This window comes from Rhodococcus indonesiensis (genome assembly GCF_047782815.1).
GTDB lineage: Bacteria > Actinomycetota > Actinomycetes > Mycobacteriales > Mycobacteriaceae > Rhodococcus > Rhodococcus indonesiensis.
Window position 1 is genome coordinate 4,151,465 of sequence record NZ_CP180630.1, and the last position, 115,343, is coordinate 4,266,807.

The 115,343-nt window shown below is 71.1% G+C and carries 106 protein-coding genes, 1 pseudogene and 5 riboswitches (2 of these 112 running past the window's edge); of the genes and pseudogenes, 47 read left to right on the forward strand and 60 right to left on the reverse strand.

Annotation, left to right across the window (positions count from 1 at the left end; genetic code table 11):
• The 6 genes in view from ACM26Y_RS19050 to mnhG are tightly spaced (each overlapping or abutting the next) and all read left to right on the forward strand, a layout consistent with a single transcriptional unit that may run on beyond the window.
• Positions 1-179, forward strand: partial view of a Na+/H+ antiporter subunit A gene (locus tag ACM26Y_RS19050; protein ID WP_416061590.1) — the 3' end only. It extends 2,653 nt beyond the left edge of the window; only the last 179 of its 2,832 coding nucleotides appear in the window; the start codon falls outside the window, past its left edge; its stop codon occupies positions 177-179.
• Entirely contained in the window at positions 176-784 is a 609-nt protein-coding gene (locus tag ACM26Y_RS19055) for a Na(+)/H(+) antiporter subunit C (RefSeq protein ID WP_289379067.1), read from the forward strand. The genes ACM26Y_RS19050 and ACM26Y_RS19055 overlap by 4 nt, the downstream gene beginning before the upstream one ends.
• Entirely contained in the window at positions 781-2,370 is a 1,590-nt protein-coding gene (locus ACM26Y_RS19060) for a Na+/H+ antiporter subunit D (RefSeq protein ID WP_416061591.1), read from the forward strand. The genes ACM26Y_RS19055 and ACM26Y_RS19060 overlap by 4 nt, the downstream gene beginning before the upstream one ends.
• Entirely contained in the window at positions 2,367-2,933 is a 567-nt protein-coding gene (locus ACM26Y_RS19065; protein ID WP_371383935.1) for a Na+/H+ antiporter subunit E, read from the forward strand. Before ACM26Y_RS19060 ends, ACM26Y_RS19065 begins: the two co-directional genes overlap by 4 nt.
• Positions 2,930-3,187, forward strand: a complete 258-nt coding sequence (locus ACM26Y_RS19070; RefSeq protein ID WP_054371697.1) for a monovalent cation/H+ antiporter complex subunit F — start codon at positions 2,930-2,932, stop codon at positions 3,185-3,187. The genes ACM26Y_RS19065 and ACM26Y_RS19070 overlap by 4 nt, the downstream gene beginning before the upstream one ends.
• Positions 3,184-3,516 (forward strand): monovalent cation/H(+) antiporter subunit G, encoded by a 333-nt coding sequence (mnhG, locus tag ACM26Y_RS19075; protein WP_416061592.1) that lies wholly within the window; start codon positions 3,184-3,186, stop codon positions 3,514-3,516. The genes ACM26Y_RS19070 and mnhG overlap by 4 nt, the downstream gene beginning before the upstream one ends.
• Positions 3,517-3,547: 31 nt before the next feature.
• On the opposite strand, the gene ACM26Y_RS19080 is transcribed toward mnhG, so the two are convergent.
• The 5 genes from ACM26Y_RS19080 to ACM26Y_RS19100 form a co-directional block, all read right to left on the reverse strand.
• A complete protein-coding gene (locus tag ACM26Y_RS19080; protein ID WP_416063708.1) occupies positions 3,548-4,840 on the reverse strand; it encodes a DUF5933 domain-containing protein in 1,293 nt (430 codons plus the stop codon).
• Positions 4,841-4,943: 103 nt separating this feature from the next.
• Positions 4,944-6,065, reverse strand: coding sequence for a glutamate--cysteine ligase (locus ACM26Y_RS19085; protein WP_054371695.1), 1,122 nt, complete (start codon positions 6,063-6,065; stop codon positions 4,944-4,946).
• 79 nt (positions 6,066-6,144) lie between these two features.
• Complete coding sequence (locus ACM26Y_RS19090) at positions 6,145-6,804, reverse strand: superoxide dismutase family protein (RefSeq protein WP_416061593.1); 660 nt, start codon at positions 6,802-6,804, stop codon at positions 6,145-6,147.
• 59 nt (positions 6,805-6,863) lie between these two features.
• Positions 6,864-7,406 carry a LytR C-terminal domain-containing protein gene (locus ACM26Y_RS19095; RefSeq protein ID WP_416061594.1) on the reverse strand — a complete coding sequence of 181 codons (543 nt, stop codon included), beginning with the start codon at positions 7,404-7,406 and terminating at the stop codon, positions 6,864-6,866.
• Positions 7,407-7,454: 48 nt separating this feature from the next.
• A complete protein-coding gene (locus ACM26Y_RS19100; RefSeq protein ID WP_003937404.1) occupies positions 7,455-7,820 on the reverse strand; it encodes a DUF3263 domain-containing protein in 366 nt (121 codons plus the stop codon).
• Between the two features lie 134 nt (positions 7,821-7,954).
• On the opposite strand from ACM26Y_RS19100, the gene ACM26Y_RS19105 reads away from it, so the two are divergent.
• From ACM26Y_RS19105 to ACM26Y_RS19115, 3 genes are read left to right on the forward strand one after another with little or no spacing between them, the layout of a single operon-like run.
• Positions 7,955-8,551 carry a peptide deformylase gene (locus ACM26Y_RS19105; RefSeq protein ID WP_054371692.1) on the forward strand — a complete coding sequence of 199 codons (597 nt, stop codon included), beginning with the start codon at positions 7,955-7,957 and terminating at the stop codon, positions 8,549-8,551.
• Positions 8,552-8,558: 7 nt separating this feature from the next.
• Complete coding sequence (locus ACM26Y_RS19110) at positions 8,559-9,527, forward strand: GNAT family N-acetyltransferase (protein WP_416061595.1); 969 nt, start codon at positions 8,559-8,561, stop codon at positions 9,525-9,527.
• A gap of 9 nt (positions 9,528-9,536) precedes the next feature.
• Positions 9,537-10,340 carry an exodeoxyribonuclease III gene (locus tag ACM26Y_RS19115; protein ID WP_416061596.1) on the forward strand — a complete coding sequence of 268 codons (804 nt, stop codon included), beginning with the start codon at positions 9,537-9,539 and terminating at the stop codon, positions 10,338-10,340.
• 33 nt (positions 10,341-10,373) lie between these two features.
• Here ACM26Y_RS19115 and ACM26Y_RS19120 read toward each other — a convergent pair whose 3' ends face one another.
• Positions 10,374-10,724, reverse strand: coding sequence for a GNAT family N-acetyltransferase (locus ACM26Y_RS19120; RefSeq protein ID WP_416061597.1), 351 nt, complete (start codon positions 10,722-10,724; stop codon positions 10,374-10,376).
• Positions 10,725-10,929: 205 nt separating this feature from the next.
• Here ACM26Y_RS19120 and thiD point away from each other — a divergent pair, with 205 nt between their 5' ends.
• Positions 10,930-11,772, forward strand: a complete 843-nt coding sequence (gene thiD, locus ACM26Y_RS19125; RefSeq protein WP_003937399.1) for a bifunctional hydroxymethylpyrimidine kinase/phosphomethylpyrimidine kinase — start codon at positions 10,930-10,932, stop codon at positions 11,770-11,772.
• Here thiD and ACM26Y_RS19130 read toward each other — a convergent pair.
• The 5 genes from ACM26Y_RS19130 to ACM26Y_RS19150 form a co-directional block, all read right to left on the reverse strand.
• Complete coding sequence (locus tag ACM26Y_RS19130) at positions 11,744-12,595, reverse strand: adenylate/guanylate cyclase domain-containing protein (RefSeq protein WP_416061598.1); 852 nt, start codon at positions 12,593-12,595, stop codon at positions 11,744-11,746. The genes thiD and ACM26Y_RS19130 overlap by 29 nt on opposite strands.
• Positions 12,588-14,042, reverse strand: coding sequence for a M28 family peptidase (locus tag ACM26Y_RS19135; RefSeq protein WP_416061599.1), 1,455 nt, complete (start codon positions 14,040-14,042; stop codon positions 12,588-12,590). The genes ACM26Y_RS19130 and ACM26Y_RS19135 overlap by 8 nt, the downstream gene beginning before the upstream one ends.
• Positions 14,043-14,055: 13 nt before the next feature.
• Positions 14,056-14,865: an ABC transporter permease gene (locus ACM26Y_RS19140; RefSeq protein ID WP_003937396.1), complete on the reverse strand. Its 810-nt coding sequence runs from the start codon at positions 14,863-14,865 to the stop codon at positions 14,056-14,058.
• The gene (locus ACM26Y_RS19145; protein ID WP_040783049.1) at positions 14,862-15,806 is read right to left on the reverse strand and encodes an ABC transporter ATP-binding protein; all 945 of its coding nucleotides are present in this window, start codon (positions 15,804-15,806) and stop codon (positions 14,862-14,864) included. Before ACM26Y_RS19145 ends, ACM26Y_RS19140 begins: the two co-directional genes overlap by 4 nt.
• 517 nt (positions 15,807-16,323) lie before the next feature.
• Positions 16,324-16,623 carry a hypothetical protein gene (locus ACM26Y_RS19150; protein WP_003937394.1) on the reverse strand — a complete coding sequence of 100 codons (300 nt, stop codon included), beginning with the start codon at positions 16,621-16,623 and terminating at the stop codon, positions 16,324-16,326.
• Between the two features lie 740 nt (positions 16,624-17,363).
• Between ACM26Y_RS19150 and ACM26Y_RS19155 the strand changes: the two genes are divergently transcribed.
• Positions 17,364-19,046, forward strand: a complete 1,683-nt coding sequence (locus ACM26Y_RS19155) for a PHA/PHB synthase family protein (RefSeq protein WP_416061600.1) — start codon at positions 17,364-17,366, stop codon at positions 19,044-19,046.
• Positions 19,047-19,172: 126 nt separating this feature from the next.
• Here ACM26Y_RS19155 and ACM26Y_RS19160 read toward each other — a convergent pair whose 3' ends face one another.
• The 4 genes from ACM26Y_RS19160 to thiO form a co-directional block, all read right to left on the reverse strand.
• Positions 19,173-19,802 carry an antibiotic biosynthesis monooxygenase gene (locus ACM26Y_RS19160; protein ID WP_416061601.1) on the reverse strand — a complete coding sequence of 210 codons (630 nt, stop codon included), beginning with the start codon at positions 19,800-19,802 and terminating at the stop codon, positions 19,173-19,175.
• Between the two features lie 300 nt (positions 19,803-20,102).
• Positions 20,103-20,897 (reverse strand): thiazole synthase, encoded by a 795-nt coding sequence (locus ACM26Y_RS19165; RefSeq protein WP_416061602.1) that lies wholly within the window; start codon positions 20,895-20,897, stop codon positions 20,103-20,105.
• Positions 20,890-21,105, reverse strand: a complete 216-nt coding sequence (gene thiS, locus ACM26Y_RS19170; RefSeq protein ID WP_162919330.1) for a sulfur carrier protein ThiS — start codon at positions 21,103-21,105, stop codon at positions 20,890-20,892. The genes ACM26Y_RS19165 and thiS overlap by 8 nt, the downstream gene beginning before the upstream one ends.
• 5 nt (positions 21,106-21,110) lie before the next feature.
• The gene (gene thiO / locus ACM26Y_RS19175; RefSeq protein ID WP_416061603.1) at positions 21,111-22,178 is read right to left on the reverse strand and encodes a glycine oxidase ThiO; all 1,068 of its coding nucleotides are present in this window, start codon (positions 22,176-22,178) and stop codon (positions 21,111-21,113) included.
• Positions 22,167-22,279, reverse strand: a riboswitch (TPP riboswitch). It overlaps the preceding gene by 12 nt.
• Positions 22,280-22,305: 26 nt before the next feature.
• Here thiO and thiE point away from each other — a divergent pair.
• A complete protein-coding gene (gene thiE, locus ACM26Y_RS19180; RefSeq protein WP_003937388.1) occupies positions 22,306-22,995 on the forward strand; it encodes a thiamine phosphate synthase in 690 nt (229 codons plus the stop codon).
• A 7-nt stretch (positions 22,996-23,002) separates the two neighbouring features.
• On the opposite strand, the gene ACM26Y_RS19185 is transcribed toward thiE, so the two are convergent.
• Positions 23,003-23,854, reverse strand: a complete 852-nt coding sequence (locus tag ACM26Y_RS19185) for an NUDIX hydrolase (protein ID WP_416061604.1) — start codon at positions 23,852-23,854, stop codon at positions 23,003-23,005.
• A gap of 128 nt (positions 23,855-23,982) precedes the next feature.
• Between ACM26Y_RS19185 and ACM26Y_RS19190 the strand changes: the two genes are divergently transcribed.
• The 4 genes from ACM26Y_RS19190 (at position 23,983) to ACM26Y_RS19205 (ending at position 29,695) form a co-directional block, all read left to right on the forward strand.
• Positions 23,983-25,341, forward strand: coding sequence for a hypothetical protein (locus tag ACM26Y_RS19190; RefSeq protein WP_416061605.1), 1,359 nt, complete (start codon positions 23,983-23,985; stop codon positions 25,339-25,341).
• Positions 25,338-26,303: a glutamate ABC transporter substrate-binding protein gene (locus ACM26Y_RS19195; RefSeq protein ID WP_416061606.1), complete on the forward strand. Its 966-nt coding sequence runs from the start codon at positions 25,338-25,340 to the stop codon at positions 26,301-26,303. Before ACM26Y_RS19190 ends, ACM26Y_RS19195 begins: the two co-directional genes overlap by 4 nt.
• Before the next feature lie 8 nt (positions 26,304-26,311).
• Positions 26,312-28,660, forward strand: coding sequence for a tetratricopeptide repeat protein (locus ACM26Y_RS19200; protein WP_416061607.1), 2,349 nt, complete (start codon positions 26,312-26,314; stop codon positions 28,658-28,660).
• 165 nt (positions 28,661-28,825) lie between these two features.
• A complete protein-coding gene (locus tag ACM26Y_RS19205) occupies positions 28,826-29,695 on the forward strand; it encodes a DUF559 domain-containing protein (protein ID WP_416061608.1) in 870 nt (289 codons plus the stop codon).
• 83 nt (positions 29,696-29,778) lie between these two features.
• Here the strand turns inward: ACM26Y_RS19205 and ACM26Y_RS19210 are convergent, their stop codons facing one another.
• The 5 genes from ACM26Y_RS19210 to ACM26Y_RS19230 form a co-directional block, all read right to left on the reverse strand.
• Positions 29,779-30,978 carry an acetate kinase gene (locus tag ACM26Y_RS19210; protein ID WP_003937382.1) on the reverse strand — a complete coding sequence of 400 codons (1,200 nt, stop codon included), beginning with the start codon at positions 30,976-30,978 and terminating at the stop codon, positions 29,779-29,781.
• On the reverse strand, positions 30,975-33,059 hold the full coding sequence (gene pta, locus ACM26Y_RS19215; RefSeq protein WP_416061609.1) for a phosphate acetyltransferase: 2,085 nt from the start codon (positions 33,057-33,059) through the stop codon (positions 30,975-30,977). Before pta ends, ACM26Y_RS19210 begins: the two co-directional genes overlap by 4 nt.
• Before the next feature lie 86 nt (positions 33,060-33,145).
• Positions 33,146-33,994, reverse strand: coding sequence for a catechol 1,2-dioxygenase (gene catA, locus ACM26Y_RS19220; protein ID WP_416061610.1), 849 nt, complete (start codon positions 33,992-33,994; stop codon positions 33,146-33,148).
• Between the two features lie 19 nt (positions 33,995-34,013).
• A complete protein-coding gene (locus ACM26Y_RS19225) occupies positions 34,014-35,633 on the reverse strand; it encodes a 4-hydroxyphenylacetate 3-hydroxylase family protein (RefSeq protein ID WP_416061611.1) in 1,620 nt (539 codons plus the stop codon).
• A 31-nt stretch (positions 35,634-35,664) separates the two neighbouring features.
• Positions 35,665-36,237 (reverse strand): flavin reductase family protein, encoded by a 573-nt coding sequence (locus ACM26Y_RS19230; protein ID WP_416061612.1) that lies wholly within the window; start codon positions 36,235-36,237, stop codon positions 35,665-35,667.
• A 225-nt stretch (positions 36,238-36,462) separates the two neighbouring features.
• Between ACM26Y_RS19230 and ACM26Y_RS19235 the strand changes: the two genes are divergently transcribed.
• Both ACM26Y_RS19235 and ACM26Y_RS19240 read left to right on the forward strand, forming a co-directional pair.
• Positions 36,463-37,407: an AraC family transcriptional regulator gene (locus tag ACM26Y_RS19235; RefSeq protein ID WP_416061613.1), complete on the forward strand. Its 945-nt coding sequence runs from the start codon at positions 36,463-36,465 to the stop codon at positions 37,405-37,407.
• A 187-nt stretch (positions 37,408-37,594) separates the two neighbouring features.
• Positions 37,595-38,647: an MBL fold metallo-hydrolase gene (locus tag ACM26Y_RS19240; RefSeq protein WP_416061614.1), complete on the forward strand. Its 1,053-nt coding sequence runs from the start codon at positions 37,595-37,597 to the stop codon at positions 38,645-38,647.
• Between the two features lie 72 nt (positions 38,648-38,719).
• On the opposite strand, the gene fgd is transcribed toward ACM26Y_RS19240, so the two are convergent.
• The 10 genes from fgd to ACM26Y_RS19290 all read right to left on the reverse strand — a co-directional run bounded on the left by fgd (position 38,720) and on the right by ACM26Y_RS19290 (position 51,416).
• Positions 38,720-39,733, reverse strand: a complete 1,014-nt coding sequence (gene fgd, locus ACM26Y_RS19245; RefSeq protein WP_416061615.1) for a glucose-6-phosphate dehydrogenase (coenzyme-F420) — start codon at positions 39,731-39,733, stop codon at positions 38,720-38,722.
• Between the two features lie 71 nt (positions 39,734-39,804).
• Positions 39,805-40,269, reverse strand: coding sequence for an RDD family protein (locus ACM26Y_RS19250; RefSeq protein ID WP_416061616.1), 465 nt, complete (start codon positions 40,267-40,269; stop codon positions 39,805-39,807).
• Positions 40,266-41,006 (reverse strand): hypothetical protein, encoded by a 741-nt coding sequence (locus tag ACM26Y_RS19255; protein WP_289380910.1) that lies wholly within the window; start codon positions 41,004-41,006, stop codon positions 40,266-40,268. Before ACM26Y_RS19255 ends, ACM26Y_RS19250 begins: the two co-directional genes overlap by 4 nt.
• Before the next feature lie 67 nt (positions 41,007-41,073).
• On the reverse strand, positions 41,074-41,541 hold the full coding sequence (locus ACM26Y_RS19260) for a hypothetical protein (protein WP_371382437.1): 468 nt from the start codon (positions 41,539-41,541) through the stop codon (positions 41,074-41,076).
• A 134-nt stretch (positions 41,542-41,675) separates the two neighbouring features.
• Entirely contained in the window at positions 41,676-43,511 is a 1,836-nt protein-coding gene (locus tag ACM26Y_RS19265) for a sigma-54-dependent Fis family transcriptional regulator (RefSeq protein WP_416061617.1), read from the reverse strand.
• Between the two features lie 75 nt (positions 43,512-43,586).
• Entirely contained in the window at positions 43,587-44,396 is an 810-nt protein-coding gene (locus tag ACM26Y_RS19270) for a hypothetical protein (protein WP_371382435.1), read from the reverse strand.
• 101 nt (positions 44,397-44,497) lie between these two features.
• Positions 44,498-46,846 carry a hydantoinase B/oxoprolinase family protein gene (locus ACM26Y_RS19275; protein WP_371382434.1) on the reverse strand — a complete coding sequence of 783 codons (2,349 nt, stop codon included), beginning with the start codon at positions 46,844-46,846 and terminating at the stop codon, positions 44,498-44,500.
• Positions 46,847-46,871: 25 nt separating this feature from the next.
• A complete protein-coding gene (locus tag ACM26Y_RS19280) occupies positions 46,872-48,998 on the reverse strand; it encodes a hydantoinase/oxoprolinase family protein (protein ID WP_003938304.1) in 2,127 nt (708 codons plus the stop codon).
• Between the two features lie 30 nt (positions 48,999-49,028).
• A complete protein-coding gene (locus tag ACM26Y_RS19285) occupies positions 49,029-49,451 on the reverse strand; it encodes an acetone carboxylase subunit gamma (protein ID WP_010593155.1) in 423 nt (140 codons plus the stop codon).
• 45 nt (positions 49,452-49,496) lie between these two features.
• The gene (locus ACM26Y_RS19290) at positions 49,497-51,416 is read right to left on the reverse strand and encodes a hydantoinase/oxoprolinase family protein (protein WP_416061618.1); all 1,920 of its coding nucleotides are present in this window, start codon (positions 51,414-51,416) and stop codon (positions 49,497-49,499) included.
• Between the two features lie 369 nt (positions 51,417-51,785).
• Here ACM26Y_RS19290 and ACM26Y_RS19295 point away from each other — a divergent pair, with 369 nt between their 5' ends.
• Together ACM26Y_RS19295 and ACM26Y_RS19300 are read left to right on the forward strand one after the other, a co-directional pair.
• A complete protein-coding gene (locus ACM26Y_RS19295) occupies positions 51,786-52,556 on the forward strand; it encodes a sulfite exporter TauE/SafE family protein (protein WP_301913890.1) in 771 nt (256 codons plus the stop codon).
• Positions 52,557-52,621: 65 nt separating this feature from the next.
• Positions 52,622-53,380: an HAD-IIA family hydrolase gene (locus tag ACM26Y_RS19300; protein WP_052034025.1), complete on the forward strand. Its 759-nt coding sequence runs from the start codon at positions 52,622-52,624 to the stop codon at positions 53,378-53,380.
• A 196-nt stretch (positions 53,381-53,576) separates the two neighbouring features.
• On the opposite strand, the gene ACM26Y_RS19305 is transcribed toward ACM26Y_RS19300, so the two are convergent.
• The 10 genes from ACM26Y_RS19305 to ACM26Y_RS19350 form a co-directional block, all read right to left on the reverse strand.
• The gene (locus ACM26Y_RS19305; RefSeq protein ID WP_416061619.1) at positions 53,577-54,269 is read right to left on the reverse strand and encodes an MspA family porin; all 693 of its coding nucleotides are present in this window, start codon (positions 54,267-54,269) and stop codon (positions 53,577-53,579) included.
• A 63-nt stretch (positions 54,270-54,332) separates the two neighbouring features.
• Positions 54,333-55,037 carry an MspA family porin gene (locus ACM26Y_RS19310; RefSeq protein WP_416061620.1) on the reverse strand — a complete coding sequence of 235 codons (705 nt, stop codon included), beginning with the start codon at positions 55,035-55,037 and terminating at the stop codon, positions 54,333-54,335.
• Between the two features lie 354 nt (positions 55,038-55,391).
• A complete protein-coding gene (cobU, locus tag ACM26Y_RS19315; RefSeq protein ID WP_416061621.1) occupies positions 55,392-56,738 on the reverse strand; it encodes a bifunctional adenosylcobinamide kinase/adenosylcobinamide-phosphate guanylyltransferase in 1,347 nt (448 codons plus the stop codon).
• Positions 56,738-57,544 carry an ABC transporter ATP-binding protein gene (locus ACM26Y_RS19320; RefSeq protein WP_416061622.1) on the reverse strand — a complete coding sequence of 269 codons (807 nt, stop codon included), beginning with the start codon at positions 57,542-57,544 and terminating at the stop codon, positions 56,738-56,740. Before ACM26Y_RS19320 ends, cobU begins: the two co-directional genes overlap by 1 nt.
• Positions 57,541-58,569, reverse strand: a complete 1,029-nt coding sequence (locus ACM26Y_RS19325; RefSeq protein ID WP_237210727.1) for a FecCD family ABC transporter permease — start codon at positions 58,567-58,569, stop codon at positions 57,541-57,543. The genes ACM26Y_RS19320 and ACM26Y_RS19325 overlap by 4 nt, the downstream gene beginning before the upstream one ends.
• Positions 58,566-59,510, reverse strand: coding sequence for an ABC transporter substrate-binding protein (locus ACM26Y_RS19330; protein WP_416063709.1), 945 nt, complete (start codon positions 59,508-59,510; stop codon positions 58,566-58,568). The genes ACM26Y_RS19325 and ACM26Y_RS19330 overlap by 4 nt, the downstream gene beginning before the upstream one ends.
• A gap of 114 nt (positions 59,511-59,624) precedes the next feature.
• Positions 59,625-59,768: riboswitch (cobalamin riboswitch) on the reverse strand.
• 39 nt (positions 59,769-59,807) lie between these two features.
• A complete protein-coding gene (locus ACM26Y_RS19335) occupies positions 59,808-60,758 on the reverse strand; it encodes a DUF808 domain-containing protein (RefSeq protein ID WP_416061623.1) in 951 nt (316 codons plus the stop codon).
• A gap of 218 nt (positions 60,759-60,976) precedes the next feature.
• Positions 60,977-62,200 (reverse strand): O-succinylhomoserine sulfhydrylase, encoded by a 1,224-nt coding sequence (locus ACM26Y_RS19340; RefSeq protein ID WP_054375331.1) that lies wholly within the window; start codon positions 62,198-62,200, stop codon positions 60,977-60,979.
• The gene (locus ACM26Y_RS19345; protein ID WP_003938317.1) at positions 62,197-62,607 is read right to left on the reverse strand and encodes a rhodanese-like domain-containing protein; all 411 of its coding nucleotides are present in this window, start codon (positions 62,605-62,607) and stop codon (positions 62,197-62,199) included. Before ACM26Y_RS19345 ends, ACM26Y_RS19340 begins: the two co-directional genes overlap by 4 nt.
• A gap of 52 nt (positions 62,608-62,659) precedes the next feature.
• Positions 62,660-63,088: a hypothetical protein gene (locus ACM26Y_RS19350; protein ID WP_416061624.1), complete on the reverse strand. Its 429-nt coding sequence runs from the start codon at positions 63,086-63,088 to the stop codon at positions 62,660-62,662.
• A gap of 294 nt (positions 63,089-63,382) precedes the next feature.
• Here ACM26Y_RS19350 and ACM26Y_RS19355 point away from each other — a divergent pair, with 294 nt between their 5' ends.
• On the forward strand, positions 63,383-64,768 hold the full coding sequence (locus ACM26Y_RS19355) for an FAD-dependent oxidoreductase (protein ID WP_289380923.1): 1,386 nt from the start codon (positions 63,383-63,385) through the stop codon (positions 64,766-64,768).
• A 93-nt stretch (positions 64,769-64,861) separates the two neighbouring features.
• Here the strand turns inward: ACM26Y_RS19355 and ACM26Y_RS19360 are convergent, their stop codons facing one another.
• Complete coding sequence (locus ACM26Y_RS19360) at positions 64,862-65,344, reverse strand: DUF456 domain-containing protein (RefSeq protein WP_289380924.1); 483 nt, start codon at positions 65,342-65,344, stop codon at positions 64,862-64,864.
• A gap of 17 nt (positions 65,345-65,361) precedes the next feature.
• A pseudogene (locus ACM26Y_RS19365) lies at positions 65,362-65,582 on the reverse strand (phosphoribosylglycinamide formyltransferase 2); the annotation flags it as partial.
• Positions 65,583-65,625: 43 nt separating this feature from the next.
• On the opposite strand from ACM26Y_RS19365, the gene ACM26Y_RS19370 reads away from it, so the two are divergent.
• Complete coding sequence (locus ACM26Y_RS19370) at positions 65,626-68,262, forward strand: vitamin B12-dependent ribonucleotide reductase (protein ID WP_289380925.1); 2,637 nt, start codon at positions 65,626-65,628, stop codon at positions 68,260-68,262.
• 16 nt (positions 68,263-68,278) lie between these two features.
• Here ACM26Y_RS19370 and ACM26Y_RS19375 read toward each other — a convergent pair whose 3' ends face one another.
• Positions 68,279-68,659, reverse strand: a complete 381-nt coding sequence (locus ACM26Y_RS19375; protein WP_003938323.1) for a VOC family protein — start codon at positions 68,657-68,659, stop codon at positions 68,279-68,281.
• 85 nt (positions 68,660-68,744) lie between these two features.
• Between ACM26Y_RS19375 and ACM26Y_RS19380 the strand changes: the two genes are divergently transcribed.
• Positions 68,745-69,125, forward strand: a complete 381-nt coding sequence (locus ACM26Y_RS19380) for a nuclear transport factor 2 family protein (RefSeq protein WP_003938324.1) — start codon at positions 68,745-68,747, stop codon at positions 69,123-69,125.
• Positions 69,126-69,215: 90 nt separating this feature from the next.
• The gene (locus tag ACM26Y_RS19385; protein WP_003938325.1) at positions 69,216-70,313 is read left to right on the forward strand and encodes a CaiB/BaiF CoA transferase family protein; all 1,098 of its coding nucleotides are present in this window, start codon (positions 69,216-69,218) and stop codon (positions 70,311-70,313) included.
• Between the two features lie 19 nt (positions 70,314-70,332).
• Here ACM26Y_RS19385 and ACM26Y_RS19390 read toward each other — a convergent pair whose 3' ends face one another.
• Together ACM26Y_RS19390 and ACM26Y_RS19395 are read right to left on the reverse strand one after the other, a co-directional pair.
• The gene (locus ACM26Y_RS19390) at positions 70,333-73,815 is read right to left on the reverse strand and encodes a protein kinase domain-containing protein (protein WP_416061625.1); all 3,483 of its coding nucleotides are present in this window, start codon (positions 73,813-73,815) and stop codon (positions 70,333-70,335) included.
• Between the two features lie 116 nt (positions 73,816-73,931).
• On the reverse strand, positions 73,932-75,395 hold the full coding sequence (locus ACM26Y_RS19395) for a PLP-dependent aminotransferase family protein (RefSeq protein ID WP_416061626.1): 1,464 nt from the start codon (positions 75,393-75,395) through the stop codon (positions 73,932-73,934).
• A 66-nt stretch (positions 75,396-75,461) separates the two neighbouring features.
• On the opposite strand from ACM26Y_RS19395, the gene ACM26Y_RS19400 reads away from it, so the two are divergent.
• Positions 75,462-76,001: a methylated-DNA--[protein]-cysteine S-methyltransferase gene (locus ACM26Y_RS19400; RefSeq protein ID WP_416061627.1), complete on the forward strand. Its 540-nt coding sequence runs from the start codon at positions 75,462-75,464 to the stop codon at positions 75,999-76,001.
• A gap of 19 nt (positions 76,002-76,020) precedes the next feature.
• On the opposite strand, the gene ACM26Y_RS19405 is transcribed toward ACM26Y_RS19400, so the two are convergent.
• A complete protein-coding gene (locus ACM26Y_RS19405) occupies positions 76,021-77,310 on the reverse strand; it encodes an adenylosuccinate synthase (RefSeq protein ID WP_003938329.1) in 1,290 nt (429 codons plus the stop codon).
• Positions 77,311-77,560: 250 nt separating this feature from the next.
• Here ACM26Y_RS19405 and ACM26Y_RS19410 point away from each other — a divergent pair, with 250 nt between their 5' ends.
• Positions 77,561-78,211, forward strand: a complete 651-nt coding sequence (locus ACM26Y_RS19410; protein WP_289381370.1) for a hypothetical protein — start codon at positions 77,561-77,563, stop codon at positions 78,209-78,211.
• A gap of 133 nt (positions 78,212-78,344) precedes the next feature.
• Here the strand turns inward: ACM26Y_RS19410 and ACM26Y_RS19415 are convergent, their stop codons facing one another.
• A complete protein-coding gene (locus ACM26Y_RS19415; protein ID WP_416061628.1) occupies positions 78,345-79,295 on the reverse strand; it encodes a helix-turn-helix transcriptional regulator in 951 nt (316 codons plus the stop codon).
• A gap of 62 nt (positions 79,296-79,357) precedes the next feature.
• On the opposite strand from ACM26Y_RS19415, the gene ACM26Y_RS19420 reads away from it, so the two are divergent.
• The 6 genes from ACM26Y_RS19420 (at position 79,358) to ACM26Y_RS19445 (ending at position 86,562) form a co-directional block, all read left to right on the forward strand.
• Positions 79,358-79,825, forward strand: coding sequence for a pyridoxamine 5'-phosphate oxidase family protein (locus ACM26Y_RS19420; RefSeq protein WP_416061629.1), 468 nt, complete (start codon positions 79,358-79,360; stop codon positions 79,823-79,825).
• A 269-nt stretch (positions 79,826-80,094) separates the two neighbouring features.
• Complete coding sequence (locus ACM26Y_RS19425; protein ID WP_416061630.1) at positions 80,095-81,153, forward strand: glycosyltransferase family 1 protein; 1,059 nt, start codon at positions 80,095-80,097, stop codon at positions 81,151-81,153.
• Entirely contained in the window at positions 81,150-82,256 is a 1,107-nt protein-coding gene (locus tag ACM26Y_RS19430) for a glycosyltransferase family 4 protein (protein WP_416061631.1), read from the forward strand. The genes ACM26Y_RS19425 and ACM26Y_RS19430 overlap by 4 nt, the downstream gene beginning before the upstream one ends.
• The gene (locus ACM26Y_RS19435; RefSeq protein WP_416063710.1) at positions 82,253-83,260 is read left to right on the forward strand and encodes a glycosyltransferase; all 1,008 of its coding nucleotides are present in this window, start codon (positions 82,253-82,255) and stop codon (positions 83,258-83,260) included. Before ACM26Y_RS19430 ends, ACM26Y_RS19435 begins: the two co-directional genes overlap by 4 nt.
• Positions 83,257-84,384: a galactosyltransferase-related protein gene (locus tag ACM26Y_RS19440; protein ID WP_416061632.1), complete on the forward strand. Its 1,128-nt coding sequence runs from the start codon at positions 83,257-83,259 to the stop codon at positions 84,382-84,384. The genes ACM26Y_RS19435 and ACM26Y_RS19440 overlap by 4 nt, the downstream gene beginning before the upstream one ends.
• 33 nt (positions 84,385-84,417) lie before the next feature.
• Entirely contained in the window at positions 84,418-86,562 is a 2,145-nt protein-coding gene (locus ACM26Y_RS19445) for a catalase (protein WP_416061633.1), read from the forward strand.
• 158 nt (positions 86,563-86,720) lie between these two features.
• Here the strand turns inward: ACM26Y_RS19445 and ACM26Y_RS19450 are convergent, their stop codons facing one another.
• Positions 86,721-87,617, reverse strand: coding sequence for an SDR family oxidoreductase (locus tag ACM26Y_RS19450; RefSeq protein ID WP_416061634.1), 897 nt, complete (start codon positions 87,615-87,617; stop codon positions 86,721-86,723).
• A 214-nt stretch (positions 87,618-87,831) separates the two neighbouring features.
• Between ACM26Y_RS19450 and ACM26Y_RS19455 the strand changes: the two genes are divergently transcribed.
• From ACM26Y_RS19455 to ACM26Y_RS19475, 5 genes are all read left to right on the forward strand, one after another.
• On the forward strand, positions 87,832-88,152 hold the full coding sequence (locus ACM26Y_RS19455; RefSeq protein WP_052034026.1) for a hypothetical protein: 321 nt from the start codon (positions 87,832-87,834) through the stop codon (positions 88,150-88,152).
• Positions 88,153-88,213: 61 nt separating this feature from the next.
• A complete protein-coding gene (locus tag ACM26Y_RS19460) occupies positions 88,214-88,738 on the forward strand; it encodes a hypothetical protein (RefSeq protein ID WP_416061635.1) in 525 nt (174 codons plus the stop codon).
• 89 nt (positions 88,739-88,827) lie between these two features.
• Positions 88,828-90,264, forward strand: a complete 1,437-nt coding sequence (locus ACM26Y_RS19465) for a PepSY-associated TM helix domain-containing protein (RefSeq protein ID WP_416061636.1) — start codon at positions 88,828-88,830, stop codon at positions 90,262-90,264.
• 34 nt (positions 90,265-90,298) lie between these two features.
• Entirely contained in the window at positions 90,299-90,811 is a 513-nt protein-coding gene (locus ACM26Y_RS19470) for a hypothetical protein (RefSeq protein WP_054373932.1), read from the forward strand.
• Positions 90,812-90,944: 133 nt separating this feature from the next.
• Positions 90,945-91,466, forward strand: a complete 522-nt coding sequence (locus ACM26Y_RS19475) for a DUF6790 family protein (RefSeq protein WP_416061637.1) — start codon at positions 90,945-90,947, stop codon at positions 91,464-91,466.
• Here ACM26Y_RS19475 and cobF read toward each other — a convergent pair.
• Both cobF and cobN read right to left on the reverse strand, forming a co-directional pair.
• Entirely contained in the window at positions 91,431-92,204 is a 774-nt protein-coding gene (cobF, locus tag ACM26Y_RS19480; RefSeq protein WP_371382407.1) for a precorrin-6A synthase (deacetylating), read from the reverse strand. The two genes, ACM26Y_RS19475 and cobF, sit on opposite strands and share 36 nt — an antisense overlap.
• Positions 92,201-95,809, reverse strand: a complete 3,609-nt coding sequence (gene cobN, locus ACM26Y_RS19485) for a cobaltochelatase subunit CobN (protein ID WP_416061638.1) — start codon at positions 95,807-95,809, stop codon at positions 92,201-92,203. Before cobN ends, cobF begins: the two co-directional genes overlap by 4 nt.
• 66 nt (positions 95,810-95,875) lie before the next feature.
• Positions 95,876-96,103: riboswitch (cobalamin riboswitch) on the reverse strand.
• On the opposite strand from cobN, the gene ACM26Y_RS19490 reads away from it, so the two are divergent.
• From ACM26Y_RS19490 to ACM26Y_RS19500, 3 genes are all read left to right on the forward strand, one after another.
• Positions 96,096-97,166 (forward strand): cobalamin biosynthesis protein CobG, encoded by a 1,071-nt coding sequence (locus ACM26Y_RS19490; RefSeq protein WP_416061639.1) that lies wholly within the window; start codon positions 96,096-96,098, stop codon positions 97,164-97,166. Its footprint overlaps the riboswitch before it by 8 nt.
• On the forward strand, positions 97,163-97,813 hold the full coding sequence (locus ACM26Y_RS19495; protein ID WP_416061640.1) for a precorrin-8X methylmutase: 651 nt from the start codon (positions 97,163-97,165) through the stop codon (positions 97,811-97,813). Before ACM26Y_RS19490 ends, ACM26Y_RS19495 begins: the two co-directional genes overlap by 4 nt.
• Positions 97,810-99,333 (forward strand): precorrin-2 C(20)-methyltransferase, encoded by a 1,524-nt coding sequence (locus ACM26Y_RS19500; protein WP_416061641.1) that lies wholly within the window; start codon positions 97,810-97,812, stop codon positions 99,331-99,333. Before ACM26Y_RS19495 ends, ACM26Y_RS19500 begins: the two co-directional genes overlap by 4 nt.
• 51 nt (positions 99,334-99,384) lie before the next feature.
• Here ACM26Y_RS19500 and cobM read toward each other — a convergent pair whose 3' ends face one another.
• Both cobM and cbiE read right to left on the reverse strand, forming a co-directional pair.
• A complete protein-coding gene (gene cobM, locus ACM26Y_RS19505; RefSeq protein WP_416061642.1) occupies positions 99,385-100,146 on the reverse strand; it encodes a precorrin-4 C(11)-methyltransferase in 762 nt (253 codons plus the stop codon).
• Positions 100,143-101,345: a precorrin-6y C5,15-methyltransferase (decarboxylating) subunit CbiE gene (gene cbiE, locus ACM26Y_RS19510; RefSeq protein WP_416061643.1), complete on the reverse strand. Its 1,203-nt coding sequence runs from the start codon at positions 101,343-101,345 to the stop codon at positions 100,143-100,145. Before cbiE ends, cobM begins: the two co-directional genes overlap by 4 nt.
• 34 nt (positions 101,346-101,379) lie before the next feature.
• Positions 101,380-101,577: riboswitch (cobalamin riboswitch) on the forward strand.
• A gap of 34 nt (positions 101,578-101,611) precedes the next feature.
• Here cbiE and ACM26Y_RS19515 point away from each other — a divergent pair.
• From ACM26Y_RS19515 to ACM26Y_RS19535, 5 genes are all read left to right on the forward strand, one after another.
• On the forward strand, positions 101,612-103,567 hold the full coding sequence (locus ACM26Y_RS19515; protein WP_416061644.1) for a magnesium chelatase subunit D family protein: 1,956 nt from the start codon (positions 101,612-101,614) through the stop codon (positions 103,565-103,567).
• Positions 103,568-104,182: a cob(I)yrinic acid a,c-diamide adenosyltransferase gene (gene cobO, locus ACM26Y_RS19520; protein WP_003938352.1), complete on the forward strand. Its 615-nt coding sequence runs from the start codon at positions 103,568-103,570 to the stop codon at positions 104,180-104,182. It begins immediately after the preceding gene.
• Positions 104,183-104,249: 67 nt separating this feature from the next.
• Complete coding sequence (locus ACM26Y_RS19525; protein WP_416063711.1) at positions 104,250-106,610, forward strand: cobyrinate a,c-diamide synthase; 2,361 nt, start codon at positions 104,250-104,252, stop codon at positions 106,608-106,610.
• Positions 106,598-107,542, forward strand: a complete 945-nt coding sequence (locus tag ACM26Y_RS19530; protein ID WP_416061645.1) for a cobalamin biosynthesis protein — start codon at positions 106,598-106,600, stop codon at positions 107,540-107,542. The genes ACM26Y_RS19525 and ACM26Y_RS19530 overlap by 13 nt, the downstream gene beginning before the upstream one ends.
• Positions 107,543-107,593: 51 nt before the next feature.
• Positions 107,594-108,151, forward strand: coding sequence for a hypothetical protein (locus tag ACM26Y_RS19535; protein ID WP_054372691.1), 558 nt, complete (start codon positions 107,594-107,596; stop codon positions 108,149-108,151).
• Between the two features lie 48 nt (positions 108,152-108,199).
• Here ACM26Y_RS19535 and ACM26Y_RS19540 read toward each other — a convergent pair whose 3' ends face one another.
• Genes ACM26Y_RS19540 through ACM26Y_RS19555 form a run of 4 tightly spaced genes read right to left on the reverse strand, consistent with a single transcriptional unit; the run spans position 108,200 to position 111,421 of the window.
• Positions 108,200-108,934: a cobalt-precorrin-6A reductase gene (locus ACM26Y_RS19540; RefSeq protein WP_416061646.1), complete on the reverse strand. Its 735-nt coding sequence runs from the start codon at positions 108,932-108,934 to the stop codon at positions 108,200-108,202.
• Positions 108,931-110,424 carry a cobyric acid synthase gene (locus tag ACM26Y_RS19545; RefSeq protein WP_416061647.1) on the reverse strand — a complete coding sequence of 498 codons (1,494 nt, stop codon included), beginning with the start codon at positions 110,422-110,424 and terminating at the stop codon, positions 108,931-108,933. The genes ACM26Y_RS19540 and ACM26Y_RS19545 overlap by 4 nt, the downstream gene beginning before the upstream one ends.
• A gap of 5 nt (positions 110,425-110,429) precedes the next feature.
• Positions 110,430-111,203 (reverse strand): CbtA family protein, encoded by a 774-nt coding sequence (locus ACM26Y_RS19550; protein ID WP_416063712.1) that lies wholly within the window; start codon positions 111,201-111,203, stop codon positions 110,430-110,432.
• Positions 111,204-111,256: 53 nt separating this feature from the next.
• Positions 111,257-111,421, reverse strand: coding sequence for a CbtB domain-containing protein (locus ACM26Y_RS19555; protein ID WP_003938359.1), 165 nt, complete (start codon positions 111,419-111,421; stop codon positions 111,257-111,259).
• Between the two features lie 57 nt (positions 111,422-111,478).
• Positions 111,479-111,595, reverse strand: a riboswitch (cobalamin riboswitch).
• A gap of 62 nt (positions 111,596-111,657) precedes the next feature.
• Between ACM26Y_RS19555 and ACM26Y_RS19560 the strand changes: the two genes are divergently transcribed.
• Entirely contained in the window at positions 111,658-112,188 is a 531-nt protein-coding gene (locus ACM26Y_RS19560) for a histidine phosphatase family protein (protein ID WP_416061648.1), read from the forward strand.
• Positions 112,189-112,194: 6 nt separating this feature from the next.
• On the opposite strand, the gene ACM26Y_RS19565 is transcribed toward ACM26Y_RS19560, so the two are convergent.
• The 3 genes from ACM26Y_RS19565 to ACM26Y_RS19575 form a co-directional block, all read right to left on the reverse strand.
• Positions 112,195-113,127, reverse strand: a complete 933-nt coding sequence (locus tag ACM26Y_RS19565; RefSeq protein ID WP_003938361.1) for a cation diffusion facilitator family transporter — start codon at positions 113,125-113,127, stop codon at positions 112,195-112,197.
• A gap of 67 nt (positions 113,128-113,194) precedes the next feature.
• Positions 113,195-114,340 (reverse strand): FUSC family protein, encoded by a 1,146-nt coding sequence (locus ACM26Y_RS19570; RefSeq protein WP_003938362.1) that lies wholly within the window; start codon positions 114,338-114,340, stop codon positions 113,195-113,197.
• On the reverse strand, positions 114,327-114,743 hold the full coding sequence (locus tag ACM26Y_RS19575) for a DUF3151 domain-containing protein (protein WP_003938363.1): 417 nt from the start codon (positions 114,741-114,743) through the stop codon (positions 114,327-114,329). Before ACM26Y_RS19575 ends, ACM26Y_RS19570 begins: the two co-directional genes overlap by 14 nt.
• Before the next feature lie 80 nt (positions 114,744-114,823).
• Here ACM26Y_RS19575 and ACM26Y_RS19580 point away from each other — a divergent pair, with 80 nt between their 5' ends.
• Positions 114,824-115,343 carry the 5' portion of a hypothetical protein gene (locus ACM26Y_RS19580; RefSeq protein WP_416061649.1) on the forward strand. The gene runs 458 nt beyond the window's last position, so 520 of the gene's 978 nt are visible here — the first part of the coding sequence; its start codon is at positions 114,824-114,826; its stop codon lies beyond the right edge, outside the window.

A 115,343-nucleotide genomic window follows, 5' to 3' on the forward strand; every position in this document is an offset into this window, starting at 1 on the left:
CGCCCGCGCTGTCCTCGGCGACACTCGAACTCACTCTGCCCCTACTGGGAGATGTCAAGATGGTGACCGCCCTGTTCTTCGATCTCGGTGTGTATCTGATCGTGGTCGGCCTGGTGGTCGATGTGCTCCGCAGCCTCGGGGCCCGGCTCGACGCCGAGATCGTCGGTGAACGCCGATGACCGTCAACCTGACCCTGCTCATCGCCACGGGTGTGCTCGTCGCCTCCGGTGTGTACCTCCTGCTCGAGCGCAGCATCATCAAGATGCTGCTCGGGCTCCTGCTGATCGGCAACGGCATCAACCTGCTGATCATCGGGCTCGCCGGTCCCGCCGGCGAGCCGCCGATCATCGGATTCGGCAACGAACTCCACGAGGAGATGGCCGATCCGCTCGCCCAGGCGATGATCCTGACCGCCATCGTCATCACGATGGGTATCGCGGCGTTCGTACTCGCCCTGACGTACCGGTCCTTCACGCTCAGCGCACGCGACGAGGTCGAGAACGACCCCGAGGACACCAAGGTGTCCCAGCGCCGGGCTCTCGCCGACGCTCCGGACCGGGACCGATCGGACGATCCGATCACGGGCGAGCCGAGCAAGATCGGCGACGCCTTCGATTCCGCCGGCAACCCCATCCCTCTCGAGGAGCTGACCAACATCGAGGATCTCGAGTGCTACGAGGACCTGCACGACGGGGATTTCGACGACGAGACCGACTCCGCCTACAGCGACGGTGAACCGGCACGCGGAGACGATGCGCCGTCCCCGCGAGGAGGGACCCGATGACCCTGTCCGCAGCCGCCCTCGTACCGCTGCCCGTCCTCATTCCGATGCTCGCGGCGGCCACCACCCTGATCCTGGGGCGCCGGCCGCGTGCCCAGCGTGCCGTCACCGTCGTATCCCTCGGCGCCGTGCTCGTCGTGGCGGGTCTGCTGCTGTATCTCGCGGACCGGGACGGCATCGCGACGTTGCAGGTCGGCGGATGGGAGGCGCCCATCGGGATCACGCTGGTGGTGGACCGTCTGTCCGCCCTCATGCTCGTGGTGTCGGCGATCGTGCTGCTCGCCGTCATGCTGTACGCCGTGGGTCAGGGCATCCACGACGGCAACGAGCAGCAACCCGTGTCCATCTTCCTCCCGACGTACCTGGCGCTGACGGCAGGTGTGTGCAACGCCTTCCTGGCGGGCGACCTGTTCAACCTGTTCGTCGGTTTCGAGGTCCTCCTCGCCGCGTCGTTCGTGCTGCTCACGTTGGGGGCGAGCGCCGACAGGGTGCGCGCCGGCGTCTCGTACGTGATGGTGTCGATGGTCTCGTCGCTGATCTTCCTCGCGGGGATCGCGCTCGCCTACGCGGCCACCGGCACGTTGAACCTGGCTCAGCTGTCCGTGCGTCTCGACGACGTACCCGCCGGCACGCGGGCGGCGATCTTCGGAGTCCTCCTCGTCGCGTTCGGCATCAAGGCCGCCGTCTTCCCCCTGTCCTCGTGGTTGCCCGACTCCTACCCCACCGCCCCGGCACCGGTCACGGCCGTGTTCGCCGGTCTGCTCACCAAGGTCGGCGTATACGCGATCATCCGCACGCACACCCTCCTGTTCCCGGGCGGGGAACTCGACAACGTCCTGCTCATCGCCGGCCTGCTCACGATGCTCGTCGGCATCTTCGGTGCCATCGCGCAGAACGACATCAAGCGTCTGCTGTCGTTCACCCTCGTCAGCCACATCGGTTACATGGTGTTCGGCGTCGCCCTGTCGACGCAGGCCGGGCTGTCGGGGGCGGTGTACTACGTCGCGCACCACATCCTCGTGCAGACCACCCTCTTCCTGGTGGTGGGGCTGATCGAACGCCAGGCCGGATCGGCGTCCCTGCGCCGTCTCGGCGGTCTGGCCCTGGCAAGTCCGCTGCTGGCGATCGTGTTCCTGGTCCCGGCCTTGAACCTCGGCGGCATCCCGCCGTTCTCCGGTTTCATCGGGAAGGTGGCGCTCCTGCAGGCCGGCGCAGCCGAGGGCTCCGTACTGGCGTGGGTGCTCGTGGCCGGTGGCACCGCCACCAGTCTGCTCACCCTCTACGTGGTGGCCCGGGTGTGGACGAAGGCGTTCTGGCGCGCGCGTGCCGACGCCCCCGAAGGCGACCTCGCCGACACGGCGCCGTCCGCACTGCTCGACCGCTCCGAGGAGGACATCGCCTTCGGCGACCGGGCGGACGTGGGACGCATGCCCCCCGCGATGCTCGTCCCGACGGTGGGCCTCGCGCTCGTCGGCATCGGTCTCACCGTCTTCGCCGGCCCGTTGATCGACATCAGCGATCGCGCCGCGGCGAACCTGCGCGACCGCTCCGTCTACGTCGAGGCGGTCCTGGGAGGAGTCCCCGAATGACCAGACGCGCATCGCTGCTCCGAATCCTCGTCCTCGCGTGGATGGTCCTGGTCTGGGTACTGCTCTGGGGCACCTTCTCCGTCGCGAACGCCCTCAGCGGCCTCGTCGTCGCGTTGGCGATCATGTTCCTGCTGCCATTGCCGAGGGTGCCGGTCGAGGGCCGGGTCCACCTGTTCTCCCTGGCCAAACTGACGCTCGTCATCGTCGGCGACACGATCAGGAGCACCGCATCGGTGGCCTGGCTGAGCATCAAGCCGGGACCCGGTCCCCTGACCGGCGTCCTGCGCTGCCGGCTCATCATCAAGTCGGACCTGGTCCTCACCCTGTGGACCGACATCATGAACAACATTCCCGGAACCATGGTGCTCGAGATCGACCGGGTGCGACGGATCGTCTACGTGCACGTCCTCGACCTGAGCAGCGACCGGGCGGTGGCCGAGTTCTACCGGTCGGCGCGCCGGATCGAGCGGCTGCTGATCTCGACGTTCGAACGTAACTCCGAATGGCAGCCCAGCCCTTGGTACCGGGACCCGACCGCGGCGAACAGGGAGGACATCGCATGATAGTGATCCTGACGATATCCGGCGCGCTGCTGGCGACGGCAGCGGCGCTGCTGATCTTCCGGGTACTGACCGGACCGAACTCCCTGGACCGGCTGGTCGCCATGGACTGCATCCTGGCCCTCACGCTGTGCGGGATCGCAGTGTGGGCGGTCTACAGCCGCGACACCAGCATCGTTCCGGCGCTCGTGGCCTTCTCCCTGGTGGGCTTCATCAGTTCGGTGTCCATCGCTCGCTTCCGGGTGCGTGACGAATGATCACGGACATCCTGGAAGTGGTCGGTCACATCCTCATCCTCCTCGGCTCGGCGGTCTGCCTGGCCGGGGCGATCGGGGTGGTGCGCTTCCGCGATACCCTGACACGCATGCACCCGGCCACGATGCCGCAGGTGGTGGGCGTCCTGCTCGTGCTGGCCGGTGCGATCCTCAACCTCCGGGGCAGCGTCGACATCTGGATGCTGGTGCTCGCGTCGATGTTCATGGTGCTGACCGCACCGGTCGTCGCGCACCGGGTGGGCCGGGTCGCCTACCGGGAACAGCTCGGTCGCGACGGCCTCCCGATGCCGGAGGACCTGCCCTCGGATTGACGTCCACCCGGTCCTCGGGCCGGCTCGGACGTCATACGGACTCATCCGTCGTGTCCGTCCGGGTCGGCGCACCGGATCCGGACGGAGTGCCCTCGGGGGACGCGCCGGTGCTCGTGAAGGTGACGTGGAAGGCCACCGCCGCCACCACCAGCGAACCGATCAACAGCGGCCCGGCGAGCAGCGGGTGCTCCGCCATGAGTTCCGGCTGGTACCGGTAGGCCGTCAGCTGCGCGGCCAGCACCGCCGTACCGCCTGCGACGAGCCGGATGCGGAACCAACCCCACCCGCGGTCCGGGTCGCGCAGCGCCGCCTCGAGTGTCAGGCACAGTACCGCGCCGGAGACGAGGTCCACGCCGTAGTGGTAACCGAAGCCCAGTGTGGCGGCGAGCGTGCACCCGAGCCATCCGGTGCCGAGGAGCCGCAGCCAGCCGGGGCCGCCGCGGGTGTGCAGGAACAGTGCCAGCGCCCACGCGGTGTGCAGGCTCGGCATGCAGTTGCGCGGGGTGATCGTGTCGAACGGGATCGGCTGCGGGTCGGGATTCCACGGCACCGTACCCGGCCAGAAGGTCCCCACCTGCCAGCCCTCGCCGTGCTCACCGAATGCGAAGATCGGGCCCACCACCGGGAACAGCATGTAGATCAGCGGACCCACCAGGCCGATGAGCAGGAAGGTGCGCACCAGGTGGTGCGCGGGCCAGGGGCGGCCGCCGCCGACGTGGCGAAGCTGGTAGACGGCGACGACGATCGCCGCGACGGGCAGTTCGATGTACACCCAGTGCAGCACGGCGTACACGCCGGGTCCGAGCCATTCGAGGACCTGACCGGCCAGCCACGACGGATTGCCCAGCGCGTGGTCGGCGAGCTGGACGTACTCGTCGAGCACCTCCGGCCGGGTCCGTGCGGTGAGCTCGAGCCAGGTGTCGCCGATCTTGACGGAGAGCACGAGCAGCACGCCGAGGGCGATGCCGCGCAGCGCACCGCGGCGTCGGCCGCCTTGCAACGCGACCGCGGCGTATCCGGCGAGCAGCACGAGCACGATCGTCGGACCGTTCCCCGCCGTCAGGGGTCCGCCGGTGAGGTACCGCTCGGCCGCGAATGCCACGTCGAGCAGCACCGCGGCAGTGAGGGAGACGACCCGCAGGCGGGTGGTCAGACCGACCATTGCCAGCGCGAGACCGGCCCACGGCACGGACGCCGACGTCGGAACGGCGACGACGTCACCGACGAGTGCGGGGACCGGCCCGGGGAACCCGCTGTACCGCGCGACCACCTCGGCCACGAGGACACCGAGGACCGCACCGATCAGAGCGAGGGGAACGAACAGTTGCGGCACATGCGCCTGCTGCGCCTTCGGGCGCTCCGCCTCTCGGATCGACACCGACACATGGTAAACAGCCGGTGAACTGCGCGGGAACGCGGCCGCCGGGTCAGGCCCGCAGTTCCTCGACCAGCGAATCCACCACGGCGACGAGGTCGCCGCCGGTCTGCTCGGCGATCCGACGTTGCCGCTGGTAGGAGGCGCCTCGCACGGGGATCTGCGCCACCTGGGCGAGTTCGTCCGCACAGCCGAGCCGCACTGCCGTGGGTGTGAGCTGCTCGAGCAGGTCGTTCAGGTCGTCGGTGACGAGCCGTTCGTGGCACACCGGGTCGAGGATCACCTCGGCCTCGAGGCCGTAGCGGGCGGCACGCCACTTGTTCTCCTTGACGTGCCACGGCTGCAGAGTGGGCAGCTGCTCGCCCTGCTCGAGGCGTTCGTCGTAGTACACGACGAGCGAGTGCACGAGCGCGACGAGGGCAGCCAGCTCGGCCTTGTTGGTGATGCCGTCGAACACCCGGATCTCGATGGTGCCCCACCGCGGCGACGGGCGGATGTCCCAGTGCATGCCGCCCGGCTTCGTGATGACACCGGACTTGAGCTGATCCTCGATGAAGCTCTCGTACTGTGCCCAGCTCTCGAAGTGGTACGGCAACCCGGCCGTCGGCAGCTGCTGGAACATCAGGGCACGGTTGCTCGCGTAACCGGTGTCCACACCCGCCCAGATCGGCGACGACGCCGACAGCGCCAGCATGTGCGGGTACTTCACCAGCAGCGCATTGAGGATCGGGATGACCTTCTCGGCGGAGGACACCCCGACGTGGACGTGCACCCCCCAGATCAGCATCTGCCGGCCCCACCAGCGGGTGCGCTCGATCATCTCGTCGTAGTCCGGGGACCGGGTGACGACCTGGTCGGTCCACTGTCCGAACGGGTGGGTGCCGGCGCAGATCAGATCCACACCCGCCGGATCGGCGGCCGTGCGCAACAGGTCGAGGGACTCGGCGAGGTCGTCGACGGCCTCGGCGACGGTGTCGTGCACATCGGTGACGAGCTCGACGGTGTTGCGGAGGAACTCCTTGGTGAGCCGCGGGGTCTGACCGGCACGCTGCTCGACCGCGTCGAAGACGACGGCGGCGGTGTTGGACAGGTCGCGGGTCTTCTTGTCCACCAGCGCGATCTCCCACTCGACGCCGAGGGTCGGGCGGGGCGAACCGGGAAACGGAACGGGCACGAGTCGATCCAACCACAGGGCCCCGGCGACCGTCGCCGGTCGCCGGGGCCCTGTGGAAAGCAGTGCCGGGAGGTCGCCGTCAGGACACGACGCCGCAGGCGAGGCGCTCACCCGCGGCGGTTTCCTCGTGGACGACGACGGAGGTGCCGTCCCCGCCCTGCAGGTCCTCGAGGGTGAACTCCTCGGTGGTGACGGTCAGCGACCCGGTGCCGTCCTCGCGCACCACGACCGCGCCGAGGTCACCGCTCTCGGGGACGCTGGTGTTGCCGCCGGCCTGGAGATGCCCGCCCGCGGACAGGTAGTTGCCGGGTGCGCCTCCGGTCGGTGCGGTGGAGTTCGTCTCGCACTTGCCGACCTCGTGGACGTGGACACCGCGGTAACCGGCGGGCATGCCCTCGAGCTCTACGGTCACCTCGACCGCCCCGCCGGACTCGGTGAAGGTGACGGTGCCGGCGGCGCCCCCGGTCGGGGTGCGCAGCACGGCCTCGAGTTCCTCGCCGGCCCCGGCACCCTGCTCGCCCGGCTGCGCACCCGTCGTGGCCTCCTCCGCGACGGCGCCGCCGCCGTGGGCCTCGTCGGCACCCTCCGGAGCGGGGGATCCCGTCCACACCGGCGGGGTGGTGCCGGGGGTGTCGCTCGGCTCCTCGCTGTTCGAGCACGCGCTCAGGCCCACCGCAGCGATCGCGACGATCGGGGCCAGGGCACGCCAGGACATGCGACGGGTGGAACTCGAGGCCATCAAACCGCTCCTTCGAAGTGGCGAAAAGTCACCCGATCATAACCGGGCGGCGGACGCCCTCACGGCGAGGTGACGATGACGATGACCCCGGGCGCGGAGTCCTCGATCCCGGCGAAGCGCGGCTGTGCCGTCACCCCCAGTGCCTCGGCCACCGCCTCGGCGGTCTGCCGCTCCCCCGGACCCGTGCCGTAGTACACGGACGTGGATGCGATCACCCCGTCGCTGTAGTTGCCCGTCTCCGCGACAGTGAATCCCTCGTCCTCGAGCAGGCCGGCCGTCTGGGCGGCGAGGCCCGTGACGTTGCTGTTGTTCAACACTCGTACCGGTGCGGTGGCGGCCACCGGGGAGGAGGTGGTGGCGGAGACGGTCGTCGTCGCACCGGCGGTGGTCGTCCGCGCCGGTGTCGCCGCGAGCGGCGCCGATGTCGCGGATGTGGTCGCCGGCGCGGCCGCCGGTTCGGTCGCAGGCTCGGGAGCAGAGCCCTCGGAATCGGAGTTTCCGAGCGAGGCGAGGCCGAGGCCGGCGAACAGGATGGCGAGAGAGATCAGCACCATCGCGAGCGCTCGCAGCGGCGGACCCGACGATTCCGAGGTTGTGCTCACGCCGTCGACCTTAGTTGCCGCGTCCGCCGGAGCACCGTCGTACTCGCACTACGTGGTGATCTCGAACCCGAGCCGGCGCGCGGCCCGGGCCTTCTGCCGGCTCGCGCGCAGGCGCCGCAACCGCTTGACGAGCATGGGGTCCGCTGCCAGTGCCTCCGGCCGGTCCACCAGGGCGTTGAGGACCTGGTAGTAACGGGTCGCGGACAGTCCGAAGAGCTCCTTGATCGCCTCTTCCTTGGCCCCCGCGTACTTCCACCACTGCCGTTCGAAAGCGAGGATGTCGCGTTCTCGGCGAGACAGACCGTCCGTGCCCGCCTCGTCCGGGTTCACGACGGTGGGGTTGTTCTCGGCGTGGTTGCTCCGGTCGGAAACCTGCTCGGATTCGTTACCGATATGCGCTGCTGCGCCGTCCATCTCACTCCTCGACTGCCTCGAATCACACCGGCGTCCGATCGGACCCGGGTGTTTCCGAGGGCAATTCAACCATGGTGGTACGACAGGTACCGGCTCAACGGACGGGCGAGTCCCGCCCACTATCCTCTTGCACCATGGCAATTCTTCCGATCCGGATCGTCGGTGACCCCGTCCTGCATCACCCGACGAAACCGGTCACCCAGTCGCCGGCCGAACTGGCCCAGCTGATCGCCGACATGTACGAGACGATGGACGCGGCGAACGGCGTCGGCCTGGCCGCCAACCAGGTCGGGGTCGACCTGCGGCTGTTCGTCTACGACTGCCCGGACCGGGACGGGTCCGGCAACGTGGTCCGCCGCCGCGGCGAGGTGATCAACCCGGTGCTCGAGACGTCGGAGATCCCCGAGACCATGCCCGACCCCGACGACGACGTCGAGGGATGCCTGTCGGTCCCCGGCGAGCAGTTCCCCACCGGGCGCGCCGAGTGGGCGAAGGTCACCGGCACCGACGCCCAGGGCGACCCGGTCGAGATCGAGGGCCACGGCTTCTTCGCCCGGATGCTGCAGCACGAGGTCGGTCACCTGGACGGCTACCTGTACGTCGACAAGCTCATCGGCCGCAACGCGCGGGCCGCGAAGAAGACCATCAAGCGGGCCGGATGGGGCGTGCCCGGCCTGAGCTGGGTGCCGGGCACGGTCGAGGACCCGTTCGGCCACGACGACGAGGACTGACGCCGCGGTGACGACCGAGCAGCCCGTACCCGTCGGCACCCGGGTGGTGCTGCGCTACCGGCTGCCCGCCGGTTACAGCCACCCGATGACCGACGTGATCGGGGAACTGGTCGCCCTCGACCCGGCCGTGGTGGTCCGCACCGCCGACAGCCGTCTCGTGCAGGTCGCGCCCGACGCCGTGGTGGCACTCAAGGCACTCGGCGCCCGCCCGATCCGCACCGGCGAGATCCGCGCCCTCGAGAACGCCGCAGCCGCCGCCTGGCCCGGGCTCGAGCAGGGCTGGATCGACGGCTGGCTCCTGCGGGCCGGCGCCGGCTTCACCGGCCGCGCGAACTCCGCCACGCCGCTGGGCGACCCGGGCACGGTCGCGGACCCCCTCGACCCGGACGTACACGCCCGGATGCGCGAGTGGTTCGCGGACCGGGGCCTGCCGCTGCGGCTCCTGCTGCCGGACCGGCTCGCGCGCATCCCGCACGGGTGGACCCCGAGCGACGAGGTGCAGGTGCTGGCCGCCGACCTCGACAACGTGCCGCTGCCCGGCGTCGCCACCCCCGTGACCGTGAGCCCCGGCCCGGACGCCGGCTGGCTGTCGCTGTACCGGTATCGCGGCGCTCCGGTGCCTGCCGAGGGCCGGGCGGTCGTCGAGTCCGTCCTGGGCGGCGCGCTGGGGTTCGGCCGCATCGGCAGCGATACGGAGACCCTGGCCATCGGCCGTGCCGCGGTCACCGACGCTCCCGACGGCCGGCGCTGGGTCGGGCTGACCGCCGTCGAGGTGGCCGCCGCACACCGCCGGCACGGCCTCGGCACACTCGTGTGCGGCGCCCTGCTGCAGTGGGGACGCGACCGCGGGGCCACCCACGCATACCTGCAGGTCGCCGCGGACAACAGCGCCGCCCGGGGTCTGTACCGGGCGCTCGGATTCGTCGAGCACCACCGCTACCGGTACGCGACGGAACCTGTCCGTCCGCTCGCCTAGAGTGAGGACGTGCGTCTTGCTACCTGGAACGTGAACTCCGTCCGTGCCCGTGCCGACCGGATCCTCGACTGGCTGCAGCGGTCGGGCACCGATGTGCTCGCCATGCAGGAAACCAAGTGCAAGGACGAGCAGTTCCCGTACGAGCGGTTCGAAGAGCTCGGTTACCGGGTCGCACACGTCGGGCTCTCCCAGTGGAACGGTGTGGCCATCGCCTCCCGCATCGGCCTCGACGACGTGCAGATCGGGTTCGAGGACCAGCCCGGGTTCACCAAGGACCCGGACGCCGACCCGGCGCAGGAGGCCCGGGCGATCGGCGCGACGTGCGGCGGGGTGCGGGTGTGGAGCCTGTACGTGCCCAACGGCCGCGAGCTGGCCGATCCCCATTACGTCTACAAGCTCGAGTGGCTCGCGAAGCTGCGCGCCGACGCACAGGCCTGGCTCGCCGCCGACCCGCGGAAGCAGATCGCGCTCGTCGGCGACTGGAACATCGCGCCCACCGACGAGGACGTGTGGGATCCGGCATTCTTCGATGGGAAGACCCACACCTCGGAGCCGGAGCGGGAGGCGTTCCGCGCGTTCCTCGACAGCGGTTTCACCGACGTGGTGCGCCCGCACGCCCCGGGCCCGGGCGTGTACACCTACTGGGACTACACCCAGCTTCGATTCCCGAAGCGTCAGGGTATGCGGATCGACTTCGTCCTCGGTTCCCCGGCTCTCGCGGCACGCGTGGCCGGCGCGGAGATCGACCGCAACGAGCGCAAGGGCAAGGGCGCGAGCGACCACGCGCCCGTCGTCGTCGACCTCACGGACTGAGGAGCCGAACCCCGGCCCGGCGGATACCGCGCGTCAGCGACGGGCAGCGGTCCGTCCGCCCGGCAGCACGACGTCCCGATACTCGGGATGGGCGGTGAGGAATCGCTGCACGTAGGTGCACACGGGACGGACCCGCCAGCCCCGCTCACGCGCGAGATCCAGGGAGCGGCCCACGAGTACGCCCGCGAGTCCGCGGTGCCCGAAGTCCTCGACGATGACGGTGTGCAGGAAATCGACGACGGGATGGTTGCGTCCGGGCACGCCCGAGGGACGATCCGTGTCGAAATACCCGAGGATCCCGACAAGATCCCCGTTCAGGCGTAGCTCGAAGCGGTTCTGATCCTTGTTGTCGGTCACCTCGGTGCGCGGCGCGTTGACGAGCATGATCCCTCCGAGGTGCCGTAACCGAACTGTGATCTACGCCACTATAGAGCATGCAGGGTGCATCTGCCGAGACGTGTGGGACAAAACTGGACGTTGTCCCGGGACAGCGCTGCGCCGGTGTGGCAGCGCACATCGGCAGCCGCGCGGCCGCTCATCCGACAACCGGCCGGGCCCGCAACCGGACCGGATCGGTAGGGTCGCAGCCGTGAAGCTGCTGCCCCTGCCACCGAAGGGCCGAACCCCGGTCCGTGCCCTCACCATCGCCGGAACCGATTCGGGGGGCGGGGCCGGCATCCAGGCCGACTCGCGCACCATGGCGATGTGCGGCGTGCACGCCTGCGTCGCCGTCGCGGCCGTGACCGTGCAGAACTCCGTGGGCGTCAGCGGTTTTCACGAGATCCCGCCCGAGACGGTGGCCGCGCAGGTGCGCTGCGTCGTGGAGGACATCGGCGTCTCGGGCGCCAAGACCGGCATGCTCGCCTCCACCGGGATCATCGAGGCGGTCGCCGCGGTGTGCGCCGAGGTCGGCATCGGACGCGATCGGCCGGTGCCGCTCGTGGTGGACCCGGTGTGCGCGTCGATGCACGGCGATCCCCTGCTGCACGCGGAGGCTCTCGACGCGGTGCGGCACACCCTGATACCGCAGGCCACCGTGGTCACACCGAACCTCGACGAGGTGCGGCTGATCACCGGTATCGAGGTCGTCGACGACCCCTCCGCGCGCCGCGCCGCCGAGGCCCTGCACGGCCTCGGCGCGCAGTGGGCCATCGTCAAGGGCGGGCACCTGCGCACCTCCGACGTCAGCACCGACCTGCTGTTCGACGGGGATCGATTCCTGGAGTTCACCAGTCCCCGCATCGACACCGGCAACGATCACGGCGGCGGCGACACGCTCGCCGCGGCGATCGCGTCGGCCCTGGCCCACGGATGGTCCGTGCCCGATGCCGTCGCGTTCGGCAAGGAGTGGGTCACCCGGTGTCTGGAATGGTCCTACGACCTCGGCGCCGGGCACGGTCCGGTCAACCCTCTGTGGCGACTGCAGTCCTGACCCGCCAGATCCCGAGTTCGGGCGGCACTCCCTTGGGGGCCGAGGTGAACAGACCTCGCCGGTGCGGGCGCACCTCGAGGCCGAGCACGTCGACCGCGCCGGCCGGCAAGGCGTCGAGCGTCGCGGACGACACCACCACGTGCCCGTTCCCGGCGAGTTCCATCATGCGGGCCGCAACGGTGACGTCGACGCCCAGCCAGTCGCTGCCGATCCGCCGGGGCAGTCCGGTGTGCGCGCCGACCCGGATCCGCGGCAGGTAACCGTCCACGGTCACCTCGGTCAGGGCGGTGCGGGCCGCGAAGATCGCTTCCAGCGCCCGTTCCGGCCGGTCGAACACCACCATCAGCCCGTCGCCGAGCCGCTTCACGACGGTGCCGCCGCGGTCCGTGAACGCCGGCTCCAGTGCCCCGGCGACGCGCCGCAGCAGGTCGAGGGTGGCGACGTCACCCGCGGCGAGGGACCACGTCGAGAACCCCACGAGGTCGGTGAAGACCACGGTGACCTCCCGGTCGCCGCGACCGGCGCCGGTGCGTTCGAGCAGCGCCTGCCATGCCTGCAGCACGCCGAATCCGAGTTCGTGCACCGCGCTCGGCTCGTCGACGCCACCCCACCTCCCGGCCAGCCGCGCGGTGCGCCACTGCCCGGCCAGCCGGGCGACCGCCTGCGGCCCGCTGGTCCCCGCCGTGGACAACGGATCGCCGAAGCCGGGGTCGCCGGGCAGCGTGCGCCGCAGCCGCCGGGCCAGCCGGACCAGTTCGGGCCGCCGGTCCACGGCCGCGAACCGGTCCGCGAGGCGACGGCCGAGTCCCGGCGTCTCATCCATCGGATCGGGCCTCGGTGCGTTGCGGTCCGACCGGTACCCCGTCCGGCCCCGTGACGGCTCGCGCATACGTACCGACCCCGTACCCGACGGCCGAGGCTGCGACGGCCAGCGCCGCCCGGTCGATGTTCGCGAGCGTGTCCTGCGGGCTGTGGTAGTTCGGGTCGAACGGTTCGTCGCCGGTGCCGCCCCACTTCTGCGCCTGCTCCAGGGTCTTGCGGTCGTCGGCCCCGGAGAACACACCGCCCGCGGGGATGCCCGCGTCCACGAACGGCCCGTAGTCGGAGCGCCCGTCGAAGTCGGTCCCCTCCGCGGCGACGCCGCGTGAGGTCAGGTACGCCAGGAACGTGCGCTCGATGCCGGCCGAGCCCTCCGGTCCCGGACCGGTGCCCACCGCATCGGAGTCGTCGCCGTCGTAGACGAGGTATCCAGGATTGGGCGAGCCGAGCATGTCGAAGTTCAGGTACAGGGCGATGTCCTCGCGGGCGGCGTCGTCCAGGGAGGCGACGTAGTCGGTGGAGCCGACCAGCCCGACCTCTTCGGCGCCCCAGAACGCGAACCGCACCGCATTGGTGACGCCTGGTTCGCTGCCGAGTTGCAGAGCCGTCTCGAGCACCGCGGCGACGCCGGTGCCGTTGTCGTTGATCCCCGGCCCCTCCGGGACGCTGTCGAGGTGGGCGCCGACGACGACCACGTCGTCGGTCGAGCCCGTGGCCGTCTGCGCGAGCACGTTGCGTGAGCGCACGCTCTCGATGCGGGTGTCGAGGACGAGGGTCACGGTGGTGGGGGCGGCGGCGAGCGCGCGGCCGTCGGCGCCGCTGATCCCCGCGGCGGGCACGCGGTCGTCGTCCTCCTCGCCGAGGGTGGCGCCGACGAGCGCACCGTCCTCGTTGTTGGCGACGAGCAGCGCCACCGCGCCGCGTTCCGCAGCGACCTGCTGCTTGACGGAGAACGGGCACACGCCGCGGGTCACGAGCGCGACGGCACCGGAGACGTCGAGACCCTCGTAGTCGGAGGCCTCGCATCCGGGTGTGTCGTCGGCGGGCACCGGCACGAGCCGGGCGGTGAGCCCGTCCGGACCGGTCGATGGCGAGAACTCGAGGGCCCGGACCGGCACCGGCGCGTCGGCGACGGTCAGGGTCTCGGTCTCGACGTCGAAACTGCGAACGTCGAACTCCGGGGTCTGCACGTCGAATCCCGCGCCGCGCAGCCGGCCGGCGACGTAGTCGACGCTCGCGTCGTAACCGGCGGTGCCCACGGCGCGGTTGCCGTCGTGCTCGGTGGCGATGCGGTCGAGTTCCGTGAGGTGGCCGACCACCGCATCGATTCCCACGGCCTCCGCCAGCGCGGCCGGATCCACCGGCGGTGGTGGCTCCTCCGAACATGCCGCCGCGAGCAGCACGATTGCTGCGACGACGCCCCCCGCCCGTACCCGCGCTCCCCGGTTCATCCGCCGAGGATACTCACGCGTCGCGCCGGTTCACCACGACCAGCGCGGCCGCGAACACCACGGCGACGAACACCGCGAAGTACACCAGCGAACCCCACGGCCCCCAGTGGAAGTCGATGCCCTGGTCGCTGCCGAGGAAGTGGTTGGCATTGGCGAACGGCAGGAAGGGCTGCACCCGCCGGCCGAACGAGCCGAACAACGCGAACAGCGACTCGATCAGCAGCGGCCACAGCAACAGCAGCGCGATGGTGCCGGCGGACTGGCGCAACAACGCCCCGACGGCGACGGCGAGCACCGCGCACAGCAGCGCGTAGATCGAGACGCCGTAGATCGACCGCCAGGCCTGGTCGCCCTCGAGAACGAGCTCCCGGCCCGCCTCCGGACCCGCGAGCGCCTTGGCGAGATAGAACGACGCGAGCGCCAGCACGCCGGTGAGCACCGCGCCGAACAGCCCGATCAGCAGCGCCTTGACGACGAGCACGACACTGCGGTTCGGCATCGCCTGGAACGTGGTGCGGATGACCCCGAACCGGTACTCGCTCGTCACCGACAGCGCCGCGAGGATCATCAGCACGAGCACCCCGAAGCCGGCGACGCCGCTCACCGCGACGTCCACGGTCGGGTAGAACCGGCCGACCTCGTCGTCGACGGACATGCTCGCTTTGGAGGCGGCGCCGAGGATCGCCGCGAGGCCCAGGCCGAGCGCGACGATCACGACGGTGCACCACCACGGCGACTGGGTGGAGGTCAGTTTGATCCGTTCCGCCTTGACGGTGTCGACGGCCACGCTCGCCGCCCCGGTGTTGTCGACCGCCACGCTCATCGCAGCTCCCCCTTCATCGGCTGCACGGCCGGGCCTCCGGCCACGGCTCCCTGGTACTGCACGTCGTCTCCGGTCAGTTTCATGAACGCCTCCTCGAGCGACGCGTTCCGGCTCGCCAGCTCGTGCAGCACCACCGAGTGCGCGGCGGCGAGCTCCCCCACCTGCGCGGTGGTGACGCCGCTGACGATCAGCGCGCCGTCGTCGTCCCGGACGGTGTGGCCCTGCCCGGCCAGTGCCGTGCGGAGGGTGTCGAGCTGCGGGCTGCGCACCCGCACCGTCGCCTCCGACGCCCGCTCGACGAACTCCGCGACGGACGTGTCGGCGATGAGCCGGCCCCGGCCGATCACCAGCAGATGGTCGGCGGTCTGCGCCATCTCCGACAGCAGGTGGCTCGACACGAGCACGGTTCGTCCCTCCGCGGCGAGAGCCTGCATGAATTGGCGGATCCACACGATGCCCTCGGGGTCGAGGCCGTTGACGGGCTCGTCGAACAACAGCACCTTCGGATCCCCGAGCAGAGCGCCGGCCAGTCCCAGCCGCTGCGACATGCCGAGAGAGAAGCCGCCCGCGCGCTTGTCGGCCACCTCGGTCAGGCCGACGAGCGCGAGCACCTCCTCGACCCGCGAGTTCGGCAGGCCGTTGGATGCGGCGAGCCAGCGCAGATGGGCCCGCGCCGATCGGTTCGGGTGCACCCAGCGCGCATCGAGCAGCGCACCGACGGTCCGCAGCGGCCGTTTCAGCTGCCGGTAGGGGACGCCGTCGATCAGCGCGGTCCCGGCGGTGGGCCGGTCGAGGCCGAGGATCATCCGCATCGTCGTGGACTTCCCGGCGCCGTTGGGGCCGAGGAATCCGGTGACGATCCCCGGGCGGACCGTGAACGTCACGTCGTCGACGGCGACGGTGGAACCGAAGGTCTTCGTCAGTCCGGTCACTTCGATCATGACCCACAGCCTGCCCGATTCGGCCCGATCGTGCCGCGCCGGGTCGCCCCACAGTCCGGTGCACAGGTCGCCGGCGGAAGCTCGTCGCAGGTGACGGCGAGGCGTCCCGGCCGGTGCTGCGGAGCCGACGAGCGAGAAGGCGCCGAATCGGGCGCAGGGACCGAGATGAGGATCGTCCCCGTTGTCGAGTTCCGCCGAGCCGGTGGACGGCACGGGACCGGGGAGTACCGGCTGTTGCCGCTGCCGGCCGCCGTCACGGCGGATTCCGAGAGCAGCCGGTCGTGGCGATCAGCGCCGGGACACGGCCGACGCGGGTGATGTCAGGTCGAGCCCGGCTCGGTCCGGTCGGCGTGGAGTCTGCGGTAGCAGCCGTGTCGACTCCGTTGCACTCCAGTCTGTTTCATGGGATTCAGCACGTCCGATGAGGTCGGTCCCGTCGCCTCCTGCCGGGCCGTGACGTCGACGCGCGGTCCGAGACGTGGACGGCGGCGCGGCAGGTGGGGACGGAGCCTGTCGATCAGGCGGTTTCGGCGATGACGAGTGCGGTGACGTAGCCGCCGTACTTGTCGTCGAAATTCTTGTCGGCGTAGTCACATTCCACGCGGAAGGTCACTGTGCCGCCCGAGATCGACACGAGATCGGTGTCGACCTCCACGATGTTGATGTGGTGATCATCGGAGTCGTAGTCGAGCTTGAAGCCGTTGAGGGCGACTCCGGCGCGCAGCACGTTCCGCGGAAACGACACCGACTGCTGGATGCTCCTGCGGCCCGTCCCGACCGGAATCGTGACCGACGGAGTGAGAAACGATATTGCCATGGGACCGGTCCTTTCTGATGGTGACCTGACACATCGACTGTGAGCCGCGGGGTGCGCGGCCACCACGCACCCTGGGGTGCATCCATGCGACCCTCGGGCTGAATTCGGTCGATACCGGCCGCTACGCGGGGATTGCCCGGGTGAGGTATGCGCTGTGCTGTGCTACCGACCTCGCCGTCGAGCTCTGCGAACTGCCGGGGCCGGAACGGAGAGGGATCCGCCGCCCGGATTGCCCATGCCGTCGACGCCGCGCATGCCGTCGCCGTAGCACTCGCCGTGTTCCACTCGAACTCCGATCCGGACAGGACATTTCGTACATGATGTCGCCGCCCCCTGCCCGGAACCGACCCGGACTCCCGGGCACACCGTGTCCGTACGGCGTTGCGATCTCTTCGGCGCCGAACCCCCGATCTCTTCGACCGGGCCGACCGATATCCACCTGGACCTGGGGAAAGGCGCGTTCCTCACAACTGCCGTACCGCATCGAAGCCTGCGCGTTCTGCCCCCGGATCAGGAGCGTAACGCGGGCCTCCCCCCGCCGTCCGGCAGCCGATCCGCCTTGCAGCGGCGACCGGAGTCGCGATATGTCGCGCCGGGTTCGGTCGTCGCCGGCGGCGTGCCGGTACCGCCGGTACCCCTACATACCGCATGAATGCATTGTCCTTCAACGAAATCCGCTACTGTCGGCCGCCAGAGGCGCGAATCGGTGCGACAATCCAGGTGTCGAAGGGAGGCCCGTGATGACCCAGACACGAGCCGTGATCGGGGAGAGCGTCGAGGAGTCGATCGGAGGCGGTGAGGACGTCGCGCCCCCGAGACTCGGGGCGGCCGTCGGCGCCCTGGCCGACGTGTTCGGTCACGGCCGGACGGTGGCCCGGCACGGCGTGTCGTTCGGCAAGGAACTGGCGAAGATCGCCGTCGGCCGCTCCACGGTGGCACCGGCGAAAGGCGACCGCCGGTTCGCCGACCCGGCCTGGAGCACGCACCCGGCCTACCGCCGGCTCGAGCAGACCTACCTGGCGGCCAGCGGTGCCGTCGACGGCGTCGTCGACGACGTCGGCCGCGGCATCGACCCACGCCGGGCGGCCGAGGCCAAATTCGCCGCCGACATCCTCACCGCGGCCCTGGCCCCGACGAACTACCTGTGGACCAACCCCGCGGCACTGAAGGAGGCGTTCGACACCGCCGGCCTCAGCCTCGTGCGGGGCACCAGGCACTTCGTCTCCGACCTGCTCGAGAACCGGGGCATGCCGTCGATGGTCGACCGCGGCGCCTTCACCGTCGGCACCGACCTGGCGGTCACCCCGGGCGCGGTGATCTCCCGCGACGAGGTCGCCGAGGTGCTGCAGTACACCCCCACCACCACCACGGTCCGCCGCCGGCCGGTGCTGGTGGTGCCCCCGCCGATCGGCCGGTACTACTTCCTGGACCTGCGGCCGGGACGCAGCTTCGTCGAGTACAGCGTCGGCCGCGGCCTGCAGACCTTCATGCTCTCGTGGCGCAACCCCACCGCCGAGCAGGGCGACTGGGACTTCGACACCTACGCCGGCCGGGTCCTGCGGGCGATCGACGAGGTGCGGGAGATCACCGGCAGCGACGACGTGAACCTGATCGGGTTCTGTGCCGGCGGGATCCTCGCCACCACGGCGCTCAACCACCTCACTGCCCGGGGCGACGACCGGGTGCACAGCATGGCCTATGCGGTGACGATGCTCGACTTCGGCGATCCGGCACTGCTCGGCGCGTTCGCCCGGCCCGCCCTGATCCGGTTCGCCAAGGGCCGCTCCCGCCGCAAGGGCCTGATCAGCGCGCGGGACATGGGATCGGCATTCACCTGGATGCGCCCGAACGACCTGGTGTTCAACTACGTCGTCAACAACTACCTGATGGGACGCACCCCACCGGCGTTCGACATCCTCGCCTGGAACGCCGACGGCACCAATCTGCCCGGCACCCTGCACGGTCAGTTCCTCGACCTGTTCCGGGACAACCTGCTCGTCGAGCGCGGTAAGTTCACCGTGCTGGGCACACCGGTGGACCTGAAGTCGATCACCGTCCCCACCTTCGTCTCCGGCGCGATCGCCGATCACCTGACCGCCTGGCGCAACTGCTACCGCACCACCCAGTTGCTCGGTGGAGACACCGAATTCGTGCTCAGCTTCTCCGGGCACATCGCCAGCCTGGTCAACCCGCCCGGCAACCCGAAGGCGCACTACTGGACCGGCGGCACACCGGGCCCGGACCCGGACACCTGGCTCGAGCACGCCGAGCGGCAGCAGGGCAGCTGGTGGCAGGCCTGGGCCGACTGGGTGCTCGCCCACGGCGGAGAGGAGACCACCGCGCCGAGCGCACCCGGCAGTACCCGGCACCCCGCGCTCGAGGCGGCCCCCGGCCGGTACGTGCGCGACCTACCCGCAGCCTGACCCTCTCGATCCGGAATGCGACCCGGACCGACAGGCAGACCCCTGACCGTCGGCGGCTGACGGCAGCAGGTGGCGACTCGTCCTCGACGGCAAGGTGGAGGACGCGCGGCGCCGGCGCCCTCCGGCTCACGCCATTTCGGGGACGTGCAGGTGGGCGATGGCGAGCTCGAATTCGCAGGTGTCGAGTATCTCCGCGCCCGCTTCGCGAACCACTGCCGCCCGGATGCCGTCGAGGCGTTCCCTGTGGCGTTCGATCGCCTCGGCGCTGTCGAACGTCATCGACGACACCCCGCGGCCGGACGCGCGGTCGATCATCAGGCTGGCGCTGCAGAACCCGTCGAGTTCCTCCACCTTGGGCAGTTCGCCCATCTTCCACAGGTCGACGCCACGGTCCATGTGCGCCGGCTCGGTTCTGATCCACGTGACCCGGCACCAGGCCCCGCGATCCGAATGGTGGTCGCGATGCATGACGGCGATCTCCCACCGCGACACCTCCGTGGTGCCGTGGAAGATCCTGGCGGCCTCGTCACGTAGCGTGCGCACCGCTCCTTCGCTGGCGCGCATCGATTCGTCGTCGCGCCACGAACTGGTCGCGATGCACCGGCCCGAGCCGCGATCGATCAGCAGGGACATGCCGAGGCAGCCCTCGATGTCTGCCAGCGTGGGCATCACGGTGTCGCGTACGTGCCTGATCCCGGCATCGATGTACGACGGATGCGCGTGAATTGTGGTCGAGCGTGCGAACACGATCGGCACCCTTCTCCTCAGGGCGGTGCCGACGCGGCGCCGCCGGTCGTTGTCGTTCCCCAGGTTTCACCTTGCTCCCCCGATCCACTGGAGGCAATAGGCGCATTCCGCTTCGACCGGTATCGCCCGAACTGCACGATCCGGCCACCGCTGCCGTCCCTCGATCGTGGGAAGAGAACCACCCGTGCACCACTGCTCGCCGCCGCCGACGACGCCGGTGGTGCCGCGACGCGTGCGGCACCACCGGGTCCGGTGGGCGCCCCCGGGTCCGGTGGGAAACCGACCGTCACGGCCTCACATCGGGTCGTCTCAGGGCTCGAGCGGCGACGACGCCTGCGCCCAGAACCGCTTCGGGATGCGGCCCGCGTGCCGGGCCCGGAAGCCGGCCTCGACGGCGTGGCGCATCGCGGACGCCATGAGGGCCGGGTCCTTCGCCCGGGTCACCGCGGTCGCCAGCAGCACCGCGTCGCACCCGAGTTCCATCGCGAGCGCGGCGTCCGAGGCCGTGCCGATACCCGCATCGAGGATCACCGGCACCCCGGCGGCTTCGACGATCATCTCGATGTGGTGCGGGTTGGCGACCCCGAGGCCCGTGCCGATCGGCGAGCCGAGCGGCATCACGGCGGCGCAGCCGACGTCCTCGAGCCGTCGCGCCAGCACCGGGTCGTCGTTGGTGTAGGGCAGCACGACGAACCCGTCGTCGACGAGTTGCTCGGCGGCCGAGACGAGTTCGATCGCGTCGGGCAGCAGCGTGCGTTCGTCGGCGACGACCTCGAGTTTGACCCAGTCCGTTCCGAGCGCCTCGCGGCCGAGTTGTGCGGTGAGCACCGCCTCGGCGGCGCCGCGGCAGCCGGCGGTGTTGGGGAGCGGCGCGATGTCGAGGCGGCGCAGCAGATCGAGCACGCCGGTCCCGGACGCCGCGTCCACCCGGCGCATCGCCACGGTGGTCAGCTCGGTGCCGGAGGCGACGAGGGCCTCTTCGAGCACGGCGAGGTTCGCGGCCCCACCGGTGCCGGTGATCAGCCGCGAGGCGAAGCTGCGTCCGGCGATCGTCAGGGGCGGCAGGTCGTGGCCGGGGTCGGAGCCGAAGTCGCGCTCAGCCACCCTGCACCGCCGTCAGCACCTCGATCTGCCAGCCCTTCTCGACGCGCTCGGACCAGCGTCCCCGGGGGAAGACGGCACCGTCCACGGCGACGGCGACCCCCCTGTCGGGCAGCCCGAGCCCACTCAGCAACTCGGCCATCGTCGGCGCCTCGGCGAACCAGCGCTCCTCCCCATTGACCGTGACTCCCACCGTCGGCGCACCGTTCATCACACTCACTCCTCGGTAAATCGTTGCGGATCAGCATATTTCGCCACAGCGAGCGGTTCGTCCGCGAGCTCCGCGACCACCGCGTCCGCCGTGACCGGGGTCAGCAGCACGCCGTTGCGACCGTGCCCGGTCGCGGCGATCACCCGCTCGGACAGCCGGCCGATCAGCGGCAGGTTGTCCGGGCTCACGGGTCGTAGTCCCGCACTCGCCTCGTACAGCTCGTACTCGCCGATCGCCGGGAACAGCGTCTCGGCGTCGGCGATGAGATCCCGCACCCCCGCGACGGTGACCTGCGTGTCGTCGGCCTCGTACTGGGTTGCGCCGACGACGAGCCCGTCCGCGCGCGGCACCAGGTACGCGGGCCGGCCGTGCACGCTGCCGCGGACCGTCCGGTGTGGAGCGGGAGCCGCGCCCGGGCGGGTCCGCAACCGCAGGATCTCCCCCTTGACCGGCCGCACCGGCAAGCCCGGCCACAGCCGCGCCGAGGCGGCGCCGGCCGCGAGCACCACCCGGTCGGCGTCCAGGTCCGTGACGTCAAGGACCGGCTCGTCGACGAAGGTGACCCCGGCCGCGGCGGCCGCCCGTCGCAGCGCGTCGACGAGAACCCGGTTGTCCACGGCCAGCTCGTCCGGGGCCAGCAGCCCGAGACGGATGCGCGGGCCGAGCGACGGCTCGAGTTCACGCACCTCGGCGCGGCCGAGCACGCGCATCTCGTGCCCCTGGGCCGACACCCACTCGGCGATCGTGCGCAGGTCGGCGGCGTCGGCCGCGTCCAGCGCGACGGTCAGCGACGCAGTGGAGGTGAACAGGTCGAGGCCGGTCTCCCGCAGCAGCTCGGCGCCGAACGCCGGCCAGCGGGCCAGCGACGCGGCGCCCAGCTCGAGGACGTGTTCCTCACCCGGCCAACCCTCCGACAAGGGCGCCAGCATCCCCCCGGCCACCCAGGACGCCCCCGCTCCCGGGGACGGGTCGTGCACGGTCGCGGTCCAGCCGGCCCGGGCCGCGCGCCAGGCGATCGACAGCCCGATCACGCCTCCGCCGACAACGGATACGGTTCCCAACAGTTCGTCCACCTCACTCCCTGCGCCGGCATGATCCGGTTCAGGTGCTGACGGTCGGGGCCGGCAGGCCCCCTCTCAGCCCCGCGATCCCCGGGACTCCCGTGTCGATTCGTTCAGAGCAGAGACTACCGTCTCCGCCGTGACTACCTACCGCGGCAACCATCCCGCCCCCCGGGAACGCCTCGCGCAGGCCCGGCTCTACCTGTGCACCGACGCCCGTCGCGACACCGGCGACCTGGCCCGATTCGTCGAGGAGGCCCTTGCGGGCGGTGTCGACATCGTCCAGCTCCGCGACAAGGGCTCGGCAGGCGAGAAGAAGTTCGGCCCGCTCGAGGCGCGCGAGGAACTCGAAGCACTCGAGGTGCTCGCCGCCGCCTGCCACCGGCACGGCGCCCTGCTGGCCGTCAACGACCGCGCCGACATCGCCCTGGCCGCCGGCGCCGACATCCTGCATCTCGGGCAGGGCGACCTGCCGGTGCGGTACGCCCGGCAGGTCCTCGGCGACGACGTGGTGATCGGCCGCTCGACCGCCAGCCGGGCCCAGGCCAGCCTCGCCGACATCGAGGACGGTGTCGACTATTTCGCCAACGGGCCGGTGTGGGAGACCCCCACCAAGCCGGGTCGCACCGCGGCGGGCCTCGAGGTGCTGCGGGAGGTGGCCCGGTCGCAGCCGCGGCGGCCGTGGTTCGCCATCGGCGGCATCGATGCCGAGCGGCTGCCCGAGGTGCTCGACGCCGGCGCCACCCGCATCGCGGTGGTCCGCGCCATCACCGCGGCACCGAATCCGCGGGCCGCGGCGGCGGCACTGAAGGCCGCGCTGCCCGGCTGAAAGTCCGTCACAGCCAGTCGAGGACCGTCGACGGCGCCAGGGTCGGCACGTCCCCGGGCAGCCGGGCGCGCAGTCCCCGGTCGGCCGTCACCACCACGGTGAGCACCTGGTCCAGGACCGCCGACGTGCCCTTCGCCAGGACGGCCAGCTCGTCGTCTCCGCTGCCGGCGGCGGGGTGCACCAGGGTGCGGTCGTCGTCGATCACCGCTGCGCGGGCTTGCCCCTCGAGGACCGCCTCGATGCGGCTCACCCAGCCGAAGGACCCGCCGGGCAGCTCGACGGTGCGGGGCACCGACTCGGCCAGCTCCGCGAGCAGTCGTGCGGTGGCACCCGGCCGGTCGCGCCACCAGCCGTTCGGCCGCGAGCCGAGGACGTTGGCCGTGTCGAGCAACATCCGCACCGCCCGGGTCCGCAGGTCCGGCCAGGCGGCCGCGAACCCGGAGTGCAGGGACATGGTCTCGACGTCCGCCTCCGGCACCCAGCGCAGTTCGGTGCTCTCCCCGTTGAGGGTCGTCGCCATCGGGCTCGGGGTGTCCGCGACGACCGTGGTGTACGTCCATCCCCCGGCACCGCCGGAGGTGACCCGCTCGGTGCGCACGCTCACGGCAGCCGGGTCGATCCCGGTCTCCTCCTCGGCTTCCCGTACAGCCGCGGCGACGGGACTCTCGTCGCTGTCGCGGGCGCCGCCGGGCAGGGCCCACGTGCCGCCCTGGTGGCTCCACGCCGCGCGGTGCTGCAGCAACACGGCCGGGGTGCCGTCGGGCAGCGGTGCACGCAGCAGCAGCCCGGCCGCACCGAATCTGCCCCACCGGCGACCACCGTCGGGTCCGACGGCCCAGCCGTCCCCGTCACCTCGCATCGCGTCCGCCTCCCTGCCGCCCGGCCGCCGACCGCGAGCCGGGCGTCCACCGCCCTCGGACGGCAACGACATCCCATTACTGCTTATATGCTCGCCACACACAGTGCCACATCGGAAGGGGTGCTCTCGTGGACGTGCGCGTGACCCCCACGCTCGGCGCGGTCGCGGGTCGCCTCGAGCGCAGCGACGTGTCCGATCCCGTCGTCGACCACGACCGCCGCGCCGACGACTGGCGCGCCCTGCTGCGATCCACTCCCGCCGCACTCTTCACCCTCGGCGCGCTGCTGTCGGTCCTCCTCATCGTCTCGGGCATCGTCGCAGGTCAGACCGTGACGAGCCGGCAGGCCACGCACAGTCGGCTGCTCACCTCCGTCGAACCCCTCGCCGACGCCGCCCAGAGTCTCTACAGTGCGCTGTCCGTCGCGGACGCGGCCGCCGCCACCGGCTTCATCGCGGGCGGTATCGAACCCGAGGAGGTGCGGGAACGCTACACCCAGGCCGTCGGCGAGGCGTCCACCCAGCTCGTCGCCGCGGCCGGCGGAATCGCCGCCGACGACAGGGTGAGTGCCCGGTTGCTGGCGGACATCGCCGGCCGGCTCACCGTCTACACCGGCCTGGTGGAGACGGCCCGGGCGAACAATCGCGTCGGAAACCCCGTGGGCGCCGCCTACCTCGGCGAGGCCTCGTACCTGATGCAGTCCGAACTGCTGCCGATGGCGCAGGAACTGCACGAACGCAGCTCGTCCGCCGTCACGTCCACCCAGCGGGCGGCGGTGCAACCGCCGTGGACGTCGATCGGGATGCTGCTGGTGACGGTTGTCGCGCTGGCCGGCGTGCACGTGATCGTTTCGCGGATCAGCCGCCGCACCCTCAACCTCGGACTTCTCACGGCCATCGCCTCGACGGGGATCCTGCTGTGCTGGCTCCTCGTCGCGGGACTGATCTCGTCGAGCGCCACCCGGAACGCCGTCGAGCGCGGCGGCGAACCGCTCGGGGTCTTCACCGACAGCCGGATCCTCGCCCAGCAGGCCCGGACCGCCGAGACGCTGCAGCTGGTCCGACGGGACGTCACCGGCGAATACGACGCGATGTTCGACGGCAGCATGGACCGTCTCGAGGAGTTGCTCACCGGCTCCGCGGCCGCCGACGTGGAGTCCCAGGCCGAACCCGCCGGCCGCGCCGCCGAAGCGCGCACGGCTTGGCTGGCATCGCACGACCGCGTGCAGGCGGCACTCGACCGGGGCGACTACCCGGCTGCCGCGATCCTCGCCACCGGTCCCGGGCCCGACGAGGCGGCGGCCCAGTTCCACGCGGTCGACCGCGCCCTCGAACAGGGCATCGACCTCGCGCGCGCCGAACTGCGCGGCAACGAAGTCCGCGCCGCGGACACGCTGTCCGCGCTCGCACCGGCCGCGTGGGTGCTCACCGTGCTCGCGTGGCTCGGCGTCGTGGGAGGACTGGCGCCACGAATCCGGGAGTACCTGTGAACATCCGCAACGCCCTGCTCGCCGTCGCCGTCGCCACGGCCGTCCTCACCGGTGGGTGCGCGACGTCGCAACCGGAGATCGTCGCCGGTCCCGACGTGTCCTACACCGAACCGCCGTTGCCGGAGCGCGCCGCACTCGCGCCCACCGACATGCCGATTCCCCCGGAGCCGGACTGCGGCGACCCGACCGCCGGGCTGCGTCCCGACGGGGCGACGACCGGACCGGCCCTCGATGCGATCCGGGCGCGCGGACGCCTCGTCGTCGGGCTCGACACCGGCAGCAACCTGATGAGTTTCCGCGACCCCTCGACCGGCCGGATCGCCGGGTTCGACGTGGACATCGCCCGCGAGATCGCCCGGGATCTGCTCGGCAGTCCGGACCTGCTCGACTTCCGGATCCTGAACTCCGCGGACCGGGAGCAGGCCCTGCAGGATTCCACCGTCGACATCGTCGCGAAGACGATGACGATCACGTGTGCCCGACGTGAGCGCGTCGACTTCTCCACGGTGTACTTCGTCGCCCAGCAGCGTGTCCTGGTGGTCAAGGGCTCCGACGTCCGGGACGTCGCCGATCTCGCCGGCCGGCGGGTGTGTGCGGTGCGCGGCACGACGTCGCTCATGCGTCTGCGGCAACTGCAACCGTCCGCGGCGATCCTGACCGTCCCGTCGTGGGCGGACTGTCTCGTCGTGCTGCAGCAGCGCCAGGTCGACGCCGTCAGCACCGACGACACGATCCTCGCCGGGCTCGCCTCCCAGGACCCGTACCTGGAACTGGTGGGAGCGCCGCTCGGAACCGAGCCCTACGGCATCGGGATCGCGCAGGGCCGTGAGGACCTGGTGCGGTTCGTCAACGGCACCCTCGAACGGATCCGTCGGGACGGCACGTGGACGCAGATCTACAACCGTTGGCTCACCGTCCTCGGTCCCGCCCCGGCGCCGCCGACCCCGACGTACGTGGACTGAGAGAACGCATGTCCGACACCGACGACGACACCGGACCGGCGACAGCACCGGCGGCACCCCCGGATTCCGGTCCGGCGACCGCACCGAGCGCCGGGCCGGGAACAGCACCGAGCATGGGTCCGGGTACAGCACCGAGCATCGGTCCGGGCACAGCACCGAGTATCGGTCCCGGTACTCAGCGCAGCCGCCGGGGAAGCGTGCCGTCGCAGCGGTCGTCCTCACGCCGCTCCCGGTCGCGGTTGCCGTCGCGGCGGCGACTCGCGGGTCTCGTCGACATCCCCGTCCCCACTCCCGTCGACCCCGAGTCCGTCGTCCTGCGCGACCCGCACGTCGCCGAGGGCAAGCGGTTCTGCTGGAAGTGCGGCAAGCCGGTCGGCCGCAGCACACCCAACGGCCCGGGCGCGACGTCGGGCCGATGTCCTTCGTGCGGAACCCCGTTCGAGTTCACTCCGCTGCTCGCGGTCGGCGACGTCGTCGGCGGGCAGTATGTGGTGCAGGGCTGTCTCGCCCACGGTGGTCTCGGCTGGATCTACTTGGCGATCGACCGGAACGTCAGTGATCGCTGGGTGGTCCTGAAGGGCCTGCTGCACTCCGGAGACGCCGAGGCGCAGGCCGTCGCGCTGGCCGAGAAGCAGTTCCTCGCCGAGGTGACGCATCCGAGCATCGTGAAGATCTTCAACTTCGTCGAGCACCCTCGCCCCGACGGCAGCCCGATGGGCTACATCGTCATGGAATACGTGGGCGGGCACTCGCTGCGCGAGGTGCTCGACACCTGTCCCAAGCCCTCGCGGATGCCCGTCGAACAGGCCGTCGCGTACGTCCTCGAGATCATGCCGGCGCTGAGCTATCTGCATTCGATCGGGCTCGTCTACAACGACCTCAAGCCCGAGAACATCATGGTCACCGAGGAACAGCTCAAACTCATCGATCTCGGTGCCGTCACCGGCATCGAGGACTACGGCTACCTGTACGGAACGCCGGGCTTCCAGGCCCCGGAGATCGTGCGCACCGGCCCGACCGTGGCGTCCGACATCTACACCGTCGGCCGGACCCTCGCCGTACTGACCCTCGACATGCCGTGGACGCAGGGGCGTCCGGCCGACGGCCTCCCGACGCCGGCCGAGGCGCCGCTGCTGGCGGAGTACGAGTCCTACCACCGGTTGCTGCTGCGGGCGATCGATCCCGATCCGCAGCGACGATTCGAGTCGGCCGACGAGATGGCGAGCCAGCTGACGGGTGTCCTGCGCGAGATCCTGTCGCAGCAGACCGGCGAGGAGCATCCGGGTCTGTCGTCGGTGTTCAGCCGGCAGCGGACGACGTTCGGCACGGACGAGGCTGTCGGGCGCACGGATTCGATCGTCGACGGTGTCGAACGGGACGAGAAGCTCGCGGCGCGTGATGTGGCGGCAGCGCTGCCCGTTCCGCTGCTCGATCCGCTCGATCCGAGTGCGGCACTGCTGGCGGCGGCGGTGCACAGCGAACCTCAGCAGACACTCGACGCGCTGCGCCACGCGCGCGACAACGGCATCGAGCGCGTCGTCGGCACGGCCGACGTCTCGTTCTCCCGGGAGATCACGCTCGCCGAGGTCCGTGCCCATCTCGACCTCGGGCACGGCGCGCGCGCCACCGAGATCCTGGGCAAGCTGGAACGTGACCTGGGAGCGGACTGGCGCATCGACTGGTATGCCGGTCTCGCCGAGCTGATCAACGGCGAATACGAGTCCGCCTTCGGCAGATTCGAGAAGGTGCTCGCCGCGATGCCCGGCGAGACCGCACCGAAGCTCGCTCTGGCGGCCACCGCCGAACTCATCCTGCAGCATTGGGAGAGCGAGGATCCCGATGCCTGGCGCGCGTTCTGCGAGAACTACTACCGCACCGTGTGGCGCACCGATCACAACGTGGTGAGCGCCGCGTTCGGCCTGGCGCGGCAACTCACCCTCCGCGGCGAGCGGGCTGCCGCGATCGCCGCTCTCGACCAGGTGCCGCCCAGTTCCCGGCATCACGCTGTCGCCCGGATGACGACCGTGCTGATCCTGCTGCACGACCGCCCGGTCGACGAGATCGAGGAGGCCGACCTGCGCGAGGCCGCGCGGCGGGTGGAGACGTTGTCGCCGGAGGAGGGACGGCTCCTGCAGATGCGCACCCTGGTGCTGTCGATCGCTCTCGACTGGGTCCGCGCGGGGCATTCGGCACGCCGCCGATCGGACCCGATTCTCGACGTCCCGTTCGACGAGAGGGGCCTTCGCAGCGGCACCGAGTCCGGTCTGCGAGACCTGGCCCGCAACGCGCCGACCCGCGCCCACCGATTCACCCTCGTCGACCTGGCCAACGCCATCCGCCCCCGCAGCCTGCTGTGAGCCGAGCGGGCGGATCTCGCGGCATCGGCCGAGTGGGCTCGACGACAACCTCCCGCTCGGCGCGGAATCCGCCCGCTCACCACCGCTGTGGACAACCCCGAAGTTGTCCACAGTCCGGTGACCGGGGGTTCCGCAGCGGCCGGACGCCCTGCATCGTGTGCGTCCGTGCATTCCTTCGACGCTCCCTTCCGGGGCACCGAGGCGATCGCGTCCGGTGCGCTGACCGCCTACGAGTTGCGGCACGGATTCGTCCGCCTGCACCGTGATGTCTACGTGCGGCGCGGTGTCGCGCCCACGGCACGCACCAGAGCCCGGGCCGCCTGGTTGTGGTCGGCGGGCAGGGGAACGCTTGCCGGCCTGTCGGCCGCGGCGCTGCACGGGACGAAGTGGATCGACGGCTCCGCCCCGGCGGAGCTGCTTCGGGCCGGTCACGTGCGTGCGCCCTCCGGCATCGTCGTCCGGCAGGGCATCCCCGACGACGACGAACTGTGCCGCGTGGACGGAATGACGGTGACCGGTCCCGCGCGGACGGGGTTCGACCTCGGCCGTACGGTGAAGGGAGACCGCGCTGTCGAACTCCTCGACGCCTTGTGTCACGCCACCGGCGTGATGCCTGCGGAGATCCGCGAGCTCGCCGGTCGGCACGCGGGAGCGCGTGGGGTGTCCGCACTGCGGCAGGTGCTCGGCCTAGTCGACGGCGACGCCGAGTCGCCACCCGAGACACGGACGCGCCTGCTGCTCGTGCGCGCCGGGCTTCCCGCTCCCGAGACCCAGATCCACGTCCGTGCCGCGGACGGACGACTGCTCGCCCGCGCCGACCTGGGGTGGCGATGCTGGCGGGTCCTCGTCGAGTACGACGGCGAACACCACTGGACGGACCCCGCCCAGCGCACCCGGGACATCGACCGGTACGCACTGCTCGAGTCCGCGGGCTGGCGGGTCGTCCGGGTCGACGCGCGACTGCTCGCCCAACGCCCGGACGTCGTGCTCGAGCGCGTGCGGGCGGCGTTGTGGGCGGCCGGCGCCCGGTGGTGAGAAAACGAGCGGGAGGATCTCGCGGCATCGGCCGAGTGGGCTCGACGACAACCTCCCGCTCGGCGCGGAAACGTCCCGCTCGCCTACACCAGCGCCGCGGCCGCCCGCGCGATCGCGAGCTCCTCGTTGGTCGGGATCACGAGGACCTCCACCTGCGACGTGTCCGCCGAGATGCGCCGCTCGCCGCGCTCCGGCGCGACGTTGCGGGCGTCGTCGACGACGATGCCGAGGCGTTCGAGGCCGGCGAGGGCGTCGCGACGGACGTCGACGTTGTTCTCGCCCACCCCGCCGGTGAAGACGACGACGTCGACGCCGCCGAGTTCGACGAGATATGCGCCGAGGTACTTGCGCAGACGGTGCACGTAGACGTCGTAGGCCAGCTTCGCGTCCTCGGAACCCTCGGCGACGAGCCGCAGCAGCGCCCGGAAGTCGTTGACACCGGACAGGCCCTTGAGCCCGGAGCGCCGGTTGAGCAGACCGTCTATGGTGTCGACGTCCATGCCCGCGCTGCGATTCAGATGCAGCAGCACGCCGGGATCGATGTCGCCGCAACGGGTTCCCATGACCAGGCCCTCGAGAGGGGTCAATCCCATGGACGTGTCGACGGGCCGGCCGCCGGCGATCGCGGAGGCCGACGCACCGTTGCCGAGATGCAGCACGATCTGGTTCAGCTCGGACAGTTCTCGTCCGAGGAACCGGGCCGCACGTTCGGACACGTACTGGTGCGACGTGCCGTGGAACCCGTACCGCCGGATGCCGTGTGCCCGCGCGACGTCCCGGTCGATCGCGTAGGTCGCGGCTTCGGCGGGCAGGGCGTGGAAGAACGCCGTGTCGAACACCCCGACGTGCGGGATGTCGGGCAGTTCCTCGCGCGCGACCTCCATACCGATGACGTTCGCGGGATTGTGCAGCGGCGCAAGAACGGACAGTTCCTCGACGGTGCGCACCACGTCGTCGTCCACGAGGGTGGGTTCGTGGAACACCTCGCCGCCGTGGACGAGCCGGTGGCCGACGGCGATGATGCCGGCCTCGCGCAGTGGCCGGCCCAGTCCCTCCACCCAGTCGAGGACGATCCGCAGTCCGGCCCGGTGGTTCTCGATGGGACCGACGTGTTCCTCTGTGCCGGTGGTGTGGTGGAACACGACCCGGCCTTCCGGCTCGCCGATCCGTTCGACGAGACCGTGCGCCACCGACTCTCCGGTCTCGGGGTGGACGAGCTGGAACTTGATCGACGACGAGCCCGAGTTGAGCACCAGCACGGTGCCTTCCGTCCGGGCGCTCATTCGCCGGTCTCCTGCGCCTGGATGGCGGTGATCGCCACCGTGTTCACGATGTCCTGGATCAGCGCTCCCCGCGACAGGTCGTTGACGGGTTTGCGCAGGCCCTGCAGGACCGGACCGACGGCAACGGCTCCGGCGCTGCGCTGCACGGCCTTGTAGGTGTTGTTGCCGGTGTTGAGGTCCGGGAAGATGAACACGGTCGCCCGGCCGGCGACCTCCGAGCCGGGCAGCTTGGCGCTGGCGACGGACGGTTCGATCGCGGCGTCGTACTGGATCGGCCCTTCCACCGGCAGATCGGGCCTGCGTTCGCGCACCAGGGCGGTGGCGGCGCGGACCTTGTCGACGTCGGCGCCCGACCCGGATTCGCCGGTCGAGTAGGACAGCATCGCGATGCGCGGTTCGATGCCGAAGCGTGCGGCGGTGGCGGCCGAGGAGATCGCGATGTCGGCGAGCTGTTCGGTGGTGGGGTCGGGTACCACCGCGCAGTCGCCGTAGGCGAGCACCCGGTCCGACAGGCACATGAGGAAGATGCTCGACACCGTGGACACGCCGGGTTCGGTCTTGACGATCTCGAACGACGGGCGGATCGTGTGCGCGGTGGTGTGCGCGGCACCGGAGACCATGCCGTCGGCGATGCCGAGATCCACCATCATCGTGCCGAAATACGAGATGTCGCTCATGATCTCGCGAGCGCGTTCGATCGTCATTCCCTTGTGGGCACGCAGCCGGGCGTATTCCTCGGCGAACTGCTCGGCGAGTTCGGACGATCTGGGATCGAGCACCTTCGCGGCGCTCAGGTCGACGCCGAGTTCGGTGGCCCGGCGCCGGACCTGCGTCTCGTCGCCGAGGATCGTCAGGTCGGCGATCCGGCGTTGCAGGACACGCCCGGCCGCGCGCAGGATCCGATCGTCCTCGCCCTCGGGCAGCACGATGTGCCGGCGCTGACGGCGCGCCCAGTCGATGAGCTGGTACTCGAACATCTGCGGGGTCGTGACGGACGGCCGCGGTACGTCGAGACGGCTCAACAGCTGATCGGTGTCCACGTGCTGTTCCATCAGCGCGACGGCGGTGTCGATCTTGCGGTGCGCGCCGAGGGCCATGCGCCCACGTGTCCGGTCGGCCGCCGACGCGGTGTCGAAGGTTCCGAGGCTCGTCGTCAGGATCGGCAGGCTGGGCTTGAGTCCGGCGACGAGCTGCGCCACCGCCGGGTGCGGCAGGAGGCCGCCGTTCATGATGATCCCGGCCAGCGACGGAAAACCCTGGGCTGCATTGGCATTGACGAGGGCGAGGAGCACGTCGGAGCGGTCGGCGGGGGCGATGACCACGACGCTCTCGGTGAGGCGTTCGAGGATGTGTTCGGCGGTCATGCCGCCGACCATGACGCGCAGCGCTTCGCGGTGCAGCAGTTCCGGGTCGCCGCTGTAGAGTTCGCCGTCGATCGCGGTGAGCAGTTCCCCCATGGTCGGCGCGACGAGAATCGGCACCTCCGGCAGGGTCCACAGCGGCACACCCCGGTCGCCGACAGCCGCGGCGATCTCGTCGAGGCGGTCGGCGGGGCAGCGGTTGACGACGATTCCGGTCAGGTGGGCATGCTGGGCGGCGAGTTCGGCGGTGCACACGCTGGTCAGTTGCGCCACCTCGTCGGGGGTGCGCCGAGAGCCACGCAGGACGAGCAGGACGGGCGCGTCGAGATTGGCAGCGATGCGGGCGTTGTAGCCGAGTTCGCTGGGGTTGGCGATCTCCGTGTAGTCGCTGCCGACGATGACGACGGCGTCGCAGCGGTCCGCGACGGCGTGGTACTTGACGACGATCTCGCTGAGGGCGGACTCGGGGTCGGCGTGGACGTCGTCGTAGGTGGCGCCGACGCACTCGTCGTAGTCGAGGTCGACGGTGATGCGTTCGAGGAGCAGTTCGAGGATGTAGTCGCGGTCGTTGTCGGAGCGGGCGATGGGACGGAAGACACCGACGCGCGCGGTGGAGGCGCACAGCGCCTGGAGCAGGCCGAGCGCGACGGTGGACTTGCCGGTGTCGCCTTCCGGCGCGGCGATGTAGATGCTCGACACGGACTCGGCGGCGGCGCTCATGGGTCACACGATATGCGGCTTCGCCGCCGGTGTGTCCTTCGGGCTGTGGGAGCAACCCGAAGGACACACCGGCGGCGCGGGGCGTGTCAGTCCGCGAGTGGATCGAGCGCGAAGTCGTACGTGGCGACCTTGCTTCCGGCGTCGTCGACCTGCGGATCGAGGACGAGTTCCGGCTTCGTCGCCGTCGCGACGTCGTCGTCGAGCCAGTCACCGCCGGCGAAGTACAGCTGGGTGACGATCGGCTGCCGGCCGGGTGCGGTCACCCGCAGGTGCAGGTGCGCCGGGCGCCACGGGTGCCAGCCGGCCGCCTCGATGAACTGGCCGGTGGGCCCGTCCGTCGGGATCTGGTACGGAGCCGGTTCGATGGTGGTGATCGCGTACCGGCCCTCGGCGTCGGCGACGACGGTGCCGCGCAGATTCCACTGCGGCAGGTGCGGGGCGAACTGCGAATAGTAGCCCTCGTCGTCGGCGTGCCAGATCTCGATGCGTGCGCCGTCGAGGCCCCGACCGTCGAGGTCGGTGACTTGCCCGCGCAGGACCAGCGGGGGGTGGACGCGGTCCTCGTCGCGCATCGGGAGGGTGCACTGTGCGGGTAGTTCGGGGGCGCCCGGAACGTAGTACGGCCCCTCGATGCTGCCCTTGGTGCCGCGGAACCGCCGGGAGTTGACGTCCTCGATCTCGTGCTCGACGAACACGTCCAGCAGGAGGGGCCACTCGCCGCCCTCGCCGACGTCGATGAGCCACTGCTTGAGCACGCGGTACTCGTCGTAGGTGACGGCGTGCTTCCGGATCAGCGCACCGAATCCCCCGAGTGCTTCGGTCGCGATGGCGGACAACCGTTCCGGCGAGGTGTCGGCGGTGAAGCGTTCACCCTTGAACTTGTCGGTGGCGGCGTTGCCGGAGGCGACCGCGGTGGGACTTTCGATGGTGGTCATGATGTCTCCCGGGAAGTGTTCAGGCGCGGCGGAAATGGGACACGTCGTCGTTGCCGACGAGGTCGGGCACGGTCCAGCCGTCGAGGTCGTACTCGCTCATGAACTGCTCGGCCAGGCCCTTCATGGAGGACACGTCTCCACGGCCCTCCGCCGCGAAGAGGAGCTCGGCCTTGACGTTCTCGTGGTTGCCGGCGTAGTTGCGCTCGTAGAGCTCGTGGCGGCCGCCGAATTCGGAGCCGATCGAATCCCACAGCGCCTTCATCACCTTGACCCGGTCCACCGCGGTGATGCCGTCCGAGCCGCGGACGTACTTGTCCAGGTACGGGCGCACGTCCGGATTCTTGAAGTCCGCGGCGGAGGACGGCAGGTAGATCAGGCCCGAGGCGACGTCCTGCTCGATGATCTCCTTGATGCGCGGGTAGCCCTGCATCGCGAACATCCGGTAGGTCAGCCCGTACTCGAGCTTGGGGATGACGGTGTCCCCGATCCACGGTTCCGGGTTGTTGACCATCGCGTCGGTCAGCGACCAGAACAGGTTGCGCCAGCCGATGACCTCGCCGACGCGGGTCTGCACGCCGCGGAACCCGCCGGCGCCGGTCGCGTCGAGCGCCTTCATCAGCAGGCCGGCGATGAAGTCGAGCTTGACCGCCAGACGGGTGCAGCCCTGCAGAGTGAAGCGCTGGAGGAATCCGGAGCCGCCGAGGAAGTTGTTGATCTTCTCCACGTCGCCGTACATGAAGACGTTCTCCCACGGCACCAGCACCTTGTCGAAAATGAAGATGGCGTCGTTCTCGTCCATGCGCGAGGACAGCGGGTAGTCGAACGGCGAACCGACGACATTGGCGTTCTGGCTGTAGGAGGCCCGCGAGATCAGCTTGATGCCCGGGGCGTCCATCGGCACCGTGCAGATCAGGGCGAATTCCTTCTTCTTGATCGGCAGGCCGTAGTGGGCGATGAAGTTGTAGTTGGTGATCGCCGAGCCGGTGGCGACGACCTTGGCGCCGGAGACGATCAGGCCGGCATCGGTCTCCTTCTCCACCTTCATGAACACGTCGCCGACCTCGTCGGGCGGCAGCGACCGGTCCACCGGCGGGTTGATGATGGCGTGGTTCCAGTACAGGACCTTCTCCTGCGACTCGCGGTACCAGCGCTTCGCGTTGTCCTGGAACGGCGAGTAGAACTCGTCGTTGGCACCGAGCGTGCCGAGGAAGGACGCCTTGTAGTCCGGGGACCGGCCCATCCAGCCGTACGTCAGTCGCGCCCAGGTGGCGATAGCGTCGCGGTCGGCTCGCAGGTCGTCTGCGGACTTCGGGGTGCGGAAGAACGGCATGGTCACCCCGCCGTTGCCGGTGTCGGTGGGGGCGGTGAGGGTGCCGACATGCTCGCCGGTGTGCAGCGCGTCGTACAAGCGTGCGGTCATGCGGATGGAGTTGCGGAACGCCGGGTGGTTGGTGAAGTCCTTGACACGCTCACCGTGCAGGTAGATTTCGCGGCCGTCGTCGATCGACGCGATGTACTCGTCGCCGGTCATGGGCCGCGTGGCGAAGTTCTTCTGCTGATTGGCCGGGTGGTCTGCGGCGACGTTCACCTTCGACCGGTCGACGGTGCCGGTAGCGGGGGCTGCTTCGGTGATGGTCATGTTCTTCCCTTCGAGAGAGGCGGGAGTGGGATCAGGAGGCAGCGCGGGCGAGCTGCGCGGGCAGTGGGGTGAATGTGGCTGTGGCGTCGAACCATCCGCTGTGCGGATCGTCGAGGCACCCGTTCCACGCGGTCGAGCCGGATCGGTCCCCGATGTCGTGGAAGGTGCTGCGGAAGAACAGGAGCGGGTCCTTCTCGGCGTCGACGGAGGCGTCGACGATCTCGCCGACGAAGATGACGTGGTCGCCGCCGTCGTACTCGGCCCACGGTCGGCAGAGCAGGGTGGCCGCGTTGCCGGGGAGGGCGGGTGCGATCCCGGTGTCGTCCCATGCCGGCGCGACGGCCTGCGGCCTACCGGCGAAATGCAGTGCGGTGGAGAGCTGGTCGGCCGCCAGGATGTTCACGGCGAACGGCGCGTCGCTGAGGTAGCCGCACGCCTTCGACGTCCGCGTCAGCGTCACCTGGCACAGCCTCGGCTCCAGCGAGACGGCGGTGAAGGCGGTGACCGTGGCCCCGTGCGGGGTGCCCTCGGCGTTGGCGCACGTGACCACCGTGACCCCGCTGGCGAACTGGCCGAAGATGTTGCGAAGTGCTCGCTGGTCCATGGGGAGACCGCCTTTCTGCACGCTGTGCGGTTGCGGGTCGATCCGGAACGAGGACCAACGTATGACCCGGATCACACCCCGTCGATCCGCGTTGCGAAGGGCCGATCCGCATTGCGAAGCGGGCTCGAATCGACCGGACGGCACGTGACCGTCGTCACAGTACGGTGCTAGCGGGGGGAGTTGCCCACACCGGCACAGCACCAGTTGGGAGGGTTGGAGGGGCGAATGCGAGCACCGGAGAGCCGCAGCTTCACGGACTGGGACGAAGTGCATGATGTGGTGTCCCAGGCGTACTTCCCGCACCAGCTGACGCTTCTCGGCCGTGGGTCCGCAGCCCGCACGTCACTGGAATCTACCCAGCTCGGCGCCTCGCGGCTGGCGAGGATCGGCTTCGGTGTGGACGTGTCGATCCGCTCCGAGCACCCCGGCGCGTACGGCATCAACATTCCCCTGACCGGCCACCTCGTCACCGCCGTCGGCCGCGACGAGGTCGTGTCGGCTCCCGGGCTGGCGACGGTCTGCCCGCCCGACACTCCGACCGTCATCACCCGGTGGAGCAGTTCGTGCGAGATCATCGGGTTCAAGATCGACCGCGACTACGTGCAGCGCGAGATGGACCGCCTGCTCCCCCGCCCCGGCAGGCGGCTGCCCGCGCAGCTGGATCTGCGGTCCGGCGCAGGGGCCGACTGGTTGCGCCTGGTGCGTGCGATCGCCGACGAGTCGCTGCGGGACAACGCCCTGCTGCGCAGCGACCAGGTGGCCGAGCAGCTGTGCCGCGCCGTCACGACAGCACTCGTGCTCGCCGCCGCACCGGACGACGGCGACTGCCCGGTCGGAGCACGACCGCGGACCGTCAAGCGGGTGATGGACGCGATCCAGCAGGATCCGGCGCGTCAATGGACCGCCGTAGACATGGCCGAACTCGTCGGCGTCAGTGTCCGTCGCATCCAGCAGGGGTTCCGCGAGTGCGTCGGCATGACACCGATGGAGTACCTCGCCGACGTCCGGCTCGAGCGTGTCCATGCAGATCTGTCCGTGAGCGAGTGCACCGCAACTGTTTCGGATGTCGCGTATCGCTGGGGAATCATGCACACCGGTCGGTTCGCGGCCGCGTACCGGCGCAAGTACGGGGTGAGCCCATCCGAGACGCTGCGCGGCAGGACCGCCTGATCTGCAGCGCGACTGCGCACCCGATTTCGCTCGGCATCCACTGCGGCCCCGCAGGGCGTTTGACTTTCGTGTGACCCATACCACATCATGATGTACGCATAGTGAATCATACGTACGCATTGCGTACATATTGTGGGTGGTGCCGTCGGCCATCCGGACGGCTCGTGCCGAAGACGAAAGGTGAACGATGACGAAGACTGTTCCGCACTCACGTCTCGGCAGGCGAGCAGCGGCGGCCCTCGCGGCGGGCGCGCTCTGCTTCGCGGTCGTGGCCTGTTCGTCGTCCGAGCCCGCCGGCTCCGCGTCCGTCGCGGCGACCGGTGGCGCCTCCGCCGACGACGCCCCGCACCCCGCGGCCGCGCCGGTCGCCGAGGGCGAGATGCGAGTGACGTTGCTGGGCACGGGTAGTCCTGTCCCGAGCACCACCCGCTACGGCATGTCGACCCTGGTTCAGGCGAACGGTCTGAACCTGGTGTTCGACGCCGGTCGCGGCGCGACGGTACGCCTGAACCAGGCGGGCGTTCCGCTCGGGCAGATCGACGGCGTGTTCCTCACCCACTTCCATTCCGATCACGTCAACGGCCTGGACGACCTGTGGCTCACCGGGTTCATTCCCGCCTTCGGCGGTCGCGAGGGCACGTTCGACGTGTACGGACCGACGGGCGTGAAGAACATCACCGACGGGCTGGCCCAGACGTTCCGCAACGACATCGACGTCCGCGTCGCGGACGGCGAGGTCGATCGCGCCACCACCACGATCGTCCCGCACGAGTTCGACCGCGACGGAGTCGTTTTCGACCGGGACGGGGTGAAGGTCACCATGTTCGAGGTGCGGCACGATCCCGCCGATGCCATCCGTCCGGCGGTGGGGTACCGCGTCGACTACGCCGGGAGGTCGGTCCTGATCAGCGGCGACACCGTGCCGGTGGACAACGTCGTCCGCTACGGCACGGGCGTGGACGTCCTGATCCACGAGGTGGCCGAATTCGAGGATCCCGCGGCCCTGCCGAGCGTCTACGCCCACCACACCAATCCGAGGCAGGCCGGAGAGATCTTCACCGAAACCGCACCGAAGATGGCCGTCTACAGCCACATCGTCAACGGCATCCCCGGCCGCGTACCCGGCGTCACCGACGAGGTCCTGGTCGAGCGTACCCGGGAGACCTACGACGGTCCCCTGACCGTCGGCGCGGACCTGATGAGTTTCACGATCACCGCCGACGACGTCCGCGTCGACTAGGCGGCTCCGCCGCCGGTGTGCCTTTCGGGCGGCCTTGACCACCCCAAGGGCACACCTGCGGCGTCAGTCGCGTCAGGCCAGCGCACGCAGGCGCGGCGCCAGATCACGCTCGAACAACTCCAGGAACCGCCGCTGATCGTGCCCCGGCGCATGGAACACCAGATGATTCAGCCCGGCCTTCACATACGCGGCGACCTGCTCGACCGCCTCGTCCGGATCCGACGCCACGATCCACCGCCTGGCCACCTGCTCGATCGGCAACGCATCCGCCGCCGCCTCCATCTCCACCGGATCGTCGATCGAGTGCTTCTGCTCCGCCGACAGCGACAACGGCGCCCAGAACCGGCAGTTCTCCAACGCCTTCTCCGGATCGGTGTCGTAGGAGATCTTGATCTCGATCATCTTGTCGATCCCCGCCACCTCCCGCTCGGCCTTACCCGCGCCCTCCGCCACCGCCGGCAACAACCTCTCCGTGTACAGGTCCATGCCCTTGCCCGAGGTGCAGATGAACCCGTCCCCCGCCCGCCCCGCATACCGGGCCACCACCGGACCGCCCGCCGCGATGTACACCGGGATCCCGCCGGCGGGCACGTCGTAGATCGACGCCCCCTTCGTGGTGTAGAACTCCCCCTCGAAATCGACCCGCTCCCCCGTCCACAACGCCCGCATCAGCCGCACCGACTCGCGCAGCCGCGCGAACCGCTCCTTGAACTCCGGCCACGCCCCCTCGTAGCCGGTGGCGATCTCGTTCAAGGCCTCCCCGGTGCCGACCCCGAGCATGACCCGCCCCGGATACAGACACCCCATCGTCGCGAACGCCTGCGCGATCACCGCCGGGTTGTACCGGAACGTCGGGGTGAGCACACTCGTGCCCAGCTGCACCCGCGACGTGCGCTCGCCGACCGCGGTCATCCACGCCAACGAGAACGGCGCATGCCCCCCGTTGTGCCGCCACGGCTGGAAATGATCCGACACCGTCGCCGAATCCATCCCCCGCTCCTCGGCGAGGACCGCCAGCTCCACCAGCTCCCGCGGCCCGAACTGCTCCGCCGACGCCTTGTACCCCAACTTCAGACCCTGCGACACCACGAACTCCTACCCGTCTACGTTTCTCAGCCGGTTCGAGTATGGCCCAGCCGACTGTGACAGGCGCGACGTCACGTCTCGAGTTCGGCCGGATGCAGATGCGGCTGCCAGTCGTAGACGACGCTGGTGCGCAGGAGGATGTCCTGCAGAGACCGACGGCGCCGGTCCACCGCCACCCACAACAACCCGAAGCCGAACATCACGCACAGCCAGGCTCGCACCGCGGAACGAATCCACCCGACGAGGTCGCCGTTGCGGCTGACCACCCGTAGCCCCATCACCACCGCGCCGAGCGTTCGTCCCGTCGTCGCCCAGCACGCCGTCAGGTACACCACCGCGAGACCGACGAACACGGCGACGGACAGCAGGATCTGTGCGTCCGGCAGGGTGAACTCCTGCGGAGAGAACAGCAGCTGCGCGAACACCACGGCCAGGTAGATCCCGCCCATCATCGTGAGTACCACTCCGAGGTCGACGGCGGCTGCGGTACCCCGCGTGACGATCCCGGCCGGCCGGTGCTGCTCCCCGCCGGTCACGCGGGTGCTTCCGGGGATTCCGGCACGCGTCCGAACAACCGCCCGACGAACCCGGACACCGCGTCGTCGGCGTGCATCCCTTGGTTCCGGACGCCGCGGACCGCCTCGGTGGACATGGACCCGGTCGACTCCCGGATGATGCTCGGCAGGTCGACCCCCTCGATCACCGCGTTCGCCAGGCCGACCAGGTCGACCCGCCCGATGATCGCGTCCACGTCGATCTTCGCCGCAAGTGCGTCCAGGTCCACGCGGTCGATGATCGCGTCCACGTCGATCTTCGCCGCGAGCGCGTCGAGATCCACCCGGTCGACGATCGCCGCCACGTCCACTCGTTCGGCGACCGCGTCGATGTCGACGCGGGCCAGGATCGGTGCGATCGCGACTCGTGCCGCGACGGCGTCGATGTCGACCCGATCGAGGATCCGTTCGATGTCGATCCCCTCGGCGAGCGTGTCGAGGTCCACATGGTCCCGCACGACGGCGGTGATATCCACGACGTCCAGGGCCGCGTCCACGACCCTGCGCACCACGGTGTGCAGCACCCGGTCCGCGATCTCGTCCCCGGCGCGCAGGGTCTCGGCGCCGCGCGACTCTAGGGCGACGAGCGCCGGGTCCACACCCGGTAGCCGGCGTGCCGCGTCGACGCCGAACAGGAGCATGCGACGAATCCCGTCGCCCACGGTTGCCGCGGCACCCACCGCCACGCGCACCGGGTCGAGGGTGGGCCTGCCGTTCATACCGATATCAAAGCCCTCCGGCGCCCGAAATGCACGTAGTTCACGATCGGCTGAGGGCCGCCGGCGTTCACGCGGATCGGTCCAGGCCCCGAGCGGTCCGCAGCGACGCCGGGGCGAATTCGACGGTGACGGACCGGGCGCCGGAGTACGCGAGGAGTGCCTGCACCGCCTCGGCGTACCGGCTCCGAGGGTCCGGGATCCGCCGGACGACACTCGGTACCGGAACAACGGGCGCCTCCGACACGGGCAACAGGATCTCCGCGTCGAGCCGGCTGCGGCTCCCCTCGATCAGCAACCCTTCGGCGACCACGCGGCGCACCGGCACATCGTGCCGCCGGCGGACGTCGCCCACCACCAGCGCCACGTACTCGTCGTCGTCGACGACGACGGTGATCAGACGCCCTCGCCGGGTCCCGACCGTCAGTGGCACGTCCGAGACGAACTCGGCGCCGCCCGCCGACGTGCCGGGGACCGGGCATCCGTTGGTGTGCAGGATCATTCGTCTGCGGTTCCAGCTGAAGAACGGCTCGTCCACGACTCTCGTTCCTCCTTCGCGCTGTCGACGAGATGTGCTGTCTCCATCTTCGGCAGGAAGAGCGGTCGCGAACTGTCCCACATCCGGACAGGGGGTCGCAGCGTGCGGCGGCAGGTTCGGTGACCCGCGGGGACCTACTCGCCGGTGAAACCGAACAGGGTCAGTTTCCGGTACAGCGACGACCGGGAGATTCCCAGGGCGCGGGCGGCGTGCACCCGGTTGCCACCGGTTTCCCGCAGGACCTTGGCGATGAGATCCCGTTCGGCGGACTCGACCGCGTTGAGCTGGCGGCGCGGACCGTGCCGGCACCATTCGGGCAGGTCCTCGACGGTGATGGCACCGGCAGGCCGGTGCGCGACGGCGCAGCGCAACGCCGCTTCGAGCTCGTGGATGTTGCGCGGCCACGGATAGCGTGTCAGCACCCGCATGGCGTCGGGAGCGACGGTGCGGCTCTGCGATCCGGTGATCTTGCGGAGGACCTGGGCCGCGACTCCTGCGATGTCGTCGGTGCGGTGTCGCAGGGCGGGAACGTGCACCGTCCGGTCGAGGGCCGCGAGCAGCGGGGCGAGGGCCTCGGACGGCGGCTCCTCGGACTCCTCCATGGTGGCCACGACGAAGACGTGCTCGGCGACGGGTTCCGCCAGGGTCTCGGCCAGGGTGGTGGTGAGCGGGCCGGGCATCGCCTGGATGTTGCGCAGCACGTACAGGGTGGGGTTGGCGGAGGGCACCGTGAGTCCGGACAGATCGGTCTCGCTACCGTCCACGAGGATGCTCCGTCCCCCGGCGTACAAGGAGTGGAAGATCTCGGACGCGAGAGACGCCTTCCCCGTGCCCGGTTCGCCGGTGAGGAGCAACTTCGCCCCGGCGGACAGGGCCTCCTCGATCTCGTTGCAGGCGCGCATCCACAGCGCGGAGGAACCGCTCGAGCGGAGACGATCCGTGCCGGCCGCAGCCAGACCGACCCGCCCGGAGTGCATGCGGTGCTCGCGCACGCGGTTCGGAACGGACGGAAGCGGGGCCGCGGCCGCAGCCGCCTCGGACACCTCGACGAGGTATCCGGCGGTGTCCTCGCCCGCCAGGATCCGGGTCGCCCGGACCCGGACGGACAGGCCGGTGCTCAGCTCGAACAGTTCGTCGATTCGCGCGCGGTGCCCGATGACGTAGTCGACGTGCTCACCGACCCGGCGCTGGTCCTCCGGCGCGAGGAGGGTGTGGGCGAGCGGATTCGCGAGCGACATCGCGCTCCCGATCGCCATGAGGGCCGCGCCGCCGCGGGCGTCGGCGCGCACGAACGCGTCGAACAGCGCGTGCTGGCGGGCGCTGCGGTCGCGGAACAGATTCTGCTCGATCTCCGCTGCCGCGGTCCGCACGACGGTCGTGAGCAACGGTGACGAATGCTCGGTGAGGCAGCTGATGTCGATGACGCCGGCGACACGTCCGCTGAACGGGTCCCGGATCGGCGCGCCGGAGCAGGCGAACGGCTGGAACCGTTCGTGGAAGTGCTCGGCGCCCTCGATCTGCACGGCACGCCCGGATTCGAGCACTGTGCCGACACCGTTCGTGCCGATCTGGCCCTCGTTGTAGTCGAAGCCCGGTGCGAGCGAGACGTGGTCGAGCAGCCGTCCGATGGCCCGGGCACCGTCGAGTCGCATCAGCACCTGCGCCTTGGCGTCGGTCAGGGCGATGCTCACCGGGACGTCGACGGTCTCCTCCGCGAGCCGGTCCAGGACCGGCAGCGAGCACTGGACCAGGCGGGAGGTCCGGTCGACCTCACCCGCGAACCGGACCTCCCCACCGGACGGTCGCACGCCCGCCGCGGCGGAGCGTCGCCACGACGCCGACACGACGGAGGAGACCAGCGAATCGTCCGGTTCGCCGGAGTCGAGGAATCCGGCCCGGGCCACCGCCACCCGCAGCCGTCGGTCCGCGCTCTTCACCGGCCGCCCCGCCCCGGTGTGGTCGTGATGCATGTCACGCCTCCAGGGTAGCGTCCGCCCTCCGGCCGGTGCCGCTCCCTGCGGCACCGGCGTGCAGGTCGTCCACGCTCAGGCACCGGGGAGGTCGAGTGCGGCCAGCCGGGCGAGCACCGTCTCCGGGACCGCGTCCGCCGGCAGGTGCGCGAGCCGGAACACGCCGTGCGCGTCCGGGACTGCGGCGTCCTCGGCGAGCCAGTAGTCGGAGCCGAGGACGTCACCCTCGTGCTCGCCGATCGAGACGGTGTCCTCGCCGCGCAGTCCGATCTCCCACCGGTAGTGTGCGGCCACGTTCGTCACGGGCACGTACGACTGCGGATCGCCCGGCGGCAACGCGGCGGCGGCGTCCGCCACGATCCGCTCGTCGAGCAGGACCGCCGCGACCGGCACCTCGGCGAATCCGCGCAGCCAGTCCGCGACGTACATGGCCGCGGCCTCGACACGGTCCGCGTCCAGGTCCGCGGCGTCTCCGGGATGGGTCGCCGCCAGCCAGGCCCGCGGTGAGGGGATCTGCAGCAGCAGCGGCAGCCGGGTGGTGCCGGCCACCGTGGCGGCGAGCGTGGTCACGGCCCGGGTGGTCGCGGCGTCCGCGAGCAGCGCCCGCAACGCGTACCCGGTCCGGGACCGGGCCGACATCGCCTCGCCCAGACGGGGGTCGCCCGCCGCGATGCGGTAGAACTCACCGAGATCGAGCAGCGTGACGTCCGGCCGCAGCAGCCCGTGCGCCTGGTTGAGGAAGTTCGACAGTGCGGTGGGATCGGCCCAGGGCACCGGGTTGCCGCGGAGCAGGATCCGGCGGCTGTAGTCGAGATGGTCGACGACGAGGGGAACCCGGCGCCCGGAGACCGGCGCGTCGAGCACGGCGGGAAACGAGATGGTCATGACTGTGACTCCAGGGAATGGGTGCCCGCACGGTGAGGGGAGCACACGTGCGGGCACCCGGTTCGGGGTGGATCCGGTGACCGAAGCGGGCCGGATCGGTTTCAGGACTTGCGGTGGACGATCTCGCCGTGCTTCGCCTCGAGTTCCTTCACCCGGGCCGCGAGTTCGGCGATCTTCAACTCCCGGCGGTCGGGCATCATGATGATCGGCATCTTGTCGATCGTCGTGGTGACCCGCTCGGCGCCGTGGACGGTGAAGTGGGTGGCCGTCAGTTCCTCGGTGTCGCCCCAGGACCCGTAGTACAGCAGGTCCTCCGGCGGCTCCGGCGTCACGAACTTCTCGACGAACTCCCCGTAGGGCACACCGCGCGAGAGCCGGTCGCGTCGCATCGAGGCACGCAGCGCCTCCGTGGCGTCGACGTCCACGACGAAGGTGTCCGGTGCGTACACGACACCGTAGATGTCGTGCGCCACCTTCGCGGAGATCCGGTCGATCTCGAGATCGGCAACCACGTCCTCCGGGGCGCGTTCGAGCGGATCTCCGTAGCCTCCGCCCGTGCCCTGCGAAATCATGTACAGCTCACCGTCCTTGGCGACGTCGAACTGCAGACCCATGTGGCTGGTGCTGTACTCGGCGCCCTCGAAGGGCTGTTCGTTCATCACCTTCTCGATCGACAGGTCGAACCGTTCCGGGTTGCGGCGCAGTTCGTCGTAGACGTTGACGCCCTTGACCGTCGCGAGCGGGTAGGTGTTGCAGCCGTACCCGCCGAACTGCCCGCTGATGGAGGAGAACTTCGCGCCGGAGGTCACCGTCATGAAGCCCCACAGCGGGGTGCCCTCGGCCGCGACGATCATCTCGTAGCCCATACCGCCGCGGTACTTGCCGAACCCCTGGTTGTCACGGACGATCCGCTTGCTCACCAGCTGCATGAAGGGCACCTCCTCCTCCATGACCTCCTGCTCGGCCGTATCGGCCATCGCGCAGAAGAGCGGGGAGACCGCGTCCTCGCCGTCGCGGAACGCCTTGGCGCCGCCGCCCATTCCGTTCAGGTCGGCGCACAGGTTGCCGACCTGGTCGCCGTGCTGGGTGACCCCACCCCACAGGAAGGTGTTGATCTGGTTGAACCAGGGCGCGATGACGTTGGAGAACTTCTCCGGGTTGGAGAACTGCAGCTTGGCCCAGGGGTTCTGGAGCGCCGAGAAGCCGCGGAAGGAGGCCTGCAGCGACTGGCCCATGGGGGCGTCGTAGCCGGCGTCGGACCACGTGTGCTCGTCGGAGATGATCTCGATAGGGCTCATCGCGGAGGTGCAGCGCGGCAGGTCCGGCCACCAGAACGCGAGGATCGCCTGCATCATCATCGATTTGACCGAGCACAGCGGCGAATTGATGGCCCGGTTCAGGATCTCCGGTCCGCTGCCGCGCAAGTCGATGGTCATCTTCTCGCCCTTCACCGTGATGGAGCAGGCGAGCTTGATGAGGATGTTCTCCTTGAGGGTGGAGTCCATGAACTGGTTGAACCGGACCGTGCCGTCGGGCAGTTCTCGGATACGCCGGCGCACCTCGGCTTCGACGTCCTCGACGGTGATCCGCAGCGCCGCGACGAACGTCTCCACACCGACCTCGTCGATGATCTTGTCGACGCGTTCCTGGATGCGCTGGACCGCACCGATCTTCACCTTCAGGTCCGCCAGCTGGAGCTTCGGGTCTCGGACCGAGTGCTGCAGGAAGGTGAGCAGGTCGCGGCGCAACTCGCCGCGCTCGACGATCTTGAACGGGCTCATCCGCAGCCCGTCGTCGAACGGGGTCTCCGAACCGGAGGGCATGCCGCCCGGTTCGCAGGCGCCGTTCTCGCCCTCGTGGATCGTGGCGGCCACCCACGCGATGATGCGGTCGTCCCGGATGATCGGCATGATCATCGACTGGTCGGTGTTGTGGACGTTGCCGAAGCGGGCGTCGTTGTGGATGAACCCGTCGCCGGGATGAATTCCGACGGTCGGCTCGTCCTTCCAGTACTTCATGATGTACCGGATCGGGTGGTGCAGGATCGCGGAGAACGCGATCACGCCGTGGCAGGACAGGTAGGTGACGTCCCCGGCCGCGGTGTAGATGGCCGTGGTGAGGTCGCCCCATTTGGCGCCCGGTGCAGCGCCCATCGCCTCACACATCTCGAAGCCCTCGTCGAGGGCGCCGGCGAGGCGCTTGCGAATGCGGTCCACCTGGAGGGGGTCGACGCCGTCGGCGAGGCATTGCTGTTCGAACTCGCTGCGGGAGGTGATGTGGTGCGAACGCATGATGTCGCGGTCCGGGCCGAGGAACAGCGTCGTCTCGTCCATGAAATCGTCGACCCACTGCTGTTCCTGCTCGTTCAGCGAGGCCGTCAGGCGCTGCTGCGCTGCGGTTGCGAGGCGCTGCTCCGCAGCGGTTGCGAGGTCGTCGTGAAGTGCGGTCATGGCTGTGTCTCCTGTGCTTTCTGCGCTAGTCCTTGAGGAACCAGACGGCGCCCTGCGGTGAGGGTTCGAGGCGCCAGCCGGGCTCGACGAGGTAGGTCGTGTTCTCGGTGGTGACGATCGCCGGACCGGGAATCACGTGGTGGTGACTCAGCGCATCGGCGTCGTAGATCGCGGTGGTGATCGCCCGGGGATGCGCGACGAAATGGACGTCGCGGTGCCCGACCGGTGCCGGCAGCGTCCGTTCCCCGTCGTGATGCAGGGAATCGAACTCGACGGTCTCACCGTTGACGTAGGACGCGACGCGGATGGTCTGGACGCGGATGCCGGCCTCGGGTGCTGCCGACCCCTCGCCGTAGCGCTTGGAGTAGATGTCGGAGAACGTGCGGATCAGGTGGAGCACGTCCCCGACACCGTGGATCCGGTTGATGTCGAACGCCACTGCGGTCGTCACGAGCTGGTTGCCGTAGCGCAGATCCATCTCGAGGCGGTGCTCGATCGCGCCGTCGCCGACGCCCTGACGGCGCAGATCCTCCGCGCCCCGGGCCTCGAGCGCCGCGACGATCTCGTTGAACTCGTCGTAGCTGTCGTAGAGCCCCCGGGTGGTGGCGTTGTAGAGCACCACGTGGACGCCGCGTTCGTGGATGTGCAGCTGCTTCATGTTGCCGGCACCGCAGGCGGAGAACACGGAGGAGAACGGCGGCGCGAGGATCTTGCGAATGCCGGCCTGGTCGGCGATCCCGCACGCGTGCAGCGGGCCGTTGCCGCCGTAGGCGAGCATCGTGAAGTCCTCCGGCAGGTAGCCGCGCACCCGCAGCTCCTTGGCGATGCCGATCGCCATCTGCTCGTCGACCGATCGCTTGATGACCTTGGCGACGTCGATGACGTCGAGGTCGAGTTCGTCGCACAGTTGTTCCTCGACGGCGAACACCGCCCGCTTGCGGTTGAGCTTGATGAAACCGTTGGCGTAGTTGTCCGGGTCCAGGTAGCCGAGCAGCAGGTCGGCATCGGTCACCGTGGGGCGCAGCCCGCCGCGGTCGTAGCAGGCCGGACCGGGGTCCGAACCGGCGGACTCGGGCCCGAGCCGGACCGAGTGGTGGATCCGGTCGTAGCTCGCGATGGATCCGCCTCCGGCACCGAGGGTTTCGAGGTGGATCATCGGGACCGAGACCAGCCAGCGGTCGATCGTGGGCTGGAAGTCGTAGTGCTTGACGCCGCCCGCCGGCACCAGGCCGATGTCGAAGGACGTGCCGCCCATGTCGGTGGTGATGATGTTGCCGATCCCCGAGGACTCCGACAGATGCTCGGCGGCACTGACACCCGCGACGGGACCGGAGTGGATGGTCTGCAGGGCATCGGTCGAGTTCATCTGGGCCATGCCACCGGAGTTGTGGATGATGAGCATCGGCTTGTCGTAGCCCGAGTCCCGCAGGTTGTTCGCGAGCTGGCTCATGGCGTGGAACATGATGCCGTGCAGGAAGCCGTCGACGATGGTGGACGTCGCGCGGACGTATTCGCCCTTGCGTCCGGAGACCTGGTGGCCGAGCAGGACCGGGATCGCGCCGAGCTGATGCTCCGGATACTCCTCCTGGATGATCTCCATGATCCGCAGCTCGTGGGCGGGATTCTCGGTGGCGTTCACCAGCGACACCACGAGCGCCTGCGCGCCGGCGTCGACGAGCTCGCGCACCATCTCGCGCACGTTCCGCTCGACGAGTGGGACGACGATCTCGCCGGCGGAATTGACCCGCTCTTGGACCGACCGGATCAGGCTGCGGTGGACCAGCGGCTCGGGGCGCTCCGCAGCCGGAAGGTTCTGCTGCATCGACGGATCGAGTCCCTCACCGTAGCCCCGTCCGCGGGAGAGCGGGATGGTGTCCTCGAAACCGTGCGTGACGATGGCACCGACGCGCGGACCCTTGCGTTCGATGAGGGCGTTGGTGCCGAGAGTGGTGGCGTAGCGGACCGAATCCACCTGGGACAGCACGTCGTCCCGGTCCAGATCGGCGCGGCGGCAGGCGAGGTCGAGGGCCTCGTTGAAGCCCTGGGCCAGGTTGTGATGAGTGGTGAGGGCCTTGGCCTCGACGTACTTGTCGTCCCAGGCGAAGAAGCAGTCGGTGAAGGTGCCGCCGATGTCGACGGAGATTCGTTTCATGGTGACGGTGTTCCTTGCGGGTCGCGGTGACTAGTGGTGGTTGTGGCGCCGGCCTTCGAACTCGCCCTCGGCGTCCTGGCCGGGGCCGTACGTGACGACCTGGCCGGGATCGGTGCCGCGTTCGAGCCACTGGGCGCGCAAGGCGTCGACGTCCCATTCCATGTCGACGGTCGGGGGATGTCCGGGCGGGATGTACTCGGTCTCGATCTGGGTGCCGCAGCCGGGGCAGTAGTACTCGAGGATGCGGCAGTAGTCCGGGTCCGGTGAGAAGGTGAACTCGTAGCGGTCGGGATCGATGATGGGCTGGTGGATCTCGCGCGGGTCGCGGTCGTAGACCAGGGTGCCTTCCTTGTAGTTGCCGCGGGCGCTGCCGAGTTCGTGCCGGCACACCCGGCACACCCACAGTTCGGTCTCGAGGTCGATGACCAGGTATTCGGTCATGGGAATCTGCATGTCGTGCGTCCTTCGAACGGTCGAACAGGCTTCGGGATCTGTCGGTCAGTGGGTGTCGGTGAGCAGCAGGTCGCCGCCGGCGGTGACGTCGAACTTCCAGCCCTCCTGCACCCGGGCGGTGAAGAAGGGGCCTTCGACGAGGGCCGGGCCCTCGGCGGTGGCGCCGGGCTCCTGGTCGGCCAGCGTGAACACCGGAACCGGCTGCCGCCCGGCCGCTCCGAGCACGGTGCGTTCGCCGGCGGCCCGGGGGGTGCGGGCCTCGGCGAAGGAGCCGTGCGGGAGCTCGATCCGGTTCATCCGGCGGGTGGCCACCAGGGTCAGGGCGGTGGACGCACCGGGCAGCAGCTCGACGCACTCGCCGGGCTCGTACGGCGTCTCGTCGACCGTGGCACCGTGTGCGTCCTCGGTGGTCAGGGTCCAGGACAGTTCGCAGTCGGCGAGGGCGTGCCCTTCCTGGAACATGTCCCGCTCGGCCTTGGCCAGGAGGTCCGCCACGGCCGCGGCGAGTGTCGCCTCCGCCGTGTCCGCGACGTCGGCCTCGTAGCTCTGCCCGATGTCGGAGAACCCGATACCGAAGGCGGAGAACACCGCGGCGAGCTTGGGGACGAGCACGCTGCGCACGCCCGCGACCCGTGCTGCGCCGCACGCACTCATCGGGCCGGCGCCGCCGAACGCGGCGATGGTGGTCTCGTCGGCGTCGGACACCGCGGGGGCGACGGCGTTGCCCATCGCGGTGAAGTACGCCTGTTCCATCGCCAGCAGCGCCTCGTCGAGGGTGAGACCGAGCGGTTCGGCGACGGTGGTGGTGACGACGGCGCGTGCCCGGTCCGCATCGAGCGTGAAGTCGCCGTCGAGGTAGGTGGCAGGGTCGAGCACGCCGAGGAGGAGGTTGACGTCGGTGATGGTGGCGGACGTGCCGCCGAAGCCGAAGCAGGCCGGTCCGGGTGCCGCACCGACACTTTCCGGTCCGACCGTGATCGCCCCGTCGGTGACGGTGATGACGGAACTGCCGCCGATGCCGGCCGACTCGACGTTCGACATCGGGAAGGATGTCGGGATGCCGGCGATGGTGCCGCGGCGGTCGGTGAGGATCTCGCGCCCGGCGACCGTGCCGATGTCGGTCGTGGTGCCGCCGACGTCGATCATGAGAACGTGCTTGAGCCCGTAGATCTCGGCGAGCGCCCGGGTGCCCTCGAGTCCGCCGCGCGGGCCGGACGAGTACGTCTTGAGGGCCACGGACTTCGCGACGCGCGAGGAGGCACCGTCGTTGCGGTAGATCAGCAGCGGGTTCTTGACGCGGTGGTCGCGCAGCCGGTGCTCGGCGTTGTAGAGGAACCGTTCCATCGTCGGGTGCAGGAACGTGTTGATCACGGCCGACCAGACTCGCCGGGCCGGCGTGCGGTCGGTGGTGAAGTCCCACGAGTACAGAAACGGAACCGAACCGAGCAGGTGGCGCGGGAACTTGCGCAGCAGGATGCCGCGCAGCGTCCGTTCACGTCCGTCGTCGGTGTTCCCGACGGCGACGACGATGCGGGCGGCACCGTCGGTGGTCAGACGGTTGACCCGGGCGACCAGTTCACCTTCGAGGTCCGCGGCGTCGGTGTCGACGACGGCGACGCGGGTGCCGACGAGGTCGTCGAACAGGGCCCGCTGCTCGGGGGTGCGGCGCAGCTCGTCGACGAGGGTTGCCGAGTCGGTGACGATGCCGATGCGGGGACCTTTGCGCTCGACGAGCGCGTTCGTCCCCTGCGTGGTCGAGTAGCGGATGTGCGCCGTGGAGTGCAGCAGCGCGGGCAGGTCCTCGGCGCCGTAGATCTCCTTCGACACCTTCGTCAGTCCGTCGAACAGGCACTGCGACAGATCGAACGGCGTGGTGAGGGTCTTGGTGAAGCTGAATTCGTGGCCGTCCCAGGCGCAGATGTCGGTGAGTGTGCCACCGTTGTCGATGTTGATGAGTCTGTCCATCGGGTGTCCCCCGTTCGGGTTGCGGTGTTGCGGATCGAATGGGGAAAGCCTGGGCCGGACCGGCGGGTGTGAAGTGTGCCACTTCCGGACACCGGCTATGACATGGCTCATCTTCCGCGTCGAGATGCCTTCTACCTGCGGGTTCGCCGCGACACGGGAGCAGGGACGTCCGGGCGCCCGGGTTGCGGGACGACTTCCACCGACGAACGGTGTCCGGAAATGGGACGGTGCGCCGCCGCACGGCGCGGCGGGCCGCTCCGTCTCGCGCGGCGGCCGCGAAAGACCCTTCCGGACAGCGGATTCGAGTAGCCCCGCCGATCAGGGGTGGCGGCGACCGCGCACTTCGGCGACTGACGTAAGGTCGGCTCGGTGACACCGCTGGAACTGTTCGTCGTCGCCCTGGCCGGGTTGGGCGCCGGCGCGATCAACGCGCTGGTCGGCTCCGGGACCCTCATCACCTTCCCGACGCTCGTCGCCTTCGGGCTGCCGCCGGTGACTGCCACGATGTCCAACGCCGTCGGGCTCGTCGCGGGTGGGGTGTCGAGCACATGGGGGTACCGGCGCGAGCTCCGCGGGCAGTGGCCGCGGCTGCGATGGCAGATCCCCGCCTCCGTCTCCGGCGCGGTCCTCGGGTCGTGGCTGCTGCTGAACCTGCCCGAATCGGCCTTCGAGACGATCGTGCCCGTTCTGCTCGTGCTGGCGCTGCTCCTGGTCGTGTTCCAGCCGAAGCTGCAACAGTGGGTGCTGCGACGCTCCAGCGGCCCGGCCGAGCAGATCGGGCCCGCGCGCATGACGGCGCTGGTCGTCGGCACCTTCGCCGTGGGCGTGTACGGCGGCTACTTCACGGCCGCGCAGGGCATCCTGCTGATGGGATTGTTCGGGGCGCTGCTGCACGATCACATCCAGCGGCAGAACGCCGCGAAGAACCTGCTCTCGCTGCTGGTCAACGTCGTGGCGGCCGTCGCCTACACCCTCGTCGCGTTCGACCGGATCGACTGGACGGCGGCGGCGCTGATCGCCGTGGGCTCGCTGATCGGCGGTGCCCTCGGCTCCCGGTACGGCCGCCGGCTCTCGCCCACCGCACTGCGGGCCGTCATCGTCGTGGTCGGCTTGGTCGGCTTGTACCGGCTGCTGGCGTGAGCGGTCGGTGACACACTCGAACGGTGAACGACGAACCCGTACCCGCGCCGGTCTGGAACTACCTCATGGACATGGACGGCGTCCTGGTGCACGAGGAACACCTGATCCCCGGCGCCGACGCGTTCCTGAGCGAGCTGCGTGAGAACGGCACACCGTTCATGGTGCTCACCAACAACTCGATCCGCACTCCGCGGGATCTGCGCGCCCGGCTGCTACGCACCGGCCTCGACATCCCGGAGAAGTCGATCTGGACGTCGGCGCTGGCGACCGCGACGTTCCTGGCGAATCAGCGACCCGGTGGCAGCGCGTACGTGGTGGGCGAATCGGGACTGACCACGGCCCTGCACGACATCGGCTACGTCCTGACCGACAACGACCCGGACTACGTCGTCCTCGGGGAAACCCGCACCTACTCGTTCGAGGCGATCACCACCGCGATCCGGCTCGTCGAGCGGGGTGCCCGGTTCATCGCCACCAATCCGGATCCGACCGGACCGTCGCGGGAGGGCTCGCTCCCCGCGACCGGGGCCGTCGCGGCGCTGATCACCCGCGCGACGGGCCGCGAACCGTACTTCGTGGGCAAACCGAATGCCCTGATGATGCGGTCCGCCCTGCGCGCGATCGGCGCGCACTCGGAGCACACGCTCATGATCGGCGACCGGATGGACACCGACATCGTCTGCGGCCTCGAGGCGGGCCTGCAGACCCTGCTGGTGCTGACCGGCATCTCGACCCGCGAGTCCGTGGAGATGTTCCCCTACCGACCCACTCGCGTCATCGAATCGGTCGCGGAACTGGTGGGGCGCACCGCGAATCCGTTCTGACCGGAGCGGGCGGTTTCGGCAGCGAGAGGGAGGTTCTCGCGCATGCCACTCGGGCGATGCCGCGACAACCTCCCTCTCACTGCTCACCCACAGCGCCACTGCCCGGCCCCCACCGGACCGGGCAGCGACAACGCCCCGCCGACGAGAGGATGAGGTTCTCGTCGGCGGGGCTGCTCACCTCTGGAAGGCGCCTCGATCAGCCGATGCTGAAGGGCTGGCCCCAGAGGGTGACCTGCTGGATGCTGTCCGGGGTCTCGACGGTGGCCTTGACGTAGCTGCGGGCCTGCGCGTAGCCGGCGCACCCACCGATGGCGATCGTCGAATCCTGCCAGGTCACGCTGCCCTGGGGGCCCGAGATCTGGTTGAAGGGCAGGTGCTGCTCCTCGTCGAACGCGTTCGCGATCGTGCGGTCGATGATCTTGAAGTCCATCGCCTGGCCGGGGCCGAGGGTGACGGTCCCGTTGCCGTTGGCGGACGGGGTGATCGAGCCGTTCTGGCCGGCGTAGCTCGCCTTGACGCCGGCGCCGACGCCGGCGGTGCCGCCGAGGTTGAGCTGGCAGGCGACGATGTAGCCGGGCTGCAACTTGGTCTTGGCCGCTGCTGCCTTCGGGCCGTCGAGCTGCACGCTCGCCTGCCCGGAGACCCACACGTTGCGGTGCAGCGCGGTGGCGCCCATGGACGGGGAGATGTTGGCGGTCTCCCGGTCGAGCCGGACGGTCACGGAGGTTCCGTCAGGAAGGGTCTGCGTCATGTTCCCGGCGGGAAGTTCGACGAAAGTGTCGGCGTTGGCCGCACCGGCGGAGGCGAATCCAATGGCGACGGCGACGGTGGCGCCGACGCCGGCCGCCTTGAGACCACGGCGCAGGCCGTTGGCGATGCTGGTCTTCATGTTCTCTCTCTCGAGGTTTCGATGCTCGCGTGAGCGAAGAGTCGGGTAGAAGGCGGCGAGGAATCAGCCGATGCTGAACGGCTGGCCGTACAGGGTGGTCTTCGAGTAGTTCGGACCCGTGATCTCCAGGACCGTGTACGAGCGTGCCTGCGCGAAGCCGCCGCAGCCCTGGACCTCGATCTGCGCATCCTGGTACTGGATGGTGTACGTGCCGTCCGCCGGGATGGCCTTGCTGTCCACCCGCGCGAACTTCACCTGACCGGCCGCGATCGGAACGCTGATGGACCCGGAGAGGCTGCCGCCGCCGGCCGAGGGACCGACGTCGATTCCGCCACCGAAGCTGCCCTTCAGGCCGGCGATATCCATCTGGCAACCGACGATGTAACCGGTGGTCAGACGGGGCACACCGTCGGTGGAGGTGCCGCCCGTGCCCTGGGTGCCGGTCGGATCGTTGGGGTTGATGCCACCGTTGGTGGGTCCCGCCTTGGCGTCGGCCGGAACATTCTTCGCCTCGGCCGTCACCGTGCCGGACACCCAGGCCACGCGACCCGCGCCGTTCGCCGCGAGCGACGGCGAGATCAGGGCGCTCTCGGCGGACCGCTTGATGACGTTCCCGTCGGGAGCGGTGATCTCGCCGTCGGGCAGCGGCACGAAGGTGTCGGCGTTCGCCGCACCCGCGGACAGGAAGCCCAGGGCGACGGCGGCAGCTGCTGCTACACCACCGATGCGTGCGCCGCGGCGGAGGCCGGACGTGTGCTTGTTGCTCAATTCATTCCCCTACTCAGGTGTGCGGTTACCCGGGCGCCCCCGGGCACGGCTGATCACGGCCGCGGGCGGGCCGCCGCGGTCGATTCGGATGTGCATTCTGGTCAGGTCGGGGCGAGATACCGGTCGGTTTCTCGCACAGGCGGATTCAGGTGTCGTTGGCGTGCTGCCCCGAGGGGCACTGTGGACCGACACCCCCGCTCGGACCCCAGTTCGTTTCGGAACGATAACACGCCTGATGCAGAGGGTCACTAAACAGTTACGGCTGTGTTCCAGATCACATGTGCGCACGGCTGTGTGCCGTCGAGGGTTATGTGTGACCGGGAATCCGACTTGCGCAGAACGCAGTTCGGTGTTCTAACGCAAACGCGTGGGGATGCCGGCGACGACCAACGTCACCGACTCCGATTCCGCTGCCACCCGCGCGTTGAGCCGACCCAGCAGGTCCCGGAACAACCGGCCGGACGCCGTCGCCGGGACCACGCCGCTGCCGACCTCGTTGCTGACCGCCACCACCGGGACGGCACACGAACGCCACGCCTCGAGCAACTGCTCGACGTCCGCCTCGACCGCGGTGACGTCCCCACCCGACCACACGTCGTGACGGTCCAGGCGGGCGGTGAGCCAGGTCCCCAGGCAGTCGATCAGCAACGGCTCGTCCGCCCCGCGGAGCACGGCCGCCACGTCGTCGGTCTCGATCGTCGTCCACGACCGCGGCCGGCGGGCCCGGTGCAGCGCGACGCGCTCGGCCCACTCCGCGTCGCCGTCGCGCGTGCCGCCCGTCGCCACGTACGTCACCGCCGGGAACGATTCGAGCAACTCCTCGGCGTGCCGCGACTTTCCGGAACGCACACCGCCGAGTACCAGAGTGCGCTGCGCCGCAGCTACTTTGCCGGTCGCAGGTCCCACCGTCGTCACCTCACCGTCGTCGCCCGCTCGCGCCCCGCAGGCCGCCAGCCGGATCCGCAGCTGCTCGACCGGCGGGTTGTGGTGGCCCAGATGCACGGCCACCACATCGGTCCGCTCGGTCACCGCCCCGCACGCGCGCAGGGTCCGCACCGTCTCCCCGAACGCCGGCAGCGTGTGGTGCGCGGAGCCCAGATCCATTCGGTCCCCGAACGTCTCCTCCAGGAACACCGCATCGTATTCCACACCGGCGACCCGGTCGAACCACTCCACGGGCAGGGGTCCGGTGTCGCATGCCCACAACAGCCGGTCACCACCGGGGCCCTGCACGTCGTAGAGCACGGAGTCTCCGTCGACCAGGACGCGGTGCGCGGCGGGCAGCACCCGCACCCGGTACTCGCCGACTGTCAGCACGTCCCCGGCCGCGACCGGCACGAACCGCACCGGGTCGGTGGGTGCGATCCAGTCCCGGCACTGGTCCAGCGCGTCGGCCGGGCCGATCACCTCGATCTCGGAATCCGTTGCCGCCCAGGAACGGAACAGCAGCGCCTGCGGGCCGAGGTGGTCGGGATGCGAGTGGGTGAGCAGGACGTGCCGCACCCCGGCGAGGGTGCGGCCGTGACGCAGCGCCGCGCGCGGCGCCTCGGGTCCGCAGTCCAGCAGGAGCACGTCGTCCACGAGTGCGGCCGTCTGCCCGCGTATCTCGCCGCGAGCAGCCGCGTCCGCGCACGACGGGCAGGTGCAGAACGGATTCGGCCAGCCGTCGGCGGCACCCGTGCCCAGCAGCAGTACCTCCATCACGAATCCTCCGATTTTGTTCCGCCCGAGAAGCTTCCACGCACCGGAACGACGGCCGGGCCGGTGCCGGGACGGTCCAGCACCTCGACGCGCGCGCCGTACACCTCGGCGATCCGCCGGACCGTGAGCACCTGCCGGGGCGTGCCGTCGGCGACCACGCGACCGTCGGCGAGCAGGACCAGCCGCCCGCCGTACAGCGCCGCCGAGGTCAGGTCGTGCATCGCTGCGAGGACCGTGATCCCGTTCTCGACGCGCATCGACTCCACCAGGTCCAGCACGTGCTGCTGGTGGCCGATGTCGAGGGCGCTGGTGGGTTCGTCCAGCAGCAGCACCTGCGGTTCCTGCGCGAGTGCGCGCCCGAGGACCACGCGTTGCAGCTCGCCGCCGGACAGCTCCGTCGCCGGACGGCCGGCCAGCGCGCGCAGGTCGAGCCGGTCGAGGACCGACTCGACCATCTCACGGTCGTGTGCCGACTCGGTCGCGAACCGCGGCAGGTGCGGGGTGCGGCCGAGCCGGATCAGGTCGGTGACCGTCATACCCTCGGGCACGATGGGCCGCTGCGGCATGAGCGCCACCGTGCGGGCCATCGTCCGGCGCCCGGAGTGTGCGGGGTCCAGTCCGCCGACGCGGACCCGGCCGGTTGCGGGTACCAGTCCCGCCAGCGCGTGCAGGAGCGTGGTCTTCCCCCCACCGTTGGGCCCGACGAGGGCGATCCACTCCCCCTGCCCGACGGTCAGGTCCACCCCGTGCAGGACGGTCTTGCCGCCGCGGTCGACGCGCAGGCCCCGGCAGTCGACGGCGTTCACGACACCCCCCGATGCCGGCGCAGCACCACCAGGAAGAAGGGCGCGCCGACGGCCGCGGTCACCACGCCGATGGGCAGTTCGGCCGGGGACATCACGGTCCGGGCCAGCACGTCCGCTAGGACGAGGAAGGCAGCTCCCATCATCAGCGACAGCGGCAGCAGTAGCCGGTGCCCCGGCCCGACGATCAGCCGGATGGCGTGCGGCACCACGATTCCGACGAAACCGATGAGCCCGCTGGCACCGACCACGGCGGCGGTGCCGAGGGTCGCCACGCACACCAGGATCAGCCGGACCCGCGCCGGGTTCACCCCGAGGCTCGCGGCCTCGACGTCGCCCACCGCCATCACGTCGAGCATCCGGCGGTGCAGCAGGATGACCGCCGCGGACACCACGACGTACGGCAGCACGACGACCACGTCGGACCAGCCGTCGGTGCTGAGGCGGCCGAGCAACCACGTGTACACCTGCCGCAGGGTGTCGTCGTAGAGCTGCTGGACGAACGTCTGCGCCGCGTTGGCGAAGGCCGCCACCGCGACGCCGGCCAGGATGATCACCACCTCCGAGCGCATCCCGCCGACACTGCGTCCGAGCGCGTAGGTGGCGGCGACGGCGACGAGGCCGCCGGCGAACGCGGCGACCGGCACCCCGACGGAGGCGAGCACTCCGCCGAGGGCGATCGCGAGCGTGGCGCCCAGGCCGGCGCCGCTCGACACCCCGAGCAGGTAGGGGTCGGCCAGCGGGTTGCGGAACACCCCCTGGTAGGTGGCGCCGGCGATGGCGAGCATCGCGCCGACCAGAGCACCGAGCGCCACCCGCGGCATGCGGATGTTCCACAGGATGGCCTGCTGCCGGGTCGTCAGCCCGGAGTCGACGTCGACGAAGGGCAGGGCGTCGAGCAGTTCCAGGAACACGCCGCGCACGGTCAGTCCGGCGGGGCCGACGAGCACCCCGACGTGCAGCACGATCACCAGGACGAGGGCTGCCGCGCCGAGCACCAGGGCCGGGTGGCGCGCGGCGCGGGTCACCGGGTGGGCTGGGCGGCGGGTTCGGCGGCAGCCACGATCGCTCCGAGGTTCCGCACGAGGTCCACGACCCGCGGTCCCCAGCGGCTGGCGACGTCCTCGTCGAGCACGTGGATCTGTCCGGACCGGACGGCCGTCAGCTCGCTCCAGCCGGCGCGGGCGGCCACGGTTTCCGGCGTGACCCCGCAGCACTGCCCGTCGGCGAGGAAGATCAGGTCGGGGTCGGCGTCGAGGACGTACTCGGCGGACAGCTGCGGGTAGGCGTCGGCACCGGCGGCGTCGCCGATGGAACGCAGGCCGAGCATCGCGTAGATGCCCCCGATGAAGGTGTCACCCGTGACGCTGTAGTAGGTGTCGTCGAGCTCGTGGTAGTAGGTCAGCGGAGCCGGGCGCGGAGGCAACCCGGCGACGACCTCGTCGATGTCGCTGCGCATCGACGCGACCAGTTCGGCCGCGTCCCCGATGTGCCCGGTGGCGGCGCCGAGCTGCTCGATCTGCGTGTACGCCTCGTCGAGGGTGGTGGCGGCCGGCAGCAGCAGCGTGGGGACGCCGGCCGCATCGAGGCCGGAGACGAGGTCGCCCACGTCGTCCATCGCGACCACGAGGTCCGGTTCGTAGCCGAGCACGGCTTCGACGTTCGGCGAGTATCCGGACAGGGCGGTGACGGGCACCCCGGCGGGGTAGTCGGACTGGTCGTCGACCGCGACGACCTGGTCGCCGGCGCCGACGGCGTAGAGCATCTCGGTGGCGGTGGGACTGAGGGAGACGATCGAATCCGGGGCCGCATCGAGGGTGATCGCTCCGTCGCCGGAGTTCACGGTGACGGGGAAGGTCCCGTCACCGGAGGGCGCGGAGGCCGGTTCGGAGCCGCCGCTCGAGGCGCACGAGGCGGCGAGCAGGGCGAGCGCGACGAGTCCGGCGGCGAACAGCCGGCGGGTCGGCACAGTGAGGACAGGCACAGTGGGGGCAGGCACAACCATCCTCCGTGAGGCGGAGGACGAAAACAGCACGGCTGCAACGATCACCGTTGCGGCACGACACCGTCCTTCGTCCGAGGACCAGTACGTGACCGCCGCGCCGGCCGACCTGACTCGTCCGGCAGCGCGCTGCCGGCCTCACAGTTGCGGGACAGTGCCGGATTACACCGGACTTCACCGATACGCTGCGGCACCCCACCCGGAAGCGGGGTCACCGCAGCGTATCGCAGGGCTCCGGGCCCGGGGACGGCAGGCCGGGGTCCGTCAGTGCGCCGCCTCACGCTTCTTCCGTTTCGGAATCAGGTGCGCGATCAGCACGATGATCGCGCCCACGACGAGCCCGACGACTGCGGACGCCACGGTCCCCGCGGTCCAGGCCAGCACGCCGCCGAAGCCACCCTGCACGAGATCGCCGAACCAGTGTTCGAGGTCGTGCAGGCGATCGGCCGGCCAGTGGAATCCGGCCTCGCCGACGTTGACGAGCAGGATGTGACCACCGACCCACAGCATCGCGGCGATCCCGACCACGGTGAGCACCGTCATCACCTTCGGCATCGCGGCCACGAGCCCCCGGCCGACCCGCCGGCTGAACGACGATTCGCGTCCAGCGAGCGCCAGGCCCACGTCGTCCATCTTCACGATCAGCGCGACCGCGCCGTACACCAGGGCGGTGATGAGGATCGCGACGACGACGAGCACCGCCAGCCGGGTGAGGAACGGTTCGTCCTCCACCGACGACAGGGAGATCACCATGATCTCGGCCGAGAGGATGAGGTCGGTGCGGATGGCCCCGCTGACCATGGACTTCTCGACTTCGGGTCCGCTCAGTACCGCGGGGGTGTCGGCTTCGTGGTGACCGCCGGTCAGTGCTTCGTAGACCTTCTCGGCCCCCTCGAAGCACAGGAACAGGCCTCCGGCGATCAACAGGTAGGGCAACGCCTGAGGAAAGAACTGGCTCAGGAGCATCGCCACCGGCAGGATGATCAGCAGCTTGTTGCGGATCGACCCGATCGCGATCTTGCGGATGACCGGCAGTTCCCGGTCCGGGGTGAATCCGTGCACGTAGCGCGGGGTGACGGCGGTGTCGTCGACGACGACACCTGCCGCCTTGACGCCGGCCTTGCCGGCCGCGGCGCCGATGTCGTCGATGGACGCCGCGGCCGCTTTCGTCAGTGCCGCGACGTCGTCCAGCAGGGCGACGAGACCACCAGCCACGGGAACCTCCCACAGTTCGGCTGCGCAGAGCCGATCGAACGACACGCAGTTGCGGGTCGACTCTGTAACTTACCGAAGCGCGCACGGCCGTGGGATCGGGTCTTCCGCGGTCTCCGGTGCGGCCGGTGTCGCCGACCTGGCATTTCCGGGTGGTGGATCGAAGCCCCGACCCGTCGGCAGGGCTTCGATGCAGCTGCGGCCTTCGACCTCGCCGCCGGTTACCGCAGCGCCTGCTCGAAGTCCTCGAGCAGATCCTCCGTGTCCTCGAGCCCCACCGACAGCCGCACCACCCCGTCGGATAGGCCGATCGCCGCCCGGCCGTCCGGCCCCATCGCCCGGTGCGTCGTCGTCGCGGGGTGGGTGATCAGCGACTTGGCGTCGCCGAGGTTGTTGGAGATGTCGACGATGCGCAGCCCGTCGAGCAGCTCGAATGCGCGCTTCTTGCCGGCGCCTTCGGGGGCGTCCAGTTCGAAGGTCACGACCGTGCCGCCGCCGCTCATCTGGGACCGCGCCAGGTCGTACTGGGGGTGCGAGTCGAGGAACGGGTACTTGACCCACTTGATCGCGGCGTGGTCCTGGAGGAAGCGGGCGATCCGCTCGGCCGACTCCACCGAGTGCCGGATCCGCACCGCCATCGTCTCGAGGCCCTTGAGCAGGGTGTGGGCGTTGAACGGGCTCAGTGCCGGACCGGTGTGGCGGATGAGGTGCTGGACCGGGCCGTCGATGTAGTCCTGCGGGCCGAGGATCGCCCCGCCGAGCACCCGACCTTGGCCGTCGATGTGCTTGGTGCCCGAGTACACGACGATGTCGGCGCCGAGATCGAGGCTGCGCTGCAGCAGGGGGGTGGCGAAGACGTTGTCGAGCACCACCTTGGCGCCGGCGGCGTGCGCCATCTCGGAGACCCGGCGCACGTCGACGAGAGTCTGCATCGGGTTGGAGGGCGTCTCGAAGAAGACCGCCGTCGTGGGCACGGACAGCGCCCGCTCCCACTGGTCGAGGTCTTCACCGTCGACGAACACGGTCTCGACGCCCCAGCGCGGGAGGATCTCGTTGCAGACCACGAAGCAGGAGCCGAACAGGCTCCGGGCCGCGACCAGCCGGTCGCCCTTGCCGAGCAGCGCCGCGAGGGCGGTGAAGACCGCCGACATGCCCGAGGCGGTGGCGTAGCAGCCCTCGGCACCTTCGAGCAGCCGCAACCGCTCCTCGAACATCTTCACTGTCGGGTTGCCGTACCGGGAGTAGACGAAGTGGTCCACCTCGCCGGTGAACGCCTGCTCCGCCGCCTCGGCCGATTCGTAGACGAAGCCGGAATTGAGGTAGATCGCCTCGGAGGTCTCCTCGAATCCGGACCGCATGGTGCCGCCGCGCACGCCGAGCGTGGCGGGACGCACCGATGCCGGCAGCGGCCGCTCGAAGGCGCCGCCCCTGGGGATTGTGCTCACGACTGCCTCCACGGCAGGCCCGCGGCCCGCCAGCCCTCGGCGCCGCGATGCCGCTCGGCATCGAGGCCGCCTTCGAATCCTTCGAGGATGTTGTACGACGGGGCCAGGCCCGCGGCGGTGGCCGCCTCCGCGGCGGCGATGGAACGATGTCCCGAGCGACACAGGAACACGATCGGCCCGCCGGTCACGCCGGCGTCCTTCAGCTGGTCGACGAAGTTCTCGTTGCGGGCACCGTTCGGGTAGCGCACCCATTCGACGAAGACGGTGCGGCGCCCGATGGGGGACGTTTCGGGAACCCCCACGTACTTCCATTCGGCGTCGGTACGCACATCGACGAGCACGGCGTCCGGGTTCTCGCGCAGCAGCTCCCAGGCTTGCTGCGGCGTCATATCACCTGCGTAGCTCACCGCACCAGCTTTTCACAGCTCTCGGCGAGCCGACCAGGCGGGCGGGCGGCGGTCAGAAGGTGCAGATCCGCCAGACGTCGTCGATCCGGACGAACTGCCACGTGCTGGTCTGCTCGTTTCCGGCGATCCGGGCACGCACGTCGGCGCTCGCCCGGTCGTCGTTCGTCTCGACGTTCTCGACGGCCTCGAGCTGCACCTCGCCGTCGATACCGGCCAGCGGGGCCCGGTCGGCCGCGAGCTGGTCGCAGCGCAGGCGGTCCTGCGCGGCGCGGTCACCGGCGTTGTGGGCACGGACGTAGTCGTCGACCGTCCGCACGACGAGTTCGGTCCCGGAGGTGCTGCGATCCGACGGCGACACCAGCTGGGCGACGAACACCCCGACGACGAGCACCACGATGATCGCGAGTGCCGCGAGGAACGGCGTCGCACTGCTGCGGTCCGTTTCGTCCGGGTCGGACTCGGGTGCGCGTTCGGCTGCCATGGGGCGATCCTAGGCCGCGCCGGGACGGCCCCACGCGGGCGCATTTGCCCCGATAAACCCTCTCGAGGTAGGAATTGGCCATGGCCTCTACGCACCTCGTTCGACGTCTCGCCGTCGACCTGTGTCGAGTGAGCGCCCACATGTGTTGTCGCTGAAGCGAATTCCCGTCACGCCCGGTTCGTCGCGCAGTTCTTGCCGCTCCCGCGTGCCCCCTGGCAGCCACCCCTGCCGACTCCCTTCCTCAATTAAGCTGAATCACGTCCGTCCGCACACCGAAGAGGTAGTTGACCCCTGATGACCGATCAGACTCGTCCCCTTCGCGTCGCGATCGTCGGTGCCGGCCCCGCCGGCATCTACGCCGCCGATGCGCTCATGAAGTCCGACACCGAGGTCAGCATCGACCTGTTCGAGCGGATGCCCGCCCCGTTCGGTCTCATCCGCTACGGCGTGGCGCCGGACCATCCCCGCATCAAGGGCATCATCACCGCCCTGCACAAGGTGCTCGACAAGCCCCAGGTCCGGCTGCTCGGCAACCTCGACTACGGCACCGACATCACCCTCGAGGACCTGCGCCGGTTCTACGACGCGGTGATCTTCTCCACCGGCGCCAACGCCGACCGCGCCCTGAACATCCCCGGCATCGACCTCGACGGCAGCTACGGCGCCGCCGACTTCGTCTCCTGGTACGACGGCCACCCCGACGTGCCGCGCAGCTGGCCGCTCGAGGCCGAGAAGGTCGCCGTGCTCGGCGTCGGCAACGTCGCCCTCGACATCGCGCGCGTCCTGGCCAAGACCGGCGACGAGCTGCTGCCGACGGAGATCCCCGCCAACGTCTACGAGGGCCTGAAGAACAACAAGGCCGTCGAGGTGCACGTGTTCGGCCGCCGCGGTCCCGCTCAGGCCAAGTTCACGCCGCTCGAGCTGCGTGAGCTCGACCACTCGCCCACCATCGAGGTCATCGTCGATCCCGAGGACATCGACTACGACGAGGGCTCGGAGGCCGCGCGCCGCAATTCCAAGCAGGTCGACATGGTCGCCAACACCCTGCAGGACTGGGCCATCCGCGACGTCGGCGACCGCCCGCACAAGCTGTTCCTGCACTTCTTCGAGTCCCCGGCCGAGATCCTCGGCGAGGACGGCAAGGTCGTGGGCCTGCGCACCGAGCGCACCGAGCTCGACGGCACCGGCAACGTCCGCGGTACCGGCCGCTTCCGCGACTGGGAGGTCCAGGCCGTGTACCGGGCGGTGGGCTACCTGTCGCAGAACATCGCCAAGCTGCCGTTCGACGAGCAGGCCGGCACCGTGCCCAACGAGGCCGGACGCGTCGTCGCCGACGAGTCGGCGGAGGGTCCCGAGCGTTTCCTGCCCGCCACGTACGTCACGGGCTGGATCAAGCGCGGCCCTGTCGGTCTGATCGGCCACACCAAGGGCGACGCGAACGAGACCGTCGCGAACCTGCTCGCCGACCGGGCCCACGGCCTGCTGAACACCCCCGAGGACCCGTCCGAGGACGCGATCGTCGCCTTCCTCGAGGACAAGCAGCTGCCCTACACCACCTGGCAGGGCTGGTACCGGCTCGACGCGCACGAGCGCAGCCTCGGCGAGGCCGAGGGCCGCGAGCGCGTCAAGGTCGTCGAGCGTGAGGACATGTTCCGCGCGTCCGAGCCGCACAAGGCCTGACACCCCCCGACCCCTGGTGGCCGAATGTCACATTCCGTCGATGGAATCGACCGGATGTGACATTCGGCCACAGTCGTACCGGGCCGCCTCCGGTCAGGTGAACAGCACCGCGCCGAGCCACACGCCGGCCGCGATCAGGCCGCCGAGCAACTCGACGAGGATCGACAGCGCCACCGCCTTGGTCGCGTGCACGGTCGACACCCACGCGTCACGGTGGGTGCGGTGCCGCTGCACCTCGGACAGGTAGGTGCCGAGCAGGAACCCGAGCAGCAGCCCGATCACGGGAACGACGAAGAACCCGACGATGCCGAGCAGACCGCCGGCGACGATCGAGCGCGTCGGCACCCCGGCCCGCCGCATCCGGCCGCCCGGCCAGGTGTACTTCACGATGCCGGTCACCAGCAGGGCTGTCGTCGCGACGGCGAACACCGTCCACGCGACGGTGCCGCCGGTGAGCCACGCCCACACCGCGATCGCCCCGAAGATCAGCAGGGTGCCCGGCAGGATCGGCACGACGATGCCGACGAGTCCGACGAGGACGGCCAGACCGACGAGGACCTCCGCCCCGGCGGTCACGGTGCGACCGCCCGCACGGGTGAGGCCGCCTCGACGAGTGCGAGCAGGGCCTGCGGGTCGCTCGTGTCGACGGTGTGTGCGCGACGCCCGGGCGCGTTCGGGTACCGGTCCACCGCGATCACCTCGACACCCGGCCGCTGCAGCGCGACGACCGCTCTGTTGCCCAGCTCACCCGCGCCGAGGAGCCGACGCGCAGAGCGCCGGGAGCCAGCGGGGTACCGATTCGTGGTGAGACCATGGGGGGACTATATGTGCCCCTCAGGTCGCACCCGGAGGTCGCGATGGACGTCGCCGAACCGAATCTCGAGTCGGACACCGGACGGTTCTTCACCACGGCCGGCATCGATCCCGCCGACGAGCTGGACTGGCAGCGGCGCGACGCACGCATCGTCCACCACGGCACCGGCGCGGTGGTGTTCGAACAGCGCGACGTGGAGTTCCCCGCCGCCTGGTCGCAGAACGCGACGGACATCGTCGCGCAGAAGTACTTCCGCGGCGCTCCGGGCACCGCCGCCCGGGAACGGTCCCTGCGCGACGTCGTCGCGCGCATCGTGGACACGATCACCGCGTGGGGCGCGGCCGACGGCCACCTCGACGACCCGGAGGCGTTCGCCGCCGAACTGACGTACCTGGTCCTGACGCAGCGGGCGTCGTTCAACAGCCCCGTGTGGTTCAACATCGGGGTGCCCGACACTCCGCAGCAGGCCAGCGCGTGCTTCATCCTGTCGGTCGAGGACAGCATCGACTCGATCCTCGAGTGGTACCGGCAGGAGGCAGTGATCTTCAAGGGCGGGTCGGGCGCGGGGGCGAATCTGTCGCGCATCCGGTCGTCGGCCGAGCCGCTGGCGGGTGGGGGCACCGCGTCGGGCCCGGTGAGTTTCATGCGCGGCGCCGACGCCTCGGCGGGCACCATCAAGTCCGGCGGCAAGACGCGCCGAGCCGCGAAGATGGTGATCCTCGACGTCGGCCATCCCGACGTCGAGGAGTTCGTCGACTGCAAGGCCGTCGAGGAACGCAAGGCGCGGGTACTCGCGGAGGCCGGGTTCGACATGGGGCTCGACGGTCGCGACATCCATTCGGTGCAGTACCAGAACGCCAACAACTCGGTGCGGGTGAGCGACGAGTTCATGCAGGCCGTCGCGGACGGCGCCGAGTGGCCGCTGCGCGCGGTCACCACCGGTGCGACGGTGCGCACGGTGCCTGCCCGCGATCTGTTCCACCGGATCGCCGCCGCCGCCTGGGAGTGCGCCGATCCCGGGCTGCAGTTCGACACCACCATCAACCGCTGGCACACCGCGGCCGCGACCGGCCGGATCAACGGATCGAATCCGTGTTCGGAGTACATGCACCTGGACGACTCGGCGTGCAACCTGGCGAGCCTGAACCTGCTGGCGTTCCTTCGCGACGACGGCACGTTCGACGTCGCCGGATTCCGGCACGCCGTCGCGGTGGTGCTCACCGGCCAGGAGATCCTCGTGAGCCGCGCCGACTACCCCACCGACCGCATCGCGGCGACGTCGCGGCGGTTCCGGCAGCTCGGTCTCGGCTACGCCAATCTCGGTGCGCTGCTGATGGCCCTGGGGCTGCCGTACGACAGCGACGCCGGCCGCGCCTACGCCGCGGCCCTGACGGCCCTGATGACCGGGCATGCGTACGCGGTGTCGGCACGGATGGCTCGCCGGCTCGGGCCGTTCGAGGGGTTCGCCGAGAACCGGGAGCACACCCTCGCGGTGCTGGCTCGTCATCGCGGCGCCGTCGACGACATCGACGAGCAGGCCGCGCCCGCCGACATTCTCGCCGCGGCGCGGGAGGACTGGGACGCGGCGTGCGCGCTCGCCGAGGCACACGGGGTCCGCAACAGCCAGGTGACAGTCCTCGCGCCGACCGGCACGATCGGCCTGGCCATGGACTGCGACACCACCGGCATCGAGCCCGATCTGGCGCTGGTGAAGACGAAGAAGCTGGTCGGCGGCGGGACGCTGTCCATCGTCAATCGCACGGTGCCGCGGGCACTGTCGCGGCTCGGTTATCCCCCGGATCGGGTAGCCGAGTTGCTCACGCACATCGACACGCACCGCACGGTCGTCGGCGCGCCGCAGTTGCGGGCCGAGCATCTGCCGGTGTTCGCAACCTCCATGGGCGACAACGTGATCGAACCGCGAGGGCACGTGCTGATGATGGCCGCGGTGCAGCCCTTCCTCTCGGGCGCGATCTCGAAGACCGTGAACCTGCCGGAGTCGGCGACCGTGGCCGACATCGAGGAGTTGTTCCTCGACGCGTGGCGGCTCGGGATCAAGGCGATCGCGGTGTATCGCGACAACTGCAAACTGGGACAACCGTTGTCGGCCACGGCGGCGCCCCCCACGACGACAGCCGGGCCGAGGCGGGAACGGCTGCCCCGGTTGCGCCGGTCGCGCACCTTCGAGTTCCGCGTCGCGGACTGCAAGGGCTTCGTCACCGTGGGCCAATACGACGACGGCCGTCCGGGCGAGATGTTCCTGCGGGTGGCCAAGCAGGGCTCGACCCTGGCCGGCATCATGGACGCGTTCTCGATGGCGGTGAGTTACGGCCTGCAGTACGGGGTTCCGCTGCGCACGTTCGTCAACGCGTTCACGAGCACCCGATTCGAGCCGGCGGGCATCACCGACGATCCGGACCTGCGGATCGCGACGTCGATCCTGGACTACATCTTCCGGCGGCTGGCAGTGGAGTACCTCGACGCGGACGAGCGGGCCGAACTCGGTATCCGCACCGGGCTCGAACGCAGCGAGCCCGCCGCCGAGGTGGTCGTGGACACCCGGCAGGGACGCGCCCGCGGCAGCGATGCGCCGTACTGCATGCAGTGCGGGGTGCAGATGCAGCGTTCCGGCTCCTGCCACGCGTGCCCGTCGTGCGGAAACACCAGCGGGTGCAGCTGACGAGGCCGGGACGTGCCTAGCCGGCAACCTCCATCAGCGACAGGACGTTGCCGTGCGGGTCGCGGAACCACGCGACCCGCATGCCCTCGGGTGACGTCCACGCGTCGTGGTCGTCCTGGTCCATCCCGTTGTAACGGACGAATTCGACACCCTTGGCCCGCAGGGCTTCGACGGTCGCGTCCAGGTTCGGCACCCGCCACCCCAGGGCGGTGTAGCCGGTGTCGGAGCGGGACTGCACCAACGTCACCCGGACCGGTGCACCACCGCCACCGTCGAGGATCAGCGTGAAATGGTCCCGGGACAGCTTCCCGAAACCGAGCGTGTCGACGTAGAACATTTCCGAGATGTCGAGGTCGGTACTGGGCAGGAAGCTCACGAGCTGACCGCTGATCGTCATGGAGTCCACTGTGCGCCTCGCCTCGCGGCCAGGCAAGGACGCGACAATCCGAGCGTGGCGGGCTCGGAGTACTAGCATCTGCGACATGAGCACCTCCGAGATCGCGACCGTCCTGGCCTGGCACGACGCCGTCAACTCCAACGACATCGAGACGCTGCTGGCGCTGTCGAGCGACGACATCGTGCTGCCCACCGGCGACGACGACGAGGACCAGGGTCTCGACGAGCTGCGCGAGTGGGCGACGACGGCGGGCGTGACGTTCCAGCCGGGCCGGATGTTCGTGCACGAGGGCATCGTCGTCGTCGAGGAGACCGCGACGTGGGCGGCCGATCCGGAGCACCCGCGCAGTGAAGCGATCGCGTTCCGGGTGGTGGGCGACCACGTGGTCTCGGTGTACCGGCACGACACGCTCGAGGAGGCGTTCGAGGCCACTCGCCTCAACGAGGGTGATCTGTACGAGGGTTAGGCGCATGCCGTGACCCTCGGCACACCCTAACGATCGCTAAGGTAGCCTCCTCGGGGAATGGTCCCAACGCACCCGAGTGAGGTTCGACGAGTGTCCGCTGAAGCTGTTGAGAAGAAGGGTCCGCTCGCGGGTATCCGCGTCGTCGAGTTCGCGGGTCTCGGTCCCGGTCCGCACGCCGCGACGCTGCTCGCCGACCTCGGCGCCGACGTCGTCTGCGTGCAGCGTCCGGGTCTGATCCCGCCCGCCGGGCACCGCGACCAGATCCAGCGCGGCCGCCGCGTCGTCGAGGCCGACCTCAAGAATCCCGAGCAGGTCGAGAAGGTGCTCGGCCTGATCGAACGCGCCGACGTGCTCATCGAGGGCTTCCGGCCGGGGGTCACCGAGCGCATGGGTCTCGGCCCGGACGTCGCGCTGGCCCGCAATCCGCGCCTGGTGTACGGCCGGATGACCGGATGGGGTCAGGAGGGCCCGCTCGCCCACGCCGCCGGGCACGACATCAACTACATCTCGCTGACCGGTGTGCTGCACGCCATCGGACGCAAGGGTGAGCGGCCGGTGCCGCCGCTGAACATGGTCGGTGACTTCGGTGGCGGCTCGATGTTCCTGATCTTCGGCATCCTCTCCGCCCTCGTCGAGCGTCAGAGTTCCGGCAAGGGACAGGTCGTCGACGCCGCGATGGTCGACGGTGCGCTCGCGCTCTCGCACATGATGTGGGCGTTCCGCGGCCGCGGCGTGTGGTCGGACGAGCGCGGCGTCAACCTTCTCGACACCGGCGCACCGTTCTACGACGTGTACGAGACCGCCGACGGCAAGTACATGGCGGTGGGTTCCATCGAACCCCAGTTCTACGCGCTGCTGCTGCAGGGTCTCGAGCTCGACCCGGCCGAGCTGCCGCAGCAGCTCGACACCTCGGCGTGGCCGCAGATGAAGAAGCTGTTCACGGAGAAGTTCCTGTCCAAGACTCGCGACGAGTGGGCCGCGATCTTCGACGGCACCGACGCGTGCGTCTCCCCCGTACTCACGTTCGGCGAGGCCCCGGCCAACCCGCACATCGCGGCCCGCGGCGCGCTGATCGAGCTCGACGGCGTCACCCAGCACGCCCCGGCGCCCCGCTTCTCCCGCACCCCGGCCGGCGCCCCCACCCCGCCGCCCGGCGAGGCCACCGACATCGACTCCGTCTGGCGCTAGGCAGCAAAGCTGCAGGCGCCTACAGGAGGTGGACGGCGCCCGTGTCGACGGCCTCGCGCAGGAACGCCGGGGACACGGCCGGGCGGCCGGCGCGGCCCTTGCCTGCGGTGAGCTCGTCCGCGAGGCGGCGTGCGACGTCGAGCACTAGCGGGCCGCCGTCGGGCAGGAACCGGCGCAGGCCCGCTCGCTCGCACCGCAAGCCGACGGAGGCCAGCAGGGTCACCGCCTCCTCGTGCCGTCCGGCGGCGGCCAGGCACGCCACCTCGAGCCGCTCCGCGCGCAGCAGCCGCCGCTCCCGGCGGCTCCCGCGCAGCAGCTGCACCCACTCACCGGCCCACCGGCACGCCAGTTCGGTGTTCTCCGGCGTGGGGTCGGTCAGCAGCAGCCGGATGGCCGTGGCCTCCTGGAACTGCGCCGTCCAGGCCGCGGTGCCGTGGTCCGGTCGCGGACGCGTGCCGTAGGACACCGGTGGTTGCGACGGCACCCCCGGCAGCGGCCCGAGCCCGAGCCGGACCCGTTCGTTCTCCACGACCGCCGTGAGCCGCTCCAGGTTCATGGCCGCGGCCGCGCGGCCGCCGTCCGCCAGTCGCGACACCACCGCCTCGCGGTCGCCGCGCACGGCCTTGAGCCGCGCACCGACGACGTACCGCGAGATCTTGAAGTCCACGACCCCGCCCTCCGAGCCGAGGGCGTAGCCGTCGTCGAGCAGCCGCTCGGCCTCGTCGAGCTCGCCTCGCTCGTAGAGGAGCTCGCCGAGGATCGACCCGGCCAGCATCGCGGCCGACGAGTGCCGTCCGGCGCCCCGGCGCGCCGCCCGCAGACCCGCCCGGAAGTGCTCCTCGGCGCCGGCGACGTCGAGCTGTTCGATCGCCGCGAGCCCCAGGAGGGCGCGGCCGTGCATGACGTTGTAGGGCCCCTCGTTGAGCTCGAGGTACGGCTGGGCCAGCTGTTGCAGCCGCACCACCTCGTCGTAGTCGGCACGGTAGACGGCGGCGAACGTGGCGACGTTGAGTCCGGACGCGATCACCAGCGGCGGCAGGGTGTCGGCCCGGGCCAGGCAGTGCTCGACGAGATCGTCGGCGCGTTCCATGCGGTCACAGCGCAGGTCGACGACGCCGCGCACGACCTCCACCTCGACGGCGATGTCCGCCGCCTCCTCGGCACCCACACCGCCGGCCGCGACCGCCGCCTCGACCACCTCCAGCGCGTGCAGCGCCGGCGCGGAGCGGTGCAGCAGGATGTTGGCCCACGCGATGGACAGTTGTAGGTGGATCCGGCCCGACGCAGCCCGACGCGGCAGCTTGGCGACGAGCCCGAGCAGGGTGGTCGCATGGCCGTGCTCGAGCAGCCGCCGCCCGTTCTCCTCGACGAGATCCGTCGCGCGGTCCTCGTCCCCCGCGGCGAGGGCATGGTCGACCGCCTCGCCGACCATCGCATGGCTCTCGAACCACTCGGATGCGGTCCGGTTCAGGGCCGGAACACGTTCGGGGTGTTCCCGTTCGAGCCGCTGCCGGAGGAACTCGGCGAACAGCGGCTGATACCGGAACCAGCGACCGTCCTCGTCGATCCGGTGCAGGAACAGATCCCGCTCCTCGATGCTCTCGAGTTGCGCCTGACCACGTTCGTGCCCGGTGAGGGCGGTCGCGAGGCTGCCGCAGATGCGTTCGGGTATCGAGGAGGCGAGCAGGAACTCGACGTCGGCCGGCGGCAGGGATTCGAGCACGTTCTCGGCGAGGAATTCGCCGATCGCCCGGTGCCGGCCGGACAGGTGCGAGATCAGCTCCGCGGGGTCGTCGCGGCCGCGCAGCGACATCGCCGCGAGCTGCAGCGCAGCCGCCCACCCGTCGGTGGCGGCGGTCAGGTCGGCGACCTCGTCGTCGTCGAGGTCGAGACCGGCGAGGTCGACGAGGAAGATCCGGGCCTCGTCCACGTCGAAACGCAGTTGCTCGTAGTCGATCTCGACGAGTTCGTCGCGCACCCGCATCCGGCTCGTGGGCAGGCCCGAACGGGTGCGCCCGACGACGACGAGTTGCAGGTGGTGGCAGGCGTTGTCGAGCAGGAACGCCATCGCCGCGACCGTCGCGGGGTCCGTCACCCGATGCCAGTCGTCGATGATGACGACGAGTCGTTCTCCGGCCTCGTGGATTTCGTCGACGAGCGAGGTGAGCACGTAGCGCTCCGCCTCGTCCCCGTGTTCGTCGAGCACCTGGCCCAGTTCGCGCGCGAGCGACGGCCGGACCTGCCTGATGGACTCGACGAGGTGCGTCAGGAACCACACCACGTTGTTGTCGTCGTGGTCGACGTTGAGCCAGGCGACGGGAACGTTCTTCTCGGTGAGGACGTAGCGCCACTGCAGGGCCAGCATGGTCTTGCCGAATCCCGGCGGGGAGTGGATGGCGGTCAGCTTCCGGCGCTGCTCCGTGTCGAGAATCGACAGCAGGCGCCCGCGCGGCACCAGCCGGCGCGGCGTCGACGGCGGCCGGAACCGGGTGGCCGGAACCGGTGGGGTGGTCGCCCGCACGCCGGACCGGTCGGTGCCCCGCCGCCGCTCGACCACGGACGGCGACAGGTGGTGACCGGACTCCGAACCCGGCTCGACTTCCCCGGCCACGGGAAGCTCGTCGACCGGCAGACCCTCCGCCGCCTGCACTTCGCGCAGCATCTCCCCGAACTCGGCGGCGGTTGCGGGGCGGGTCTGCGGGTCCACCGACATGGCGCGCTCGATCGCCGACGAGAGCGCATCCGGGATCCCCCGCTCCCGCAGGTCCGGAACAGGCTGGGTGGTCACCCGCACGAACTGAGCCACGACCCGCTCGCCGCTGCGCCGCTCGAACGCCGCGTGCCCGGTGAGCACGCAGAACAGCGTCGCGCCGAGGCTGTAGACGTCCGAGGCCGGGGTGGGCGTACGTCCGCTGAGCACCTCGGGGGCGGTGAAGGCCGGCGACCCGGTCACCTCGCCCGTCGCCGTCTCGAAGCCGCCGCTCACCCGGGCGATGCCGAAGTCCGTGAGCTGTGGCTCGCCGAACTCGGTGAGCAGGATGTTGCCCGGCTTGATGTCGCGGTGCAGGATGCCGGCACGGTGGCCCGTTTCGAGGGCGCCGGCCAGCTTGATGCCGATGCGCAGCACCTCCGGCCACGGCACGGGACCGGTGCTGCGCAGTTGCGTGTCGAGGGAATCCCGCGGGTGGTACTGCATCACGAGGTAGGGGCGTCCCGTTCCGGTGGTGCCGACCTGCATGACGTTGACGATGTTCGGGTGCCCGGACAGCCGGCCCATCGCGCGCTGCTCCCGCAGGAAGCGCTCGAGGTTGTCGGGGTCCATGTGGGAGGTGAGGACCTTCACCGCGACCGGACGGTCGAGTGCGGTCTCGTAGCAGCGGTAGACGACCCCGAAACCACCGCGCCCGATCTCACGCGCGTCGTCGAATCCGGCGTCGGCCAGTTCGGCGGCGAGGTCGAACCCGACGTCGCGTTGCGTCGCGTACGGATCGTGTTCGGCCACAATAACTCTCACATCCGTCCGAAATGGCGACTCCCGGGCGGGGCGGCTGCCCGTTCGTACCCCTCGAGCATAACGCCGCGGACCCGTTCCCGGACGGGGTCCGGCCACCCCGAGAATCAGACCACCAGGTGTGGTTCGCCCAGGTCCCGGCCGCGGGCGAGCGCGTCGTACGCCGAGGCCACGGACGCGACGGCCCGGCGCACCTCGCCGGTCTCCCGCGCGTACGGCAGCCGCAGGAAGTGTTCGAACGCGCCTTCCACCCCGAACCGGGGTCCCGCGGCGAGGACCACGCCGTGATTCGGGGCGGTCGCCGCGAGGGCGGTCGACACCGGCGTGGGCATCCGCACCCACAGCGACATCCCGCCCGGTCCGACCGTGTACGTCCAGTCGGGCAGGAACTCGTCGAGTGCGCCGAGCATCGCCGCCCGCCGGCGGCGCAGCTGCCCGCGCCGCCGCTCGAGCAGGTCCTCGACGTCGCCGAGCAGGTGCGCCGCAGCGAGCTGTTCCATGACCGGCGTGCCGAGGTCCACAGCGGAGCGCGCCCCCACCAGACGGGTGATCAGGGACCGGTGGGCGCGGATCCAGCCCACCCGGAGACCGCCCCACAGGGACTTACCGGTCGATCCCACCGTCACGACGGAGCGGTCCGCGCCGTACGAGGCGACGGCGGGCGGTGGTGGGGTGTCCAGCCACAGGTCCACCATCGTCTCGTCCACGACGAGCGTCATGCGGGTCTCCTCCGCGATCCGGACGAGTTCGGCCCGGCCCGGCGCGCTCATGCACAGTCCGGTGGGACTGTGGAAGTCCGGGATCAGGAACGCCATTCGCGCCGCGGTCTGCCGGGCGGCGCTGCGCAGCCCCTCCAGGTCCCAGCCGTCGTCGGCGCCACCCTCAGGCCGTACCGGTACGACGACCGGTCGCGCCCCGTGCCGCCGGATCGCCTCGAGCGCATTGGGATAGGTGGGATGGTCGACGATCACCCGGTCGCCGGCGTCGGTGAGGACGCCGAGCAGCAGGCGCAGCGCGTGCTGCGCGCCGGAGGTGATCATGATCTGATCCGCCTCGGTCGGCAGGCCGCGGTCCCGGTAGCGCCGCGCGACGACCTCCCGCAGCAACGCGAGGCCGATCGGTTCCATGCCGTGCGAGTCGAGGTAGGCGGGCACCGAACGCAGCGCCGCGGCATAGGCCGACTCGATCTCGGCGGCGGGCGCCGGCATGGACGCGGAGCTGAGATCCACGGGCTCCGGCGCTTCCACGGCGGCCGGGGCGGCGGGCCGCGCCGGCGTGCTCCGTCGCCGCGGCGGCAGCGCGACGGTGCTGCGCGCACCCTGCCTGCTGCGCAGGTAGCCGGCCTCGCGCAGCGCCGTGTACGCGGACGTGATGGTGGTGCGGCTCAGCGCCAGGGCCGCGGCGAGCTCACGCTCGCTCGGCAGCGCCACGCCCAGCGGAACGCGACCGTCGTGCACGAGCAGGCGGATTCCGTCCGCGAGAGCCCGGTACGCCGGCCGCCGATCGGCGGTGTCCTGCCAGTTGCCGAGGTCGCGGGCCAGGGAGCCGGCTCCGATCGCGCGCGTGATCACCAGTCCAGTATCGCAGTCCAGTCGGCGAGGTGGTCACCTGTCCCCGGGCCAGTTCATACTGACGACGTGACCACCCTCGGCTACACCCTGTTCGACACCGCCGTCGGCACGTGCGGGCTCGCCTGGTCCGCGGCCGGCGTCGTCGGCGTGCAACTGCCCGACACCGCCCCGGAACCCACGCGTGACGAACTGCTCGGCCGGTTCCCGGCCGCGGTCGAACGGCCCGTCCCGGCGGCGGTGCAGCCCGTGATCGACGCCGTCGCCGCGCATCTCGCCGGCGCGCCCGACGACCTGCGCTGGGTTCCGGTCGACTACCGGAACGTCTCCGAATTCGACACCGCCGTCTACGAGTTCGCCCGCACGGTCGAACCCGGCGCGGTCGCGACCTACGGCGAGGTGGCCGTCCGGGTCGGCCGGCCGGGCGGCGCGCAGGCCGTCGGACAGGCGTTGGGACGCAACCCCGTTCCGGTGATCGTGCCGTGCCACCGGATCCTCGCCGCGGGCGGCGGCATCGGCGGCTTCTCCGCGCCCGGGAGCACCGTCACGAAGCGGGAGCTGCTCGCCCTCGAGCACGCCCCCGGCTTCGACGAGCCGACCCTGTTCTGACGCGGGGCCGCAGCGGGTTTCAGCCCAGGATGTCGCGACGCACGATCGTCTGGTCGCGCCCCGGGCCGACGCCGATGCACGACATCCGTGCACCCGAGAGTTCCTCGAGCCGCAGCACGTAGTTCCGGGCGTTCTCCGGCAGGTCCTCGAAGGTGCGGGCCTCGGAGATGTCCTCCCACCAGCCGGGCATCTCCTCGTAGATGGGCGTGGCGTGGTGGATGTCGGTCTGTGTCATCGGCATTTCGTCGACGCGGACCCCGTCCACCTCGTAACCCACGCAGATCGGCACGGTCTCGAGGCTCGACAGGACGTCGAGCTTGGTGAGGAAGTAGTCGGTGATGCCGTTGACGCGGGTCGCGTAGCGGGCGATCACAGCGTCGAACCAGCCGCAGCGCCGGGCCCGGCCGGTGGTGACGCCCACCTCGCCGCCGGTCTTGGCCAGGTAGGCGCCGTGCTCGTCGAACAGTTCCGTCGGGAAGGGACCCGACCCCACCCGGGTGGTGTAGGCCTTGAGAATGCCGAGCACCGTGCCGATCCGGTTGGGACCGATGCCCGATCCGACCGCCGCGCCGCCGGCGGTGGGGTTCGACGAGGTCACGTACGGGTAGGTGCCGTGGTCGACGTCGAGCAGCGTGCCCTGCGATCCCTCGAGCAGCACGGTCTCGCCGGCCTCGAGGGCCTTGTTCAGGCGCAGCCGGGTGTCGGCGATGCGGTGCTTGAACCCTTCCGCCTGGCCGAGCACCTCGTCGACGACCTGCTGCGGGTCGAGGGCCTTGCGGTTGTAGATCTTCGACAGCACCTGGTTCTTGAACTCCAGGGCGGCCTCCACCTTGTGGGTGAGGATCTTCTCGTCGAGGACGTCGGCGACGCGGACACCCACGCGGGCGATCTTGTCCTGGTAGCACGGGCCGATGCCCCGGCCGGTGGTGCCGATCTTCTTGGCGCCGAGGAAGCGTTCGGTGACCTTGTCGATGGCCACGTGGTACGGCATGATCAGGTGCGCGTCGGCGCTGAGCAGCAGGTTCGTGGTGTCGACGCCGCGGTTCTCGAGTCCGGCGAGCTCGTCGAGCAGCACGCCCGGGTCCACGACCACGCCGTTGCCGATCACGTTGGTGACGCCGGGTGTGAGGATGCCGGAAGGGATCAGGTGCAGCGCGAAGTTCTCCCCGTTGGGGAGGACGACGGTGTGGCCGGCGTTGTTGCCCCCCTGGTAGCGCACCACCCACTGCACCCGGCCACCGAGCAGATCGGTGGCCTTGCCCTTGCCCTCGTCGCCCCACTGGGCGCCGATCAGGACGATTGCCGGCATTTCGCTGTCTCCTAGGGTGTCGACGTGCGGGCGCCCTCCGCCTGCAGGGTTCTGCCGTCACAGAACAGAAGCCGGGGGGACAGTCTAGCGGACCACACCTGCGGCACCGCCCCCGGCGTCCCGACTGTGACCGGCACCGACGATCCACCCGACTCACTGTGCCGCGTTCGAGCGTCCGGTGGGGAGGTGAGTCGTGACTAGAGTGAGTGGAGCATCGTCGCCCGCGAGAGGAGTGCTCTTGACCCCCGTTGTGCTCAAGTGCGGTGATGCCCCACTGCCGTTGACGCTGACGTCCCTGACCACGTTGACTGCCCCGGCACTCCCCGGCAAGGACGACTTCGAGGACGTGTTCGCGCATCTCGAGTCGGTCGAGGATCCCCGGCTCGTGGTGGTGGGTGGGGACGCCGCCTTCGCCGCGGCCCTGACCCGGATGATGCGCACGGAGCGGCTCGGCATCGAACTGGCCTACGTGCCGGAGCGGCGCACCCCGGCCGCCGAGGCGTACGGACTGCGGTTCGGATCGAAGGCCGCGACAGTCGCACTGCAGGGCGTGGCACGGCCGGTGCCGCTCATCCGCGACGATGCCGGCATCGCACTCGTCGGGCGTGCCCTCGTCGAGGGCGAGGTGGGTGAACTCGTGGGCGAGGCGTACGTGGACGACACCCGGCTGTTCAGCGGGGTCGCCCCGGGTGTGCGGATCGAGCCGACCGTCGACATGCCGGGACTGCGGGCCGCGATCGATCGGCCGCGCTGGTTCGGCGGCTACCGGTGGGTGACCGGACGCGCCGTCCAGCTCGGCTCGCCCGGCGCCGTGCTCACCCGCGACGGGGTCGCCAATCCCCGGGCGGTCAAGCGCTCCACCTTCTACCGGCACGAGCACAAATGGAAGCTGGTGCGCTGAGCGTCTCGTTCTCGCACCACGAGAATTGTTCCGGCCGAACACTTGTCGCCCCGGTCCACCCGACCGGTCGCCACGACACCGCGCACCACCGCACCGGGCCGGCGGCGCGCGCTCGTTCCACGACTCGCCGGCGTCACGAATTGCACCGGGCGAGCGCCTCGCCGGCGGCGCGCAGGGCAGCCCGCAACGACGACGGGGCCACGACCTCGACCCCGCCGCCGAGGCCGAGGAGCTGGTCCAGCGCCACCTCCTCGGCCTCGAGCAACAGGTCCACCCGCACCCACCCGTCCGCGTCCGGCGGTCCCGGATCGACGTCGGCGGCGTCGGTGCCCACCACGCGGGGCAGGCGCCGCCACGCGGCCGGGTCGAGGCGGAGCGTGCAGGCGAATCTGCGCAGCGCGCGATCGAACTCCGTCGCGGACGCCGCCCAGTAGGCGGGCAGATCGAATCCGGCGGGCCGGTGCGCCGGGGCGTCGAGCACGGTGGCGGACGCGATGCGCCCGACCCGGTAGGTGCGGACGTGACCGGTGTGCGCTGCGACGAGGTACCAGACCCCGGCCTTGGCGACGAGCCCGAGCGGGTCGAGGGTGCGTGTCACGGTCCGGTCGCCGCGCCGGTAGCGGATGCGCAGGCGGCGCTGGTCGAACACGGCGGACGCGACGGCCGGCAGGTGCGTGTTGTCCCCCGGCGCGGCGAACCAGCCGGGGACGTCGACGTGGACCCGGTCGCGCCAGGCCTGGGCGGCGCTGCGCAGGGCGACCGGCATGGACCCGAGCAGCTTGCCGCGGGCCGCGTCGAGTTCCACACCGAGGTCGGCGGCAAGGGTGGGCACCCCCAGCAGCATCAGCGCGGCGCTCTCGTCGCTGGTGAGTCCGCTCAGCCGGGACTGCCACCCGTCGAGCAGGCGGATGCCGCCTCCCGGTCCGCTCTCCGTCCACACCGGGACCCCCGCGGCGGACAGGGCACCGACGTCGCGGTACACGGTGCGCACCGAGACACCGAGATCGTCCGCGAGCCGCCGCGCGGTCAGGCCCGCGCTGCCCTGCAGTCGCAGCATCATCGCGAGCAGGCGTGCCGATCGCATGACCGCAGCCTACGCAGAATCACTGACACTCGATGTCAGTGATACCGGCGCATCCTGACCTCATGAGTACATGGAAAGAGTTCTCCGAGCAGGCACCGGATCTGGCACAGGCGATCGCGGCACGCCTTCAGGCCCACAAGCATCACGTCCTGGCGACGCTGCGGCGGGACGGCTCACCGCGCGTCAGCGGAACGGAGGTGGAGATCGTCGACGGCCGGCTCGTGCTCGGGTCGATGCCCGGAGCGATGAAAGCCCGCGACCTGCAGCGCGACCCGCGCTACGCCCTGCATTCCAATCCCGGGCACCACTCGATGACGGGCGGCGACGCGAAAGTCTGCGGCCGGGCCCGGGAACTGCACGACGACGTCAAGGCGGCCGTGCTCGCCGCCTACCCGGAGGAGGTGCCGCCGGGGCCGATGCACCTGTTCGAACTCGACCTGGCCGAGGCCGTGCTCACCTCGGTCGACGAGGAACACCTGTACGTGGACCTGTGGCGTCCCGGGGCCACGGTCGAGCGTTTCGTCCGCTGACCCGGGCCGCCGCGCGGTTCGGCACGAAGAGATTCGGCGCCCCGGGCTGTCGGGTTCAACCCGGGGCGCCTTGGCCGGCCCGCATCCGGACTACGGGACGGCCCCGATCGTTGTGCCCACTGCGACGCGCTCGAAACCTCCGGACCCGAAATCGTTCCCGGCCGCACCCGGGGCGGGCGAGGTGTGGGATCCCTGCCGAACGGGTAGCCGCCCGTCGGAGCCGGCCACCCACGGGCGTGTCCGGTCGTTTGTCACGGGGAGGGTGGAACATGATTCGAGTGGCCTCGGTGCCCGCGTCGCACGTCTACGTCCGGCATCTGGCCGGACCGCACGGGGACGACGAGGTGGTGCGGCTGCCCGATCCGGTGCCCGCCGACGGACGCAAGGTACCGGGCGGATGGTGGCCGCCGCTGATGCTCGAGCCCGGATGGATCGCCGCCAACCACACCGAGTTCGACGTGTTCCACATCCACTTCGGCTTCGACGCGATCGAACCGGAGGCCCTGCAGGACGTGGTCGCCGAACTCGCCGACCACGACATCCCGCTCGTGTACACCGTGCACGACCTGCGCAACCCGCACCACCCCACGCCGGGCGTCCACAACAAGCAGCTCGACGTGCTGATCCCCGCCGCCACCGAGCTGATCACCCTCACCGAAGGCGCCGCCGGACGGATCGAGGCACTGTGGGGCCGCACCCCCACCGTCCTGCCCCACCCGCACGTCGTCGAACAGCCCTGGTTCGCGCGCGCGAACCGGTCCCCGGACGAGCCGTTCGTCGTCGGGGTGCACGCGAAGAGCCTGCGCGCCAACATGGACGTCTTCCCGGTCCTCGACACCCTCTCCCACACCGTCCGCGACCTGCCCGGCGCACAGCTGCGGATCGACGTCCACGACGAGATCTTCGACCCGGACAACCACTGGTACGCACCCGAGGCCGGAGCGAGGATCCTCGCCTTCGGAGACCGGCCGGGCGTCGACGTGCGGGTGCACAAGTACTTCTCCGACGACGAACTGTGGGAGTACCTGTCCTCGCTGTCGGTGTCCGTCCTGCCCTACCGGTTCGGCACCCATTCCGGCTGGCTCGAGGCCTGCCACGACCTGGGCACCGCGGTGATCGCCCCGAGCTGCGGGTTCTACCACCAGCAACGGCCCTGCCGGGTGTTCACCTACGACGAGCAGTCCTTCGACCCGGATTCCCTGGCCGATTCGGTGCGCGCGCTGTACCACAGCGGCCGACGGCCGCACAGCGACTGGGCGCAGCGGATGTTCGAACGGCGCTTCCTGTCCCAGGCACACCACGCGATCTACGAACGGGCCCTGTCGTGACGGGTCGCCCACTGCGTATCGCCCTCGTCGCGTCCCACCGCTTTCCCGTCGCGCAGCCCTTCGCCGGGGGACTCGAGGCCCACGTGTGGCACCTGACCCGCGCGCTCGGCGCCGACGGACACCGGGTGACGCTGTTCGCCGCCGCGGGCTCGGACGTCACCCTGCCCGCCTCGTTCCTCGAGGTCCGCACCTTCACGCCCAGCCCCGCCGCCCGCAGCGACGTGTCGATGCCGTCGGAGGCGTTCCTCGACGCCCACCACGCCTACCTGTCCCTGCTGCTGGAACTGGCCGGCCCGCTCGCGGACTCGTTCGACGTGATCCACAACCACAGCCTCCACTACCTGCCGCCGGCGATGGCCGCGACACTGCGGACCCCGATGCTGACCACTCTGCACACCCCGCCCACCCCGTGGCTCGAGTCGGCGCTGGCCGTCCCCGGTGGCGGCTCGGCGCACTACGCGGCCGTCAGCAGATACACCGCGGCGGCCTGGGCGCACGCGGTCGCCGCGCCGATCACCGTCGTCCCGAACGGGGTCGACCTCGGGACATGGCCGCTCGGTCCGGGTGGGCCGTCGCTGATCTGGTTCGGACGGCTGGTCCCCGAGAAGGGTGCCCACCTGGCGATCGAGGCGGCCCGGCGGGCGGGAACGCCCCTGCGGTTGGCCGGTCCGGTCAGCGACGAGGACTACTTCACCCGGCACATCGCCCCGCAGCTGGGCGACGGCGTCACCTATCTCGGTCATCTGCCGCAGCGGGAACTCGCGGCCGCGGTCGGCCGGTCGGCCGCCACCCTGGTGACGCCGCAGTGGGACGAGCCGTACGGCCTCGTCGTGGCCGAGTCCCTGGCATGCGGAACACCTGTGGTCGCGTTCGCACGCGGCGGCATCCCCGAGGTGCTCGACCGGCGCAGCGGCTGTCTCGTCGCCCCCGGCGACGTGGAGGCGCTGGCGGCCGCCGTGCCCGGCGCGGTCCGGTTGTCCCGTCTCGACGCCCGACGCCGCGCCGAGACGTTCTGTTCGGAACGCACCATGGTGGACTCCTACCTCGCCCTGTACCGCCGCCTGTGTGCGGCCGGTTCCGCCGTCCGGCAGTGCCCGGCATGATCGGCTACTACATCCACCACCACGGACACGGGCACCGCACCCGGGCGGCCTCGATCTGCGCCCGCACTAGCGAACCCGTGACCGCCCTGTGCTCGGCGCCGCTGGGGCACTTCGCCGACGTCTTCGCCGACGTCGTGGAACTGCCCCGCGACGACGAGTCCGTCGACACCGCGGAGGATCCCACCGCCGGCGGGATGCTGCACTGGGTGCCGCGGCACGATCGCGGCCTGCGCGAGCGGATGGCGGCGTTGGCGTCCTGGGTCGCCACGGCCCGGCCCCGGCTGCTGGTGGTCGACGTGTCGGTCGAGGTCGCGGTGTTCGCCCGGTTGCTGGGCGTCCCCGTCGTGGTCGTGGCCATGCCGGGCGAGCGCACCGACACCCCGCACGGGCTGGGTTACCGCGCGGCCGAGCACATCGTCGCGCCGTGGCCGCGGGAGGTGTACGAGCCGGCGTACCTGCGTCCGTACGCGGACAAGACCACCTATGTCGGCGGCATCAGCCGGTTCGACGGCCGGCCCGTCGCGTGCCCCGGCCGCGGTGACCGACCGCGGGTCCTGGTGCTGAGCGGCAGCGGCGGCTCGTCCCTGTCGGCCGAGCGCCTGCACGAGCTGGCCGAGCGTCACCCCGGCTACGCATGGGACGGCGTCGGTGTGCCGGGCGGTCCGTGGGTGGACGATCCGTGGCCCGCCCTGAGCAGGGCCGACGTCGTCGTCGGGCACGCCGGGCAGAACTCCGTCGCCGACATCGCCGCGGCACGGCGGCCGGCGATCGTCGTCGCCGAGCCCCGGCCGTACGACGAGCAGTGCGCTACCGCCGACGCGCTGGGCCGAGCCGGGCTGGCGGTGACCCTGCCGGCGTGGCCGCATCCGGACGACTGGCCGAAGCTGCTGCGCCGGGCCCTGCGGCTCGATCCCGCGCAGTGGTCCCGGTGGCGCACCGAGGGGGCAGCCGGCCGCGCCGCCGCGGTGCTCGACGAGGTCGCTGCGAAGGTGGCACCACGATGAAGACGACCGTGATCACTCTCGTCGCCGGTCGGCACGCGCACCTGCGGCTGCAGCTGCGCGGCCTGGCGCGCAGCGCACGGACCCCGGACGATCACGTGGTGGTGTCGATGGGCGACCCGGCCGTCGCGCCGCTGATCGAAGCGGAGGGGTATCCCGCCCATACGGTGACCTTGCCTGCGGGCGGACCGTTGTCACCGTCCGCGGGCGGACCGTTGTCACCGTCCGCAGGCGGACCGTTGTCACCGCCTGCGGGCGGACCGTTGTCACCGCCTGCGGGCGGACCGTTGTCACCGCCTGCGGGCGGACCGTTGTCACCGCCTGCGGGCGGACCGTTGTCACCGCCTGCGGGCGGACCGTTGTCACCGTCCGCGGGCGGACCGTTGTCACCGTCCGCGGGCGGACCGTTGTCACCGCCTGCGGGCGGACCGTTGCCACTGTCCACCGCGCGCAATCTGGGCGCCGAGTGTGCCTTGGCGCGCGGCGCCGAGCTGCTGGTGTTCCTCGATGTCGACTGCATCCCCTCGGTGGGTCTCCTCGGGTTGTACGAGCGGGCCGCGAGCGATCCGCAGCACGGCAGCGCCCTGCTGTGCGGTCCGGTGACCTATCTGCCGCCGCCGGGGCCGGAGGGATACGACCCGGCCCGTCTCGAGCGGAGCGTGAACCCGCACCCGGCACGGCCGAGTCCTCCGGCCGGCGCGATCCACACCGGTGACGAGTACGACCTGTTCTGGTCGCTGTCGTTCGCGACGACCCGCGAGACGTGGACGGCCGTCGGGGGCTTCTGCACGGACTACGTCGGGTACGGCGGCGAGGACACCGATTTCGCCCAGCGCGCCGCGCGGGCGGGCGTGGGGTTGCGCTGGATCGGCGGCGCCCATGCCTTCCATCAGCACCATCCGGTCTCCGACCCGCCGGTCGAGCATCTGCACGAGATCCTCCACAACGCCGCCGTCTTCCATCGGCGCTGGGGGCGCTGGCCGATGACGGGGTGGCTCACCCGATTCGCCGAGGCGGGTCTGGCCCGGTACGACACGGTCGCGGACCGGTGGGTCGCCACCGGGACGCATGCGGGCAGCGGGGGATGTTTGGAAACGGACGGGCGGGGCAACTCGGTCGGGACGTGAACGTCCCCTGTCTCGACCGAACGGAGCATCGCAGTGTTCGAGAAGAATCCGCCGGTTCCCGGCTCACCTGCCGGTTTCGAGGTTCCGGTCGAGGAACCCACGACCCCGACGGACCCGCCTCCGGCCAAGCCCGACCAGCGTGAGCCCGTCCCGGTCACTGCCACCGGCACACCCGAAGACCTGCCCGACGGTGCACGCGGCCCCCAGGGCCGCTTCCTCACCACCGCGCAGGGCGCACGGCTGACCGACACCGACCATTCCCTCAAGGCGGGTCGCCGCGGTCCGACACTCTTGCAGGACCACCACTTCCGCGAGAAGATCACCCATTTCGATCACGAGCGCATTCCCGAGCGGGCGGTGCACGCCCGAGGTGCCGCGGCGCACGGCGTCTTCCGGGCCAACGGCGCCGCCTCGAAGATCACCCGCGCCGGATTCCTGCAGAAGGGCAGCGAGACGCGTGTCTTCGTCCGCTTCTCGACGGTGCTCGGTTCGCGTGGTTCCGCCGACACCGTCCGTGACACCCGCGGATTCGCGACGAAGTTCTACACCGACGAGGGAACGTTCGACCTGGTGGGGAACAACATTCCGGTGTTCTTCATCCAGGACGCGATCAAGTTCCCGGACATCGTCCATGCCGCCAAGCCCCACCCGGACCGCGAGATCCCGCAGGCCCAGAGCGCGCACGACACGTTCTGGGACTTCGTCTCGCTGCACACCGAGGCCACCGCGCACACCCTGTGGAACATGTCGGACCGGGGCATTCCGCGCTCCTACCGGATGATGGAGGGGTTCGGCGTCCACACCTTCCGTCTCGTCAACTCCGACGGCGAGACGTCGCTGGTGAAGTTCCACTGGAAGCCGCGCCTGGGCGTGCACTCGCTGGTGTGGGAGGAGGCGCAGCTGCTCGGCGGCATCGACCCGGACTTCCACCGTCGCGACCTCGCCGACGCCATCGAATCCGGTGCCTACCCCGAATGGGATCTGGGTGTGCAGGTCTTCCCCGACACCCCGGAGCAGACCTTCGAGGGCATCGACCTTCTCGACCCCACCAAGATCGTCCCCGAGGAGCTCGCCCCGGTGCAGGTGATCGGGACGATGCAGCTCAACGCCAACCCGACGAACTTCTTCGCCGAGACCGAGCAGGTCGCCTTCCATCCCGGCCACCTCGTCCCCGGCATCGACGTCACCGACGATCCGCTGCTCCAGGGCCGGCTGTTCTCCTACCTGGACACCCAGCTCAGCCGGCTCGGCGGACCGAACTTCGGCCAGTTGCCGATCAACCGGCCGCACGCCCCCGTCAACGACATGCTGCGCGACGGCATGCACCAGACCGGCGTCCATCCGGGTGCGGCCCCCTACCGGCCCAACACGCTCGGCGCGGGGTGCCCGTTCCTCGCGGGTGTCGAGGACGCCGCGTTCATCGACGTGCCGGCGCCCATCGCCGCGGGCGTCAAGGAACGCGAGGCGCCGAGCACGTTCGACGATCACTTCTCGCAGGCCCGGCTGTTCTACCGGAGCCTGTCGGAGATCGAGAAGAAGCACGTGGCGAACGCGTACACGTTCGAGCTCGGGAAGTGCTTCGAACAGGCGATCAAGGAACGGCAGCTGCAGGTGCTCGCGAACATCGACGCCGGGCTGTGCGCCACCGTCGCGGCGGGTCTCGGCCTGCCGGCACCGGAGCCGACGGTGTCGACGGACGGTGAGCCGCTGCACAGCGAGGCCCTGTCCCAGGTCGGTGCGACGTGGCCGGTCGAGGGACGGATGATCGGCATCGTCGCGGACGACAGCGCCGACGTCGCCGAGGTCGCCAAGGCCGTGGCGGCGGTGGCCGCGGCGAAGGCCGTGCCGCTGGTGATCGGCCCGCACGGCGGCAAGCTCGACGGCGGCCGCAAGGAGGTGCCGATTTCGCGCACCTTCGACACGGCGCGGTCCGTCGAGTACGACGCCGTGCTGCTCGCCAGTGCCCCGGCCGATCCGCGGGTACGCATCCTGGTCGACGAGACGTTCCGGCACTGCAAGGCGATCGGCACGTGGGGCACGGGCACCGAAGCGCTCGAGCACGCAGCCGTCCACCCCGAGGCTCCCGGAGTGGTCACCGCCGACGACCCGGAAGCCGTGGTGACCGGGATCGTCGAACTGCTCGGCGCCCACCGCGTGTGGGAGCGGTCCCAGGCCTGACCCGACCCCCCGCTGCCGCAGTGACGGCAGCGGGGGGACGGTGGGGTGAGGGTGGGGGTGGGGGTGGCCGAATGTCACATCGCGTCGATCGAATCGACCGAATGTGACATTCGGCCACCCCCACCCGCACCCGCGCCCCCACCCCCACCACAGGTCCGTCAGGAGAAGGGCTTGCCGCCGGTGACGGCGATGACCTCGCCGGTGATGTAACTCGACTCCTGCGAGGCGAGGAAGACGTAGGCCGGGGCCAGTTCGGCGGGCTGCCCGGGCCGGCCGAGCGGGACGTCGTCACCGAAGGACTCGAACTTCTCCCGCGGCATGGTGGCCGGGATCAACGGTGTCCAGATCGGTCCCGGGGCAACAGCATTGACGCGGATGCCCCGCTTCGCGACATCCGACGCCAGGCCCTTGGTGAAGTCGACGATGCCGGCCTTGGTCGTGGCGTAGTCGAGCAGTTCCGGTGACGGGCTCGTCCCCTGGATCGACGACGTGTTGATGATCGTCGAGCCCGGTTCCATCACTTCGGTCGCGAACTTGCACAGCCAGAACAACGCGTACAGGTTCGTCTTCAGCACCCGGTCGAACTGCTCGGTGGTGATGTCGGCGATCCCGTTCATCTGCACCATCTGGTACGCCGCGTTGTTCACCAGGATGTCCAGGCCACCGAGTTCACGCACGGCCGTGTCGACCAGATGCCTGCAGTGTTCCTCGGAGCGGATGTCGCCCGGCACCGCGACGGCGCGCCGACCCGCCTCCTCGACCCACCGCACGGTTTCGCGGGCGTCGTCCTCCTCGGACTCCAGATAGCTGAGGACGACGTCGGCCCCCTCGCGGGCGAACGCGATCGCCACGGCCCGTCCGATCCCGGAGTCGGCGCCGGTGATCAGCGCCCGTCGGCCCTCGAGCCTGCCGCTGCCGCGATAGGTCTGCTCGCCGTGGTCGGGTGCCGACACCATGTCGGACGTCAGGCCCGGGTACTCGAGTTCGGGTTGCTTCTCACGATCCGGGGCCGGGTACTGCTCGACCGGATTTCGGGGCCGGTGCTGGTCGGTCATGGGTCCTCCCTCAGAGGGTCGGGGGCGAGTGCCGGGCGGTCCCGGGACCGCCCGGTCCGCACGGTGCATACCCGGACCCAGGAGTGGGTACACGGACTCCACGGGCGGTGAACCCCAGCGTTCTCCCGACCCGACCTCTGGAAAGGATGGGGCTGTGACGGAACACGAGAGTGAGTTTCGGAGAAGTGACACGACCCGCGCGGGTGCCGATCCGGTGCACAGCAGGCAGGTCCACGACCGGGACCTGACGAACGACAGCGACTTCCCGGCCGACGACGCCCGCACGATGCGCAGCCACGCCGGTGAGGCCCTGACCGACTCCCGGGGCTGGCCCGGCTACTTCTTCCTGGGCCTCGGGCTGCTGCTGCTCGGCCTGACTCTGGTGGCTGCCGGCTACGGCTTCGAGGGCTGGGCCTGGATCGCCGGTCCCGCCTGCATCGTGTCCTTCGGGATCGGTGCCGTGCTGGTCCTGCTCGAGCGCAAGCGGGTCCGCGACATCGAAGGAACGAGCCTGCGCGAACCGCGCGGTCACTGAGCGGTGCGCCCTTCGGGAGGTCAGGGCAGCCCGAAGGACACACCGCTGTAGGCTCCCTCGCGTGAATCCACGCCCGCCGACGCCCACGCAGCTGCGTGGCGCGTTCGTGGGCTCGACCTCCGCCGCGGTCTCCGTCGCGGCCCACGGCCTCGCCGGCGGTGAGATTCCGTCCCAGGCGTCGGTGGTGCTGATGGTTGCCGCCTGTGCGGCGTTCGGTGCCGCGCTGTCCGCACTCCGGTCACCCCGCCCGCTGACCGCGCTGGTGCTCGCCCTGACCGCGGGCCAGGCGATCGGTCACACCGTCCTGACCCTCACCGCCGAGCACGCCCACGGCCTCGGGCTCTCGCCCGCGATGCTCGGCGCCCACGCCGCCGCCCTCGTCGTCTCCGCAGCCCTGATCCGGGCGGCCGAGCAGGGGTGCGTCGCCGCACTCGGCGTCTTGCGGCACATCGTTGCCGCGATACTGACCCTGCCCCCGGCGCATGCGCCGCTGTGGGTGGCCACACCTTCGCACCGGGCACGTCTCGTGCTGCGGGTGCTCGTTTCCGCGCAGGCCGGCACCCGGGGTCCGCCCCGCACCGCCTGACCCGATCCTGTCCGCCGCGCCCGTACCCCGCGGCGGCTTTCCCACGTGTGACGACGCTGTCGTCACCGACGATCGAAACGAGCATTCGCATGTCCACGACCGACCTCGGGACGGATCGTTCCGTCCCGCCCCCGACCGGCCGAGCCGGCACCTCCTCCCTGCGACCACTCGTGCTGCGGCTGCACTTCTACGCCGGCATCCTCGTCGCCCCGTTCATCCTGATCGCCGCGGTCAGCGGCGGCCTCTACGCACTCGCGCCGACGATCGAGCAAATCGTCTATCGCGATCAGCTGCACACCGACGCCACCGGTCCCGCCGTGCCGGTGGCCGAGCAGATCCGGGTGGCCACCGGCCAGCGGCCCGATCTCACCGTCACCGCGGTGCGGCCGGCCGCGGCGCCCGGCGAGACCACCCGGGTCCTGTTCGCCGATCCGAGCCTCGGCGAGTCGCAGCGGCTCGCGGTCTTCGTCGACCCGGTCACCGCGCGGCCGCTCGGTGAGCTGGCCGTCTACGGCAGCAGCAGTGCCCTGCCGGTGCGGGCCTGGATCTCGCAACTGCACCGTCACCTGCATCTCGGCGAGCCAGGCCGCCTCTACAGCGAGCTGGCCGCGTCCTGGATGTGGGTGATCGCGCTCGGCGGCGTGTATCTGTGGGTGCGCCGGTTCCGGACGTTGCGGGCCCGCGGCGCCGAGGCGCGTCTGCTCACCGTCGACCGTGCCGCCACCGGCCGGTCCCGCACCCTCGGCTGGCACGGTGTGGTGGGGGTGTGGATCGCGGTCGGCCTGGTGTTCCTGTCCGCGACCGGTCTGACCTGGTCCCGGTTCGCCGGCGACAACATCGCCGAGCTGCGGGCGGCCCTGGACTGGAAGACGCCCGCCGTCGACGCGACCCTGACGGGGAGCAGCGCCGCACCCGCGACGGGCCACGAGGGGCACGGTGGCCACGGCGGGCACGGCGCCGACCCGGCGCTGCTCGACACGAACATCGCCCGCATCGACTCGGTGCTGGACGCGGCGGCCACCGCGGGACTGACCGGGGTCGTCGAGGCCTCGATCCCGGCGCAGGCCGGTACCGCCTTCACCGTCGCCGAGACCCGCCAGCCGTGGGTGTACGGCATCGACTCGGTCGCCGTCGACGGCGCGACCGGCGGGGTCGTCGACGTGCTGCGGTTCGCGGACTGGCCGCTCGCCGCACAGCTGACGTGGTGGTCGATCACCCTGCACATGGGCATTATGTTCGGGCTGATCACGCAGGTCGCGCTGGCGCTGCTGGCGGTGGCGTTGGTCACGGTGGTGGTGCGCGGTTACCTGCTGTGGTGGCGGCGACGACCCACCCGTGGCTCGGCGTGGTCCGTCGGCCGGGCCCCGTCCCGGGGTGCGCTGCGTCGTATCGGCGCAGTTCCGGCGGTCGCGATCGGTATCGCCGCCGCGGTGGTGGGGTGGTTCGCCCCGGTGCTCGGGCTCAGCCTGCTGGCGTTCCTCCTCGTCGACACCGCCGTCGGGTGGCGTAGCCGGGGACGCGCATAATGAACCCTCGTGTGCCTATCGACGAGGAGTGCCGGTGAGCGACGATCTGTCCGCATACCGTAAGGAGTTCGCCCGCATCGAGCGGAAGATCGCCGGGGAGTTCGACGCCGGTCGGCGACACCGCGTCCTCGTCGCCTGCATCGTCGCGGTGGTACTGGGTCTGCTTCTGCCGCAATCGGATACCGAGTGGTCGTGGACGGTGCTCGGCACGTGGTTCGGGCACGAGGCCACGACGACCGTGCCGATGCGGGTCTTCGTGACCCTCGCTGTGGTGTTCGGCGTGGTGTCGTCCACCGCGGCGCTGTGCACGCACCGCTGGCGGCTCGCGTCGGCGTCGATGCTCGGTTCCGGCCTGGCGTCCCTGTTCGGGCTGCTCGGCTACTGGTCGCAGAACGGCATGCCGGTGGAGACTCCGCACGCCCCCGGCGCGGGAATGGTGCTCGCCTGGCTCGGCATGGTGGCGCTGACCTCGCAGTGGCTGCCCGTCGTGCTCAGCCGCTCCCCCACCGACCGGCGGCCGCAGCCGGTGACCACGCCGGTGCTCTGAGGCCGATGCTCTGGCGCCGGGGCATCCGCGCACCGCGCGGATGTCCCGGCGTTCCACTGCGCGGCAGGCCGGCCGCGGCGTACATTTCGCCGGTGAAGCGGCCCGACGCGGCTGCCCCACGAAGGGAGTTGCCGTGCCGACCGCCGTACTCGCCGTCGTCGCTCTCGTCGGCGCATTCCTGCAGTCCCGCCACCGCCGCGGCACCGCCCGCATCGACACCTACCTCGTGTGGTGGCTCGTGGCGGCAGTCGGCGTCGCCTCGGTGATCGGGGCCGCGTTCCACGTCTTCGACGGTCCCGCAACCGCCGAGATGATCGGATACACCCGCGGCGACGGGGGTTTCCAGTTCGAGAACGCCATGGGCGATCTCGCGATCGGCGTGGCGGGCATCCTGTGCTACCGCTTCCGCGGCGGGTTCTGGCTCGCGACGATCGTCGTGACGACAGTCCAGTACTTCGGCGACGCCGCCGGTCATCTGTACTTCTGGCTCGCGAAGGACAACACCGAGCCGGGCAACGTCGGCTTCCCGCTGTGGTTCGACATCATCCTGCCGATCGTGGCGTGGGCCCTGTACGCGGCGTCGTACCGGCGGGGCGGCGACGCCGTTCCCCTCACCCGGTCAGGAGCCGGCGCCGACGCCGCCCGCGCGACGTAGCAGGTAGGTGTCCATCACCCAGCCGCGCGCCGCCTTCGCGCGGGCGCGGGCCCGCTCGATCTCCGGCAGCACCCGGTGCAGCGGACCCGCGACGAGTTCCTCGTCGGACGTGCCGAGGTCGGCGCCCCACCAGATGTGCCAGTCGCCCTCGAGGCGGGCGCATTCGAGCGCGCCGTCGAGCATCACCACGAGGTTGTCGCCCCCGGCGGCGACCTCGTGCGCGAGGCACCGGCCCGTCGTGATCGTGATCGGGCCGCCGATCCGGTTGAGCACCAACCGGTGCCGCGCCGCGAGCAGCGACACGGCACTCACCCCCGGGACCACGTCGTAGTCGACGTCGAGCACGCCCCGGTCACGTATACGTTCGACGACGCGAATGGTGCTGTCGTACAGGCTCGGATCGCCCCACACGAGGAATCCGGTGGTCTCGTGCGGCGCGACCTGCTCGCGCAGCACCGACTCGTAGGCGGCGGCGCGGGCCGCGTGCCAGTCCCGCACCTCGGTGCCGTAGGCGGACGGGGTCCGGTCGCGCGGCGGGTCCGGCACCGTGATCACCCGGTAGTCGCCGGTGACGTGCCGGCGGCAGATCTCCTCCCGCACGGCGACGAGATCGTCGACGCCGCGCTGCTTGTCGGCGACGAGGAACACGTCCACCTCGTTCAGCGCCCGGACCGCGGCCACGGTGAGGTCGTCGGGACCACCCGGCCCGATCCCGATCAGCCGCAGCCGCCTTCTCATCCGCGATCCTCGAGGTCGCCCTCCACGTCGAGGTAGGCCTGCTGCAGTTCCGCGAGCGTCGCCGGATCCGGCTCGGCCCACAGCCCTCGGTCGGCGGCCTCGGAGAGCCGTTCGACGATGCCGCGCAGCGCCCACGGGTTGGCCTCGCGCAGGAACTGCTGGTTCTCCGGGTCGAGCGCGTAGGTGCGGGCGAGGGTTTCGTACATCCAGTCGGCGACGACGCCGGCGGTGGCGTCGTAACCGAACAGGTAGTCCACGGTCGCGGCGAGCTCGAACGCCCCCTTGTACCCGTGCCGGCGCATCGCGGCGAGCCAGCGCGGATTGACCACCCGGGCCCGGAACACGCGGGCGGTCTCCTCCGCCAGCGAGCGGGTGCGGACCTGGTCGGGGGTGGTGGAATCGCCGATGTACGCCTTCGGGTCCGCGCCGGTGAGCGCGCGTACGGTGGCGACCATGCCGCCGTGGTACTGGAAGTAGTCGTCCGAGTCGGCGATGTCGTGCTCGCGGGTGTCGGTGTTCTTCGCCGCCACCGCGATCCGCCGGTAGTTGGCACGCATGTCGTCCGCGGCCGGGACACCGTGCAGGTGCCGCCCGTACGCGAATCCGCCCCACGCGGTGTACACCTCGGCGAGATCGGCGTCGCTGCGCCAGTTCCCGGAGTCGATGAGCGGCAGGATGCCGGCACCGTAGGAGCCGGGCCGGGAACCGAAGATGCGCCGGACCGCGCGCTCGGGGTCGCTGTGCTCGGCCTCGTCGCGGCGGGCGTGCGCGCGCACGAAGTTCAGATCGTCGGGTTCGTCGAGGGCGGCGACGGTGCGGATCGCGTCGTCGAGCATCGCGACGACGTGCGGGAAGGCGTCGCGGAAGAACCCGGAGATGCGGACGGTGACGTCGATGCGGGGCCGGCCGAGTTCGTCGAGGGGGATCACGGTCAGCTCGCGCACCCGCCGGGACTCGGCGTCCCATTCGGGGCGCACGCCGATCAGGGCGAGCACCTCGGCGATGTCGTCGCCGGAGGTGCGCATCGCGGAGGTTCCCCACACCGACAGACCCACCGACGGCGGGTAGTCGCCGGTGTCCGCGCGGTACCGGTCGAGCAGGTTGTTCGCCAGGGCCACGCCGGTGTCGTAGGCCAGCCGGCTCGGCACTGCCTTCGGGTCGACGGTGTAGAAGTTGCGACCGGTGGGCAGCACGTTGACCAGGCCGCGCAGCGGCGACCCGGACGGACCGGCGGGGACGTAACCGCCGTCGAGGGCGTGCAGCACCGCGTCGAGTTCGTCGGTGGTGCGGGCCAGGCGCGGCACGACCTGCTCGGCGGCGAAGGCGAGCACCCGCTCGACCTCCGGATCCTGCTGTCCCAGAATCTGTTCGACGACAGTGCCAGCGCACTCGACGCGCCAGCCGGCGTCCTCCATGCCCTGCACCAGGGCCCGGGCCTGGGACTCGACCGCGTCGGTCTCGGTGAGCGGCGCATCCGGCTTCAGACCGAGCGCGGTGCGCAGCCCGGGCACCGCGTGCGCCTTGCCGCCCCACACCTGCGCGGCCCGCAGCACCGACAGCACCAGGTTCACGCGGGCCTCCCCGACGGGCGCCGTGCCGAGCACGTGCAGGCCGTCGCGGATCTGCGCGTCCTTGACCTCGCACAGCCAGCCGTCGACGTGCAGCAGGAAGTCGTCGAATTCGGCGTCGTGCGGGCGGTCGTCGAGACCGAGGTCGTGGTCGAGCTTCGCGGCCTGGATCAGCGTCCAGATCTGGGCGCGGATCGCGGGCAGCTTGGCCGGGTCCATCGAGGCGATGTTGGAGTACTCGTCGAGCAGCTGCTCGAGCCGGGCGATGTCGCCGTACGACTCGGCCCGCGCCATCGGCGGGATCAGGTGGTCGACGATGGTGGCGTGGGCGCGTCGTTTCGCCTGGGCGCCCTCCCCCGGATCGTTGACCAGGAATGGGTAGATCAGCGGCAGGTTGCCGACGGCGGCGTCGGTCGCGCAGGCCGCCGACAGGCCGGCGTTCTTACCGGGCAGCCATTCCATCGAGCCGTGCTTGCCCAGGTGGACGACGGCGTCGGCCCCGAAGCCGTTCTCCACCCACCGGTACGCGGCGAGGTAGTGGTGCGACGGTGCCATGTCCGGATCGTGGTAGATCGCCACCGGGTTCTCGCCGAACCCGCGGGGCGGCTGGATCATCAGCACCACGTTGCCGGCCTGCAGGGTGGCGAGCACGATCTCGCCGTCCGGGTCGGCACTGCGGTCGACGAACAGTTCGCCCGGGGCCTCGCCCCACGCCTCGGTCATCGCGCCGGTCAGCTCGGCCGGCAGGTCCGCCGTCCACTCGCGGTAGCGCGCCGCGCTCACCCGCACCGGGTTGCCCGCCATCTGCTCGGCGCTGAGCCACTCCTCGTCCTGGCCACCCGCGGCGATCAGGGCGTGGATGAGCGCGTTGCCCGCCTCGGCGTCGTCCTCGGTGTCGAGGCCGGGAAATCCGTCGCCGAGGTCGTAGCCGCCCTTGCGCAGCGCGCGCAGCAGCCGGATCGCGGAGACGGGGGTGTCCAGGCCGACGGCGTTGCCGACGCGGGAGTGCTTCGTCGGATACGCCGAGAGCATGATCGCCAGCCGCCGCCGGGCCGGTGGGATTCGTCGCAGGCGGGCGTGCGCGACGGCGATCCCGGCGACGCGACGGCACCTTTCGGGGTCGGTGACGTAGCGCGGTAGGCCGTCGGCGCCGAATTCCTTGAACGAGAACGGCACCGTGATGATGCGGCCGTCGAATTCGGGGACGGCGATCTGCGTCGCGGAATCGAGTGGGGAGACACCCTCGTCGGATTCGGCCCACGCGTCGCGTCCCCAGGTCAGGCACAGCGCCTGCAGGATCGGAACATCGAGGGCGGCAAGCGCTCCGACGTCCCAGGCATCGTCGTCGCCGCCGGCGGAGACGGTGGCCGGGCGGGTACCGCCGGCGGCGAGGACGGTGACGATCAGGGCGTCGAGGGTGCCGAGTTCGGCGAGCAGATCTGCGGGGGCCCCGCGCAGGGTGGAGCAGAAGATCGGCACGGCCACGGCGCGGCCGGTGGCGTCGACCTCCTGCGCAAGATCACGGACGAAGCGGGTGTTTCCGCTGGTCTCGTGGGCGCGGTAGTACAGGATGCCCACCTTCGGCAGGGCGGGATCGGGCGCGGCGGGCGCGTGGCTGCCCCACTCGGGCAGCGCGGCCGGCGGATCGAAGCCCTCGCCGGTGAGCAGGACGGTGTCGGACAGGAAGGCGTGCAGCTGGGCCAGGTTGGCCGGTCCACCTTGCGCCAGGTAGGCGTGGGCTTCGGTGGCGATGCCGACGGGGACCGTGGAGTGGCTCATCAGCTCGGCGTCGGGCAGCTGCTCGCCGCCGAGCACGACGACGGGTGCGCCGTGCGCCAGGACCGCGTCGATGCCGTGCTGCCAGGACCGCACCGAGCCGAGGATGCGGACGATCACCAGGTCGGCGCCGTCGAGCAGGCGCGGCAGCTCGGTGCCGACGTCGAGGCGCGACGGATTGCCCAGCGCGTACTCGGCGTCGGAGCTCAGCGCCGACAGCAGGTCGGTGTCGGACGTGGACAGCAGTGCGAGCCGCGTCACGGCCGGGTCCTGCGCAGTTCGATTCCGCGCAGCACGAATTCGGTCATGTTCAGTCTCCAAACCCTCGTGGACTTCCCGTGCCGTGGCCGGTCTCCTGGCTGACGGATCGTCGCTGCTGCGCCGACCTTCCCGGACGTGCGTCCAGTGGTCTCCGGACCGGCGGACCGGTCCGGACGAGGGCGAGCAACTACCCGCTCACAGTGGCGAGGGCCGCGCCGGTCTCACACCGGCTTCCCGAGCACCACGGCAGGTGGAGCGTAGCGCACGTGTGCAACCATGTGCCCCCATGGTCGACCTTCCCCCGGCGCCGGCCCAGGATCGGTGTCCCGGTCTGCTGCGCCCCCACCTCGCCGCCGACGGCGCGCTGGTGCGGCTGCGCGCGCCCGGCGGCCGGCTCCCGGACGGCGGCCTGCAGGCGCTGTCGGATGCGTCGGTCGCCTTCGCGGACGGCGACGTGCACCTCACCTCGCGCGGAAACCTGCAGCTCAGAGGCGTCGAGGTGGACGCGTGCGGCGGGGTGCCGGCCGGCCTGGTCGAGGCGGTGACCGCGGCCGGGTTCCTGCCGGCGCCGTCGCACGAACGGGTCCGCAACATCGTCGCCTCGCCGCTGTCCGGGATCACCGGCGGCCGTGTCGACATCCGCCCGCTGATCGGCGCGCTCGACGCCGCCCTGTGCGCCGAGCCCACCCTCGCGCAGCTGCCGGGGCGGTTCCTGTTCGGGCTCGACGACGGCCGCGGCGACGTCACCACCCTGCGCTGCGACCTCGCCGCGGTGGCCGTCGAACCCGGACTGTTCCGCGTCACGATCGGCCGGCGCTCCGGCCCGGTGGTGCCGGCCGGGCGGGTCGTCGGGACCCTGGTCGACCTCGCCCAACGGTTCGCGGCGATCCGCGACACCAGCTGGCACGTGCACCGACTGCCGGAGGCCGGCGCCGAACTCGGCGGTGGTGCCCCGCTGCCGCCGCCCGCGCGGTACACCGTGCCGTACGGCCCCCTGCCCGGAGCGGTCTCGGCCCTGGTCCCGCTGGGCATCCTCGCCCCCGCGATGGTGGCGGCGCTGCCCAAACGAGACGTGATCGTCACCCCGTGGCGCGGCCTGGTCCTGCCCGGCGAGCACGATCCGCAGCCGCTGCACGACGCCGGGTTCGTCCTCGACGGCACGTCGCCGTGGACCCGCACCACCGCATGCACCGGCGCGCCGCGGTGTAGCCTCGCCGAGGGCGACACCCGTGCCACGGCCCGTCGCACCGTCGCCGATACGCCGCCACCGGGCCACCTGCACGTCGTGGGGTGCGAACGGTCCTGCGGCGCACCGAATTTCCCCCACACGCTTCTGCTCGCGAGGAACCCGGCATGACCCTGTCCCCCCCACCCCGCCGCTACGACTACGTCACCGACGGCGCCGACATCTACGTCCGGTCGTTCGCGACGATCCGCGCCGAAACCGACCTGTCCGCGATCCCGGCGGACGCCGAGAAGGTCGCGGTGCGCATGGTGCACGCCTGCGGGCAGACCGACCTGACCCGCGACCTCGCGATCCACCCGGACCTGGTGTCCGCGGCGCGCAGGGCGCTGCGCTCCGGCGCGCCGATCCTCACCGACGCGCACATGGTCGCGTCCGGGGTGACCCGCACCCGGCTGCCGGCGGACAACGAGGTGCTGTGTTTCCTGCGCGACCCGCAGGTACCCGATCTCGCGTCGGCGTGGGGCACCACCCGCTCGGCCGCGGCGGTGTCGCTGTGGGAGGACCGCCTCGACGGCGCCGTCGTCGCGATCGGCAACGCACCCACCGCGCTGTTCCACCTGCTCGAGCTCATCGACGCCGGCGGCCCCCGGCCCGCCGCGATCGTCGGGGTGCCGGTCGGGTTCATCGGCGCCGCCGAATCCAAGGAGGCGCTCGCCGCGCATCCGCTGCAGATCCCGTACCTGGTCGTGCGGGGACGGCGCGGCGGCTCGGCGATGGCGTCGTCCGCGATCAATGCCCTGGCCCAGGAGGCGGAGTGAACGACACCGGACGGTTCTACGGAGTGGGCCTCGGCCCCGGCGATCCCGAGCTGATCACCCGCAAGGCGGCCCGGCTGATCGAGCAGGCCGACGTGATCGCCTACCACTCGGGCACTCACGGCCGGTCCATCGCGAGGGGCATCGCGGCCGAACTGATCCGGGAGGGGGTGCACGAGGAGGCGCTGATCTACCCGGTCACCACCGGCACCACCGACCACCCCGGCGGCTACGACGGGGCCATCGCCGACTTCTACGACGAGTGCGCGGCGCGCCTGGCCGTGCACCTCGACGCCGGCCGCACCGTCGTCGTGCTGTGCGAGGGCGACCCCCTGTTCTACGGCTCCTACATGTACCTGCACGACCGCCTCGCGAACCGCTATGCGACGGAGGTGGTTCCGGGCGTGACGTCGGTGTCCGCGGCCGCGGCGGCCGCGGCGGAACCGCTGGTGCGGCGCACCGACGTGCTCACCGTGCTGCCCGGCACGCTGCCCGAGCCGGAACTGGCGCGCCGTCTCGCCGACACCGACGGCGCCGCGATCATGAAGCTGGGCCGCACCTTCCCCGCGGTCCGCTCCGCGCTCGCCCAGGCGGGCCGGCTCGACGACGCGGTCTATGTCGAGCGCGCGTCGATGGGCGGGCAGCGCATCGTCCCCGTCGCCGACGTCGACGCCGATGCGGTGCCGTACTTCTCGGTGATCCTCACCCCCGGCGACCGCGCACCGCGCAACCGGGACATCACCGACCGGTCCCGGCCCGTCGTCGCCGAGGTTCCGGACACGGTCGCTACCCGTGAGCTGCTCGTCGTCGGTCTCGGGCCCGCCGACGAGAAGTGGCTCACCCCCGAGGCCGCCGCCGCGCTGGCGTCCGCCGACCACATCGTCGGGTACGGACCCTACGTCGACCGCGTGCCGGTCCGGCCGGGACAGCAGCGGCACGCCAGCGGCAACACCGTCGAGGTGGACCGGGCCCGCTTCGCCCTCGAGCTGGCGCTGTCCGGCGAGCGGGTGGCCGTCGTCTCGGGCGGCGACGCCGGAGTGTTCGGGATGGCCTCGGCGGTGTTCGAGGCCGCACAGGATCCGCGCTTCGCCGAGATCCCGGTGCGGGTGCTGCCCGGCGTGTCGGCGATCCAGGCCGTCGCCGCGCGGGCGGGCGCCCCGATCGGCGGCGACTTCGCGGTGCTGAGCCTGTCGGACCGGCTCAAGCCGTGGGAGGTGATCGAGCAGCGGCTCACGGCCGTCGCGCAGGCCGACCTGGTGCTGGGCATCTACAACCCGGCATCGCGGTCGCGGACCACACAGGTCGCGCAGGCGCGGGCCGTGCTGCTGCGGCACCGCCCCGCCGACACCGTCGTGGTGATCGGCCGCGACGTCGGCCGCCCCGGCGAGTCGCTCGAGGTGACCACCCTCGAGAAGCTCGACCCGGACGCGATCGACATGAAGTGCCTGATCGTCGTGGGCTCGTCCGGCACCGCGGTCACCGCGACCGGCGCGGTGTGGACGTCGCGCTCGGTGCGGCCCTGAACATTCGCGCGGCAGGGATCCGCGCACGTCACGGCATGCGCGGATCCCGATTCAGCGCGTGAAGCCGCTGCGGTCCCGCGCCGGGTCGTACAGATGCGAGCACGCGACGTCCGCCGACCGCACGCCCAGAGCCCGTCCGACGACGATCACCGCGGTGTGCCGCAGTCCCGCCGCCTCGACCTGGTCGGCGATGTCGGTGAGCGTGCCGCGCAGCACCAGCTCGTCCGGGCGGGACGCGAACGCCACCACCGCGGCCGGACAGTCGGCGCCGTACTCGACGCTCAGTTCCTCGGCGAGGACCCGGATCCGGGTGATCGCCAGGTGCAGCACGAGGCTCGCGCGCAGTCCCGCGACGCGGGCCAGGGCCTCGGTGTCGGGCATCGCCGTCGAGCGGGCCTGCGTGCGGGTCAGCACGACGGTCTGCACCAGCTCGGGCACGGTCAGCTCCGCGCCGAGGGTCGCCGCGGCCGCCGCGTAGGCCGGCACACCGGGCGTGACGTCCCACGGCACCCCCGCGGCGTCGAGCCGGCGCGTCTGCTCGGTCAGGGCCGAATACAGCGACGGGTCACCGGAACACAAGCGGACGACGTCGAGGCCGCGCCGGTGGGCGTCGACGAGGTGCGCGGTGATCTCGTCCAGGTCCAGGTGCTGGGTGTCGACGAGCCGGGCATCGGGACGGCAGTGCGCGAGCACCTCGCCGTCGAGATATGTGCCGGCGTAGAGCACCACCGGCGCCTCGCTCAGCAGCCGCGCCGCCCGCAGCGTCAGCAGGTCGGCCGCACCGGGGCCGGATCCCACGAAGTGAACTGTCATCTCTCGCCTTTCGTCACCTGCCACTGCACCACCGGGCGCAGCGCCTGCCACCCGCTGAACCCGCCGAGCGGCGCGGCCTGCTCCACGGTCAGCCGGGTCAGTTCCCCGCCGTGGCTCTTCCACCACTGCGTCAACGTCGCCTCGGTCTCGAGGGTCACCGCATGCGCGACCAGACGCCCACCCGGACGCAGCCGGGCCCAGCATGTTTCCAGCACCCCCGGAATCGACCCGCCGCCGCCGACGAAGACGGCATCGGGGGTGTCGAGGCCGGTGAGTGCGTCGGGGGCGGGGCCGCGCACCACCACGACCGACGGGACGCCGAGCCGCGCGGCGTTGCGTCCGATCCGTTCGGCGCGCGCCGCGTCGCGTTCGATCGCGACCGTGCGGCAGCGCGGATCGGTGCGGGCCCATTCGATGCCCACCGACCCGGCGCCGGCCCCGACGTCCCACAGCAGTTGCCCCGGCCGCGGTGCGAGCGCGCACACCGCGGCGAGCCGGATCGGTCGTTTGGAGATCTGACCGTCGTGCTCGAACGCGTCGTCGGGCAGGCCGGGCGTCGTGGGATATCCCTCGGCTCCGCAGCATTCGATGCAGACGATGTTGAGGGCGGGCGCGTCGCCGGACCAGTCGTCGGCGGTGGCGGTGCGCCGCGCCTCCTCGGGTGCGCCGAGGTCCGACAGCACGGTCAGGACGCTCGCACCGAACCCGTCGCGACGCAGCAGGTCGGCGACCCGCGCCGGGGTGGACCCGTCGGAGGAGAGCACGATCAGCCGTCGGCCCGGCCCGAAGGCGCGGCGGACCGCGTGCACGTCGCGGCCCACCAGGGTCACCACGTCCACCGATTCGGCGCTCCACCCCATGCGGGCGCGGGCCAGCGCCACCGACGACACGGCGGGCAGCACTGTCACCGCGTCGGCGCCGAGCCGGTCGATCAGGGTGGTCCCGATCCCGGAGACGAGCGGATCGCCCGACGCGACCGCCACGATCGTGCGGTCGCGGTGCCGCGCGAGCAGCGCGTCGAGCCCGTCGCGCAGCGGGGACGGCCACGGCTCGCGGACGGCGCCGGTCTCGGGCAGCAGCGCCAGATGGCGCCGTCCCCCGAGCAGGACCTGCGCGCCGAGCACCGCGTCGCGGGCGGGGGGCGGCAGGCCGTCCCAGCCGTCGGCGCCCATGCCGACGACGGTGATGTGTGAGCCCATGGCGTCGAACCCTAGCCGGTGCGGCTAGACTCGGCGCCGGCAAGACAATCGAGGTGCCCCTCACGGGGATAATCGGGAAGCCGGTGAGAATCCGGCACAGGCCCGCTGCGGTGACCCGGGAGTCGTCGATCATGCGCACCACGCGCAGCCACTGGACCGTCCGGTCCGGGAAGGCGATCGCACGGCGTCCGACCGGGAAGTCCGAATACCGGCCTCGATTCCGTTTGCCGAGAAGACATCCCAGCGGGAGCCTGTGGAGGTTGAGAGTGCACGTGTATCCGTTCAGCGCCGTCGTCGGCTCCGACGACCTGGCGCTGGCCCTGTCCCTGTGCGCGGTGTCGCCGTCGATCGGCGGGGTGCTCGTGCGCGGGGAGAAGGGCACCGCCAAGTCGACCACGGTGCGCGCCCAGGCCGCGCTGTTACCGCAGGTCACCGAGGTCGCCGGCTGCCGGTTCGCGTGCGACCCCGCCGCCCCCGACCCGTCCTGTCCCGACGGCCCGCATCCGCACGGCGCGGCGGCGCAGACCCGGCCGGCGCGGCTGGTGGAACTGCCCGTCGGCGCCACCGAGGACCGGGTCACCGGCTCCCTGCACCTGCAGAAGGCGCTGTCGGCGGGCACCGCCGAGTACGAGCCCGGCCTCCTCGCCCGGGCGCACCGCGGGGTGCTCTACGTCGACGAGGTCAACCTGCTGCACGACCATCTCGTGGACCTGCTGCTCGACGCCGCGGCGATGGGCCGCTGCTCCGTCGAGCGCGACGGGGTGTCGGTCTCGCATGCCGCCCGGTTCGTGCTGGTCGGGACGATGAACCCGGAGGAGGGCGAGCTGCGTCCGCAGCTGCTCGACCGCTTCGGACTCACCGTCGAGGTGGCCGCGCCGCGCGATCCGCAGGTGCGGGCGGAGATCGTGCGGCGGCGCCTGGCGTTCGATGCCGACCCCGCGGCGTTCGTCGCGGGCTGGGCCGACGCCGAGTCCGAGCTGGCCCGGCGGCTCGCCGGGGCCCGCGAGCGGCTGCCGCACGTGCGGCTCGGCGACGACGCGCTCGTCGCGATCGCGGAGGTGTGCGCGGCGTTCGACGTCGACGGGATGCGCGCCGACCTGGTCACCGCCAAGACCGCCGTCGCGCACGCGGCCTGGGCGGGCCGCGACGAGGTCACGCGGGAGGACATCGCGGTGGCGGCGCGGCTCGCGTTGCCGCACCGTCGTCGCCGCAACCCCTTCGACGAGCCCGGCATGGACGAGACGCTGCTCGACGAGCTGCTCGGCGACCGGTCCCCCGAACCCGATCCGGACGGATCCGACGATCCCGGCCCCGATGATCCCGGTCCGGACGACCCCGGACCCGACGGTCCCGGTGGCGGCGAAGCGACGCCGGGCCGGGACGATCGCGCGGAGGGCTCCGGCGCGGCGACGTCCGTCGCGGCCCCGGCCGAGCCCTACCGGACCCGCCTGTTCACCGTCGACCGCACGGGCCGCGGCACCGCGGGCCGGCGCTCCCGGGCGCGCACGACGGTCGGCCGCACGGTCGGCGAGCGTCGCGCCGACACCGGCCCCGTCCACCTGCCCGCCACCATCCGCGCCACCGCCGCCCACCCGTGCGCGTTTCCGGTAGCGGGAACTACCGGAAACGCGCACGGGTGGCAGGTGCGACGGAAGGTCGTAGAGGGGCGTGAGGCCAACCTGGTGCTGCTGTGCGTCGACGCCTCCGGCTCCATGGCGGCGCGGCAGCGGATGACGCAGGTCAAGACGGCGATCCTGTCGCTGCTGCTCGACGCCTACCGGCGCCGCGACACCGTCGGTCTGGTGACCTTCCGCGGCGATCGCGCCGTGCTCGCCTTGCCGCCGACCAATTCGGTGGACGTGGCCGCGGCCCGGCTGCGGGAGCTGCCGGCGGGCGGGCGCACCCCGCTCGCCGAGGGACTGCTCGAGGCGGCCGAGACGATCCGGCGGCACCGGCTGCGCGAACCCGACCGGCGGGCGTTGCTCGTCGTGGTCACCGACGGTCGCGCCACCGCAGGTGCGGACGCGGTGGCCCGGTCCCTCGCGGCCGCCGACCGCATCGCCACCGCCGGGATCGACGCGGTCGTCGTGGATTCCGAGACCGGCCGGTTCCGCATGGGTCTCGCGGCCCGGCTCGCCGAACGGCTCGGCGCCGAACACGTTCCCGTCGGCGAGGTCCACGCCGACGCGCTCACGACCGTCGTCCGAGGAAGGGCCGCGTAGATGCCGAAGGGACAACCGGCCACCGTGCCGGACGACGGTCTCACGACCCGTCAGCGCCGCAACCGGCCGCTGCTGATGGTCCACACCGGCGACGGCAAGGGCAAGTCGACCGCCGCGTTCGGGCTGGCACTGCGCGGCTGGAACCAGGGCTGGTCGGTCGCGGTGTTCCAATTCGTCAAGTCCGCCAAGTGGCGTCTCGGCGAGCAGACCGCCTTCGAGACCCTCGGCGACCTGCACACCGAACGCGGCACGGGCGGCCCGATCGAGTGGCACAAGATGGGCTCCGGGTGGTCATGGTCCCGCAAGGACGGCACCGAGGAGGACCATGCCGCCGCGGCACTCGCCGGGTGGCGGGAGATCCAGCGCCGGCTCGCCGCCGAGCAGCACGGGCTGTACGTGCTCGACGAATTCACCTACCCGATCGGCTGGGGCTGGATCGACGCCGACGAGGTGGTGCAGACGCTCGCCACGCGCCCCGGCCACCAGCACGTCGTGATCACCGGCCGCCGGGCGCATCCGGCATTGATCGAGGCCGCGGATCTCGTGACCGAGATGACCAAGATCAAGCACCCGATGGACGCGGGCCAGAAGGGCCAGAAGGGCATCGAGTGGTGACACTCGGGGGTGGCAGCGTGGTGACACTCGGGGGTGGCAGCGTGGTGACACTCGGGGTGGCAGCGTGCTGACGCTGCCGCGGCTGGTGATCGCCGCGCCGGCGTCCGGACACGGGAAGACCACGGTCGCAACGGGTCTCATGGCCGCCCTGCGGTCGGCCGGGCACACGGTGTCGGGGCACAAGGTCGGCCCGGACTACATCGACCCCGGCTACCACGCCCTCGCGACGGGCCGGCCGGGACGCAACCTCGACGCGCACCTCGTCGGCACCGACCTGCTCGCACCGCTGCTCGCGCACGGTGCCCGCGGCGCGGACGTCGCGATCGTCGAGGGCGTGATGGGCCTGTACGACGGGATGCTCGGCACCGACGGTTTCGCGTCCACCGCCCACACCGCGACGGTGCTCGGCGCCCCGGTGATCCTCGTCGTCGACGTCTCGCACGCCTCCCGTTCGATCGCGGCGGTGGTGCACGGCATGGCCACCTTCGACCGCGGTGTCCGCATCGCCGGGGTGATCCTGAACAAGGCCGGCTCGGTGCGGCATTCCGACGAGGTGGTCGAGGCCCTGGCCGCGACGGGCGTTCCGGTGCTCGGGGTGCTGCAGCGCGACGACGGGATCTCGGCGCCGTCGCGGCATCTGGGGCTGGTGCCGGCGCAGGAGCGGGCCGGGGCGGCCGCCCAGCTCGACCGGCTGGCCGCGCAGATCGCCGCGCGCGTCGATCTTGCCGAGGTGATGCGGATCGCCCGCAGCGCACCGGCTCTCGTCACCGAACCGTGGGAGCCGGGCGAGTCGGCCGAGGACGGACCGGTCGTCGCGATCGCCGGGGGTCGCGCCTTCACGTTCCGCTACGCCGAGACCGAGGAGATGCTGCGCGCCGCCGGGTGCCGCACCGTCGTCTTCGACCCGCTGCGCGACGAACGCCTGCCGGACGGCACCGCCGGAATCTACCTCGGCGGCGGGTTCCCGGAGGTACACGCCGCCGACCTGGCTGCGAACACGCCGCTGCGCGAGCATCTGCGGGCCGCGATCGCGGCCGGCACGCCCACCGTCGCCGAGTGCGCGGGCCTGCTGTACCTGTGCCGCGACGTGGACGGCGCTCCGATGGTCGGCGCGGTCGACGCGTCCGCGCGGATGACCCCGCGGCTCACCCTCGGCTACCGCACCGCCGTCGCGCCCCGCGACACCCTGCTCACCCCGGCGGGCGCTCGGGTGACCGGGCACGAATTCCACCGCACCACCGTCGATTCCACCGGTGAGCCTGCGTGGCTGCTGGCCGGCCGGCCCGACGGGTTCGCCTCCGCCACCGTGCACGCCTCCTATCTGCACACCCACTGGGCCGGGCATCCGGTCCTCGCCCAGCGGTTCGCCGACGCGGTGCGGGCCGCGAGGCCGGTCCCCCCGCCGCCGCGCACGCCCCCGGCCACCGCGCCGGACCTGCAGCACCACGGTGACCGGGAGGCGACCCCGGGTCTGGTGGACCTGGCCGTCAACGTCGCGCGCCGGCCACGCCCGGACTGGCTCGACGCGGCACTGACGGGCTCGCTGGCCGAACTGGACCGGTATCCCGATCCGCGGGCGGCGCGCGCGGCCCTGGCCGCGCGGCACGGCCGCGATCCGCTCGAGGTGCTCCCCACCGCCGGCGGCGCGGAGGCGTTCACCCTCGTCGCCCGCGCCCGCCGCTGGGCGCGACCGGCGGTGATCCATCCGCAGTTCACCGAGCCGGAGGCGGCGCTGCGTGTCGCCGGGCACGAGGTGACGCGGGTGCTGTTGCGGGCCGAGGACGGGTTCGTCCTCGACGCGGCGCGGGTGCCCGACGACGCCGACCTCGTCGTCGTCGGCAACCCGACGAACCCGACCGGGGTGCTGCACCCGGCTGCCGCGCTGCGGGCCCTGGCGCGACCCGGGCGGGTGCTCGTGGTGGACGAGGCATTCATGGATGCGGTACCGGGAGAGACCGAGTCGCTTGCCGGGGAGTCGATTCCTGGAGTCGTGGTGATCCGCTCGCTCACCAAGACGTGGGCGATTCCCGGGATCCGCGCGGGATACGTGCTCGGCGACGAGTCGATCGTCGCCGATCTGGCGGCGCACCAGCCACCGTGGTCGGTGTCCACCCCGGCGGCGGCAGCGATGATCGCGTGCGCGTCGGCGGCGGCCACGGTCGAAGCCGAGCGCGCCGCCGTGCAGATCGCGGCCGACCGCGCCGTCCTCGTGGACGGCCTGACCGCCCTCGGCGTCGAGATGGCCGGACCGTCCGCGGCGCCGTTCGTGCTGGCGCACGTCCCGGTCGGCACGCGGGAACGCCTGCGGGGCCAGGGGTTCGCGGTACGCCGCGGCGACACGTTCCCCGGCCTCGGCACCGACTGGGTGCGCATCGCGGTGCGCGACCCGCAGACCACCGCGGCGCTGCTCGCGGCGTGGCCGACGTGAATCCCCACGCCGCCGGCCTCGTCCTGGGCTATGCCGCCGACCGCGCGTTCGGCGACCCCCGCCGGTTCCATCCGGTGAGCGGTTTCGGCCGGATCGCGCGCGCGACCGAGCGGGCGCTGTACGCGGACCACCGAGCGGCCGGGACGCTGTTCACCGTGGTGCTGGTCGGCGGCGCCACCGGGCTCGGCTACGGCGCGGACCGACTCACCCGGCGGCGCCCGCTGCTGCGGACGGCGGTGACCGCGGCCGCGACGTGGACCGTGCTCGGCGGCCGCTCCCTGGCGCGGGAGGCCACGACCATCGACGGCCAGCTGCGCCGTGGGGATCTGCCCGCCGCGCGACGGCAGGTCACCCACCTCGTCGGCCGCGACCCGTCGCAGCTCGACGCCGCCGGCGTCGCCCGCGCCACGCTCGAGTCGCTCGCGGAGAACACATCCGATGCGGTGGTCGCGCCGCTGCTCTGGGGTGCGGTGGCCGGGCCGGCGGGCCTGCTCGGCTACCGGGCCGCGAACACCCTCGACGCCCGCGTGGGCCACCGCACGCCCCGACACGAGCGGTTCGGCTGGGCGTCGGCCCGGTTCGACGACGTGCTCAATCTGGCTCCGGCGCGGCTGTCGGCGCTGCTCGCGGCGGGTCTGGGCGACCGGCCGGGTGCGGCTCTGCGGGCCTGGCGCCGGGACGCCCACCGGCATCCGAGCCCGAATGCGGGCCCGGTGGAGGCGGCGTTCGCCGGGGCGCTGGGGGTCACGCTGGGCGGGGTGAACGTCTACCACGGGGTGGTGGAGGACCGCGGCACCCTCGGTGACGGTCCCCCGCCCCAGCCGGCGGACCTGCGGCGTGCGGTGCAGCTCGCCGCGCGGGTCGGCGTGGGCGCACTGACGGTGTGCACTGCCCTCACGTTCGCGATCAGAAATGTGGCGCGCATCACGTAAGGGGTGTAACACTGTAATCAGTGAAACACCCCTCGTCCCGAGGAGGACGACATGCGACACACCCCACACATGCACGGACCCCGCTTCGGTCGCCCCGGCGGCTGGCAGCAGGCCGACATCCCCGACGCGAGCGACGCCGCCGAGTGGTTCTCCGGACGGCTGCCCGACGACTGGTTCACCGGTCCCGCCACCATCGAGGTCGACCGCGAGGAGATCGTCGTCGTCGGGGAGCTGCCCCCGCCCGAGGACACCGGCGCCGCGGCCGTCGACGGGCGCATCGCCCGCTTCCGGGAGAGCACCCGTCCGGACCGGATGCGGATCGCCGACGAGGCCGAGGCCCGCTACGGCCGGAAGGTCGCCTGGGGAGTCACCCTCGGCGATCGCCGGGTGTTGTTCACCCACTTGGCCGTTCCGGTGATGACCCGGCTGCGCCAGCCCGAGCGCAAGGTCCTCGACACCCTCGTCGACGCCGGCGTCGCCCGGTCGCGCTCCGACGCGCTCGCCTGGTGCATCAAGCTCGTCGGCACGCACAGCGAGCAGTGGCTCGCCGAACTCCGGGAGGCGATGCGCAAGGTCGACGACCTGCGCGCCGAGGGCCCGCAGGTCTGACGCCGCAGATCCCCGTGGCCGCGCGCGCGAAATCCGGCGCGCCGGTGTCTATTTCGTCATCGGCTCGGAGGCCCAGGCGACGGCCTCGGCGACCGTCGGCACCGTCGGCACCCCCGGCGGCGACGGCGGTCGGCGCACGACGACGACCCGCACGCCGAGTTCGGCCGCGGCGTCGAGCTTGGCGCGGGTCAGGTCCCCGCCGGAGTCCTTCGTGACGAGCACGTCGACGTCGTGGCCGGCGAGCAGCGCCCGCTCGCCGTCGACGGTGTAGGGGCCCCGGGCGAGCAGCACCGTCCACGAGGCCGGCACGTCGAGGTCCAACGGCTCGACGACCCGCACGAGGACACGGTGCCGCGCCAGAGGGCCGACGAAGCAGTCGAGGGTCTGGCGTCCCGTGCTCAGGAACACGCTCGTGCCCGCGGCCGCTGCCACGGCGGCGGCGTCGTGGTCGTCGACCCACGTCCAGTCGGCGGCGCCGGTCCAGCCCGGCCGCGCCAGGCGCAGCAGCGGCACCCCGGCCGCCGCGCACGCGGTCGCGGCGTTGCCGCTGATCCGCGCGGCGAACGGGTGCGTCGCATCGACGACCCGGTCGATTCCGTTGCCGCGCAGGTACTGTTGCAGCCCCTCGGCGCCACCGAAACCGCCGATCCGCACCTCGCCGACCGGCAGCCGCGGGTTGCGTACCCGTCCCGCGAGCGACGACAGGTAGGCCACCCCCGCGGTCTCCAGACGAGCGGCGAGCGCCCGGGCCTCGCCGGTGCCGCCGAGAACGAGCACCGTCATGCCAGGCCGCCGGTCAGCGTGGGCAGCGCGGGCCGGTCCCCCAGCATCCCGAGCAGGGTGTCGACGTCGAGGTGCTCCTCGATCATGTCGGCGAGCACCTCGAGGCGGGCGTCGCGCGCGGCGTGGAAGCCGACGGTGCCGGTGGCGACGTCGCGGCCGGTGAGGTCGGCGACCTCGCGGAGCCAGGCGGCGCGCAGGGCGTCGCCCTCGAGGCTGCCGTGCCACATGGTGCCGAACACCGTCCCCGCGCGGGCGCCGCCGAGGAACTCGTCACCGCCGCCGCGGGAGATGCGGCCGTGGTGGATCTCGTATCCCGAGGCGGGGACGCCGAGTGCCGTCCCGGTCGGCAGGCGCAGCACCTTCTCCAGTTCGAAATCGGTGTGCACGTCCAGTAATCCGAGACCGTCCACGCACGCACCGGGTGCGCCTTCGACACCGTGCGGATCGGAGATCCGCCGGCCGAGCATCTGGAATCCGCCGCAGATGCCGAGCACCACGCCCCCACGTCGGGCGTGGTCGGCGACGGCGGTGTCGAGGCCGCGGCCGCGCAGCCACGCGAGGTCGGCGAGGGTGGCGCGGGTACCGGGCAGGATCACCACGTCGGCGCCGGCGAGGGCGCGGGGGTCGTCGACGAACCGCACCCGCACGTCCGGCTCGAGACACAGGGCGTCGACGTCGGTGAAGTTGCTGATCCGGGGCAGCATCACCACCGCGACGGTGAGTGCGCCGGCGCCGTCGTGGGCGGGCCGCGACGACAGGGCCAGCGAGTCCTCCGAGTCCAGCCACAGGTCGCGCTGCCACGGCAGGACACCGAGAACCGGCCTGCCGGTGAGCTTTTCGAGCGATTCGAGGCCCGGCCGCAACAACCCCACGTCGCCGCGGAACTTGTTGATCACGAAGCCGCGGACGAGGGCCTGGTCGGGCGCGTCGAGCAGGGCAAGGGTGCCGTACATGGCGGCGAACACCCCGCCGCGGTCGATGTCGCCGACGAGCACCGTCGGCAGGTCACCGTGCCGGGCCAGACCCATGTTGACGTAGTCGTGGGCCCGCAGGTTGATCTCGGCGGCGCTGCCGGCCCCCTCGCAGACCACGACGTCGAAGCGGTCGCGCAGATCGTCGAAGGCGGCGAACGCGGCGTCGGCGAGATGCCGTCGCCCGCCTGCGAACTCGCCGGCCTCGAGGTGCCCCGCGGGGCGGCCGAGCACGACGACGTGGCTGCGACGATCGCTGCCCGGTTTGAGCAGCACCGGATTCATCGCAGCCTCGGGCACCGCCCGTGCCGCCACGGCCTGGATCCACTGCGCGCGTCCGATTTCCACGCCCGCTCCGGTGTCCGGGTCGAGAGCCACCATCGAGTTGTTGGACATGTTCTGCGCCTTGAACGGCGCGACCGACAAGCCGCGTCGGGCCAGGGCCCGGCAGATCCCGGTGGTCACCACGGTTTTCCCGGCGTCGGAGGTGGTTCCGGCGACGAGCAGGCCCTGTCCCACGCCGGCTACGCCACGCGGGCGAATGCGCGTCGATCGGCGCGTTCGGTGAGGAACGCGAACGCCACCCCCAGGGCGAACCACAGCGTGGTCTGGATCACCACGGAGGCAATGCGGAAGTCCCACAGCAGCGTCGCCGGGAAGTCCGCCCCGACCTCGTCGATCGTCGGCAGCACCGCGTATCCGAGGCCCACCACGACGAGGAAGGCCAGGACCGGTCCGGCGAGCCGGACGGTACGCATCTCCTGGCGCGCGAGGGCCTTCGAGACGACGACCGCCACCGCGAGCGCGGCGAGGCCGAGCACGACCGTCGCGACCCACAGGAGCGTGCGCTGGTCGATGGTGTCCGGGTCCCCCACCGCGGGCGGATTGGCCGGGTACTTCAGGAACGGCACCGCGGCGACGGCGAGCCAGCCCGCCCCGGCGCCGAGCAGGCCGAGCACCGGGCCCGGCAGCGTGGTGTGGCGCCGCGCGAAGTGCAGCACCGAGGCGTACAGCGCACCGAGCGCCAGCCCGCCGAGGGTGGTGGCGAGGATCAGGCCCGCCTTCTGCCCGGTGCGGCCGACGAGAGCGTCCTCGCCGTGGCTGTGGCCGGCGGATCCGGCCTCGTGCGTGTGGGTGTGCGCGCCGGTGGCGGCGTGCTCGGCGGCGGACTCCTCGAGCGCGATCGCGGCCTCGATGTGCGGCTCGCCGATCACGAACGCGACGGCGCCGGCGAGCAGGCCGGCGAGGAGACCGGCGAGCAGGCCGCGCAGCAGGATCCGGGTGTAGGGGCCGGTCAACGGGCTGCTGTCCGAGGCGGCAGCGGCCGGGTGCGACGAGACGGCCCCCGCGCTCAGTGACACGGCAGGCCGAGCAGGTGCCGGCCGTCGTGCATCAGTTCGTGCATGAACATGCCGGTGCGCGACACGGCACCCTGGTCGAACCCGACCAGGTAGAGGGTGACGAAGGCGAGCAGCACGACGGCGGTGATCGCGGCAGCCAGAGCTGCCGAGCCCATCGTGGACTCGGGGGTGTGGACAGTAGCCAAAGCATCCTCCTGGGATAACGCGTCCCGTCGAAAATCCTTGCACCGAGGGAGTTTTCTGACTCCCGGACTTCACATCCGGTCACAGTGGCGCGACCGCTCCGGACTTGCACCGGATTGCCTGCACCTCGGCACGGGTAACGAAGGAACATTCGCACCCCCACCGTCCCCTGTCAAGACGAACGCGCGGGGTGTGGTTCGATGTCGCCGTGGTTCGCCTCACCCTGCTGGCCCACGCCTCGACGGAGGCGCAGCGCGCCGTCCGGTTCCCCGCCGACGAACCGCTGTCGCAGCGCGGCAGACGCGAACTCGGGCGCGCGGTGGCGCCGGTGGCCGACCGCGTCGTCGTGGCACCGGAGCGCCGCACCACCGAGACCGCGGCCGCGCTGGGTGCGACGGCCGCCGTCGATCCCGCGCTGCGGGACCTGGACTACGGCGACTGGGCGGGGCTGGCCATGGACGAGGTGCCGGCCGCGGGTCTGCACGAGTGGCTGACCGATCCGCATGCGGCACCGCACGGCGGTGAGTCCGTCGCGGCGCTGGGCGACCGGGTGGCCGGATGGCTCGACGGCCTGGCGCCGGGACGGGTCGTCGCGGTGACCCACCCGGCGGTGATCCGCGCCGCGACCGGGTACGCACTGGGCGCGGAACCGCGGGTGTTCTGGCGGATCGACGTGCGCCCACTCGCCCGGGTCCGGCTGCACGGACGCGCGGGCCGGTGGTCGCTGCGGCTGGACTGAGCCGCGCTACCAGGTGACGTTCTCCTCGCAGCGCCGCCCGTTGACGGTCGTCTCGACCTGCACGGTGGCGTGTTCGAGGCCGTGCGAGGTGAGGACGGCGCGGGCCGATTCGAGCACCCACTGCGAGTCGTGGTCGCTGATCAGGTGCACGGTGGCGACGTCCATGCCGGTCGTCAGGGTCCACACGTGCAGGTCGTGGACACCGGTGACGCCGGGCAGGGCGGACAGGTCGGCGCGGACCCCGTCGACGTCGAGATGGGCGGGCGACGCCTGGGTGAGGATGCGCAGCGACGCCGCGGCCAGCCGCACCGCCCGCGGCACCACCCACAGCGAGATGAGGACGCCGACCACGACGTCGGCCAGGGTCCAGTCGAACAGCAGGACCAGCGCGCCGGCGACGAGGACCCCGACGCTTCCGACCGCGTCGGCGAGGACCTCGAGGTACGCACCGCGGACCGCGAGACTGTCCTTCGCGTCGGCGCGCAGGAGCAGCATCACGACGAGGTTGGCGGCCAGACCGGCCGTCGCGGTGAGCACGAGGGCCGTTCCGGGGATGTCGGGAGCGTCGCCGATGCGGTGGACCGCCTCGTAGAACACCCAGACCGCCACGGCGAACAGGAGTGCGGCGTTCGCCATGGCGGCGAGCACCTCGGCGCGGTGCCAGCCGAAGGTGCGGGCGGCGGCGGTGCTGCCGCGTCGCGCGAGGATCAGGGCGGCCATCCCCATGGACATGCCCACCACGTCGGTGAGCATGTGTCCGGCGTCGGCGAGCAGGGCGAGCGAGTCGATCCACAGCGCGACGCCGGCTTCGAGGAGCAGGAACGCCACCAGGATCGCGAGGGCGATCGCCATCCGCCGCAGCCGCCCCCGCGACGGTCCCGCCTCACCGGGCACCCCGGCTCCGGCGTGACCGTGCGAATGACCGTGTCCGACCCCCATGATCCTCCCTCCGAAGTTTCGGACATCATATGCAGACATACGCATATGTTCAACGGAGGGGTGCGCGTCAGGACTCGGGCGGGTACGCCGGATGCTCCACCGTCGGCGGCAGGGTCGCGATGGCCGAGATCCGTTTCAGCCCCGCCACCTGGAGCAGGTCGACGATCAGCGAGCGGATCTGCGCGAACACCACCGTGGCCGACAGACCCGCACCCTGTACCTGGTCCGGCTTCATCTCCCGGGCGACACTTCGCAGCACCCGGGCCGCCTCCGCCTGGTCCGGCTTCTCCCCCGGCTCGGCGAGGACCATCGCCCTCAGCACGTCCACCGCGTCGGCCAGTTCGTCGATGCGCCGCACCAGCCGCGGATCGAGGATCTCGTCGTCGCGCACGAGCGAGAGCGACCGGCGCGCCAGCACGCGCGTGTTGCGCATGGCGTTGTCGATCGGGTCCGCCGCGGCCGTGAGTCGTTCGAGCCGCGGCCGGCTGTTCCAGTACAGCGGCGAGATGCGACTGATCTCCTTGCCGCCGGAGATGTTGGTGCGCATCGCGTCGATCGCCGACTGCGTGGCCCGGGCCTCGCGCAGGGCCGCCTCGATCGGCTTCGGATTGTTCTCGACCAGGCCGGTCTCGACCTTGCGCAGCACGTCCGCCGCCGTGGCCAGCACGTTCGCCGCCTCCCGGCGCGCCCGGCGGACCGGATGCGTGGGGATCACGGCGACGACGGCGATGCCGACCAGTCCGCCGACGAGGGCGTCGACCATCCGGTCGACACCCCCGGACCCGCCGGGCGGGATCAGTGTCGCCACCAGCACCGCGGAGTTCCCGGCCTGCATGGAGAAGATCGGACCGCTGTTCAGGGCTACCGCCGTGCCCATCGCCATCGCGACGACGAGTCCGATCTGCCACGGACCGCTGCCGATGAACGAGATGATCAGGTCGCCGACACCGATGCCCACGGTGACCCCGCAGACGAGTTCGACCGACCGGCGCAGCCGCGCCCCCAGAGACAGCCCCAGCGACACCACCGCCGCGATGGGCGCGAAGAACGGCTGCTCGTGACCGACCGGTCCCGTGGCCACCCACCAGGCGATGCCCGCCGCGAGCGCGCACTGCAGGATGGGCAGCGCCGAGGACCGCAGCCGGCGCCCCGACGTGCGCAGCCGCCGGCGGATGCCGTCCCTGGTAGGCAGCCGGGGACTAATCGACGCCAAGCGCTTCGGCTGCGCGGGGATCGCAGTCCTCGAGCAGGTCGAGGCAGCGGGCGTGCTCGTCGGCCTCGCCGATCTCCTTCGCCGCGCGGGCCAGCGTGGCGACGCACCGCAGGAAGCCGCGGTTGGGTTCGTGCTCGTACGGCACGGGACCGAAGCCCTTCCAGCCGTTGCGGCGCAGCTGGTCGAGACCGCGGTGGTAGCCGGTGCGGGCGTAGGCGTAGGCCGCGATCGTCTCGCCGCGCTCGAGGGCGGCTTCGGCCAGGTAGGCCCACGCGATCGACGCGGTCGGGTGGTCGGCTGCCACCTTCGCCGGATCCTCGCGGTTCAGCAGCGCCGATTCCGCTTCGTCGTCGCCGGGCAGCAGGGTGGGTTGGGGTCCGAGAAGATCACCGAAAGACGTCATGGCCACCATTGTGCCCACCACCGGACGACGGTCGTTAGGCTGCCCGGGAGAACAGCCGTCCGCTCAGCAAGGGGGATCGCGTGCCGGATCCGAAGAACGAAGACACCACCACGTCCCCCGAGCCGGCGACGGGCACCCCCGGTTCCTCCGCAGCGCCCGACGCCGAGGGCCACGCAGGCTCGCAAGACGACACACCGGCCACGGACACACCCCGTACCTCCGCAGCACCCGACGACGGCGAGGACCCGGCACCGCGCGCAGCCTCGGAAGGCAGCGCTGCGGCCACGGATCCCGCCGACGAGGCGGCCTCGGCGAGTGAGGCGGAGACGGTGGCCATACCGGCCGCGCGTCGCGCCGAACCGGCGTCCTCCCCCGCCGACGCGCCCACCGCCCGCATCGCCGTCACCACGCACACCCCCAAGCAGGCGCCGCAGCGGATCGTGCCCCAGCGCGCCGAACCGCAGCGGGTCCCGCCGGCGGAGCCGGAGCCGCACCGACCCGAGGCCCGGCGGGTGGAGCCCCAGCGCATCGAACCCCGGCGTGTCGAACCCCAGCGTGTCGAACCCCAGCGCGTCCAGCCGGTCCCGGGGCCGCAGCGCA

Coding starts and splice junctions, on each gene's coding strand:
- ACM26Y_RS19435 (WP_416063710.1), top strand. CDS start 82,253: ATGATCGGCTACTACATCCACCACCACGGACACGGGCACCGCACCCGG.
- ACM26Y_RS19255 (WP_289380910.1), bottom strand. CDS start 41,006: ATGAACGGCAGGCCCACCCTCGACCCGGTGCGCGTGGCGGTGGGTGCC.
- ACM26Y_RS19465 (WP_416061636.1), top strand. CDS start 88,828: ATGTCCACGACCGACCTCGGGACGGATCGTTCCGTCCCGCCCCCGACC.
- ACM26Y_RS19425 (WP_416061630.1), top strand. CDS start 80,095: ATGATTCGAGTGGCCTCGGTGCCCGCGTCGCACGTCTACGTCCGGCAT.
- mnhG (WP_416061592.1), top strand. CDS start 3,184: ATGATCACGGACATCCTGGAAGTGGTCGGTCACATCCTCATCCTCCTC.
- ACM26Y_RS19375 (WP_003938323.1), bottom strand. CDS start 68,659: ATGACGATCAGCGGTCAGCTCGTGAGCTTCCTGCCCAGTACCGACCTC.
- ACM26Y_RS19290 (WP_416061618.1), bottom strand. CDS start 51,416: ATGGACAGACTCATCAACATCGACAACGGTGGCACACTCACCGACATC.
- pta (WP_416061609.1), bottom strand. CDS start 33,059: ATGAGCGCCGCCGCCGAGTCCGTGTCGAGCATCTACATCGCCGCGCCG.
- cbiE (WP_416061643.1), bottom strand. CDS start 101,345: ATGGGCTCACACATCACCGTCGTCGGCATGGGCGCCGACGGCTGGGAC.
- ACM26Y_RS19415 (WP_416061628.1), bottom strand. CDS start 79,295: ATGCGATCGGCACGCCTGCTCGCGATGATGCTGCGACTGCAGGGCAGC.
- ACM26Y_RS19305 (WP_416061619.1), bottom strand. CDS start 54,269: ATGAAGACCAGCATCGCCAACGGCCTGCGCCGTGGTCTCAAGGCGGCC.
- ACM26Y_RS19060 (WP_416061591.1), top strand. CDS start 781: ATGACCCTGTCCGCAGCCGCCCTCGTACCGCTGCCCGTCCTCATTCCG.
- ACM26Y_RS19575 (WP_003938363.1), bottom strand. CDS start 114,743: ATGACGTCTTTCGGTGATCTTCTCGGACCCCAACCCACCCTGCTGCCC.
- ACM26Y_RS19200 (WP_416061607.1), top strand. CDS start 26,312: ATGTCCGACACCGACGACGACACCGGACCGGCGACAGCACCGGCGGCA.
- ACM26Y_RS19370 (WP_289380925.1), top strand. CDS start 65,626: ATGGACGTCGCCGAACCGAATCTCGAGTCGGACACCGGACGGTTCTTC.
- ACM26Y_RS19185 (WP_416061604.1), bottom strand. CDS start 23,854: ATGCGAGGTGACGGGGACGGCTGGGCCGTCGGACCCGACGGTGGTCGC.
- ACM26Y_RS19100 (WP_003937404.1), bottom strand. CDS start 7,820: ATGGACGGCGCAGCAGCGCATATCGGTAACGAATCCGAGCAGGTTTCC.
- ACM26Y_RS19235 (WP_416061613.1), top strand. CDS start 36,463: ATGCGAGCACCGGAGAGCCGCAGCTTCACGGACTGGGACGAAGTGCAT.
- ACM26Y_RS19350 (WP_416061624.1), bottom strand. CDS start 63,088: ATGGCAGCCGAACGCGCACCCGAGTCCGACCCGGACGAAACGGACCGC.
- ACM26Y_RS19440 (WP_416061632.1), top strand. CDS start 83,257: ATGAAGACGACCGTGATCACTCTCGTCGCCGGTCGGCACGCGCACCTG.
- ACM26Y_RS19490 (WP_416061639.1), top strand. CDS start 96,096: ATGGTCGACCTTCCCCCGGCGCCGGCCCAGGATCGGTGTCCCGGTCTG.
- ACM26Y_RS19450 (WP_416061634.1), bottom strand. CDS start 87,617: ATGACCGACCAGCACCGGCCCCGAAATCCGGTCGAGCAGTACCCGGCC.
- ACM26Y_RS19140 (WP_003937396.1), bottom strand. CDS start 14,865: ATGAGCGTGGCGGTCGACAACACCGGGGCGGCGAGCGTGGCCGTCGAC.
- ACM26Y_RS19265 (WP_416061617.1), bottom strand. CDS start 43,511: ATGCATCACGACCACACCGGGGCGGGGCGGCCGGTGAAGAGCGCGGAC.
- ACM26Y_RS19300 (WP_052034025.1), top strand. CDS start 52,622: ATGGACATGGACGGCGTCCTGGTGCACGAGGAACACCTGATCCCCGGC.
- ACM26Y_RS19280 (WP_003938304.1), bottom strand. CDS start 48,998: ATGAAACGAATCTCCGTCGACATCGGCGGCACCTTCACCGACTGCTTC.
- ACM26Y_RS19380 (WP_003938324.1), top strand. CDS start 68,745: ATGAGCACCTCCGAGATCGCGACCGTCCTGGCCTGGCACGACGCCGTC.
- catA (WP_416061610.1), bottom strand. CDS start 33,994: ATGACCACCATCGAAAGTCCCACCGCGGTCGCCTCCGGCAACGCCGCC.
- ACM26Y_RS19230 (WP_416061612.1), bottom strand. CDS start 36,237: ATGGACCAGCGAGCACTTCGCAACATCTTCGGCCAGTTCGCCAGCGGG.
- ACM26Y_RS19285 (WP_010593155.1), bottom strand. CDS start 49,451: ATGCAGATTCCCATGACCGAATACCTGGTCATCGACCTCGAGACCGAA.
- ACM26Y_RS19150 (WP_003937394.1), bottom strand. CDS start 16,623: ATGGCAATATCGTTTCTCACTCCGTCGGTCACGATTCCGGTCGGGACG.
- ACM26Y_RS19065 (WP_371383935.1), top strand. CDS start 2,367: ATGACCAGACGCGCATCGCTGCTCCGAATCCTCGTCCTCGCGTGGATG.
- ACM26Y_RS19070 (WP_054371697.1), top strand. CDS start 2,930: ATGATAGTGATCCTGACGATATCCGGCGCGCTGCTGGCGACGGCAGCG.
- ACM26Y_RS19145 (WP_040783049.1), bottom strand. CDS start 15,806: ATGATCGAAGTGACCGGACTGACGAAGACCTTCGGTTCCACCGTCGCC.
- ACM26Y_RS19420 (WP_416061629.1), top strand. CDS start 79,358: ATGAGTACATGGAAAGAGTTCTCCGAGCAGGCACCGGATCTGGCACAG.
- cobO (WP_003938352.1), top strand. CDS start 103,568: ATGCCGAAGGGACAACCGGCCACCGTGCCGGACGACGGTCTCACGACC.
- ACM26Y_RS19055 (WP_289379067.1), top strand. CDS start 176: ATGACCGTCAACCTGACCCTGCTCATCGCCACGGGTGTGCTCGTCGCC.
- ACM26Y_RS19355 (WP_289380923.1), top strand. CDS start 63,383: ATGACCGATCAGACTCGTCCCCTTCGCGTCGCGATCGTCGGTGCCGGC.
- ACM26Y_RS19405 (WP_003938329.1), bottom strand. CDS start 77,310: ATGCCGGCAATCGTCCTGATCGGCGCCCAGTGGGGCGACGAGGGCAAG.
- cobM (WP_416061642.1), bottom strand. CDS start 100,146: ATGACAGTTCACTTCGTGGGATCCGGCCCCGGTGCGGCCGACCTGCTG.
- ACM26Y_RS19555 (WP_003938359.1), bottom strand. CDS start 111,421: ATGGGCTCGGCAGCTCTGGCTGCCGCGATCACCGCCGTCGTGCTGCTC.
- ACM26Y_RS19275 (WP_371382434.1), bottom strand. CDS start 46,846: ATGACCGCACTTCACGACGACCTCGCAACCGCTGCGGAGCAGCGCCTC.
- ACM26Y_RS19120 (WP_416061597.1), bottom strand. CDS start 10,724: ATGCTCGTCAACGCGCCGCGCACCGAGGTGACCGACAACAAGGATCAG.
- cobU (WP_416061621.1), bottom strand. CDS start 56,738: ATGGAGGTACTGCTGCTGGGCACGGGTGCCGCCGACGGCTGGCCGAAT.
- ACM26Y_RS19130 (WP_416061598.1), bottom strand. CDS start 12,595: ATGGATGAGACGCCGGGACTCGGCCGTCGCCTCGCGGACCGGTTCGCG.
- ACM26Y_RS19105 (WP_054371692.1), top strand. CDS start 7,955: ATGGCAATTCTTCCGATCCGGATCGTCGGTGACCCCGTCCTGCATCAC.
- ACM26Y_RS19240 (WP_416061614.1), top strand. CDS start 37,595: ATGACGAAGACTGTTCCGCACTCACGTCTCGGCAGGCGAGCAGCGGCG.
- ACM26Y_RS19565 (WP_003938361.1), bottom strand. CDS start 113,127: ATGGGGGTCGGACACGGTCATTCGCACGGTCACGCCGGAGCCGGGGTG.
- ACM26Y_RS19270 (WP_371382435.1), bottom strand. CDS start 44,396: ATGACCATCTCGTTTCCCGCCGTGCTCGACGCGCCGGTCTCCGGGCGC.
- ACM26Y_RS19155 (WP_416061600.1), top strand. CDS start 17,364: ATGACCCAGACACGAGCCGTGATCGGGGAGAGCGTCGAGGAGTCGATC.
- ACM26Y_RS19495 (WP_416061640.1), top strand. CDS start 97,163: ATGACCCTGTCCCCCCCACCCCGCCGCTACGACTACGTCACCGACGGC.
- thiS (WP_162919330.1), bottom strand. CDS start 21,105: ATGAACGGTGCGCCGACGGTGGGAGTCACGGTCAATGGGGAGGAGCGC.
- ACM26Y_RS19540 (WP_416061646.1), bottom strand. CDS start 108,934: ATGACGGTGCTCGTTCTCGGCGGCACCGGCGAGGCCCGGGCGCTCGCC.
- ACM26Y_RS19225 (WP_416061611.1), bottom strand. CDS start 35,633: ATGACCATCACCGAAGCAGCCCCCGCTACCGGCACCGTCGACCGGTCG.
- cobF (WP_371382407.1), bottom strand. CDS start 92,204: ATGAGAAGGCGGCTGCGGCTGATCGGGATCGGGCCGGGTGGTCCCGAC.
- ACM26Y_RS19135 (WP_416061599.1), bottom strand. CDS start 14,042: ATGAACCGGGGAGCGCGGGTACGGGCGGGGGGCGTCGTCGCAGCAATC.
- ACM26Y_RS19090 (WP_416061593.1), bottom strand. CDS start 6,804: ATGGCCTCGAGTTCCACCCGTCGCATGTCCTGGCGTGCCCTGGCCCCG.
- ACM26Y_RS19535 (WP_054372691.1), top strand. CDS start 107,594: ATGCGACACACCCCACACATGCACGGACCCCGCTTCGGTCGCCCCGGC.
- ACM26Y_RS19210 (WP_003937382.1), bottom strand. CDS start 30,978: ATGAGCGCCCGGACGGAAGGCACCGTGCTGGTGCTCAACTCGGGCTCG.